This is a genomic window from Micromonospora lutea (assembly GCF_016863535.1).
GTDB lineage: Bacteria > Actinomycetota > Actinomycetes > Mycobacteriales > Micromonosporaceae > Micromonospora > Micromonospora lutea.
Genome location: NZ_BOPB01000011.1, coordinates 56,331 through 170,014 on the forward strand (window position 1 = coordinate 56,331; position 113,684 = coordinate 170,014).

Below are 113,684 nucleotides of genomic sequence, written 5' to 3' on the forward strand. Positions count from 1 at the left end.
TCGACACGGCCGACCGTACCCAGACCGAACTCCGGCGGGACCTGCGCCGGGCACGGCTGCCACACACCCCCTACTACCTGGTCAACGCGATCGAGGTGGAGGGCGGGCCGGCGGTACGGGCCTGGCTGTCCCGTCGGCCCGAGGTGGCCCGGGTACTGGTCAGCCAACGGCTGCGTCCGTTGCCGATGCCTGCCGACAGCGCCACCGGTAGCGCCCCGCCCCCGTCCGGTCCGCCGTGGAACATCACCATGCTCGGCGCGGACCGGGTCTGGTCCGAACTCGGCGTCACCGGTGCCGGGGTGACCGTGGGCAGTTCCGACTCGGGGGTGGACGGGCGGCATCCGACCCTGACCCAGGGTTTCCGCGGCGGCGACGACTCGTGGTTCGACCCCTGGAACGGCACCCGGGCACCGACCGATCGCAGCGGCCACGGCACCCACACGGTGGGCAGCGCGGTCGGGCGGGACGGCATCGGCGTCGCTCCCGGGGCGCAGTGGGTCGGCTGCGTCAACCTCGACCGCAATCTGGGGAACCCGGCCGCCTACCTCGACTGCCTCCAGTTCATGCTGGCGCCCTTCCCGCCCGGCGGTGACCCGTTCAGGCAGGGGCGGCCCGCCCGGGCGCCGGAGATTCTGACCAATTCCTGGGGCTGCCCACCGATCGAAGGCTGCGATCCTCGCGCGCTGCGACCGGCCACGGCAGCGTTGGAGGCCGCCGGGATCCTCGTCGTCGCGGCGGCCGGCAACACCGGCCCGTTCTGCGGATCCGTGCAGGACCCGCCCGCCCCGTACCCGGACGTGCTGACCGTCGGTGCGGTGGACGACCGGCGGCGGGTCACCGCCTTCTCCTCCCGTGGCCCTACGGCCACCGGGGCTGCGAAACCGGATCTGGTGGCGCCGGGTAAGGACGTCGTCTCGGCGATGCCCGGTGGCGGGTACGCCGTGCTCGACGGCACCTCGATGGCCACGCCGCAGGTGGCCGGCGTGGTCGCGTTGATGTGGTCGGCCAACCCGGAACTCGTCGGCGACCTGGACCGGACCCGGCGGATCCTGGCCGAGACAGCCGACCCGGTCGAGACCGATGCCGCGTCCCGGGACCAGACCGACGAGTGCGGCGGCGCGGCGAACATCGCCGGTGCCGGCCTGGTCAACGCGTACGCGGCCGTCTCGGCGGCCCGTAATTGATCGCCAAGAACCGATTTCACCCAACGTGAGCGAATCTCGCCCCGGGGTTATCCGACCGCTCCTGAACTGCTATCTTGCGGCTTCATGCACGGTCATTCATCCGGGGCGGCGGCTCCGCTTCCGCCATCGTCGACAGCTCGGTGGCGGGGCATGGCCCTACTGATCCTGCTGGGCGTCCCGGCCCTCGTCGTGGCGCTGTGCTGCGGGGTGGTGCACGTGGTCACCAGATCCGCCACCGACGACCCGTTCGGTCACCGCGGCGGCGTCACCGGGCCGCCCTGACCGGGTCGACGATGCCGGCGGCAGGGTGGATCACCACTGACACAGCGAAAGGGGCGGACCGCTGACGCGGCCCGCCCCTTTCGGCGTTGGAGCTGGACTCAGAAGTCCATGTCCCCGCCGCCCGGGCCAGCCGGGGCGGCCGGGGTCTTCTCCGGCTTGTCCGCCACGACGGCCTCGGTGGTGAGGAACAGCGCGGCGATCGACGAGGCGTTCTGCAGCGCCGAGCGGGTCACCTTGGCCGGGTCGATGATGCCCGCGGCCAGCAGGTCGACGTACTCGCCGGTCGCGGCGTTGAGGCCGTGACCCGAGTCGAGGTTGCGGACCCGCTCCACCACAACGCCGCCCTCAAGGCCGGCGTTCACGGCGATCTGCCGCAGCGGAGCGTCCAGCGCGATCTTGACGATCTGCGCGCCGGTCGCCTCGTCGCCGGCCAGGTCGAGCTTGTCGAAGGCGGTCTTGCCGGCCTGAACCAGCGCGACACCACCACCCGGGACGATGCCCTCCTCGACGGCGGCCTTGGCGTTGCGGACCGCGTCCTCGATGCGGTGCTTGCGCTCCTTGAGCTCGACCTCGGTGGCCGCGCCGACCTTGATCACCGCAACGCCACCGGCCAGCTTGGCCAGCCGCTCCTGCAGCTTCTCCCGGTCGTAGTCGGAGTCGCTCTTGTCGATCTCGGCCCGGATCTGGTTGACCCGGCCCTGGATCTGCTCGGCGTCGCCGGCACCGTCGACGATGGTGGTCTCGTCCTTGGTCACCACGACCTTACGGGCGCGGCCCAGCATGTCGAGGCTGACGGCGTCCAGCTTGAGGCCGACCTCCTCGCTGATGACCTGGCCACCGGTGAGGATGGCGATGTCGGTCAGCATGGCCTTGCGGCGGTCACCGAAGCCCGGCGCCTTGACGGCGACCGACTTGAAGGTGCCCCGGACCTTGTTGACCACCAGCGTGGCCAGCGCCTCGCCCTCCAGGTCCTCGGCGATGATCAGCAGCGGCTTGCCGCCCTGCATGACCTTCTCCAGGATCGGGAGCAGGTCCTTGACCGACGAGATCTTGCTGTTCGCGATCAGGATGTACGGGTCGTCGAAGACGGCCTCCATACGCTCCGGGTCGGTCATGAAGTAGGCCGAGATGTAGCCCTTGTCGAAGCGCATGCCCTCGGTGAGCTCCAGCTCCAGCCCGAAGGTGTTGCTCTCCTCGACGGTGATGACGCCTTCCTTGCCGACCTTGTCCATCGCCTCGGCGATGATCTCGCCGACGCTGGTGTCACCGGCGGAGATGGAGGCGGTGGAGGCGATCTGCTCCTTGGTCTCGACGTCCTTGGCGAGCTTCAGCAGCTCCTCAGAGACGTTGGCGACCGCAGCCTCGATGCCCCGCTTCAGGGCCATCGGGTTGGCACCGGCGGCCACGTTGCGCAGACCCTCGCGAACGAGTGCCTGGGCCAGGACGGTCGCCGTCGTCGTGCCGTCACCGGCGACGTCGTCGGTCTTCTTGGCGACCTCCTTGACCAGCTCAGCGCCGATCTTCTCGTAGGGGTCCTCGAGCTCGATCTCCTTGGCGATGCTCACACCATCGTTGGTGATGGTGGGGGCACCCCACTTCTTCTCGAGCACGACGTTGCGGCCCTTGGGGCCGAGGGTCACCTTCACGGCGTCGGCGAGCTGGTTCATGCCCCGCTCGAGGCCGCGGCGCGCCTCTTCGTCGAACGCGATCATCTTGGCCATACGGCGTTGTCCTCCTGGACACTCACGGGCCACCCGAGTGTGTGCCCCGGATGGGCCGTCTGGTGTACGCACCTTGGGACGTCACCACCTGGCGACGGCGACGTCTCCTCGGCCGGGCCGGATAGCCCGCGACGACCGGCCGCGTGCCCCACCCGTGGTTATGTCACGAGCGCGACCGCAGCCCCACCGTCCCGACCAGCTGGCACTCACGCCATGCGAGTGCCAATGACTTGTTTAGCACTCTGCCCTGCCGAGTGCAAGCACGATGGCTCGGTTCAGCCGAGTTCGGCAGCCAGTCGCGCGCTGTTCACCGGACCCTCGTGAGCTCGCTGCTCGGCATACGTGACGACGAAGCCGACCAGTTGCGCGAAGTAGGCCGGCAGGGCCAGCACGGCGAGCACCAGCACCATCGCGATGGCACCTACCGCCGTACCCAGCGAGGTCAGGGGCTGCGGCCCGAACAGCGGAACCGAGGCCTGATCCAGCAGGCTGGTCAACAGCAGGACACCAAGCGTGGCTCCCACTATCACCCCCACCCGACCGATCAGCAGACCCGTCCGGTTCCGGAACATCCGGTACGAACGACCGATCGGATCGGCACGCTCGAAGAGATACACCGGCCCGGTCATGCTGAGCACGAACGCGGCGGCGACGCCTGGCACGAAGCAGCAGAACAGGCCGATCGTGACGATGAAAGCGACCACCAGCGTCCAGCCCCACAGCGCGGGGGCCCGACGCACGCCGTAGTTCAGTGCGGTCGCGACATCGGCCGGCGCGCCGGCCGCCTGCCGGGTGATCACCCAACTACCGGCAGCCCAACCCGCGGCCTGCACCAGGCCGAGCAGGACGGTGGCGCCCAACAGCACGGCCAACATCGAGCCCAGGTCGGCCCAGTAGGCGGCGGGCAGAACCTCGCCGGCGGCTATCTCGTCCTCCCACTGCCCGGTCCGGTCGAACACGAGCAGCAGACCCGATATCAGCGCCCCGGGCACCACCTGGGTCAGCAGCAGGATCGGCAGCAGCTGACGCCAGCCCCTACGGCCCGCTTCGGTGAAGCGCGCGAACCAGCCGGCCATGCCGGCGCCGGGCGGATTGACCAGGGCGTCGGACGGGTCGAGACCGTGGCCGCCCGGGTGGTACCCACCGTAGGCCGGGTAACCCGGGTAACCCGGTTGGCCGGGGTACGGCATCATGCCGGCATAGGGCGGTTGAGCAGGATGACCCGGCGGCCCGTACGGCGGAGGAGTGGGCTGGTGCGGTGGACCGGCCCAACCTGCGGGCGGCCCCCAGCCACCCGGCGGCGAGGCGGACGGACCTGTCGGGGGCGGCTGGTCGGACATGAACCCTCCTCAGCAACGGCTGGATCGGTCCATGATCTTCCCTCGTGGGGCACCGGCACGGCAGCCCCCTTCCGGCCGTGGCCACCTCACCCCGACGACGATCGGTCGGTGGGGTGGGTGTCCGCGCTCAGCCGATGACGCGTACCCGCTCGGCCTGCGGACCCTTCTGACCCTGGGCGATCTCGAACTCCACCCGCTGACCGTCGTCCAGCGCCTTGTAGCCGTCCATCTCGATCGCGGAGAAGTGGACGAAGACGTCCTGCCCGCCGTCGACGGCGATGAAGCCGTAGCCCTTCTCGGCGTTGAACCACTTCACGGTGCCTTGTGCCACGGTGTTTTCCTCACTCTGCACGGCGTTCCACTACCTTGGGTCGCCGGCGTCCCGGCACCCGGAATCACCGGTTTCGGCAATCAACGGCGACCGCTGAAACGGGTGACCGAAATCGCACGCTACACGAGGAGTGACGACCGCGCACGACCACAAATCGGGCGTATTACAGTCGTCCACATCGTCGTACGTCATTGTGATATGGATGCGGGCATGACGAGCGTCACCGACGGAACCGGCACACGGCGGGCCGTGATCCGCCGGGTCGAGCCAGCCGATGCGGCCCGGATGCGCGCGCTGCGTCTGGAGATGCTCGCGGACGCGCCACTGGCGTTCCTGGAGACGATCGCCGAGGCCGCGGCCCGACCCCACACCGAGTACGCCGCTCGGGTCGCCCAGGTCTCCGCCGGCCCGAACACGGCTCAGTTCGTGGCGGATCCCGGCGGCGGCCGGCTGGTCGGGCACGCCGGTGGGATCGTGCACCCGACCGAGCGGAGGGTGACGGTGATCTACGCCGTCTACATCACCCCCACCTGGCGGGGTCTCGGCCTGCTCGCGGATCTGGTCAGCGGGGTGGCGAGCTGGTCCCGGGCCTGCGGGCGGGACGAGCTGATGCTGGAGGTGGTGGTCGGCAACGACCGCGCCTACCGGGCCTACCAGCGGCTGGGCTTCGTCGATACCGGTGTCCGCGTGCCGCATCCGAAGATCCCCACCCTGCGCGAACTCCAGATGCGCCGCCCAGCCTGAGCAGCCGCAGGCTCCAACCCGGAGCTACGACACCCACGCCGACCCGGGAGGGTTCCGGGGCAGCCCCGGAACCCTCACCGCAACCACGAAACCCGTCAGACGTGCCGGCGGCTCTGCACGATACGGAACCGGTTCGCCACGTACGCCCCGTCGGTCAGCGCCGAGTTGGCCGCCGCGTTCGCCCCGCTGCCGTGGAAGTCGGAGAAGGCCGCCGACTGGTTCACGAAGACACCACCGGTGAGGTTGGCCGACAGGTGCACCCCGACCTCGATCGCGGCCGCCTCGGTGGCGTCCAGCACCGCGTCGTCGGTGGAGTAGACCGCGGCGGTCAGGGCCCCCTTCTCCCCCACGGTCGAGCGCAGGATCTCCAGGCTGTGCGCGGTGGAGTCGGTGGCGATGGCGAAGGAGATCGGCCCGAACCACTCCCGGGAGTAGGTCGCGGTGTCGTCGGCGTCCAGCTTGACGATGGTCGGCGTACGCACCACGGCGTCCGGGAACGACGGGTGCTCGACGGTACGCGACTCCAGCACCGGCACACCGACCTTGGTGACCTCGTCCAGTCGCTCCAGCACGCCGTCGTTGACGATCGCGCCGGTCAGCTCCACACCCCGGGCCGGATCGCCGGTGAGCTTGCCGATGGCGGCGGCGATACCGCCGGCCACCTCGTCGAAGCTCTTGTGTCCCTGGTCGGTCTCGATGCCGTCGCGGGGGATGAGCAGGTTCTGCGAGGTGGTGCACATCTGACCGCTGTAGAGGGTCAGCGTGAAGCCCAGGTTGCGGCACATCCCGGCGAAGTCGTCGGTGGAGTCGACCACCACCGTGTTGAGCCCCGCCTTCTCGGTGTAGACGGCCGCCTGCCGGGCGTTGGCCTCCAGCCAGTCGCCGTACTCGGTGGAGCCGGTGAAGTCGACGATCTTCACTGCCGGGTGCAGGGCCAGCGTCGAGGCGAGCTTCTCGCCGGGAGCCTCGGGGGCCAGCAGCACCAGGTTCGGGTCGAGGCCCGCCTCGGCGAGCACCTCACGGGCGTACCGGACGGTGATGGCCAGCGGCAGCACGGCGCGCGGGTGCGGCTTGACCACGACAGGGTTGCCGGTGACCAGCGAGGCGAACAGACCCGGGTACGAGTTCCAGGTCGGGAAGGTGTTGCAGCCGATGACCAGGGCCACACCCCGGGGCACCACGTGGAAGGTCTTGGTCATCCGCAGCGGATCACCCTTGCCGGCGGCCTTCTCCCAGCCGGCGCTGCCCGGGTGCCGGGTCATCTCCGCGTAGGCGTAGGCCAGCGCCTCCAGCGCGCGGTCCAGCGCGTGCGCGCCACCGGCCTGGAAGGCCATCACGAACGCCTGGCCGCTGGTGAACTGCACCGCGTTGGCCAGCTCGAAGACGTTCCGGTGCAGGCGGTCGAGGATCTCCAGGCAGACACCCACCCGGACCTGTGGACCGGCGTCACGCCAGGCGGGCAGCGCCGCCGACGCGGCGGCGACCAGTTGGTCGGCCTCGGCGTGCGGGTAGCGGACGTTGAGCGCGACGCCGAACGGGCTGTCTTCGGTGGCGACCCGGTCGCCGCCGCCCGGCTGGTCGAGCGGGAAGTCAGCGCCCAGGTACGCCTCGAAGGCGGCCTTGCCGTCGGCGGCGGCGGTTTCTCCGTACACCCGTGGGCTGGGTGATTCCGGGTAGGCGGACCAGTACCCCCGCTCGGTGATCGCGGTCAGCGCGCGGTTGAGGGTCTCGGCGTGCCTGTCGTAGAGGGGGTGCGGGGTCTCCGTCATGCCCGCCATCATGCAACACGAACCCCTCAGATCAGTAGGGGCGTGTCACAACTTCAGACGGGTCAGCCACCGATCTCCGGCCGGTCACACGTCGAGCTGCCAGTTGCTCCAGCGATCGAGCACCCGGAAACCGAGCTGCTCGTTGATGGCGATCATGTGGTCGTTGCTGTCCGCGTTGAAGGTGTCGATCACTCGCACGGCCGGCTCGTGGGCGAGCAGGTGCCGCAGGTTCTCGATCTTGGCAAGCAGACCCAGCCGATGACCCCGGTGCTCCGGATCGACGATGGTGATCTGCTGGAACGAGTGCCAGTCCGCGGACGCCCCGACATCCAGCAGCGTCCACGCGACCAGCCGACCGGATGCGTCGTGCCGGACACCGACGTGGTAGCGCCGCCGGCCCCGCGCCTCCAGCGCCAGTTCGGTGCCGCGCAGGCGTTCGGCGTCGACCTGCTCCGGCTCCCACGCCAGGTCGCCCATTGGCGCGTCGGCCAGCAGCCGCCCGTCGAGGTACGCCACGTCGGCGGCCAGGGCGTCGGGGGTACGCCCGCGCCAGCGCAGCACCTCGTAGCCGGCCGCCCGGCTCCGGGCGTCGGTCAGCAGCGCCTCCAGGCTCGCCTGGTCCAGATCAGCGACTTCCAGCCGCCGGCGGACGTCGGCCAGGGCGTCGACCGCGCCGAGGGCGGCGGCGAAGGCGGTGGCCGGCGCGGGACGGCCGGGCGCACCGGGTGCGTGTGCCCGGCTCATCGCGCTCACCCGCTTGCGCCCGTGTTCAGGCAGCACGGCGAGACCGTGCCGGGCCAGCGCCCGACCCACCCCACGACGGCGGTACGCCGGGTGCACGACCAGCTCAGCGGAGGCGTTCTCGGTGTTGTCGAGCTGCGGCAGGTTGAGCACGAGATGCCCGGCGGGCTCGCCGTCGAGGTGGGCCAACAGGTTGATCGGGAGGTGACTCGGCATCGGTTGGCGGATCATCGCCGTCAGCCGTTGCCGGCAGAAGGGCGGGAAGTCGGGCAGGTCGGCGGCGACGTATGCCGCGCCGATCCGGTACGCCTCCTCGATCGCCTGGTCGTCGGCGGGACCGAAGGGTGTGACGGTGACGGTCATGTGGGCAGCCTGGGCCAGAGACAGACGAGCGGGCCAGCGAATTTACGCTGGCCCGCTCGGACGTTGGTCGGGAGGGACGATCGCACAACGCCTCCGGCGCTGGGTCGTAAAGACTGAAAGTCTACGGCGAAACGCCCTCCCGCACGGAGCATCTTGCGCCGTCCGTTTGCAGCCGTCAAGTCCCTGCCGGCGTGTTTCGCTCACTCCCTGCGAAATGCCGCTTACTCACCCAGCCGTCACGGTCAGCTCAGCAGGCCGGCGTCGCGGGCGGCCCGCAACGATGGCTTGATCCGGTGGGTCGGGCCGACCTCGCCGGCGACCGCGTCGAGCGTCTTCAGCCCGTCTCCGGTGTTGAACACCACCGTCTCGGCGGTCGGATCCAGCCGGCCCGACTCGACCAGCTTGCGCAGCACCGCCACGGTCACCCCGCCGGCGGTCTCCGCGAAAACCCCGGTGGTACGCGCCAGCAGGCGCACACCCGCGCGGATCTCGTCGTCGTCGGCGTGGTCCATCCAGCCACCGGTACGACGCACCGCTTCCAGGGCGTACAGCCCGGCCGCCGGGTCGCCGATGTTCAGCGACTTGGCGATGCCGGTGGGCTTGACCGGGGTGATGGCGTCGGTGCCGGTGTGCAGCGCGGTGGCGATCGGGTTGCAGCCGGTCGACTGTGCGCCGAAGACCTTCCAGCCGTCGGCCGGTGCCTCGACCAGGCCGATCTCGACCAGTTCGCTGAACGCCTTGTCGATCTTCGTGAGCAACTCCCCCGAGGCCATCGGGATGACGACCTGGGCTGGGATCCGCCACCCGAGTTGCTCGGCGACCTCGTAGCCGAGCGTCTTGGACCCTTCCGCGTAGTACGGCCGCACGTTCACGTTGACGAACGCGGTGTCCTCGAACTCGTCGGTCTCGACCAGTTCGCCGCAGAGCCGGTTCACGTCGTCGTACGAGCCGTCGATGGCGACCAGATCGCCGTCGTAGACGGCGGTGGTGACGATCTTGCCCTGCTCCAGGTCACTGGGGATGAAGACCACCGACGGCGTACCCACCCGGGCGGCATGCGCGGCGACGGAGTTGGCGAGGTTGCCGGTGGAGGCGCAGGCGAACCGGGAGAAGCCGAGCGCACGGGCGGCGGTCAGCGCCACCGACACCACCCGGTCCTTGAAGGAGTGGCTGGGATTGGCGCTGTCGTCCTTGACCCACAACGCGGCGGTGATGCCCAACTCGGCGGCGAGCCGGTCGGCGGCCACCAGCGGAGTGAATCCCGGGTCCAGGGTGACCCTGGTGGCCGGGTCCTGACCGACGGGAAGCAGGGCGGCGTACCGCCAGAGATTGCGTGGGCCGGCCTCGATCTGCTCGCGGGTGACAGTGGCGAGCGCGGACAGGTCGTAGTCGACCTCCAGCGGACCGAAACACTCGTAACAGGCGTGCTGGGCGGCGAGCGGGTAGCGGGCCGAACAGGCACGGCAGACAAGGGCACGGGCGGGGCTGGTGGCGGTGTCGATACCGGATGGGGCGAGCGTCGACGTCATGTCGAAGTCCTCTCATCTTTCCCCGCATCGCACCCTGCGGCGGGGACGGAATTGGCACCTGCCTCGCCGAACGCTCAGCGGTGAGCGCGCGAGGTGGTTGCCGGGGCGTCGTCGGGCCGTATCCCTCAGCCCCTCTGGATGAGGTATGCAGTTGTGTGGCCGATTCTAGGCAGTCCGGTCGCGGCCGTCGCCGGTCAATCCCAGCCTGTGAGCGATTGGATTTTTCTGGACCTCCGCCGGACCATGAGCTCGGCGCTCAAGGCGTGAGCTGCGGGTTCAGTTGGAGAAGGCGTTCCCACTCGGCGGCGCCGGTGCTCAGCCCGACGCCGCCGAGCGTCGCTGTCAGGCCGGCACGGAGCGCGGTTCGCCCTCGGCGATGGCGACCGTCGCGGCACCGCGCCGCCACAGCGTGTCCACCGCCCAGGTACCCGGGCCGAGCACCGCGACCAGGAAGAACGACCAGCAGAAGAGCACGGACAACTCGCCGTGGTTGCGCATCGGCAGCAGCGCCTCGGGCTGGTGCACCACGAAGTACGCGTAGGCCATGGAGCCCGACGCCAGCAGGGCAGCGGGGCGGGTGAACAGCCCCAGGAGCACCAGGGCGCCGCAGGCCAACTGGATCACCGCGGCGTACCAACCGGGCCACTGGCCGAGTGGCACGGCCTCGCCGGTGCCGCGGTTGCCGCCGAACAGCCCGAAGACGGACGACATGCCGTGAATGAGGAACAGTAACCCGATCACAATGCGGAACAGGGACAATGCCGGCCCGCCGAACCGGTCAGCACGCATTGGTACCTCCTACGAGTGGGTGATGGCACCAGAATGCAGGAAGTATAGATAGTTGTCGATGCAATCTCTCTTCTTGGGAACGCTCCCACGTCGATAATAGCGATTGGAACTTCCGGAAACAGCCCGTGTATGTATCCCACCCCCGCCCCGGAGACGCTGCCCCGCACCGGTTGACCAGGTGGCGCTGCTCAGCTGGTGATGTCCTTGCGGGTGAAACGCCAGAAGGCCAGGCCCCAGAACACGGTCGCGTAGCAGATCGCCGAGACGGTGCCCCGGACGATGTCGTCGGTCTGCATGGGTGTGGAGAGCAGCCCCAACCACGCGGTGCTGTAGTGGGTCGGCAGGAACGACCGGATCATGCCGAGCGCGGTGATCTGATCCAGGATGCTGGAGAGGATCCAGAGCAGCACCGCGCCACCCACCGCACCGAGCGCCGCGTCGGTGGTCACCGAGAGCAGGAACGCCAGTCCCGCGACCACCAGCAGAACGATCGCCAGATAGCCCAACACGGCCAGCAGCCGCAGCAGCCCCTCACCCGGCTCCAACTGTGCGGCGACCGTACTGCGCAGCGGCGACCAGCCGTAGCGCATGGTGCCGATGGCGAGGGCCGTGCCGGCGAGCAGTACCAGCGCCAGCGCCGAGTACGCGAGCGCGACCAGCAGCTTCACCGTGAGCAGTCGGGCCCGGGGCACCGGGATCGCCAGCAGGTAGCGCAGGCTTCCCCAACTCGCCTCGCTCGCCACCGTGTCACCACAGAACAGCGCCACCACGACAACCAGCAGGAACGAGGCCGACACGAAAATGGTGAAGAGGGTGAAGTTGAGCCCACCCGAGGTGGCGAGATCGATCAGGCTGCCGAATTCTCCCCCGCCATTGTCATCGTCGTTCGAGTCGAACTGGAACGCGATCAGGATGATCAGCGGCAGCAGCACCATGAAGCCGAGCGCCAACTGGGTACGCCGGCGCGATGCCTGCCGGCGGAACTCCGCGCCGAAGGGCAGCGTCCGCGAGGGCCGGTAACCGGCCGCCGCACCCGAGGCGGCGACGCTGGTCGTGTCCCCCGCGGGGTCGACAGTCGATCCCGTCATCACCGGTCCCCGCTTCCCCGAGAGTTCTCGCCCACCAGGGCGAGGAAGGCGTCCTCCAGGCGGCGCCGGGGCACCACCCGGTCCACTGCGATCCCGGCCCGGACCAGTTCGGCGACCACCTCGCTGCGGGCGGTGCCGTTGGTGTCGACCACCAACTGCCCGTCGGCGTCGTCCAGAACCCGTACGCCACCGAGGCCGTCGAGCACGGTGCGGGCCGCGGTCGGGTCACTCACCTCGACCAGCACGCTGGGCGAGTCACCGACGATCTCCTCCACCGGTCCGGAGGCCACGATCCGGCCCTTGTTCACCACCACGGCGTGGGTGCAGGTCTGCTCCACCTCGGCGAGCAGATGGCTGGAGACCAGCACCGCCCGACCGTCGGTGGCGTACCGCTGGAGCACCCGACGCATCTCGGCGATCTGCGGCGGATCCAGCCCGTCGGTCGGCTCGTCGAGGACCAGCAGTTCCGGCAGGCCGAGCATGGCCTGGGCGATGGCCAGCCGCTGCCGCATGCCGTGGCTGTACTTGCGCACCCGCCGGTGCACCGAGGAGCCCAGCCCGGCGATCTCCAGTGCCTGCTCGAAGTGGGCGTCGGCCTCCGGCCGGCCGGTCGCCCGCCAGTACGCCTTCAGGTTCTCCAGGCCGGACAGGTGCGGCAGGAATCCCGGCCCCTCCACCAGTGCGCCGATCCGCGACAACACCGGTGAGCCGGCCACCAGCCGGTGCCCGAAGACGTAGATCTCTCCGGCGGTCGGCTGGGTCAGCCCCATCAGCACCCGCAGCGTGGTGGTCTTGCCGGCGCCGTTGGGCCCGAGCAGGCCGACCACCTGACCGGGATGCACCTCGAAGTCCACCTCGGAGACCGCGACGAAGCCGTCCGCGTACTCCTTGCGCAGTCGACGCACCGCCAGCGGGGTGTCCGCGTACTCGGGATGGATCGAGGTGTCCTGGCGGCGGTGCCGCCGGCGCAGCACGGCCACGAGCACGACGAGCCCGACCACGATCGCGGCGATCAGCCCGACCAGGATCCAGCGCCAGAGCACCGCCTCGGTGGGGATCGGATCGCTGTCGACCGTCGGCAGGCTGACCGGGGTGTCGCCGAGCGCGACCGTGTGGACGGCCGGCTCGATCGGGGTCGTGTACGCCTGGTCCGAGGTGGCCACCACCAGCCGGAGCCGATGCCCGGCCTCCACCCGGTGCACGATCGCCGGCAGGGTCACCGTGACCGGCTCGGCCGCGTCGACGCTCGTCGGCAGATTGTCGAGCCGGATCGGCGCGATCAGCCCGCTCGGCAGGGTGGCCGCTCCCTCCGGGTCCACCACGTAGAGCTTGGCGAAGAGGACCGCCTCGCCGCTGCTCGACGCCGCGCGCAGGGACACGGTCGGCGCACCGACGATGTCCACCGCCTCGGTCAGCGGCTCGGACTCGAACCGGGCGTGCTGCCCGGGTATGTCGCCGGCCACTCCACCGAGCAGTGAGCTCAACGAGCCGGCGAACGGTACCGAGGAGATCGCGGCGGGATTGCCACCGGGCGGGTTGGCCACCGGTTGGGCCGGGCCGGCCACAGCCACCTCGGTACGGGAGTCGCCGCCGAGGCCGGGATAGTCGTCGGTGCGGTAGCTGGTGGCGACCAGACCCCGGTCCATCGCGTCGAAGCCGGCGATCCGGGAGAAGGTGAAGGTTTCGCCCGGTGCCTCCCCGGTGCCCGCGACGTAGTGGTCGAGCCACTGGGCGGTGAGGAACTTGACCCGGTCGGAGTCGGTCTGCGGCCCGGAGCCGCCGTCATGGCCGCCGGTGAACCAGGCGACCCGCACCGGAGTGCCGTTCGCGGCGATGCCCCGGGCGTTGGCGTCGGCCTCGCCGAGCGGGAAGAGGGTGTCCGCCGCGCCCTGGATCAGCAGGGTGGGCGCCTCGATCCGGTTCAGCACGCCGGCCGGGCTGGACCGACGCAGCAGGTCGACGGCGGCCTGGTCGGCCCGTCCGGTAGCGGCGATGCGCAGGTACGCGGCGCAGACGTCGGCGGCGAAGCGGCCGCAGGAGGGATCGGGCAGAGCGCCGACGGCCGGTACGCCGGGTGCGGTGCCGGGCCCCTGGCCCGGTGCGGGGCTGGGTGGGCCAGCTCCCGGCGCGCCCTCCGGCGTCTCGGCTTCGGTGCCGGAGATCCCGGCCGGACCGGAGCCGACGTTTCCGCCACCCCCGAAGAAGATCCCGGCCCAGCCGGACTTGAACACGCCCTCGGCCGCTTCGCCGCCGGTGCTCTCCGGCAGGAAGGCGCGGGACAGGTCATTCCAGGTGATCATGGGAACGATCGCGTCGACCCGCTGGTCCTGGGCGGCGAGCAGCAGCGACAGCGCACCGCCGTAGGAGCCGCCGACCACGCCCACCCGGGGATCACCGGCCGCGTCGGTACGGATCTCGGGCCGCTCGGCGAGCCAGTCCAGCAGCCGCTGGGCGTCTCGTACCTCGTGGTCGGGACTGTCCAGGTGGATCTGGCCGCCACTGCGGCCGAAGCCACGCGCGGTCCAGGTCAGGACGGCGTACCCTCGCTCGGCCAGTTCCTCGGCGTCGGTGCGGACGGACTCCTTGGTGCCGCCGAAGCCGTGCGCGAGCAGCACCGCCGGGGCCGCACGGCCTGCGGCGGCGTCACGCGGGAGATACAGCGTGGTGTCCAGGTCGACCGGCTCGTCACCGTTGGGGCCAGACCGGACGGTGAGCAGCGCGGACTCGGTGCGGAAGCCCGGCCGATCCGGCCAGACCGCCCACACCAGGGTCACCGCCAGCAGGCCGACAACGGCAGTGGCGGCGACGGCCCGGCGACCGGTGGGCAGGGCACGTCGGGCCCGAGCGGCCGAGAACGGCGATCTCATTGGGCACACGGTACGGCGCGACACCTGAGTATTAGCTGAGATCCGCCGTACGTTCGTTCTGGTAGCCCGATCGTCAACCGACGAAGGTCGTCCGCACAGAGTCCAGTCGGCGAACCTTTGGGACGAATTCACATCGTGGAAATTCCTGCCTTTCACTGGAATCTAGACTCAAGTACGCCTATCTCCTACATGAGCGGCACCCACCGTGAGCGAATTGATCGCCGTGAGTAACATCGCTCGAAGTGACGCAAAGCTGACGCTTGCAGACCGACCCCAGAGCACCAGGCTTCGATTAGTTTTCCGGTCCGGCGCACGGGACCGGCTCGTCGACGCCGTCGGACAACCTGCGCCACGCCGGAGGAGACAACCATGACCGTTCCCGCTCCGCGGGTTCGTCGCCGAACCCGGAGACCGGGCCGGCTGTTGCCGCTGCTACTCGCCACCGCGCTGCTGCTGCCGGTGGCGTTCCTTGTCGTACAGGCACACCAACTCGTCGACGCCGACCGCGACATCGTCGCGCGGGAGCGACTCGGCGTCGAATATCTCCGGGCCCTCGGTCCGGTGACCGACGCGCTGGTCGACGCGCAGAGCGCCGCCGTCACCGGCCGGTCGCTGCGCCGGGACACCCTCGACCAGGCGGTCGAGCGGGCCGCCGCAGTCGACGCCCGCATCGGTGGCGAGTTGAGCACCAGCGAGCGGTGGGCCGGGCTCCGCGCGAAGCTGGAGGCCCTGCCCGAACGCCCGCTCACCGACCCGGAGGCCGCCTTCACCGTGTACGGAGAGGTCACCGACCTGCTGCTGGCCCTGCACGGCAAGGTCCGCGAGACCTCCGGTCTGGTCCGGGACCCCGGTGCCGACGCGTACTTCCTTCAGGACGGCGTCGGGGAAGAGATGCCGGAGGCGGTGGTGGCCGCCGGCCGCCTCACCGACCTGGCCGTGCTGATGAACCGCCGGCCCGCCGCCGAACGGCTCCAGTCACTCGTCCAGCTGGCCACCCTCCGGGGTGCCGCTCTGCAACCCGCCAACGACCTGGCCAACAACCTGCGGTCGGTGGTGGAGAACACGGAGAGCGCCGACCTGGGCGCGAACGTGCTCAACCCCTTCGACGCCTACCAGCGGGCCGTCGAGACGATGGCCCTGCACTCACAGCCGACCAACCGGGCCGGCACGATCGACACGACCCGGCTCCTGGCCGCCCGCAACGAGGCGCAGCAGGCCGCGAAGCAGCTCCAACCGGTCCTCCTCGACGAGATCGACCGGCTGTTGGTGGAGCGACTCGACGAGTTGGACCGGGATCGTCTGCTGATCTTCGGCGCGGGCGGCCTCGCCGTACTGCTGCTGATCGGCCTCGCGGTGAATGGCTGGATGTCCGCTCCGCGAGACGCCTCGGCCGCGACCGCGGACGGTGTGACACCCGGACCGCCGACCGATGGCCGGTGGGACCCCGCCGGGACACGTCCCGTCGAGCAGTCACCGACCCTTCAGCCGGTGGGACAGGTCCACGAGCCGGATCGGTGGAGGCCCTTCGATGCTGCTCGGTAAGCTCCGGATCCGGGGCAAGCTCACCCTGCTGGTGACCATTCCCCTGCTCTGCATGCTGGGGCTGACCCTGCCGGTGGTCTGGGAACGGGCCGGCGTCGCCCAGCGGGCCGGCGACATCGACCAGACCGTCCAGCTCGCCAGCCGGGTCGGCACCCTGCTCCAGCACATGCAGCGGGAACGCATGCTCGCCATCGGTTTCCTGCTCGGGCAGGTGGAACGCACCACACTGGTGCAGGAGATCACCGAGGTGGACGACCGGATCGTCGACCTACGGGCCGAGTTCGACAGCGACCTTCCGGCCGAGGTGGACGGGGCGCTCGAAGGCGTCCAGCAACTGGCCGGGCTGCGCACCGCCGTACTGGCCGGCCAGGCGGAACCGGCACAGGTCATCGGCGCGTACGGGCCGGTCCACCTCGCCTTGATCGACTCTCTGCGGCTGCCGTACGACGTGGACACCCGGACCCCCGCCGGACGGCAGACGCTGGCCCTGGACAGCATCCTGCGCAAGAGCGAGGGACTCAGCGGCGGCGGGGCACTGATCGTGCTGGTCGCCAGCTCGCCGAACCCACAGTTCGCCACCGCCTTCGTGGCCAACATGGCCACCCTCAGTTCGGAGAGCGACAAGATGCTCGGCCTGCTCACCCCGGAGCAGAAGGCGCTGGTGAACATCGAGCAGACCGCAGTGGACGCCCGGACCAGCCCGGAGTTCCTGCAACAGAGCGCCCAGGACCCGGCCGCGGCCGTGGCGGACATTCCCATCCAGGCCCTCTTCCCGACCGTCTCCTCACTGGTCACGCTGGGCCAGTTCGTCGAGAAGAAGCTGGTCGCCGACGTGACCGCCGAGGTACGCACGCAACGGCAGGCGGCGCTGTCCGGGGCGTACTGGGTGACCGCGCTGGTCACGGTGATCCTGATCGGCGTGGTGCTGCTCGCCCTGGCCATCGGCCGTACGGTGACCGGACCGCTGACCCGCCTCACCCGCTCCGCCGACCGGGTCGCCCGGGTCGCCGAGTCCGAGCTGGTCCGGGTGGCCGACGACGAGGTCGACAACGCCCAACCCGTTCGCCTCGATCCGGTCGACATTCGCGCCCGGGACGAGATCGGCGACCTGGCCCGCGCCTTCGAACGGGTGCAGAACACGGCCGCGCGGCTGGTGGAACGGCAGGCGGCGAGCCGTCGCAACGTCGCGCAGATGTTCGGTCACGTCGGCCGGCGTACCCAGAACCTGGTCGGGCGGCAGATTGCCCTGATCGACCGGTTGGAGCAGCAGGAGACCGATCCGGGGCGGCTGGAGAACCTGTACCGGCTCGACCACATCTCCAGCCGGCTGCGGCGCAACGCGGGCAACCTCGTGGTGCTCTCCGGCGCGGTGGGCGACGTCGCGCATGTCGCGCCGGTTCCGCTGGCCAACGTGGTCCGGCTCGCCCTCGGTGAGATCGAGGACTACACCCGGGTGGACGTTCAGGTCCCGACCGAGGCCGAGGCGGCACCGGCGATCGTCGGCGACCTGGTCCTGGCGCTCGCCGAACTGATGGAGAACGCCACCGTCTTCTCGCCGCCGCACGCCAGGGTGGTGGTCAGCGGCGAGCTCACCGAACACGGCGTACAGCTCACCGTGGTCGACCACGGCATCGGCATGACCGAGGCGCGGCTGACCGACGAGAACGCCCGCCTCACCCGTCGGGAACGGCTGGATCTCGCCCCGACCGAGGTGCTGGGGCTGTTCGTGGTCGGTCGGTTGGCCCGCCGGCACCGCTGGACGGTCGGTCTCTCCGCCACCCCCGGCGGCGGCGTCACCGCCACCCTCCAGATTCCCCGTACGTCCCTGGTCCTCGGGACGCCCGAGCCGACCGGCCCGCCGGTTCCGCCAGTCGGCCGGGCCACGCCGGTGGCCACTCTCCCGGCCCGGCAGCAGCTTGAGCCGGTGCCACCGGCCCGGGGCATCCCGGCGGCGGTCGGCGTGGTCGACCCGGCGACGGATTCGGCGGGCGTGCCGGCCGGGTTCAACCCGACGCTGTTGACCCGGGCCACCGAGAGCCTGGAGGTGACGGAGTCCTGGGACGCCTTCGCCACCGTCCCGGAAACCACCGAGAAGACCGACGCGGAGCCGGCCGTACCGACCGGGATCGACGCGGCGACCGTCACCGTGCCGCAGGTCAAACCGGTCCCGGCGACCCCACCGGCCTCGATGCCCGGCATCCGGCAGCGGGTGCCGGGAGCCAGTCTGCCGATGACGGCACCGAAGGGTGGTCCGGTCGGTGCCACCGGCGTCGATCCGAACGCCGCCCGCGCCGCTGTCGAGGCGTTCGAGTCGGGGGTACGCCGGGCCGAGCGGAACCAGGCCGATGCCCTTCCTCAGCCGGTCGAACCGCCGGTTCCCCCTGGGTTGTCACAGCTGTCCCGCAGGGTGCCCGGCGCCAACCTGATCGCGCAGCTACCGCAGCAACCGCTCACTCAGGACCCGGGCGACCCGGCCGAGGTCCGCGATCGCATCAACGCGTTCGAGACGGGCGTGGCCCGGGCTCTGCGCGATGTCCGTAACGACCGCAGCGACAACGAAGGAACGCCACGGTGACCAGCCCGCACGTGCACGAGAACCTCGACCACCAGAGCCATCCGGCCGGCGACCTCAGCCCCGAGGCCCGCACCTTCAACTGGCTTCTGGACTCCTTCACCTCGGGAACCGCCGGGGTGCTGGAGGCGATCGCCGTGTCGTCGGACGGTCTGCTGATGGCCATGTCCGCGATCAAGGACAGGTCCAACGCGGAACGTCTCGCCGCGGTGGTCTCCGGCATGACCAGCCTGGCCGGCGGGGCGGCCAGTTGGTACGCGTTGGGCGGCCTGAACCGGGTGGTGGTGGACATGGCCGAGGGTTATCTCCTGATCAGCGCGATCAGCAGCGGTTCGGTCCTCGGCGTCGTCGCCGACCGCTCGGCGAACCTGGGCACCGTCGCCTACGAGATGACCCTCTTCGCCGGTCGAGCCGGCGGTGCGCTCACTCCGCGCCTGATCGCCGAACTCAAGAACTCCGTACAGCAATGAATCCCGACGCCGCCGGCGCAGAACAGGAGCCGGTGATCCGCATCCGGCCCTACCTGCGTGAGTCCTCGCCGACCGGCTCCGCCGGCCCGGCGGGCACACCGGCGGCGGCGGGATCGGAGCCCGAGGAGGCCGGACCGACCGGACCGCGCCCCTTCGTGCTGACCGCCGGCCGGGTGGCCGGCGCTGACCCCACGATCGGCCTGGAGACCCAGGTGACCGCTCGACCGGCCAGCGAACCGTGGAGCGTCACGGCCACCCGGTTGAGCCCGGAACTCCAGGCGATCGTGGCGCTCTGCGGTGAGCCGATCTCGGTCGCCGAGATCTCCGCAAAGACCCGGTTGCACTTCGGCGTGACCCGGGTGCTGGTGGGCGACCTGCGCGCCGCCGGTCACCTGGACGTGCACGTGACCGACGCCGAGGACGCCCTCGACCCCGACGTGATCCTGCGAGTGATTGATGGACTTCGTGCAATCTCCTGACTGGCCCGCAGCACCACCGGGCACGCTCGCCGCCAACAGCGCCGCGACCCGCTACGGCGGCCCCACGCCGCCCCCGCCGTCCATCGGCCGGGCCGCCGCGCCACCGCCACCGCCACCGCACTCCGCCACCGCACCCCCGCCGTACCGGCCGCCAGCCACGACGCCAGCCGCCACGGGTACGCACCGGACGAAGCCGCCGATTCCGGTGAAGATCCTGGTGGCAGGTGGCTTCGGGGTCGGCAAGACCACCACCGTGGGCTCGATCTCGGAGATCGCCCCGCTGACCACCGAGGCGGAGATGACCACCGCCGGAATCGGGGTCGACGACCCTGGTCAGCGCTCCGGAAAGACCACCACCACGGTGGCGATGGACTTCGGCTGTGTCACCATCGATCGCAGCCTGAAGCTCTACCTGTTCGGCACGCCGGGTCAGACCCGTTTCGGCTTCATGTGGGACGACCTTGCCCGGGGTGCGCTCGGCGCTCTGGTGGTGGTCGACAGCGCCCGGCTCGACGACTGCTACCCGGCGATCGATTTCTTCGAACGGGCGGGACTGCCGTTCGTTGTCGGGGTGAACGCCTTCGACGGGCGGTTGGCGCACGACCTCAGTGCGATCCGGTGGGCTCTGGCGATCGGCGAACATGTACCACTGGTGCAGTTCGACGCGCGGGACCGGCTCTCGGTCAGGGACGCTCTGCTGGTCGTCCTGGACCGCGCGCTGGACCGGGCCACCCGGGAGAAGCGGGCCTGAGCCGACCGGCTCGCAGGCCCCTCGTGGGAAGGGGTGAGGCGGATGAGAGGCGGACTGGACGAGACTCTGGCCCGGATGCGTCGGCGCGAGGAGGCGCTGCGTCGACGGGCCGCTGACCCGATCGTGGCGGCCGACGACCAGCCCGGTCGGGAACCGGATCCGGGTCACGGGTCCGGTTCCGGTTGGAGCGGGGTTGAAAGCCGCAACGCGGGACCCGGCTGGACCGGTGTTCGCGAACCGGCCCACGAGACGCCGTCACGGCACCCGGTGGAGGACGTGGCCGAGGCGCTGCGCGCAGCCGTGGCAGCGCATCCGGGTGCCTCCGTGGTCGCCCGGGTCGAACACGACGGGGAGGCGTACGACCTGCGGGTGGGCTGGGTCGACCAGGAGGTCCGGGTCAGCGGGCAATCCGCCGCGCCGCCACCGTCCTGGCCGCTGTCGGTCAAGACCGTGCCCGGCTGGGCCTCCGCCCAGGACGGGTTGAGCGAGGACCCGGCGGCCCGGTTGGCCGAGCTGATCCGCCGGGATCCGTCCCTGCTCAGCGGGGAGGAGCGGGCGGGCTTACCGGAGGCCGGGTGACCAGGCGTTAGGGTCGGGCGGTGGGCGAACCCGAGCTGACCCTGATCGCGAGCCTGCGGCCGGCCGCACTGGATGCCCGGCGGGGCATCGTGCGGCTGCATCCGGAGGCGCTCACCGCCCTCGCGCTGCGTCCGGGCGACCCGGTCCGGTTGGCCGGACGACGGGTGACCGCCGGCCTCGTCGCGGCGGCCGAAAGCACGGCCAGCGCGGCCCTGCTGCACGCCGACGACCTGATGCTGGGCAACCTCGGCGTACGTGACGGCGGGCAGGTCAGGCTGAGCCCGACCCCGGTCACCCCGGCCCGCCGGGTGCTGCTCGCCGGGCCGGCCGAGATCGTCGCGGTGGTCTCCCCGGAGATGCTGCGGCTGGCACTGCTCGGCAAGGTGGTCACCACCGGAGACGACGTCTCCCTGCTGCCCCAGGACGTGCTGCCGGACGCCTCGACCCGCACCCTGGTCGAGGCGGCCCGACGCAGCCTCTCCACCCGGGTCGGCTACGCGTGGACCAGCACGCTGCTGCGGGTCGTCGCCGCCGAGCCCGACCCGGGTGCGCTGGTCACCATGGACACCCTCGTCGGCTGGGAGCACGGCCCCGCCACGCGCGGCGACGCCGGCCCGGTGACCGGTCGACCCGCGACCGCGGTCCCGGCCGGTCCCGGCCAGTCCACCAGCGCCCTCGGCTGGCCGGCACCCGCGACCTCCAGCACCTTCGGTCGCCTGCCCGACGAAGGACGGACAACCGGCGGGGAGGCGGACACGGCCGCCGGCACCTGGACCGGCTTCGGGGTGACCGAGGGCCACGACCCGTCGGTGGACGAGTTGCCCGGCCTGCGCTCCCAGGCCGAGGAGCTGACGGAGCTGCTCGACCTGGGCTTCCACCACGGCGAGGTGCTCAGCCGACTCAGCACCACCGTGGCGCTGGGCGTACTGGTGAGCGGGCCGGCCGGCTCGGGCAAGGCGGCGCTGGTGCGGGCGGTGGCCGCCCAGGTCGGTGCCCGGGTGCATCCGCTCTGGGCGCCGGAGCTCGCGGCGCTGACCAACGATTCGGCGGCGGCCCGGCTGCGGGCGGTGACGGCCGAGGCGCTGGCCGGGGGGCCGGCCGTGCTGCTGGTGACCGACGTGGAGGCGCTCGCCCCGGCGGAGGCGCCCGGGCCGGTGGCGACCGTGTTCCGGCAGTGCGTGGCACGGCTCGTGGCGGCCGGAGCGGCGGTGGTCGGCACCACCAGTCGACCGGAGGCGGTCGACCCGGCCCTCCGTGCCCCGGGCCTGCTCTCGTTGCGGATCGACGTGCCGCTGCCCGATGCCGCCCTGCGCCGGGAGCAGCTGACCGTGCTGACTCGTCCGGTGCCGCTCGCCGACGACGTACGGCTGGACGAGGTTGCCGCGCGTACTCCCGGTTTCGTCGCCGCCGATCTGGCCGCGTTGGTCCGTGAGGCCGGAGTACGCGCGGCCCTGCGGCAGAAGTCGGCGCAGACACCCACGGTGATGATGGCGGACTTCACCGCCGCCCTGGAGGTGGTGCGGCCGACCACCATGGCCGCCGCCACCCTCGAACTGGCCCGGGTGACCCTCGACGACGTGGGTGACCTGGTGGAGGTCAAGCAGACCCTGACCGAGTCGGTGCTGTGGCCGCTGACCTATCCGGACACCTTCGCCCGGCTCGGGGTGCAACCGCCACGGGGTGTGCTGCTCTACGGACCGCCCGGCTGCGGCAAGACGTACCTGGTGACCGCGCTGGCCGGGACCGGCCGGGCCAACGTGTTGTCGGTCAAGGGCGCCGAGCTGCTGTCCAAGTGGGTCGGCGAGAGCGAACGCGCGGTACGGGAGCTGTTCCGCCGGGCCCGGGAGGCCGCGCCGACCCTGATCTTCCTGGACGAGGTGGACGCCCTGGCCCCGGTACGCGGCCAGGCCACCGACGGCGGCACCACCGACCGGGTGGTCGCCGCGCTGCTCACCGAAATGGACGGCGTCGAGTCACTGCGCAACGTGGTGGTGATCGGCGCGACGAACCGGCCCGACCTGGTCGATCCGGCGCTGTTGCGCCCCGGGCGGCTGGAGCGGCTGGTCTACGTGCCGCCGCCGGACGGCGAAGCCCGGGCCGAGATCCTGCGCGCCGCGTCGCGCAACGTGCCGCTCGCCGAGGACGTCGATCTGGTCGCACTCGGCGCGGAGCTGGACGGCTTCTCGGCCGCCGACTGCGCGGCCCTGATCCGGGAGGCCGCGCTGGCCGCGATGCGCGAGTCGCTGACCGCCGCCACGGTCACCGCCGAACACGTCGCCACGGCCCGGTCCCGGGTACGCCCTTCCCTGGACCCCGCCCAGGTCGCCTGGCTCGCCGCGTACGCCGAACAACGCGGCTGACCGAGTGCGCGGGTGGTGTCGTGTGGCACTTCACGGCAAGACCAAGGCGCACGTAGACGTAGGCGAAGGTCGGGCCGCGTGAAGCAATCGCCGCTGCGATCGTCCTCGAAGGTGCGTAGACCGAGGAGGAAGAACCAGCCGGCCCAGCCCGGGAATGTGGGCGGGCGCAGTAGCTGAGCGCGTCCGGTCAGTCCTCGTCGGCCGGGCTGGGGCGGTTCTCGGCGATCCAGGCTCGGACGGCCTTGCCATCCCAGACGCGGCCCATCTTCAACGTGACGAGCGGATCAGGGAATCCCTTGCGGCCCACGATGATCGTGGCGCGCTGCTTGCTGATCCCACCAAGGAGATCACGGATCTCATCCAGCCCGAGCAGCTCCACAACCTGACGCTATGACTCATGGGAGTTGCAATAGGGGGAACCGGGTGAGACAACGCCGTTGGGGGCTGCCCTCGTACAGCCCGGCGTGATGCCATGGGCACATGACGCGATTCGTCTCATACGGGGAGTATCTGGCTGGCGTTGCTCTGACCCTCGCGCGAAGGCACCGACCGGCGTGGAACCACATCCTCAAACGGGTGACCTGTCGATGCGGGCGGGATCTCCCCTGCGGGGCTCGGCACCGGGCGCCAATCAACCGGGGCCACTGGCCGGGGGAGACGTCATGACGACGCACGGCCCTGTTCTGCCTGTCTGGACCTGCGCCGGGTGTGGTGCTCCCTGGCCTTGCCGCACCCGTCGTCAGGAGCTGCAAGCCGAGTACGACAAGGCCCCGGTGTCCCTGGCGCTCTACATGGGCTCGTGCCTACTGGCACCTAGCCAGGACATGGGATGGGCACCGGCCGGGCTGCTGCACCGTAGATTCCTCGGTTGGCTGTCGTGACCACACCCCGTGCCGGTGACCTGCTCCGCGTAGGTCGGGAGGCCAGCGTGCAGTTCGCCATGCCGATCTTGTTCCGACCCCGTCGGCGTCCACCAGGAAGGCGGCGTACCCGGCGTCCATCTCTGGGCCGGCGATCGGGCACCGACGTCACCGGCCGAGGCCGCACTGAGCAGCCCTTAGAGCGACCGGCAGTAGGGCGGTGGAGGCGAGGCGGGTCTTGGCCGAGGGTGGCAAGGCGGAGGAGGAGGCCATGCCGGTGTTGCATGGCCGACGACGACAACGCCGCCAGCCGAAGTGCCAGGGCGCGCCGCAGCCCCGCCAGCCCTACTGCCGGTCGCTCTTATGCCAGACTCAGCAAAAGTTGCGAGGGGGCATCAGAACGCCGGAGAGGGATTGTCGAGGCAAATCTCGGCATGAATTCTGCCGCCAACCTCGCGCAATTCGGCACCACATTTACGAAGGGCTGACAAGGCACCACGATTGTCGTGGGTCGTCTCCGCCACGACACGCCGCATGCCAGCGGCCGCCGCCACGTCCAACAACTGGCGCAGCGCGGCCGGCCCGAGACCCTGGCCCCGAGCGGACCGGCCGAGCCACATGCCGACCTCGGCAACGCCGGGCTCGTCCCGGCGGCTCATCCGGATCATCCCGACCACCTCGCCGCCGGCCCGGATCGCGTACATCGCCGTGCGGGCGGGCGCGTCGAGGCCGCCGAAGTTGCCCCGGTGGTACTCCCGGAACGCCTCCCGCCGCGCGTGCGACCAGCCGGCCGGCGCTTCCACCGGCGGCATCACGTCGCCTGGTTCCGCCTCGGCGACCGCCACGGAAAGCAACGGTTCGAGGTTCTTCTCGTCCACCGGCTGCAACCGGACCGCACCCGTCACGAGCCGCAGTCTTCCGCGCTCGCTGACGCAAGTCCACCCGATTGGCCCGGACCGGGCCCTGTGGCGAGCGGGACCGGCCGGTCGTGCCGATTCCGCCTCCTGCTCACGCTCAGTGGTCAGCCGGGCGGGGTGAACTCGCAATAGACGACCGATGCGTCGTCGGCCGCCTTGTGCTGACGCAACCGGTCCGGGTACTCCCGCTCGGCGTCGCGTACTCGCTCGACCAGCGCACCGGGCCCCTGCGCGGCCACCAGTTCCAGGAGTCCGGCCCAGTCGATCAGCTCGAACTCCTCGACGGCGGCGGAGGCACCGTCGGTGAGCAGCACCGCACGCCGCAACGCATCCGGCCCGCGCAGCGGCAGCGTGCCGACCACCGCGTGGTACGCCGCGTCCGGGTCTGCGGCGGCGACCCAGTAACCGTGGGTACGGTTCATTCGCTCGCGCTGCATCCGCACGGCGTGCCGGAACCGGGTGGCCCGGTCAATCGGCTCGGGCAGCGCTTCGGCGGTCTCGCGCAGGTCGGCCGCCGAGGCGACCAGCCGATCGTCGACCACCACGTCGACGCGGCCACCGGTGTCGAGCACCAGCGGACTGTCGCAGAGCACGAGGTAGTCGACCTGACTGCCACCGTCGCGGAGCAGACACACCGTGCTCGACGGGGTGCCAGGGTGGTCGAGGTCGCACTGCTCACCGTGGTCGGAACGGACCGCGAGGATCGCGGCGGCGAGGTTGCTCACCAGCGTCGCGGCCGGGCGGGCCGCCTCCGCCAGGCCGAGTCGGGCGGCGAGGTGCTGGACGTACCACTGCGGCCCGTGCACGCAGCCGGTGTCGAACCCCTCTGGCACGGTCGCGCCGTCCAGCACTCCGACCAGCGGCCCGAACCGGAACACCAGGTCCTCGTTGACGGCCCGGCCGGGTGGCGGGGCGGAGGCGGATCGTACCCGCATGGTGGGTGCGGCCCCGACCGTCGCACCCCGCCGACGCTCCTCCGGAGCCGCCTCGGGTACGCCGATGTCCGGATGTGTCATTCGTCCCGGCCGTCCTGGCCTCCCGCCGCTCATCGCCACGCGCCCCGGCTACCCACCTCGCACCCGAAGACACGCCCCGGTCGCTGTGCCGGCACCGCGTCGGCTCGACCGAGGACCTGGACACCGCACTAGCGGCGTCGGTTACGGGCCCGGGAGGCGCGCAGCCGTGCCAGCCGGCCCACCAGCACCGGGTCGGCGGCCAGTGCCGCCGGATTGTCCAGCAGCGCGTTCAACAGCTGGTAGTAGCGGGTGGCCGAGAGTCCGAACCGGTCCCGGATGGCCTGTTCCTTGGCACCGGCATGCCGCCACCACTGCCGTTCGAAGGCGAGGATGTCCCGCTCCCGCTCATCGAGCCCACGATCGGTCCCCGGGCCCGGGCCGTCGCGGGTGCCCTCGGGTGCGGCGGCCGGCGGCGAACCGGCGGAACCGGCCGCATCGGCGCCTTCCTGGACGCCCTGCGCCGGGGCCGACTCCGCTTCGGGGGCGGATCTCGGCGGCGGCACCGTGACGGCGTCCGGACCGGTCTGCGCTGCCGGGGTGGCGTCGGCGGGGTGCATGGTGCTCCTCACGCGGGGACGGCCGGCACGGGCGACGCCAACCGGGTCCACCAGCCTAACCACGGGCACCCGCGGGCGCACCAGGCACAGCAGGCGCGTTGGGCAGCCGACCGTCCCCGTGCACGGTCGGCTGCGGAGCAGCGGTGAGCGCGACCTGCCCGCGGCCGCGCCCACCAACGACTCAGGTGATGTCCCGCCGGCGCATCGCCCAGAGCGCCGCGCCGAGGAAGAGCACGATCCCGACGGTGAACAGCACCGACGAGTGCTGCCAGGTGATGTCCAGGGTGGCCGGATTGCACTCACCGGTGTAGGTCGCGTTGCACGCCTGCCAATCCTCAAGGGTGAGTGACTTGGTCATCCAGGCGTAGACGTAGGTGGGCAGCAGCCACGCCTCGGCGAAGCGCACCTGCGCCATGGAAAGCAGGATCCCGAGTCCAACCTGCCCGACCACCATGACCGCGATCGCCCCGCCCAGTGCCATCGCGGTGTGTCGACCGAGTGACGCCAGGGCGAAGCCCAGCGTCGCCGCCACCAACGCCAGCACGATGCCCCGCAGCCCGGTGATCAGGAACGACTGCCAGGTGCCGGAGGTCATTCCCTCGGTGGTGCCCCGCCAGTTCGCGACCAGCCACATGCTGCCGAACCACGCCGCGGTGGCGGGCAGGGCCAGGGCGAGCAGCCCGGTGAGCAGCGCGCCCAGCTTGGTCAGCAGGACGGTCAACCGCTTCGGCCGCCAGAGCAGCAGGTTCATCATTCCGCCGGTGTTCCACTCGGCACCCACGAAGGAGGCGCCGACCACGAATCCGACCATGGCCAGGATCGCGGCGAGCGGGATCAGCATCTCGCCGAAGCTCTCCCGGAAGTTGAAGGTCGAGGGCAGGAACCATTGCTCCTCGATCGACTCCCGGGGCGGCGCAGTGATGTCGGCGCAGTCGGCCGGGTAGTAGTCGACGTCCTCACCTGCGGTCTTGGCGCGCTCGCAGTTCGCGCGTTCCTGTTCGGCCCAGCGGACCTGCTCCTGGTGCTGCCGGTCGGCGGCCTGCCGCGCCTCCGCGAACTGGTCCGGGCCGATCTTCTGGTTGCTGAGGAACATGCCCACCGCCACCAGGACCAGCACCAGCAGGCCCCCGGCGGTCATCCAGCGGGCGAAACGCCGCTTGGCCAGCCGGCGCAGCTCGGTACGGAAGAGACTCACGCGCCCCAACCTCCCCCGGCGGGCACGGACGGCTCCGCCCCGTCGACTCGTACGGACTGGTCGACCTGCCGGTGCTGACCGGGTACCGGTGCGGTGGCGGTCAGTTCGAGGAAGACGCTCTCCAGGTCGACCGCGATCGGTGCGAGTTCGCTGACGTAGAGGCCCTGCTCAGCCAGGAGTCGGGTGACCGTGGCCGGCTTGTCCACCCCGGCGAGCATCAGGTGGTCGTCGTTGGTGGTGACGCGTACGCCGGCCCGGGTCAGTGCGGTGGCGGCGGCCGGAAGGTCGGTGACCGCTTCCAGCCGCGCCCGGACCGCGCCGGACGAGTGCTGTGCCAGCACCTCGTCGACCGGGCCGAAGGCGACCCGTCGGCCCAGCGAGATGATGGTGACCGAGTCACAGATCAACTGGATCTCACCGAGGATGTGGCTGGACAGCACCACCGTCATGCCGGCCTCGGAGAGGTTGCGCATCAGCGTCCGCATCTCCCGGATGCCGCCCGGATCGAGACCGTTGGCCGGCTCGTCCAGGATCAGCAGCCGCGGGTTCTTGAGCAGCGCCGAGGCGACCGCGAGCCGCTGCTTCATGCCGAGCGAGTACGTCTTGACCCGCTCACCGGCCCGGTCGCGCAGCCCGACCAGTTCCAGCACCTCGTCGACCCGCCGCTCGGGCAGGTCACCGGCGCCGGCCAGCAGCGACAGCGTGTCCCGGGCGGTGAAGTGCGGGAAGAACTGGGGGCTCTCCACGATCGCGCCGACCTGCGGGGCGACCTGGTCCAGCGTTCCCGGCACCTCGTGTCCGAGAATCGCCATCCGGCCGCCGTCGGGCCGGATCAGGCCGAGCAGCGTGCGCAGCGTGGTGGTCTTTCCCGACCCGTTGGGGCCCAGGAAGCCGTGCACCTGGCCTGCCTCGACGTGCATGTCGAAGCCGTCCAGAGCGTTGCGGGTACCGCGCCGTCGGCTTCGGTATGTCTTTCGTAGGCCTTCGATTTCCAGGACAGCTGGCAAGCTGCACCTCCCCCGTTGGCGTGTGGGCGACGACGACACCATACGCGGTATGCACGGGAGGGCAATACTCGGTATGGACCAACACGCCGCACGGGTGTTAAGAGGGGGCCCTTCCTCTACCGCAGGCGTTAAGAAGGTGCCCTTCCTTACGCCTCAGGCGGAGATGACGTGGACGCCGGCGGCGCGGAAGGCGTCGACCACCTCGGGTGCGGCACCGGAGTCGGTGACCAGCGTCTCGACCCGGTCGACCGGGCAGATCCGGGCGAAGGCGTGACCACCCAGCTTGGACGAGTCGGCGATGATCACCACCCGCTTGGCCCGTGCCACCATGAGGTTGTTCATCGCCGCCTCGCCCTCGTGGTGCGCGGCGGCGCCGAGCTGCGGATCGATCGCGTCCACGCCGAGCAGCGCCACGTCCAGGGTCACCTCGCGCAGCAGTGCCCCGCCCAGCGGACCGACCAGTTCGAAGGACTTCGGCCGCACCACGCCGCCGGCCACCACGACCTTCATCCGGGACCGGACGAGCAACTCGTTGGCGATGTTCAGGGCGTTGGTGACCACGGTCAACTGGGCGCCCTCGGCGTTGGTGTTGAGATCCGGACGGACGGCCAGCGCCCGGGCCACCTCGGTACTGGTGGTGCCGCCGTTGAGTCCGACCACGGTGCCCGGAGAGACGAGGGCCGCCGCGGCGGCACCTATGCGCTGCTTCTCCGCCGAGTGCTTGGCCGTCTTGTAGCGCAGTGGCAGGTCGTACGAGACGCCGTTGGCGACCGCGCCACCCCGGGTACGGGTGATCATCTGCTGCTGCGCGAGTTGGTCGAAGTCCCGGCGGATGGTCGCCTGGGAGACGTCCAGGCGTTCGGCGGCCTCCTCGACGGTGACCCGCCCCGAGTCGGTCAGCATTTCGAGCAGGGCGTTCCATCTCGCGTAGCGGTCCACCCCGGGCCTCCCGTGTCTGCACGATCGGTGCTTGGTTGCGTGCACACTAGTGCTCGAAACTACGAAGTGGCAAAAACCAGTTCTGCGCGATCGCTCCTGCGGTTGCCATTTCCGGTAGGTTTCACGCAGAATGGCGCGCGAAAGACGGGACTAACGAGCCGTAACGCGCAAGCCTCCGCCTGCGAGGAGTTCTCATGGCGTACGTAACCGCGGAGATCGCGAGCCAGCCGGACTGCTGGCGTCAGGCGAGCGGGCTGGCCCCGGCGATGCTCGACCGCCTGCCACGCCCCGGTGAGCGGGTAGCCGTCGTCGGCTGCGGGACGTCGTGGTTCATGGCGATGGCGTACGCGGCCCGCCGCGAGGCCGCCGGCCACGGCGAGACCGATGCCTTCCAAGCGAGCGAGTACCCCGCCGGCCGCCGCTACGACCGACTGTTGGCGATCACCCGCTCCGGTACCACCACGGAGGTGCTGGACCTGCTCACCGCGCTGCGCGGCCGGATCCCGACCACGGTGCTGGTCGGCGATCCCGGTTCGCCGGTGGTGGAGACCGCGGACGCCGCCGTCATCATGCCCTTCGCCGACGAACGCTCCGTGGTGCAGACCCGCTTCGCCACCACCGCGCTGGCGCTGCTCCGCGCGCACCTCGGCGACAACATGACCGCCCTGGTCGCCGACGCGGAGGTCGCCGTCCGGACTCCGCTGCCGATCGACCCGAGCCTGATCGAACAGGTCACCTTCCTCGGTCGCGGCTGGACGGTCGGGCTGGCGCAGGAGGCCGCGCTGAAGTGCCGCGAGACGGCCACCTTCTGGGCCGAGGCGTACCCCGCGATGGACTACCGTCACGGCCCCATCTCGGTGGCCGCTCCGGGCCGGTTGGTCTGGGCCTTCGGCGAGTTGCCCGACGGTCTGCCCGAGGACGTCGCGGCCACCGGCGCGTCCTTCGCGCACAGCCGCACCCACGGCTACCACACCGTGCTCGGCCGGTGGGCCGCTGGACGTACCCCGGTCGACCCGATGGCCGACCTGATCCTGGCCCAGCGCTTCGCCGTCGCCCTCGCCACCAGCCGTGGCCTCGACCCGGACGCGCCCCGGCACCTGAGCCGCTCCGTGGTGCTCACGTGATGTCCTCGCCACGAGAACCCGGCACGAACCTGCCCTCAGCACAGCGCACCCGGACCCGATCCCGTCGGGACGTCAGGTGAGGCGGTGGGGGTGAGCGACGGGGAGGTTGCCGTCGCGCTGGACGTGGGTGGCACCGGGATGAAGTGCGCGCTGGTCAGCGCGGACGGTGTCGTACGGCACGCGGAACGACACCCCACGGACGCCGGGCGCGGTCCCGACGCCGTGGTCGAGACGATCCTGGCGGTGGCCGAGGGACTGGCCGGCAAGGCACGCGCGGACGGGCTCACGCCGAACGCGCTCGGCATCGTGGTGCCGGGCGTCGTGGACGAGGCGCGCGGCGTCGCGGTCTGGTCAGCGAACGTCGGCTTCCGGGACGTACCCCTGCGCGATCTGGCGTTCACGCGGCTCGGCCTGCCCACGGCGCTCGGCCACGACGTGCGCGCCGGTGGCCTCGCCGAGGCACGGTTGGGTGCCGGCCGCGACGGCGGACACGTGCTCTTCGTGGCGATCGGCACCGGCATCGCCGCCGCGCACGTGGTGGCCGGCTCGGCCGCCACCGGGGCGCACGGCGCGGCCGGGGAGCTCGGTCACATCCTGGTCCGCCCGGACGGACCGGCCTGCGGTTGCGGCCGGCCGGGCTGCCTGGAGGCGATCGCCTCCGCCTCGGCCGTCGCCCGCCGCTACGCCGAACTCGTCGGCGCGGCGTCGGACGGTGGGTCCGCCCAAGCACCAGCGCCGGGACGCACCATGGTGACCGCCGCCGACGTTGCCGCCCGCGCCGCCGCCGGCGAGCAGGTGGCCACCCGGGTCTGGCGGGAGGCGGTCGAGGCGTTGGCCGACGGCCTCGCCACCGGTCAGGCCCTGTTCGACGTGGAGACCATCGTCCTGGGCGGCGGCCTCGCCCAGGCCGGCGCCGGACTGTTCGACCCGCTGCGTGCCGCGCTGCGGGACCGGCTGACCTTCCACCGGGAGCCGCGACTGGTCCCGGCCGTCCTTGGCGACGAGGCGGGCTGCCTCGGTGCCGCCCTACTCGCCCTCGACCAGATGGAGACGCCATGACCGTACGGGTGAACGGCAAGGTGGTGACCCCCGGCGGGGTGATTCCACAGGGTTGCGTCGAGGTCAAAGGCGACCGGATCAGTGCCGTCGCCGAGTACCCGTCGGTGCGCGACGGGCACTGGATCGTGCCGGGCTTCGTGGACATCCACAGCCACGGCGGCGGCGGGCACACCTTCACCACCGGCGACGCCGGCCAGGCGCGGGCCGCCGCCGCCTTCCACCTGCGCCACGGCACCACCAGCCTGATGGCCAGCCTGGTCAGCTCGCCGTTCGAGCTGATGCGCTCGGCCACCGCCGCCTTCGCGCCGCTGGTCCGCGACGGTGTGCTCGCCGGCATCCACTTCGAGGGGCCGTACCTCTCCGCCGACCGGTGCGGCGCGCAGAACCCGGAGTTCCTGCGGGACCCTTCCACGGACGAACTGACCGAGCTGATCAAGATCGGTGACGGAGCGGTCCGGATGGTCACCCTCGCCCCCGAACGTGCGGGCGCGCTGGCGGCCATGGAGATGCTCACCCGACAGGGGGTGGTCGCCGCGATCGGTCACACCGACGGCACGTACGAGCAGACCCGTGCCGCCGTGGCGGCGGGCGCGAGCGTCGGCACCCACCTGTTCAACGGGATGCGCCCGGTGCACCACCGCGAGCCCGGCCCCGTGGTGGCGCTGCTCGCCGCACCGAACGTGATCTGTGAACTGGTCGCCGACGGGGTGCATCTGCATGAGGGGACGCTCACCTTCGCCACCTCCACCGCCGGCCCAGAGCGGTGCGCGCTGGTCACCGACGCGATGGCCGCCGCCGGCATGCCGGACGGCGAGTACGAGCTGGGCGGCCAGGCGGTGACCGTGAGCGACGGCGTGGCGCGACTCTCCCACGACGGGACGATCGCGGGTAGCACGTTGACCATGGACGCGGCGCTGCGCAGTGCGGTCGCCGCCGGGGTCCCGGTCCCCGACGCGGTACGCATGGCGTCCACCACGCCGGCGCTGGCCGTCGGCCTCGGCGACCAGGTGGGCAGTCTCCAGGCCGGGCTCCGCGCCGACCTGGTGGTGCTCGACGACGACCTGGAGATCGTCCGGGTGATGCGGGCCGGCGCCTGGGTGGAGTGACGCGACAACCGGTACGTCAGTTCGCGGAAAACTCCACGCCGAGGACGGCCTGCTCGTCGGGGCGGTGCACCAGCACGTCCGACAGGAACGACTGCACCGCGTGCCGCATCCCGACGTCCCGACCAACCTGCTCGGAGAGCAGCCACTTGTGCTCGATGATCTGGGCGAACACCTCCTGCGGCTCCAGTTTCCGCCGCAGGTGCGCAGGCACCGCCCGGACCACCGGCTCGAAGACCTCGGTCAACCAGCGGTGCGCGGCCTGCTGCTCGTCGGTCAGGTCGCTCTCCGCCCGGTACGCGTCGAGGTCGTTGAGCAGCTTGCGGGCCTGGTTCTCCTCGGCGTCCAGCCCGGTGAGGCGGAGCAGCCGACGGTGGTGGTACCCGGCGTCGACGACCTTGGGTCGGATCAGGTACCGGCCGTTGTCGATCGTCGACATGGCCACCTCGGCCACGTCGAAGCCCAACTCGTTGAGCCGACGGATACGCCCCTCGATGTCGTGCCGGGCCTCCCGCTCCACCTGCTGCTCGTAGGTGATCTCGTGCCAGAGCCGCTCGTAGCGCTGCACCACCTCCTCGCAGACGACCTCGGGGTCGATCGAGTCGTGCAGCAGGCCGGCGGCCTGAAGGTCGAGCGCCTCACCGAAGATGTTGACCCGGGCGATCTCCAGGTCCTCGCCACGCTGACCGTTGGAGAGCGCGCTGCGCAGTGCGCCGGTCTCGGCGTCGACCAGGTACGCGGCAAAGGCGCCCGCGTCCCGCCGGAACAGCGTGTTCGACAGTGAGCAGTCACCCCAGAAGAAGCCGGTCAGGTGCATCCGGACCAGCAACGCGGCGAGCGCGTCGAGCAGCCGGCCCATCGTCTCCGGCCGCAGCGTACGCGAGAACAGCGCCCGGTACGGCAGGGAGAACTGGAGGTGGCGGGTGATCAGTACCGGGTCCAGTGGCTCACCGGCGTCGGACTCCCGGTCGGCGACGATCGCCACCGCCTTCACCGCGGGGAAGTCGATCCGCTCCAGGGCGCGCAGCAGGTCGTACTCCCGCTCGGCGACCCGTTCGCCGGTCTCCTTGACCGCGTAGACGTGCCCGCCCAACTGCACGAAACGCACCACGTGCCGGGAGATACCCTGCGGCAACGCGACCAGGTGCTCGGCCGGCCACTGCTCCAGCGGTGTCGACCAGGGAAGGTCGAGCAACGCCGGGTCCACGAGGGCCGAGGTGATCCGCACGGCGTCAAGTCTGACGTCTCCTCGGCCGGAACGCCTCCCTACGTGGTTGGGCCCACAGTCGCCGTCCATCGGGAGCACCACCCGGGCCGGTAGCGTGATCGGCGTGCGGGAGACGACATCGCGCCGAAGGGTCCGCCTGACGCCGGTACGCCCAGCCGGCTGGTGGTTCGACGCCGTACTGCTGGCCGGGTTCGTGGCGTTGACCGCCGCGCTCGCCCGGGGTCACCTGCTCGGTCTCGACCTCGGCGTCAGCGAGTGGGCCTTCACCCACGACCCGGCCCCGCTGTACTGGACCGCCCGGGTGTTCAACCTGCTCGGCCAGGGTGGCGGGCTGCTACTGCCGCTCTCCGGCGCGTTGGCGGTGGCGGTGGCCTGGCGACGCCGTACGATCCGGCCGTTCCTGTTGGTCGCGGCGGCCTTGATGGTCACCATGCTGACCATCGGTCCGCTCAAGCTCTGGACCGACCGGGCGGCACCAACCGCCTCGGTCAAGGAGCCGTTCCTGGCTCCCGAGGAGGCGGTACAGATCTTCAACCACCTGCCGGCCGGTGCGTACTCGATGTCGTATCCGTCAGGGCACGTGGCCAACGCGATCGTCTGGTACGGCGTGATCGCCCTGCTGCTGGCCTCGTTGACCGTCGGCCGGCTACCCACCGGCCTCTACCGGCTGGTGCGCTACGCGCCGCCGGCGATCCTGCTGGTCACCACCACCTACCTCAACTTCCACTGGCTCACCGACGGGCTGGCCGCCCTGCTGCTGGGGCTGCTGCTGGACCGGATCCTGCACCGGGTGCCCTGGGACGACCTGCCGCTACCCGCCGCAGCACGGCGATGGGACCATCCCTTCGTCCGGGCCGCCTAGGGGCCGCGGGATCAGCGGCTGAATCCGCCGTCGGGGAGCTACTCCTCCGGTGGGCGGGGCTCCGGCGTGCCGGCCTGGGACAGCGGTGTCGGCTCGGGTGGGGCGACGTCGCGCAGCAGCGCGTTCAGGCCGGCCCGGCGGGCCACCACGGTCAACCGGTCACCCGCCACGATCACCATTCGCCCATCCGGCGACCAGTCGAGACGCTGGCCGGCGCGGGCGTGCGCGAGCAGGCGTACGCTGCCGGTCCGTCCGACGCTGGCGAGCGTACGGCCGTCCAGGTCCGAGCCGGCGGCCACCGGGACCTCGGTGACGAGCAACGCGTGCCGGCCCACCGGGATGGTGGCGATCACCGCCCGATCCAGCAGGGCGGCGGCGAACGACGGTGCCGCCAGGTAGGAGACGCTACGCGAGGTGCCGATGCCGAAGGCTCGCTGCACGCGTTCGGCGAAGTCGCCGTCGAAGAGTCGCAGCACCACCCGGAGCTGATCGTCCAGGGCCCGGGCGTTGAGCGCTGCCCGCAGGTTGGCCCCGTCGTCGGTGGAGACCACCACCAACGCCTGACAGGTCGCGACCGAGGCCGCCCGCAGCGTCTCCTCCTGCGCCGCGTCACCCACCACCAGCGGTACGCCGAGCCGCCGGGCCAGCCCGGCGCCCCGCGCGTCGGCGTTCTTGTCGATCGCCACCACCTCGACGCCGAAGTCGTTGAGCTGGGCCATCACCCGGGTACCGATGTTGCCGAGCCCGACCACCACCACGTGCCCCGAGCGCTCCGGCAGGATCCGCCCGGTGTGCAGGGCCAGCCGGGCCTGGACCACCCCGTCGACCACCACCGCCGTGATCAGCGGGATCAGCGCCAGCCCGGCCAGGTTGAGCACCACCTGCATCACCTGCTCGGCGGCCGACTTGGCAGTGTCCGGGTCCTGCCCGGTCAGGGTGGTGACCAGGGTCAGGTAGAGCGCGTCGGCCCAGCCGACGTCCGCGGCGTCGGCGTACAACCAGCCCAGGACGGCCACCATGGCGAGCAGCAGGAGCACCGCGATCCCGATCTTCCGGGTGGCGAAGCTGCGGATCGCGCGGAGCACCATCGCCACCGGTCGACGCCGCCGCCGCGCCCGGACCAGGCGCCGCGCGGCCAGTTCGGTGCCGGGCGGCCGACCGACGGCCTCGGCGATCACCACGTCGGCATCCCGCTCGTCGGCGGGCAGCACCAGATCCTGCTGGGCGTGGCGGGTGTCGGCCACCCCACAGACGACCTCACTCGGGCGTACGTCGTCGCGGCGGGCCACGTAGAGGGTGCGCCCGCCGTGCCGGAAGTGCGTCGGCGCGACCTCGCCGAGCGCGGCGGCCACGAAGGCCGGTGCGGCCATCGAGGCGTCCGAGAGCACCGCCGAGTCGGGGAAGATCTGCCGGACGCCGTTGGCCAGACCGGTGTTGAACATCCGCACCACCAGGCGCAGCCGAGGCTCCACCTCCTGGGCGCAGAGCGCGGCGTGCATGTTGCCCACGTCGTCCTGGTGCAGCAGGGCCAGCCCCGCGGCGTCGGCCAGCCCCGCCCGCCGGAAGGTGACCTCGTCCAGCCGGTCGGCCAGGATCACCTCGATGCCCGGCAGGTCACGGCCGTCAGGCCCGGGAGAGCGCCGACGGTTCGGCACGATCAGGGTGATCCGTACCCGCCCGGCGTGTGTCTCGCCAGCGAGCATCGTCCGCACCACCCAGTAGGCGAGCGGATCCTGCCCGCAGACCACGTAGTGTGCCCGGGGCTCCCCGTTGACCCGCAGCCGGCGGCCGGCCCGCAGGGCCCGATCGAGCAGCGGCTCCGCCATGTCCCGCATGGTAGTCAGCCGGTCGCAGCCCGCGCAGCCCGTCATGATCGCGACTGTCGCCGCGCGGCATGTCCTGGCCGTCGGCGGGTAGGGCAACGCCATGCAGACCTTCCTGCCGTACCCGGACTTTCTGGCCAGCGCCCGGACGCTGGACCAGCGCCGGCTCGGCAAACAGCGGGTGGAGGCGATCCAGGTGCTGCGCGGGCTGACCTGGCCCACGTACGGCTGGCGCAACCACCCGGCGGTGAAGATGTGGGCCGGGTACGAGGAGGCGCTGACCCGGTACGGGTTGGACGTCTGCGCGGTCTGGTGCGCGGCCGGCCGGGCTGACACCTGCGCCACCACGTTGGCCGTCGACCTGGCCGCTGCCTGTGGCGTCGAACAGGTCCGCACCCAGCAGGAGCTCGCTGTCGCCGGAGAACTGCCGCCATGGCTCGGCCGGACCGAGCTGCATCTGAGCCACCGTTCGTCCCTGCTGCGCAAGGATCCGGCACACTACCGCCCGATCTTCGGCGACGACGTCCCCGACGACCTGGAATACGTCTGGCCCACCTCCGACCGCCCCCGCCGCTGCCTGCGGTGAAAGGAAGGGCCCCCTGTTAACGCCTCGTGAGGTACCCGGGCCCCTTGTTAACAGCAGGCCGTTAACAAGGGGCCCTTCCTTACGACTGGGGCAGACTGGTGGGCGAGCCGGGGAGGTTCCGCATGGCGCTGTCGCAGTTGGCCGGACGGTTCATCGGCGTACGCCGGCACGAGGTCGACCCGGGCGGCGGTGGCAGCCCTCGCGTGCCGCGGCCGGTCACCGCGGTGGTCGTCGGTGGCGGCATCGCCGGCATGTCCGCGGCGGTGGTGCTCGCCGAACGCGGCATCGAGGTGACCGTGCTGGAGGCCGCACCCACCCTGGGTGGTCGGCTCGGCGCCTGGCCGGAAACCCTCGCCGACGGCACCTGCCAGCTCAACGAGCACGGCTTCCACGCCTTCTTCCGGCAGTACTACAACTGGCGGAACATCCTGCGCCGGGTCGATCCGGCCCTGCGGTTCCTGCGGCCCGTCCCCGGCTATCCGGTGCTCAGCGCCGAGTGGCCGACCGAGGAGTTCGGGCGACTGCCGCCCGCGCCACCGGCGAACCTGCTCACCCTGCTCGTCCGCAGCCCCAGCCTCCGCCTGCGGGACCTGCGCGGAATGGACCGGGACGCGGCCCTGCCACTGCTGACGTACGACCCGGTACGCACCTACGCCGAGTTCGACCACACCACCGCCGACGAGTTGCTCGACTCGTTACGGCTGCCCGACCGGGCCCGGGCGATGCTCTTCGAGGTCTTCTCCCACTCGTTCTTCAACCACGAAGCCGACATGTCGGCCGCCGAGATGATCGCGCAGTTCCACTTCTACCTGCTCGGCAACCCGGAAGGGCTGGCCTTCGACTGTCCTGACGAGGATTACGCCACGGCGATCTGGGGGCCGCTGGCCCGGCACGTCGAGCGCCACGGCGGCCGGATCCGCACCGGCGAACCGGTGACCGGACTGCGCCGCGACGCCGACGGCTGGCGGGTGCACAGCACCGACGGCACGTACCGGGCCGGACATGTGGTGCTCGCCGTCGACCCGCCCGCACTCGCCGCCCTGGTCGCGGAATCGCCCATGCTGGCCGAGCAGGCTCCGGCGCTGGCAGCGGTGACGCCCGCGTACGGTCGGCCCGGTCCGCCGTACGCGGTCGCCCGGTACTGGTGCGACGGGGACGTCGACCCGGAGCGGGCGATCTTCAGTGGGGTGTCCCGACAGCCCACGCTGGACTCGGTGACGCTGTACCACCGGCTGGAACGCGAGTCCCGCGAGTGGGCCGAGCGGACCGGTGGCTCGGTCATCGAGCTGCACGCGTACGCCTGCGAGCCGGGGGTGCCCGCCACCGACCTGGCCGAACGGATGCGGAGCGAGCTGGCCGTGCTCTGGCCGGAGACCGCGCGACTGCGGGTACGGCACCTGTGCGCGCGGGTCGAGGCGAAGGCACCGGCCTTCACACCGGGCGGCCATGCCGGACGTCCCGGTGTCCGCACCGACGCCGCCGGTCTCTATCTGGCCGGCGACGGCATCAGGACGAACTTCCCCAGCGCCCTGATGGAGCGCGCGGCGGCCACCGGTGTCCTCGCGGCCAACCACATCCTGCAGGCCGAGGGTGGTGCGACCGAGCCGGTCCACTCGATCCGGCCGCGTGGTCTGCTCGCCCGACGCTGACCTGGCGGCACCCCCGTGGTGCGGGTCGCCGCTGCGTGAGACTCACCGGCGCTCGTGCCTTCTGTGCAGGTCAGAGATATTCGGAGCCCCCGGCCGGGATCGAACCGGCGACATCCCGCTTACAAGGCGGGTGCTCTGGCCAGCTGAGCTACAGGGGCGTTGTGTCGTGGTCAGCATAGCGACCGGCGTCAGGTTTTCCTGCTCGGCAGGGCCCCCGAGCATGGGAAACGTCAACATCCCGACCTGTGGGCGTCGATTCATGTCCGACCGTGCCCGAGTGACCGGAATGCCAGAGCTTCGGAAATACCGGACCTTGGCATTGCGGCGAAAGCCGTTTACCGTGCAGTGACACAGCCGACGCGAGCACGCCTCACGCCGGCCGTGGCGCCGGTACGGGCCTCCGTGCCGGTCGCTCCTTCACTCGGATCGTCCGGCACGTTCCTGCCGGTGAAAGGAAGCGTCCCCTCATGGCTACGGTCACCTACGCGAAGGCGTCCCGGATCTACCCGGGCACCGAACGCCCCGCGGTCAACCAGCTCGACCTCCAGATCGGCGACGGCGAATTCCTCGTCCTCGTCGGCCCCTCCGGTTGTGGTAAGTCCACCAGCCTGCGCATGCTCGCCGGCCTGGAGGACGTCGACGACGGCGCGATCTACATCGACGACCGGGACGTCACCCACCTGCCGCCGAAGGCCCGCGACATCGCGATGGTCTTCCAGAACTACGCCCTCTACCCGCACATGACGGTGTACGAGAACATGGCGTTCGCGCTCAAGCTGCGCAAGACCTCCAAGTCCGAGATCGACCGGCGGGTCAAGGAAGCGGCGGCGCTGCTCCAGCTGGAGGAGTACCTCAGCCGTAAGCCCAAGGCGCTCTCCGGCGGTCAGCGCCAGCGGGTCGCGATGGGCCGCGCCATCGTCCGGGAGCCGCAGGTCTTCCTGATGGACGAGCCGCTGTCGAACCTCGACGCCAAGCTGCGGGTGCAGACCCGTACGCAGATCGCGTCGCTTCAGGCCAAGCTCGGCATCACCACCGTCTACGTCACCCACGACCAGGTCGAGGCCATGACCATGGGTCACCGGGTGGCGGTCATGCTCGACGGCGTGCTCCAGCAGGTCGACACCCCGCGGACGCTCTACGACGCCCCGGCCAACGTCTTCGTCGCCGGCTTCATCGGCTCGCCCGCCATGAACATCAAGACCGTCCCGTTCAGCGAGCAGGGCGCCGCGTTCGCCGAGATGTTCGTGCCGCTCACCCGCGAGCAGGCCGAGGCGGCCAACGCCGAAGGTGGCAACGGCAAGGTGACCGTGGGCTTCCGTCCGGAGGACTGCGACATCGTCAGCCCGACCGAGGGTGGCATGCCGGTCGTGGTGGAGCTGGTCGAGGACCTGGGCTCCGACGCCAACGTCTACGGCCACGCCGCGCTCGACGGTGCCTCCGAGCGGTTTGTGGTTCGCACCGACCGTCGGCACATGCCGAACATGGGCGACACGATCTTCGTGAAGCCGCGTACCGGTCAGAGCCACGTCTTCCACGCCGCCACCGGGCAGCGCATCTGACGTAGCAACCGCGAAGGGGCGGTCCGCCGATGGCGGGCCGCCCCTTCGCGCGTACGCTCTCCGGCTTCTCAGCCCTCGACGGCCCGGCGGCGCGCCACCTCGGCCAGGGTGACCGCAGCGGCCACGCTCGCGTTGAGCGACTCCACCTCGGAGATCATCGGGATGCTGACGGTGAGGTCGCAGGTCTGCCCGACCAGGCGGGACAGCCCCCGGCCCTCCGAGCCGACCACCACGACGAGCGGACCGACGGCGGCTTCCAGGTCGTACAGGTCGGTTTCCCCGTCGGCGTCCAGGCCGACCACCACGAACCCGGCATCCCGGCAGGCCTTCAACGACCGGGTCAGGTTGGTCACCTGGGCCACCGGCACCCGGGCCGCAGCGCCCGCACTGGTCCGCCAGGCGGTCGCGGTGATCCCGGCGGCCCGGCGCTCCGGCACGAAGACGCCCTGCGCGCCGAAAGCGGCGGCGGAACGGATCACCGCACCGAGGTTGCGCGGATCGGTGACCCCGTCCAGGGCCACCAGCAGCGGTGCCGGCTGTTCCAGTGCGGCGGCGACCACATCGTCGAACGGCTCGTACGCGAACGGCGGCACCTGGAGACCGACGCCCTGGTGCAGCACGCCCCCGGTCATCCGGTCCAGTTCGGCGCGGCTGACGTCGAGGATCGCGACACCCCGGTCGGCGGCCGTACGAATGATCTCCTTGACCCGGTCGTCGACGTCGATACCCTGCGCCGTGTAGAGCGCGGTCGCCGGAACCTGGGTACGCAGCGCCTCCAGCACCGGGTTACGACCGACCAGCAGTTCCGGGCTGTCCTTCGCCGGGTTGGACTTGCGGCCCGGCGCGACGCGGGGACCGCTGCGCCCGGTGGGCTGCTTCCCCCGGGCCGGCTTCGCGGCGGCCGCACCCCGGCCGCCACCCTTGCCCCAGGTGGTGTCCTTGCTGCCCGGCTGGCCGATCTTCGGGGCACGCCCCTCCTCGGCAGCCGCCCGGCGCTCCTTCTCCTGCTTCCAGGCGGTGCGCTGCGGCAGCTTCTCGGTGCCGGAGTACGCCTTGTGCCAGGGTCGTTCGTCGGCCGGCAACGTCCGGCCGCGCCCGGCGAGAGAGTCCCGGTTCTTTCCGCCGGACCCCTTCGGGGCACTGGCCTTCGACGTTACCCGCCGGCCACGGCGCTGAGAATTGCCGGCCATCAGTCCTGCTCTCCAATAGTCCAACGCGGCCCCTGTGGGGTGTCCTCGACCACCACTCCGGCCCGCTTGAGTTGATCCCGCAGCGCATCTGCGGCGGCCCAGTCCTTGCGGACCCGGGCCTGCGCGCGCTGTTCCAGTGCCAGGGCGATCAGGGAGTCCACCACACCACGGAGGTCGCTCGCCCGGGCTCCGCCGGTCCACGCCGGGTCGAGAGGGTCGACCCCGAGGATATCCAGCATGGCGCGGACGCTGGCGAGCGTGGTGCGGACGGTCACATCGTCCCCGACGGCCAGCGCGCTGTTGCCCTCCCGCAGCACCTCGTGCAGGGTCGCCAGCGCAGCCGAGGTGTTCAGGTCGTCGTCCATCGCCGCGACGAACCCGTCGGGCAGGTCGCCGTGGCCACCGGCACCGACTCGTTCCACGGCCCGCGTCACGAAGCCCTCGATCCGCCGGTACGCGACGGCCGCCTCGCGCAGCGCCTCCTCGGAGTAGTCGATCCGCGAGCGGTAGTGGGCGGCCACGTAGTAGTAGCGCAGTTCGACCGGTCGCACCCCGAGGGACGCGACATACTCCAGGTCGAGGGCGTTGCCCAGCGACTTGCCCATCTTCGTCCCGCCGATGCCGAGCAGGCCGTGATGCACCCAGTACCGGGCGAAGGGCAGGCCGGCCGCCTCGGACTGGGCCAACTCGTTCTCGTGGTGCGGGAAGGTCAGATCCAGCCCGCCGCCGTGGATGTCGAACTCCGCGCCCAGGTAGCGCCAGCACATCGCCGAGCACTCGATGTGCCAGCCGGGTCGGCCCTGCCCCCACGGCGACGGCCAGGCGGCGTCCGCCGGCTCGTCCGGCTTGGCCCCCTTCCAGAGGGCGAAGTCACGCGGGTCGCGCTTTCCCCGGTCCGGTGCGTCACCGGCGGACTGCATGTCGTCCGGCGACTGGTTGGACAACGCTCCGTAGCCGGGCCACGAGCAGACGTCGAAGTACACGTCACCCGAGCCGTCGGTGGCCGGGTAGGCATGCCCCCGCTCGATCAACCGGGCGATCAGTTCGTGCATCTCCGGAATGTGGCCGGTGGCCCGTGGTTCGTAGGTCGGTGGCAGCACGTTCAACGCCCGGTACGCCTCGGCGAGCTTCAACTCGTTGGCGTACGCGATCGACCAGAAGGGGCGCTGCTGCTCCTGCGCCTTGACCAGGATCTTGTCGTCGATGTCGGTCACGTTGCGGATGAAGGTGACCTGGAAACCGGCGGCCGACAGCCAGCGACGCAACACGTCGTAGTTGACGCCGGAGCGAAGATGGCCGATGTGCGGCGGTGCCTGAAGGGTGAGACCACACAGGTAGACCCCCACCTTGCCGGCTTCCCGCGGAACGAAGTCCCGCACCGATCGGGTGGCGGTGTCATACAGGCGCAGCGTCACCGTACAAGGGTAGCCGTCCGCTGTCGCCCGGTCCGTCCGAGCCTGGTCGGGCCAGCCCGCTCGCCGCCTACCGATGGCCACCCGGTGGCCGTACCCTGCTGATCGTGACCAGTCCAGCCACCCCGGATGCCGCCGGAGCACCGACAGCGCCGAGCCGAACGACACCAGGCGGATCGGCGCCGGACGTATCGGCACGGGGTGGATCGGCACGGGGTGGATCGGTGCCGGGCGGTGAGGCGTCACAGACGTTGGACCGGGGCCTACGGTTGCTGCACCTGGTGGCGGACGTCCCCGGCGGCCTGACCGTCACCGAGGCCGCGAACCAGTTGGGCGTCGGCCGCGCCGCCGTCTACCGACTGATCGGACCGTTGGCCCGGCACGGCATGCTGCGCCGGAACGCGGACGGCCGGTTGCGCCTCGGTGCCGGGGTGCTGCACCTGGCCCGGCGGGCCCAGCCACTACTCGCCGAGGGTGCGCTGCCTGCCCTGCGACGGCTCGCCGAACAGGCCGGAGCCACCGCCCACCTGACCGTGGTGGAGGGTGGTGAGGGGGTCGCGCTGGCGGTGGTCGAGCCGAGTTGGACGTCGTTTCACGTCGCGTACCGGACCGGGGCTCGGCACCCGCTGGAGCGCGGTGCCGCCGGGCAGGCCATCCTGGCCGGCCGCGCGGGTGACGCCGGCCCGGTCAGCACCGTCGGTGAGCTGCAACCCGGGGCGTACGGAGTGGCCGCACCGGTGCTCGGAGTCCCCGGCCTGGAGGCGAGTGTCGGGGTGGTGGCACTGGCCCCACTGGATGCCGACGCGGTCGGTGCGCAGGTGCTGGCCGCCGCCAAAGCCATCGCCACCGCCCTCACCTGACCGACCGACCATCTCGTCGGTGACAGCCGAGGGCCGGGCTGGAGATCCCAGCCCGGCCCTCGGCTCATCCGTCAGGACGAACGCCTCGTGCCTCGGTCAGCGACGAGGCTTGAGCGGGGTGGTCACCGCCGCGTACGCGTCGATGATGCCGTGCCCGTAGAAGCCGTTGAAGCTGGGCGAGCCGTCGCAGTAGGCGTCGAACTCGGCCGACCGGCCCTCGTTGGCGTAGCTCACCAGCCGCGGCTGCGGGCAGGCGCGCTCAGCCGCCGTCCGGAGAAGCTGCTGCTCGACCAGACCCGGTGCCATGCCGTAACCATTGCGGCCCTGCTGCTTGCCGTAGCGGCTGACGATCAGCGCGGCCACCCCGGAGGCGTGCGGTGCCGCCATCGAGGTGCCCTGGAGGTAGGTGTAGTACCCGCAGACCCCGTTGGCCTTGCACTCCTTGAACACGAAGGTCTCGGCCTCCGGCACGATGTTGCCGTCCTCGTCGACCGCGCCCTCCTCCTGGAGGACCTTCTTGGGGTAGGTGGAGAGGATCATGTTGGCGTCGGTGCGGAACGTGTCGGTGCCGAAGCCGTCGCGGAACCAGCCGCCCGGCGCGGCGACAGCGGTCTGCTCGGTGCCGTAGTTCGAGTAGTCGGCCTTCTTACCGGACGGGCCGACCGAGGCGACGCTGATGACGTGCGCCCCTTCCGTGGGCAGGTTCCAGCAGCTGTCGTTGTCGATCTCGCGCGGGTACGGCGCGACATCACCGTAGTTGGGGCTGGAGACGTCGGTACGCGGGTCGCCCAGGTCCTCGTGGTTGTTGCCGAGCGCGCCGACCAGGGTGACGCCCCGGTTGTGGGCGAAGGTCAGGGCCCGCTTCATGGCCCGGATGGTGGCCCGCTGCGCCGCCTGCGCCTCCGGCGAGTCGGCCGGGTTCGCGGTGCAGTTGTAGAGCCACGGGTCGACGTAGAAGGACATGTTGACCACGTCGAGACCCGACCGGCCCGCGTGCAGCAGGGCGTTGACCACCGGGTTGAGGAAGAAGTAGCCCGAGTCCTGACCGCCCTTGAGGTTGACCAGGGACACCTTGGGGGCGACGCCGGAGAGGCCGAAGCCGTTGGCGGCGGCACCGATGGTGCCGGCGACGTGGGTACCGTGACCGCCGTCGTCGGTGCCGGCCGGGTCGAGGCAGCTCGCCACCTCGCACTCGCCGTCGATCTCCGGGATGTCGGGCGCGAAGTTGCGCGACAGCGCCCAGTTGAAGTTCGGCGCGATGTCGGGGTGACTGGCGTCGACGCCGGTGTCGAGGACGCCGACGGTGACCCGGCGGTCGCCGGGCTCCACCGTGCGCGCCTTGTCTGCCCGGATCATCTCCAGGCCCCAGAGCTTGTCGTCCAGCGGGTCGAGTTTCTTGCCCCGCTGCTTACCCGCGCCCTTGGCGGCCTTCGCGGCCAGCAGATGCTCCTGCTCGACCCGGTCGAGGCGCGGTTTGCGCCCGATCGCCTTCTCCTCCGCCGCGCCGATCAGGGCGGCGGCAGCGGTCGCCTTCGTCGCGAAGTCGGCCCGGTCGGTCGTCACCTGGTACACACCGACCTCGTCGCTGCGGGACACCACGGTCCCGCCGGCCGACCGGATCGCGGCGATCGCCGCGTCGGTGGAGACGCCGTCTTCGGCGACCACGGTGAAGGTCCGCAGGCCCGCCGGCTCGGCGCTGGCCGGCACACCAAGACCTGTCACCGTGAGTGTCAGTGCCGCCGCGGTCGCGACGACGCCGACGGTGAAGCGTTTGCTCACCACATCGAATCCTCTCGTTGAGGGACGTGGCGTCATCAGACATCAACACGTGCGGTTTCGCCAGAGCAGTGCCGGATTCGCGGCTGAAGATCCGCTTCGCCGGAAAGGTTGGCCAGCGCCTCGGGCAGCTCGGTCAGTGTCGAGACCACGGCGTTCGGCACCACATCGGCCGGTAACCGCTCGCCGCGACGGTCGAGCCAGACGGCACGCAGTCCGGCCTGCTGCGCTGCGACGACGTCATGAGCCAGGTTGTCACCGACGTGCACCACCTGGCCCGGATCCACTCCGGCGGCAGCACACACAGCCGCGTAGAACGTCGGGTCCGGCTTCTTCGGCACTCCGTCGTGGTGCGCGTACACCTCGAAGGCGAACTGACCGGCGAGGCCGCAGCGCTCCGCGCGGCTGTTGCCGTTGGTGGCGAGGCCCAGCGTCCATCGTTGGCGCAGGGCGGCCAATGCCGGCAACACGTCGGCGAACGGCCGGGTCAGCGCGAAGCGGCGGGCGAAGTAGAGCTCACCGATGTCGTCCAGGTGGCCACCGAGGCCGGCCCGGTCCAGCGACCGGGCCAGGGCGGCACGCCGGATCTCGGCGACCGGCGCGACGGCCAGGTCTCCGAAGACCACGTCCCAGTCCGACTCCAGGTCCGCGAGGGTGACGCCGGCCGCGGCCGGGGTCAGCTCCCGCATCCGCGCCAGTACGGCCGCCAGCCCACCGGTGACGGCGGGACGCAGGTCGATCAGGGTCTCGTCGACATCGAACACCACGGTGGTCAGCATGACGCCCAGCCTGTCACCGCAGGGCCGGCTCCGTCGCCTCCGTCCGGGTCGGCTCGACGGGGGCCCGCAGTTCGTCGAGGCGGACCAGCGCCACACCCGCGACGATCAGCAACCCGCCGAACAGTTGCACCACCGTCGGCAACTCCCCCAGCACCAGCCAGGCGATCAGCACCGCGAACAGCACCTCGGTCAGCCCGACGAACGAGGCCAGCCGCGAACCGAGCGTCCGCACGGCGGCGATCCCGGTCAGGTAGGCGACCACCGCGGCCACCAGCGTCAGGCCGACGATCGGTACCAGCCAACTGGTTTCCGTGCCGGCGAACTGCACGGTGTCGAAGGTGGCCCGCAGCGGCAGCGTCCCGGTCAGACCGAGCAGCAGCAGCACGCCGGCACCGGCGGCCATTCCGCCGCTGGCCATCACCATCGACGGGAGGGCGGGGTCGACCCGACCGGCGAGCACGAAGTACCCGGCCAGGCCGACCGCCGCGCCGAGCCCCCAGAGCACGCCGACCAGGTCGAGTCGGCCCGCCCCGGTCAGGTCGAGCACGAAGACCAGGCCGGCCACGGCCGCCGCCGACCCGGCGACGGTCAGCCGACGAGGACGCTGACCCTGCACCAGCCAGGTCCATCCGACGACGAGGACGATGCCGAGATACTCCAGCAGCAGCGCGACGCCGACCGGCAGATAGCGCACCGCGTTGAAGAAACACGCCTGAGCCACCGCGACGCCGAGCACCCCGAAGACGCCGATCGAGGCGAGGTTCCGGCGCAACACCTGCCACCGCCCGCGCAGCACGAGCATTGCGGGCACCGCCAGGACCAGGGCGGCGATGCCGACCCGGGCGATGACCACCGCCTCGGCCGACCAGCCGTCGTCGATGAGGGATCGCGCGAAGGTGCCTGAGGTGGCGAAGGTGATCGCGGAGAGCAGGGCCAGCGCGAGGCCGGCACCTGCGGCGGGCGGTTGACCCATGGACTCTCCTTGGCACGACTGCCCGCCATGGGCAAAATAGGTTACGCCGATGACGCTAGACGGGGCCACGACAGGAGTCAAGTTGCTTTTCGCTCATGACACCGAATGTTCGCTGATCGCCGCCGCCGCGCTGGTGAACACCGCCGGTTCCGACGGGGACGGGCTCCCGGACGTCGCCGCCCTCGACGCCTTCTACCACCGGCACGCCTACAGCGGCCGGCACGAACACACCGAGGCCGAACTGCGGGCGGTACGCGCGCTGCGTACCCGCCTCCGCCGGATCTGGCACGCCGAGGTCGACGAGATCGTGTCGATCGTCAACGCCCTGCTCCGCGAGCACCGTGCGCTGCCCCAACTCGTCACGCACGACGCCGAGCCGTACCACCTGCACGCCGTACCCCGGGACGCCCCGCTGGCCACCCGGATGGCGGTCGAGGCGGCGATGGCGATCGCCGACGTGGTACGCGGCGGCGAGCTGCGCCGGCTACGCATCTGCGACCACCCTGACTGCGACAACGTGCTGGTCGACCTCTCCAAGAACCGCTCCCGTCGATTCTGCGAGGCCGGCTGCGGCAACCGGGCCGCAGTCAGCGCCTACCGCGCCCGCAAGGCGGCCGCCCGACCGTGACGCCGGCACCGGCTGCGTGGATCGAGGGCAGCGTGTGGTGGGTAGATCTGTTGTCGTTCCAGCGACAACAGATCTACCCACCCGGCACGATCGGAGCTGGTCAGCGGAGCCTGCCGATCAGGGATGGGTCATGCGGAGCAGGTCGAGCGCCTCCTCCAACTGGGTCTCGGAGAGCTTGCCGGAGTCGACGTGACCGCGCGAGATCACCACCTCCTTGATGGAGATCTGCTTCGCCAGCGCCTCCTTGGCGATCGACGCGGCCTCGTCGTAACCGAGGTGCCGGTTCAACGGGGTGACGATCGACGGCGAGCCCTCGGCGTACGAGAGACAGACCTCGGCGTCCGCGACCAGGCCGACCACGCACCGATCGGCGAGCAGGCGGCTCGACGCGGCGATCAGCCGGATCGACTCCAGGATGTTGCGGCCCATCACCGGCAGCATGACGTTCAGCTCGAAGTCGCCCTGCGACCCGGCGAAGGCCACGGCCGCGTCGTTGCCGACCACCTGCGCGCAGACCTGCCGGACGGCCTCGCAGACCACCGGGTTCACCTTGCCAGGCATGATCGACGAGCCCGGCTGAAGGTCCGGGATACGCAGCTCGCGCAGGCCGGCTCGGGGGCCGGAACCCATCCAGCGGATGTCATTTGCGATCTTGTAGAGCCCGACCGCGACGGTACGCAGCTGACCCGACGTCTCGACCAGGGCGTCCCGCGCGCCCTGCGCCTCGAAGTGGTTGCGCGCCTCGGTCAACGGCAGCCCGGTCGAGGCACGCAGTTTCTCGATCACCCGGGCGGCGAACCCGAGCGGCGTGTTGATGCCGGTGCCCACCGCCGTGCCGCCCAACGGCAGCTCCGCCAACCGGGGCAGCGCCGCCTCCAACCGTTCGATGCCGTACCGGACCTGGGCGGCGTACCCGCCGAACTCCTGCCCGAGCGTCACCGGAGTGGCGTCCATCAGGTGGGTACGCCCGGCCTTGACGACGGTCTCGAACTCCTCGGCCTTCGCCTCCAACGCGCCCGCCAGGTGGTCCAGCGCCGGCAGCAGATCCCGTACGACAGCCTCGGTGGCGGCCAGATGGATCGAGGACGGGAAGACGTCGTTGCTGGACTGTGAGGCGTTGACGTCGTCGTTCGGGTGCACGCTGCCGCCCAGCTCGCGGCCGGCGAGGGTGGCGATCACCTCGTTGGTGTTCATGTTGGACGACGTGCCGGAGCCGGTCTGGAACACGTCCACCGGGAACTGGTCGTCGTACCCACCGTCGGCCACGTGCGCGGCAGCGGCGGCGATCGCCGCGGCCACGTTCGCGTCGATCACCCCCAGATCGCCGTTGACCTCTGCCGCGGCACCCTTGATCTGGGCCAACGCCCGGATCTGGGCCGGCTCGATGCCCCGGCCGGAGATCGGGAAGTTCTGCACCGCCCGCTGTGTCTGGGCCCGCCACAACGCCTCGGCGGGCACCTCCACCTCGCCCATCGAGTCGCGTTCGATCCGATAACCCGTACCCTCTGGAGTCGTCACGCGTACCATCCTGCCCCGACCGGCACCGACTCGCAGATGATCGCGAGAGTCAGTCTTCCAGTTCAGCGAGCGACTGCCGCACCGTCTCCTGCTCCGGTACGTCGAGTTGCTCGAACAGGGCCAAGGCCCGAGCCCAGTGCGAGCGGGCCGCTGCCGCGTCGGTGGGACGCAGGCAGCGGGCGATGCCGTCGAGTGCTCGCGCCTGCTCGTAACGGTGGTTGATCCGGGTGGCGTCGAGCAGCACCCGACCGAAGAGGTCCTGAGCGCTGCGTACGTCACCCTGGTCGAGGATGGCGAGGGCCAGCAGGTTACGGGATCCGCACTGACCGACGAGATCGCCGGCCTCACTCATCGCGATGAACGCCTGGCGGTGCAACGTCGCCGCCTCGTCGGTGCGGCCGGCATCGCGCTCCATCACGCCCAACTCGTTGAGCATCTCGCCCTCGTCGAACCGGTTCTTGGCCGCGCGGTGCGCGAGAAGCGCCGCTCGCAGCAGTCGACGCGCCGGTTCGAGGTCGCCCATCCGGTGCCGGATGGTGCCGATGTGCCCCATGGCGTTCGCCAACTGTCGATGGTCACCGACCTCACGGGCCAGCAGCAGGTGCTGGCGGCCGAGTCGTAGCGCCTCGTGGTAACGGCCCCAGGTGCACATGAGGTGGGTCATGTTGTTGAGCAGAGCGCTGCGGGCAGCCAGTTGGTCGCCACCGGGTGGGACCACCGACGCCGCCTGGAAGTACTCGACGCCACGGCGGGGGCCGCCCTCGGCGTAGTTGCTGATGCTCAGGTTCCACAGCACGCTGCGCAGCAGGTCGGGTGGACCGCTGCTGCGGCACAGCTCGACGGCCTGCTGTAGCAGGGCGATGGCGTGCGCGAAGCGGGCACGCCGGAAGTGGGCTGACGCCAGGTAGTTCAACATCAGCGCCTGCGCGGACTCGTCACCGAGCGCCTGCGCCGACCGGAGGCCCACCCGATGTGTCTCGATCAACTCGTCGAGGTGCCCGCCGTTGTAGAGCAGCCGCCAGCTCGCCCTGGCCAGCTGCCAGGCGCGCTCGGGGTACTCCGCCTCGGCCAGGGCGGGCATGGCGGCCAGTGCGGACCGGTTGTCGTCGAACCAGGCCGGCCCGCGCGCCACGTCCGCCCTCACCAGGTCAGGGCGAGGCGGATCGGACAACCGGAGGGTACGCCGGTTGCCGGGTGACTCGACTTCGCGACCGAGCGCCGCCGCCACGTACAGGTGGTGCTCCAGCAGCCGGCCAAGCGCCTCGTGCCGCTCCGACGCGTGGGCGGGGTCGGCCAGCAGGATCCGGGAGTACTCGCGGACCAGGTCGTGCAGTCGGTAGCGGCCCGGCTCCGGCTCATCGACTAGGTGGGCGTCGACCAGCTCGTCCAGCATGTCCTGTGCCTCGGCCAACGGCAGGTCGGCCAGGGCGGCAGCGGTGGTGGCGTCCAGGCGTATCCCCGGATATAACCCGAGCAGTCGGAAGACGCGCTGGGCCGGCGGCGACACCTGGGCGAACGACAACGCGAAGGCGTCACCTACCGAGCGTTGCCCGGCGGCCAGCTCGGCCAGCGTGTCCCGGGCACCGCCGAGCCGGTCCGCCAGGTCGACGACCCGCCATCGAGGACGGTGCACCAGTCTCGCGCCGGCCAGCCGAATCGCCAGCGGCAGATGCCCGCAGCGGCGTACCACCTCAGCGGCCGCAGCGCGCTCGGTCGCGATCCGCTCCTCGCCGGCCACCCGCCCGAGCAACTCGATTGCCTCGTCGGGGTCGAGCACCGGCAGCGAGGAGGGTCGTCCCTCGTCGAGCCCGACCAGTCGACGCCGGCTGGTGATCAGCGTGAGGCAGCCGGCACCGCTGGGCAACAACGGCGCCACCTGCGCGGCGGAGGCGGCGTTGTCCAGTAGGACCAGGGCCCGCCGGTCGGAGAGTTCAGTCCGCCAGATGGCCAACCGGCCGTCCAGGTCGACCGGGATCCGTTCGGCCGGAACCCCGAGTTGCCGCAGCAACGTGGCCAGTGCCGCCGACGGACTCAGTGGTGTCCGCTCGCTGTGCCCGTGCAGGTCGATGAAGAGATGCGCGTCGGGGTACCGTTCCGCGATCCGGTTGGCCACGTGCACCGCCAGGGTGGTCTTGCCGCTGCCCGCCATGCCGTCGATCAGCTGGATCCGGGTCTCGCCCTCCTCGATCTCCTTGACCAACCGGGCGATCGTCTCCGCCCGTCCGGTGAAGTCACTGATCGCGCGAGGCAGGGCGCGGACGGGGACGGTGGCCCGCCGCTCGGATCCGGCGACCGCGAGGTCCCCGGCAAGCACCCGCTGGTGCAGTTCCTGCAGGGCCGCGCCCGGCTCGATGCCGAGTTCCTCCGCGTACAGGCCCCGCCCTTCCCGGTAGAGCTTGAGGGCATCGGCCTGCCGACCCACCGCGGCCAGGGCCAGCATGAGTTGCCCCCGGAGGCGTTCCCGCAGCGGATGCCGGTCCAGGTTCTCGGCCAGTTCGTCGAGCAGCGCCGCCGCGTGGCCGAGACGCAGTTCGACGTCCACACACTCCTCCAGCACCGCCAGGCGCTGCTCGTCGAGGGCCTGGGCACGCCGCCGCACGCTCGCGTTCTGGATGCCGCTCAGCGCCGCGCCGCGCCACAACCGCAACGCCGCGCGGAACTGGCCACGCGCGTCGACCAGCCGGCCACGGGCGACCATCCCCCGGGCGACCTCGATGCTCTGGGCGAAGACCTCGCTGTCCAGCTCACCGGGGGCGGTCCGTACGGCGTACCCGACGGGATCGGTGACGATGAGCTCCGGTGACAGGCCGAGCCGAGCGAATCGCTGCCGCAGGCGTGAGACGCACGTCTGCAACTGGGCGCGGGCGGTGGCCGGCGGGTCGTCCTCCCAGAGCGCGTCGATCAGTTCCTCGGCCGGCACGGCACGATTGGCTCTCAGTAGCAGAACCGCGAGTACGGCCCGGTCCCTACCCGCGGTGACGGTGGCATCGCCGTCTCCCACCAGCAGCGGACCCAGGATCCGAAACCGCATTCGCTCTCCCACCGGAATGACGCAACGCCCAGCAGAGTAGCCCGACCCTCACAGCACGCCCATTAATTTGATAGCGCCCTGAGAGACATTCGACAGCGCCGGGGCGGAGACTCATGTCGGTTGCCGATTTCGACATCCAACGGGGGCGGTGCGCCTGTCCGGCGAATGCGGACGGGCGCACCGATGTTCGCTCAGCTGCGGCCGATGGTGAGGACGGGCTTGGTGACCTCGGCGAAGAAGTCGTTGCCCTTGTCGTCGACGACGATGAAGGCGGGAAAGTCCTCCACCTCGATCTTCCAGACCGCCTCCATGCCGAGTTCCGCGTACTCCAGGACCTCGACGTGCTTGATGCAGTCCTGGGCGAGCCGGGCCGCGGGACCGCCGATCGAACCGAGGTAGAAGCCGCCGTGCTGCTCGCAGGAGCGGGTCACCTGCGCCGACCGGTTGCCCTTGGCCAGCATCACCATCGAGCCCCCGGCGGCCTGGAACTTCTCCACGTACGCGTCCATCCGCCCGGCGGTGGTCGGGCCGAACGAGCCGGACGCGTAGCCTTCCGGGGTCTTCGCCGGGCCGGCGTAGTAGACCGCGTGATCACGAAGGTACTGCGGCATCGGCTCACCCGCGTCCAGCCGCTCGGCGATCTTCGCGTGGGCGATGTCCCGGGCCACCACCAACGGCCCGCTCAACGACAACCGGGTCTTGACCGGATACTTGGACAGCTCGGCGCGGATCTCGTCCATCGGCCGGTTCAGGTCGACGCGCACCACCTCGGTCGCGTCCAGCTGCGCCTCGGTGACCTCGGGCAGGAAGCGGGCCGGGTCGGTTTCGAGGCGCTCCAACCACACACCCGACGGGGTGATCTTGGCAACCGCCTGCCGGTCGGCCGAACAGGACACGGCGATCGCCACCGGGCAGGACGCGCCGTGCCGGGGCAACCGCACCACCCGGACGTCGTGGCAGAAGTAGCGCCCGCCGAACTGCGCGCCGATACCGAAGTTGCGGGTCAACTCCAGCACCTCGGCCTCCAGCTCCAGGTCCCGGAAGCCGTGCGCGGTCATCGAGCCGGAGGTGGGCAGGGCGTCGAGGTACTTGGCGGAGGCGTACTTGGCGGTCTTCAGGGCGTACTCGGCGCTGGTGCCGCCGATCACCACCGCCAGGTGGTAGGGCGGGCAGGCGGCGGTGCCGATCAGCCGCAGCTTCTCCTCCAGGAACTGCATCATCCGCGTCGGGTTCAACAGTGCCTTCGTCTCCTGGTAGAGGTACGACTTGTTGGCCGAGCCACCCCCCTTCGCCATGAAGAGAAACTTGTACGCGTCGGGGTGGCCGTCCGGGTCCTCGGCGTACAACTCGACCTGCGCGGGCAGGTTGCTGCCGGTGTTGCGCTCCTCCCACATGCTCAGCGGAGCGAGCTGCGAATAACGCAGGTTCAACCGGGTGTACGCCTGCCACACGCCACGCGAGATGGCCTCGGCGTCGGCGCCGTCGGTGAGCACGTGCCGGCCACGCTTGCCCATCACGATCGCGGTGCCGGTGTCCTGGCACATCGGCAGCACTCCGCCGGCAGCGATGTTGGCGTTACGCAGCAGGTCCAGCGCCACGAACCGATCGTTCGGGGAGGCCGCCGGGTCATCGATGATCGACCGGAGCTGGGCGAGGTGCGCGGGACGCAGGTAGTGCGCGATGTCGTGCATCGCCTCGGCGGTCAGCGCGGTCAGCGCACCCGGCTCGATCGTCAGGAACCGCCGGCCGCCGGGACCGTTGACCACATCGACGCCCTCGTCGGTGACCAGGCGGTACTCCGTCTGGTCCGGACCGGTCGGTAGCAGTGGGGCGTACGCGAAGTCAGCACCGCTCACGACGGCACTCCGGGTCGCTCCGTGCCGCCGTGCGGCACCACCGCACCGCGCTGATGATTCGCTCGCTGCCGCTCGCGCACGACGGCACTCCGCTTCGCTCCGTGCCGCCGTGCGGCACCACCCGCACCGCGCTGATGATTCGCTCGCTGCCGCTCGCTCATGACGGCAAAGCCTAGGGCAGAAGGTTTGGTCCTTCCCACCCCCGGGGGCGCGCGGTCATTTACCGGGGTCAGGAGCGGCGCACAGCTCGTTCTTCGGCCCGCAGCTGTCCTGAGGCTGCGGCACCGCGCCGCTGCCGGCAGGCCCCGGGTTCGCCCCGCCGCCGTCCTGCGGCGCTCCGCCGGCCGTCGCGCCGAAGCGGACGTACCCGATCTCGCGACCTTCCCCGATCACCATGCCGGCGGATCCGACGGCGAGGGCGTTCGCCGAGGTACGCAGCGCGGCCAGTTCCCGCCCGGTACGCGGGTCGAGCGCGATCAGCCGGTTGGGCTTCTCGTCGGTGACGATCGCCGCGTAGGGGGTGAGGGCGGCACCCGCCTTCTTTCCGGCCGGCCGCTTCCAACGGGTCCGCTCGGCACCAAGCTCCTGGGCGGAGACGGCACCACCGTCGGCGGTACGCACCAGCGCGTACCGGTCGTCCACGGCGAGGATCCGTTCGGCGTTGGCGGTGACCAGCAACAGCCGCCCGTCGTACCCGTCGAGGACCGCCTCCCGGCCGTCCGGTGAGACGCCGAGCAACACGTTGCGGGCACCGTACGGGTCCTCCCGCTGCACGCAGCCGGCGCTGTCGGCGGTGCGGAGGTTGAGCCCCGACTGCTGCCACGCCTCCTGACCGGTGGCCGAGTCCCGACCGGAGATGGCGTAGTAGCAGTTGCCGTCCTGCGAGCGGGCGGTGATCCGCAGCAGGCGCCCGCCGATTACGGCGAGCCGCTCCTCACGGCCGGGTTCGACGTTCTGGAGCACCCGGCCGGTCGCGGTGTCCACCACGTGCACCCGGCCGTCGACCGGGAAGCCGAGCAGCGGTGGCACCGCCTCGGGGCCGGCCACCTCGTCGTCGATCCGGGTGCTGGTGAGCCGTCGCGTGTCGAGCAGGTTCGGGTTGTCGGCGAGCAGGCCGCTGCTGACTCCGGGTAGGAAGGCGGTCCACAGCGGAGCGGTACCGCGTGCGTCCCAGGCGCTCAGCGTGCAGTCGGTGGCCTCCACGCAACGCGCGTCCAGCAGCAGGTTGCGGTACGTCCAGACGGCCACCGCGTCGTCGTCGCGGCGACGGGTCACCCCGGTGGTGGGGTCGAGCACCTCGTACCCCTTGACCAGCAGCTTGCCCACCACGACCACGGCTTCCGGCCCGGCCCCCGTCACCGCGCTCCAGTCGGCCTTGCGCTCCCAGAGCTGCGTGCCGGCGGCCAGGCTGCGTGCCTCGACCCGGGTGCGCTGCTCGATCACGACGCTCTCCCCGGCGATGGTGACGCTTCGCGGGGTTCCGCCGATCCGCTGCTGCCAGACCACGTCCGGTTGGGAGATCGGCTGGGGCCGGTTGACCCAGTCCCACATGGTGGGAAATGGGTTCCACACTCCGGTAGCAGCCAGCACCACCACCGTGATCAGGCCGAGCAGCAGCCAGCTACGTACGCCGAGGCCGCTCCCCTTCGCCACCGGAACACGGTAGCCATCCGCGCCCACCGCCGCCCGTACCGCACCGCGTGTCGCGCAGGAAGATCGCATCGGCAGCGCCGCCGACCACCGGCGGGGGCGTGGTTGAGTCAGTGGTCAGCGGTCACCGCTGGACCGGGCGCGGTCGGGGTGGGCTCGGCCGGCCGAGCCGGGTGGCGCCGACCGCCGGGGGCGAGGATCGGCCACAGGACCAACGTCGCGAGGAGCGAGGCGGCCCCGGCGCCCGCCATCACCACACCCGGCGCGAGCACCTCGCTCAGCGCGCCGGCCCCGGCGGCGGCCAGCCCCTGCGCCGCCATCATGCCGGTGCTGACCAGGCCGAAGGCCTGTCCCCGACGGGCCTCGGGAACCGCGTCGAGGAACCGTCGGGCCAGTCCGAGCTGGTAGGCGAAGCCCGCGGTCGCCACCGCGAACAGGGCCGCCGCGGGCAGCAGCGCCGGCCGGGCCAGGAACGCCAACATGGGTACGCCCAGCAGCAGCGCGAGCCACGGCGTCCAGCGCTCCCGCCGGGCCGGTGCCATGAACCGCCCGACCAGCAGATCGCCGACCAGCATGCCGCCGGCACCGGCCATCAGCAGGACGCCGGCGCTGGCCCCCGGCCCCAGGTCTGCCGCGTACGGCACCGCCACCCCCTCGGCGCCGACCAGCAGCGACCCGGGCAGCCACTGAGCGAGCAACAACCCGCGGATCCGGCGGTCGGTTAGCAGTTGCCGGTTCACTCGCAGGGTCTCCCGGAACGCGCCGGCCCTCGGACCGTCGCCCGCCCGTCCAACGCGGCCCGGGCGATGGGTGAGCCCGAACCGCACCAGCAACGCGGAGAGGCCACAGGTCGCTGCGGTCAGCCAGAGCGCGCCGTACGGGCCGACCAGGCCGAGCAGCAGACCGCCGACGGCGAAGCCGGCCACCTGCGTGCCTCCGGCGGCCACCGTGAGCAGCGAACGACCCAGCACGTACGCGTCGCCGCGCAACATCTCGGGCAGCAACGCGGTACGCGAGGCGCTGCTCACCGGACCGAAGAGGGCCACGACGGCGACCAGGCCGAGCATCGCCGACGGGGACAGCGCACCCGTGGCGAGCACCACCACCATGACCAGCCGCACCAGGTCGTAGCCGACGATCAGGGCGCGGGCCGGCCAGCGGTCGGCCAGGGCGAGCAGGAACAGCCCGCCCAGCGCGTGCGGCAGGAATCCGGTCACGTACGCGAGTGCGGCCAGCAGGCCGGAGCCGGTGCGCTCGTAGACCAGCACCGAGAGGGCCAGCATCTTCACCGTCTCGCCGATCATGAAGATGCCGTAGCTGGCGAAGACCACCCGGAACTCGGTGACGGCGAACACGTCCCGGAAGGTGGCCGGTCGGTCGGCCACCTTCGGCGCGCTCATGCTGGTGTTGTCCACGCCGGCCAGCCTGGTGGCCGGCACCGGACCGCTCTATCCTTTCGCTGGTCAGCGAAAGGTCAAAGGATGCGGATCGAGGTCACCCCGGCGGACATAGCGGCCAGCCGGTACGCCATCTCACCGCTGGGTGAGGCGGTCTGGGCGCTGCGGGTGCACGCCGGCCAGCACTCCGTGCCGGGGCTGGCCCCCTGGATGGCCCGCACCCGGCCGGCGTTCGAGCGGCTGCGCCGGGACCAGCCGGCGGTGGGTGCGCTGATGGCGCTGCTGCGTCGAGGTGGCTACAACGCCGACTTCATCCAGCCGCCGCCCGACGGTATCGGCCGCACCTTCGCCGACGAACTGGCCGTCGTCCGGGCCACGCCACTCGCGCAGGCCCGCGACGAACTGTCCCGCAATCTCGCCGGCCTGCCCAGCCCACCGGCGTACGCCCGCCGGATCTACGACTCGCCGAATGTCGTCGACCGGATGGCCGACGCGATCGAGGCGGCCTGGGTGACGCTGGTGCAGCCGGACTGGCCGCGCCTGCGGGCAGTGCTGGAACGGGACCTGGTACACCGGGCCGGCCGGCTGCTCGCGTACGGCTGGGGGGCTGCCGTGGCGGGTCTGGACCCACGGCTGCGCTGGGACTCGGGTGGCGGTCTTGGCGCGATCGAGGTGGCCGACCGCGATCCCCGCAGCTATTCACTCGACGGCCGGGGACTGCTCTTCATCCCCACGGTCTTCGGCATGATGATCAACTATGTCGAGCCGCCCTGGCCGTTCGCGATCGTCTACCGGGCTTCCGGGGTGGCCGAACTGCTCGGGCCGCCCGACCCGGACCGGCCCGCCGACGCGCTGGACCGGCTGGTCGGGCGATCCCGCGCGGCGGTGCTGCGGGCACTCGCCCTGCCCGCCACGACCAGCCAACTCGTCGCGCAACTCGGGCTGAGCCTGGGTGGCGTCGGCGACCACCTCTCCGTACTGCGCGACGCGGGCCTGATCACCCGGGTCCGGTCCGGCCGGTCCGTCCGCTACCGCCGCACCCCGCTGGGCGACACGTTGGCGGAGGACTGAGCTCACCGCTCGGTGTTAGCAAGGGGCCCTTCCTCTACCGGAGGCGTTAACAGGGGGCCCTTCCTTTCACTGCACCGACGAGCGCAGCAGGGGGAGGACGCGGTAGGGGATCTGCTCGGCGAGCGCGATGATCGTGGAGGCACGGGTGATCCCCTCGTACGCCACGATCTGGTCGATCACCCGCTGAAGGTCGGTGTTCGAGCGGGCCACGATCCGACAGAGCAGGTCACCTGAGCCGGTGATGGTGTGCGCCTCCAACACCTCGGGGATCTCCGACAGGTGGCGGGTGACCGGGTCGTGCCCGTGCCGCTGGCTGATTTCCAGGGTGACGAAGCTGGTCACCGTGAAGCCCAGCGCGGCCGGGCCGAGATCCGGCCCGAATCCGGCGATGACTCCCCGCCCGACCAGCTTGTCCAGTCGCGCCTGAACGGTCCCCCGGGCGACCTGAAGCCGGCGCGAGCATTCCAGCACGCCGATCCGAGGTTCCTCGGCGAGTAAATCGATAAGTCGCACATCCAGCTCGTCGAGCTGGGCAACATGTCCAGTGTTCATGCGTAAACACCATACCGTTTGTGCAACCTGACCAGCGTAGGCGGAGAGGGTTGCCCAGTCCGTCTGATCACCGCGATGCTCGGCACAGCAGCACACGATCCCGTCGGCCGACGAGGCCGGCCGGTACGCGAGGGAGGCCACCATGACCCAGGCGATCGACCGACCCCAGCCGACCGAGGAGGTGGACGTCGACGCCCTCATCGGCGCCGTCGACCACGACACCAGCAACGACCCCTTCCCGGTCAAGGGTCTCGACCACGTGCGCTTCCTGGTGGGCAACGCCAAGCAGGCCGCGCACTACTACTCCACCGCGTTCGGCATGACCTGTGTGGCGTACCGGGGGCCGGAGCAGGGCTACCGCGACCACGCCGAGTACGTGCTGACCAGCGGTTCGGCCCGGTTCGTGCTCACCGGCGCGGTACGCCCCGACGCCGAGGGCGCCGAGCACGTCGCCCGGCACAGCGACGGCGTCAGCGACATCGCGTTGGAGGTGCCCGACGTCGACGCCGCGTACGCGCACGCCACCGCGCAGGGCGCGACCGGGCTGGTGGAGCCGCACGACGTGACCGACGAGCACGGCACCGTACGGTTGGCCGCCATCGCCACCTACGGCGACACCCGGCACACGCTGGTGGACCGGTCCCGCTATCAGGGCCCGTTCCTGCCCGGCTTCGCCGCCCGGGGCCCGATCGTGGACCGGCAGCCGATGATCGACGCCGGGATCCAGCCGAAGCGGTTCTTCCAGGCGGTCGACCACGTGGTCGGCAATGTCGAGCTGGGCCGGATGGACGAGTGGGTCGAGTTCTACCGCCGGGTCATGGGCTTCACCAACATGGCCGAGTTCGTCGGCGACGACATCGCCACCGACTACTCGGCACTGATGAGCAAGGTCGTCGCGAACGGCACCCGCAAGGTGAAGTTCCCGCTCAACGAGCCGGCCATCGCCAGGAAGAAGTCGCAGATCGACGAGTACCTGGAGTTCTACCAGGGCCCGGGTGCCCAGCACATCGCGGTGGCCACCAACGACATCCTGGCCAGCGTGGACGCGATGCGGGCGGCCGGCGTCGACTTCCTGGAGACCCCGGACTCGTACTACGACGACCCGGAGCTGCGCGCCCGGATCGGCAAGGTACGCGTACCGATCGAGGAGCTCAAGTCCCGCAAGATCCTGGTCGACCGGGACGAGGACGGCTACCTGCTGCAGATCTTCACCAAGCCGGTGCAGGACCGGCCGACCGTCTTCTTCGAGCTGATCGAGCGGCACGGCTCCCTCGGCTTCGGCAAGGGCAACTTCAAGGCGCTCTTCGAGGCCATCGAGCGGGAGCAGGAGAAGCGCGGCAACCTGTAACACTGTCGAGCGTGATCCACCCTCCCCTGCTTCCGCCGCCGGCCGGTGGGCCTGTGCCTCCGGCCGGCGGTGCCGTGCCGCAGACGGGCCGGCCGTTGCGGGACAAGCCCTGGCAGCAACGCCACGACACGTTCGCCAGGACCGTCGTCGTTAAGGTGGCCAGGTGAACGAGCGCAGCGAGGCCGTGACGTGAGCGTGGCACCCGGTTGGTACGTCGACCCCGCCGACCCGGAAACCCGTAGATACTGGGACGGCGAGGGCTGGATCGGCGCGCCCATCCCGGTCGACGTCACGCCGCCCGAGGGCCCACCCCCGCCCGAGCCCGAACCGGCACCGGAGCCCACCCCACCAGCGTCCGCCTCGGCGCCGACCGCAGCCACCCCACCCGCCGCCGGCACCCCACCGGGAGCACCACCGGGCTGGCCGGGCGGCGGGGTGCCTCCGGGCCCGCCGCCCGCCTGGCCGACCGGTGACCCGTCGCAGGGGCCACCGCCCGGTTGGCCGTACCCGACCTGGCCCGGACAACCACCGGCACCACGGCCGCACGGGATGCCACTGGCCTCGTTCGGTGCCCGGCTGGGTGCCCGACTGATCGACCTCGGCATCGTCTTCGTGCTCAACGCCCTGGTCAACGGCTGGTTTGTCTGGCGCTACGTCCAGGAACTCTCCGCGCCTTTGGACGAGTTCTGGCGCCGGGTGCAGACCCAGGACCGCACCACCGACCCGCTGCCCGCCGCCGGCGACCAGGCCGGCGCGCTGATCGTGACGATCCTGCTCATCGCCACCTCGCTCTGGCTGGCGTACGAGGTGCCGTCGATGGCGGCCAGTGGGCAGACCTTCGGCAAGCGGCTGCTGCGCGTCAAGGCGGTGCCGGTCGAGGCGGACACCCCGCTGGGCTTCGGCCGGGCACTGCGCCGCTGGAACACCCTCGGCCTGCCGACGCTGCTCTGGTACTGCTGCGGCCTCGGCCTGCTGCTCCAACTGATCGACGCGCTCTCACCGCTCTTCGACCATCCACTACGGCAGGCTCTGCACGACAAGCGGGCGCAGACCGTGGTGGTTCAGCTTCCGCGTACCCCCCACGACCGCGCCAACCCCCCGGGAGTTTCCTCATGACCGACGACGGACGACACCAGGCGGCAGTGCGGCTGACCCGCGCCGACCTGGACGCGCTGCCCAACTACGTACCCGGGCGCAGCCCGGCCGACCTGGCCCGTGAGCTGGGCCTGCCTGAGGCCATCAAGCTGGCCAGCAACGAGGTGCCGTACGGCCCGCTGCCCGGTGTGGTGGAGGCGGTCGCCCAGGCCGTGGCCGGGGTGCACCGCTACCCGGACATGGGCGTCGTCGCGCTCCGCCAGGCGCTCGCCGAACGGTACGGGGTGGACGCCGACCGGGTGGCTACCGGCTGTGGTTCGGTGGCGCTGGCCGAGCACCTGGTACGGGCCACCTGCCTGCCCGGCGACGAACTCGTCTACTCGTGGCGCTCGTTCGAGGCGTACCCGATCATCGCGGCGACCAGCGGCGCGACCAGCGTCCAGGTACCCAACGACGCCGGGCACGGGCACGACCTGGCGGCGATGGCGGCGGCGGTGACGGACCGCACCCGGATGGTCCTGGTCTGCAACCCCAACAACCCGACCGGCACCGCCGTGCACCGCGCCGAGCTGGACCGCTTCCTCGACGCCGTGCCGGACGACGTGCTGGTGGTGATCGACGAGGCTTACCGCGAGTTCGTCACCGACCCGGAGGTGCCGGACGGGCTGAGCTACGCCGACCGGCCGAACGTGGCGGTGCTGCGCACCCTCTCCAAGGCGTGGGGTCTGGCCGGCCTGCGGATCGGCTTCCTGGTCGCGCAGCCGCAGGTGGCGGCGGCGGTACGCAAGGTCGTCACCCCTTTCTCCACCAGCATGGCCGCACAGGCGGGCGCGTTGGCCGCGCTGGCCCAGGCCGACGAGGTACGGCGGCGGTGCGCGCTGGTCGTGGCCGAGCGCGAGCGCGTCGGCGAGGCGTTGGGCAAGCTCGTCCCTGGCGTCCCGACCAGCCAGGCGAACTTCGTCTGGCTGCCGCTGGGCGACCGGTCGGTGCAGTTCGCCAAGGCGTGCGAGTCGCGGGGCGTGATCGTGCGCCCGTTCGCCGGTGACGGGGTGCGGGTCACCATCGGTACGCCGGCCGAGAACGACGCCTTCCTGGCGGCGGCCGAGGCCGCACTGGGCTGAGCCAGGCCGCGCCCACCGCGCCGTACCGGGCCGGTCCGCCATCCCCCAGCGGACCGGCCCGGAGTCTCTACTCCTGCGGTATCGGCAGCCGCTGTTGTGCCCGCCGTCGGTACGCAAAACCGAACAGCACCGCCAGCACCAGCCCTGAGGCGACCAGCCCGCCGGCCAGCACCGCGCTCGACCGGTCCGTGTGCACCGCCGCCGGCACGGTCGCGCCGCCGAAGCTCACCGTGCCGCTCGCGCTGCGTCTGGTCCAGCCGCTGGCCAGGTCGAGCTTTGCCGTCCAGGTTCCGTCCGGCAGCCGGTGATCCAGCACGACCCGGACGGTGGTGCTGCCCCCCAGGGGCAACGTCGCCGCCTCGACCCGGACCGGATCGGCGGACAGACCGCCCGGCCCGTCGGTGAGCCGGAGTTCGCCGGCCAGATCGAGGGCCCGCTGACCGGTGTTGCGCACCTCGGTCGTCACCACCGGTGTGCCGTCGGGTTCCCGCAGGCCGGTCAGCGGCCCGATCTCGAAGCCGGACGGCGGCTCACCACCCGGCCCCACCGACAGGTAGACCCGGATGCCGGCCCGCCCCACGTTTTGGATCTGCTGACCGTCCGTACCGGAGATCTCGCCCCATACGACGGCGTACCGCTCGCCGGCCTCGGCGTCGCGCGGCACCCGGATGGTGACCAGCGCCTCCACCTCTTCACCGGCGGCGAGCGCCTCCTCACCGGGCTCCACCCGGATCCAGCTGCTCAGTTCGTTCTCGGTCCGGTCCGGGGCGATGACGAAGCCCTGCTCCGCAACTGCCGCAGCCGCGGCGTAGAGCGCGACCTTGCGCTGCACCGGTGAGGAGTTCTCCACCACGATGCGTCGCTTGATCGTGGTGCCGGGTTTGACGTGGTCGACGATGTACTTGTGCGCCCGGCTGTCGTCGCGCCGGTTCACCGGCGCGTCCAGCAGGCGAATCCCGACCGAAACCGCTGGGCCGCTCGGGCTCGGCGACGCGCTGCCGCTCGGCTCCGGCGACCTGGATCGGCCGTCCCTGCGGTCGGCCACCGGCCGATCGACGGCATCGGGCGGAGCCGGTTCGACGCGTGTCACCGCCCGGGACGCCGGCACCGCCCCGGATGCGGTCGACGCCGGCACCCCGGCCGTGACCAGGACGGTCACGGCCAGGGCGAGGGCGCTGACGCGGTCATGCCACCGAATGGGTGATCACCCCCGTGTAGGTGCCGCCGACCGCACCGCCGGGGATGGTGATCCGGATGTCCGGTGCCCAGGTTGCGGAGTTGTTGCCGGAGCCGGAGGTCTTGGAGAACGCGACCCTCGGCACGTTCAGGGTCACCGCGTCGGCCTGGGTGGGCTGGCCGGGGACGAAGGTGCCGGTACCGGTCGTCGAGATCGCCCCGCCGGACCAGTACTCGACGAGGTTCGGCAGGATCGTCTCCTCGGGTGTGCCACCGCCGGTGGTGAACGCGCTGCTGGTAACCGTGGTCGTCCAGGTGGCGCTGAGCGCCGCCCGGCTGTCGGTGACCGTGACGTTGCCGAGTTCACCGGAGATGGTGGAGCCGGAGAACACCGCTCCGAGGTTCACCGCCGGTGGGACGGCGATGTCCAGGTTGGCGGTGGAGACCGTGAAGGTCACGATGGTGTCGCCGGACGGTGCGGCGACGGCGGGAGCCGCCATGGCGACCAAGGTGGCCGCGGCGGCGGTCAGGGTAAGAAGTGGCTTCCTCATGCCGACGACGCTAAAGCGGACAGTCAGCCCGAGCAGCAGCTTTCTAGACAAATAACCCATCAGGCTACGGAGTGGGTGATTGTGCCCTGGTAGACGCCGCCGATGATCCCGTTGGGCACCACGATGCGGACGCTCGGGCTCCACGCGACCCGGTTGTTGCCGTTGCCTGCGGTCTTGCGGAACGCCTCCCGGGTCACGTTCAGCGTCACCGCCTGCGCCTGAGTGAGCTGGCCGGGTACCAGCGTGCCACCGCCGGTGCTCTGCACGGCCGGTCCCGACCAGTAGGAAATCGAGGCGTTGGAGATGGTCCGCTGCGGCCCACCCGCGCCAGTGGTGAAGATGGTGGCAGAGACGGTCGCCACCCAGGTGTTCGGGTTGGTCGGGCCACGGACGTCCGTCACCTCGACCCGACCCAGCGACCCGGTCAGTACCCCGCCGGTGAAGGCGGTGCCGAGGTTCACGGCCGCCGGCACCGTGATGTCGACCCCCACAGTTTTGGTCAACCTAACGGTTCGCCCGGCCGGGGCGACGGCGGCCTCCACCGGAGCGGCGGCGGCAAGGACGACGATCACGCCCGTCAGGGCTACCAGGAAGCGCACGATGGGACTATAAGTAACTATTGTCCGTTTTGTCGAGTTGACCACGCACCTCGGCCGTCAGGTTGCCGCCACGATGAGTGACTCGGCGGTGAGGTAGTACCGCTGGTCGTCACCGTCAGGGTCGACCGGTCTGCGCAGCCGTTCCACCACCACGTAGCCGTCGGCGGCGTACGCGTCACCCGCTGCCCATCCGGTGCCGTCGGCGCCGATGTCGAGGACGAACCTGGACAGCTCGGCGCCGCTGGCCGGGTCCAGCGTGACGAGTTCGTTCGCCTCGGTCAGCACATGTACCCGGCCGGGCTGGACGGCGATCACCCGGCCCGGACCGACCTCGATCTGCCAGCGTTGCCCCCCGTCGAGGACAGCCCGACCGACGAGAACCCCGTCGACCATGCCCACCGTCGTGTCGTCGACGAGTTCGGTACCGGGTCCGTCCAGTGTCGGCGTCTGGACCGGCTCTTCCGGGCCGAGCAACCAACCCCGAGCGACAGCGTCCCCGGGCCCCGCGGTCCGCAGGGCAGCGCAGCCGACGCCGCCCGGCCCGCAGCCGATCAACGTGGCCGTCAGCTCGTCGCCGGCGCCCAACGGTCGCCATCGGGCCGTCACCACGCCGGTCGCGACGTCCCGAAACTCGATCACCGCCGGCCCGTCGCAGTCGTCCACGGTCAGCAGCCGCCCGCCGGTGTCGGTACCGACGGACTCGCGGCAGCCGGAACCCACCGTCGCTCGCCACAGTTGCCCACCGTCAGCCAGGTCGACCGCCCGAACCTCAGCGTCGCCGGAGGTGACGATCACGGGGCGACCGTCGGTGGTGGTGCTCACCGAGAGCCCACTCGGCCGCCAGACGACGGCCGTGCCGGTGCGCCGCGTCGCACGCGCCGACGCCGGCTCCGGTCCGTCCGCCCGCCAGGCGACCTGACCGGTGCGCGCGTCGAGCGCCACCAACTGCCCGTCCGACCAGCGGCTCACCACCGTCGTCCCGCTCGCCACCACCGCGTCCAGGCTCGCCGGCCAGCGTCGGAAGGACCAGTACGGGGTGCGCCGGCTACGACCGTCGATTGGCTGGTCGGCGTACACCTGCCGAGGCGCGGCGTACACCCGCAGCCGGCCGTCGACGATCAGCGGCGCGACCGGCAAGCGACCGGTCACCCCGGCGGCCGGAACGCTCCGTGCCGGGTAGTCGCCCCGGGCAGGAGTGCTCACCTCGGCCGGTGCCAGCACCCGGTACGCGATGACCCCGACGGTCGCGGCGACAGCCATCGCCGTCCCCGCCGCCATGATCCGCCGCCGATCTGCCCACCCCATGCCGCACCTCCGCCCGGCACCCTACCCAGCGTTCTCCGGAGCCGCCCCCGCCCCTGGGTGACAAGGGCGGCGGTCTCACCGGTGCCGGAGCGGAAACGGCGGTGGGGCGGGCGGGAGCAGCGGTGTTGGCGATGCGCTGAAACCAGTGCGGTGTCCAGAAACGTTCACCGGGCCGCGCTGACGGCCTGCGCGGGGCAGGCACCTGCCTCCGCGGCCAGCACGGCGAGATCCTGTCGCAGCACCTGCTCGGCCGCTCGCACGGCCAGGCCGCCAAGCAGGAATGCCAGCGCCCGGCCGGCCGCTGCGGCTGGCTGGGCGCGTACGGTGATCGTCACCGAGGTGTGCCGACGCCCCCGACGACGGACATCGTGCAGGGACCAGGTGATCCGGTAGTCGACGCCCTCACCAGGTGAGCCGAGGACCAGCCGCCGGGGTGGCTCGGCGGCCAGCACGACGAATTCCTCGGTCGCCGTGCCGCCGTCCGGTCGGGTCCGGTTCTCGCGCCAGGCCGTGCCCGGGCCGAAGGTGCCCGATGTCAGCGGTCGCACCGGCCGACCGTCGGACCGTGGCCGGGACAGATCGGTGAGCACCCGCCACAACTCGGCCGCGGGTGCCGCGACCAGACCGGTGACCGCAACAGTCGACATGCCACCTCCCGTGGCGTCGCGACGGTACGCCCCGTGAGCGTCACTCGGGGTCCCCGAACGGAGAAACCCCCGCCGGAGACCCCGTGGCATCAACCGACGAACCGGCCGGCCCGGATCGCGTCGACGAACGAGGTCCAGCCCGACGGGCTGACCACCAGCACCGGTCCGGCCTGGTCCTTCGAGTCGCGTATGCCCACCACCCCGTGGACACGGGCCAGATTGTCGGCCACCTCCACGCAGAGGCCCTGGTCGTTGGAGCGGCTGCTGGTGCGCCAGACCGCGTCCACGAGATCGTGCATCGTCGTCATCTCCCTCAGTCTCGACGTTGCGCCAGCCAGGGCCGGACCGGCCGGAAAGGGGGGCACCGGCCGGTCCGGCGCGGCATGGCGACGGAATTCCGAGGCGATCAACGAAGACGGACACGGCCCTTGATCGCACCCGCTGTGCGATCAAGGGCCGGTGTCGGGTTCAGGTCACTTCGACGGCAGGATCATGCCCGTGACCTCGCCCAACGTGAGCATGGTGCCGTCCGGACCGGGTGCGGTGGCGGTGATCGTCACCGTGTCACCGTCAGCGAGGAAGGTGCGTTCCGTCCCGCCAACGGTGACCGGTTCGCTGCCTCCCCAGCTGAGTTCCAGCAGCGATCCGACCTGGTCGCGGCGAGGGCCCGAAACGGTTCCGGAGGCGTAGAGGTCGCCAGTGCGCAGCGACGCACCGTTGACGGTCAGGTGGGCCAGTTGCTGAGCGGGCGTCCAGTACATTCCGGCGAAGGGCGGCTCACTGACCGGTTCCCCGTTCCAGATCACCCTCAGCCGCAGGTCCAGCCCCAGATGCGGCTCATCCCGCAGGTAGTCGGCCACCGGCGGATCCTGCACCGGGCCGGCCACGAAGGCGTGCCGCAGCGCGTCCAGCGGGGTGACCCAGGCGGCGACTGAGGTGGCGAACGACTTGCCCAGGAACGGTCCGAGCGGTTGGTACTCCCATGCCTGGATGTCCCGCGCCGACCAGTCGTTGACCAACACGACGCCGAAGACGTGGTCGGCGAAGTCAGCGGCAGCCACCCGGCGGCCGAGCGGACTCGGCACACCGACCACGAACCCGACCTCGGCCTCGATGTCCAGGCGCGCCGACGGGCCGAAGGTCGGCCCCTCGGGGCTGGGCCGCTGCCCCTGTGGCCGTACCACAGGCGTGCCGGAGACCACCACCGTGCCTGCCCGGCCGTGGTACCCGATCGGCAGGTGTTTCCAGTTCGGCAGCAGCGGAGGCTGGCCGGGACGGAAGATCAGACCGACGTTCGACGCGTGGTGCTCCGAGGAGTAGAAATCGACGTAGTCGGCGACCTCGAAAGGCAGCTCCATCCGCACCTGCGCCAAGGGCACCAGCAGCGGCTCCACCGCCGTCCGATGCGTCGGATCAGTGAGCAGCTCGGTGATCCGGTCCCGCACCCCGGTCCACTGCGGACGACCGAGCGCCAGGAACGCGTTGAGCGTCGGCCGGCGCAACGCCCCGCCAGCCAGCACCAGTTCGGCAGCCTCCGCACCAGCCAGGTCCAACACAAGATCCCCGACACGTACGCCGATGCGCGGCTCGTCGTCGCCCACCCGGAAAACCCCGTACGGCAGGTGGTGCACGTCGTACCCGGACCCTGCCACACCCGGAACCCAACTCGCCGGCTGACGCTCACTCATGCTTTGAAGCCTCCGTTCACCAGCCCCAGCCGGATCAGATCGGTAAGTGGTTCCACGATGCTGCACGACCCGAACCCCACCCACAGCGGGCGCGCCGAGTCGTGTCGCCCGGCAACCGCCTGCACCAGCGGCCGCTCGTCGCGGACGGTGAGCAGTTCCGCGACGGCAGCGACGTTCGCCCCGTCGGCGGCGGCCAGGGTCGCGGCGAGCACGTTGCCGAATCCGTGGTGGGCGAAGCCGGTCTCCGGGTCCACGTGCCGCACCGCATGGTGCAGCCCGGCGGTCAGCTTGAACGGCAGTTCCCGGTCCCGGCAGGCGCAGATCACGGCGGCCAGCTCGGCTGGCGTCGGGAACAGTTCGGCGGCCAGCCCACCGGTACGGAACTTGGCGGCGACCGGCACCCCGGCGGCACGCGCCTCGGCGAGGGTGTCGAGCGCGCCCATCAGCCCGAAGGTGAGCGGGATCTCCGCGTAGACGGGGACATCGTCCAGCCGCTCGGCGAGCTTCACCAGCTCGGTCAGTCCAGGCTGCGAATCCTCGCCCCGGCGGGCGACCGCCACCTCGATCTGCCGTGCCGTCACTCCGAGCGGGGGCAGGAACGACAACGCGAAGGGCAGCCGGTCGACTCCGGTGTCGCCGATCAGCCCGATCGCGAAGTTCTCCGCAGGGTTAACCAGAGGGCTCAGGTCGCCCGTGGTGATCGTGGAAGCGGGCAGCAGCAACGGGCCGACCAGGTCGGCGTACCACGCGGTGCGGTGCCGTCGGTGGGCGTGGACGGCGTCGGGCAGCGGCGCGCTGCCCGGCGGAAAGACTGCGGCGTCGTCGACCAGGCCAGCGACAAGAGTGGGCAGCTGCGTTGACACGAGACAAGAATGTACGGGACGCTTCAAGAAGCGGACAACAGCGTCCGATTATCGGACGCACAGCGGACCGGGAGGCGAGATGCCGTACTACCGCAGCGTCGGCGAGCTGCCACGCAAGCGCCACACCCAGTTCCGGCAGCCGGACGGCAGTCTCTACACCGAGGAGCTGATGGGCCAGGAAGGCTTCTCCTCCGACTCCTCGCTGCTCTACCACCGGTACGCCCCGACCGCGATCGTCGCCGCCGAGGAGTTCACCCCGCCGGTCATGACCCGGGTGCCGAACCTGCCGCTCAAGCCCCGGCACCTGCGCACGCACAAGCTCGACGGGACCGGTGCGGACCCGATCCTCGGCCGGCGGTACCTGCTCGCCAACGACGACGTGCGGATCGCCTACGTGCTGGCCGACCGTCCGTCCCCGCTGTTCCGCGACGCCACCGGCGACCACTGCCTCTACATCGAGGCGGGCAGTCTGCGGGTCGAGTCGACGTTCGGTGTGCTCGACGCGGTGGCCGGCGACTACGTGATCATCCCGACCTCGACCGTGCACCGCCTGGTACCCACCGGTGACGCCCCGACCCGGCTGCTCGCCGTGGAGGCGTCCGGGCACATCGGTCCGCCGAAGCGCTACCTCTCCGTACGCGGTCAGTTCCTGGAACACTCGCCGTACTGCGAGCGCGACGTCCGGGGGCCGGACGCCCCGCTGCTGGTCGACGACACCGACGTCGAGGTGCTGGTCCGCCATCGGTCCCGGGCGGCACGCGCGGGTGGTGACGGCACTGTGTGGACGCGACATGTTTTCGCCAACCACCCGTTCGACGTGGTCGGGTGGGACGGGCACCTCTACCCGTGGGCCTTCTCCATCCACGACTTCGAGCCGATCACCGGCCGGATCCATCAGCCGCCACCGGTCCACCAGACCTTCGCCGGCCCGAACTTCGTGATCTGCTCGTTCGTGCCGCGCAAGGTCGACTACCACCCGGACGCCATTCCGGTGCCGTACCACCACCACAACGTCGACTCCGACGAGATGCTCTTCTACACCGGCGGCAACTACGAGGCGCGGCGCGGCTCCGGCATCGAGCAGGGCTCCATCTCGCTGCACCCGTCCGGCTTCACGCACGGACCGCAGCCGGGCGCGGCGGAACGCTCCATCGGGGTGGACTTCTTCGACGAACTGGCGGTCATGGTCGACACCTTCCGCCCACTCGACCTCTGCGACGCGGCGGCCGAGTGCGAAGACGACGCGTACGCCTGGACCTGGGCCCGCCGCCCCTAGGGCGCGGGCTCCCAGCGGCACCCCGCGTAGTGGTCCACGGCGCGGCGTTCAGGCCACCGGTCTGCCGATGATCGCCAGGCGGGCGGCGGTGGCGATCGCGATGGCGAGGACCAGTGGCCACGCGGTGCCGAGCAGGGCGTAGAGCAGGAGCAGCGCAGGTGCGGCCACCGCGGCGTACACGGCCAGAGCGAGCGGACGATCGGTCCGCCGCAGCACCGGCAGGACGGTCCGACTCAGCCCCGGCAGCCGGGACGCGTGCTGCCGGAGCACGACGCCACCGCCAGCAGCCGCCGCCACCGCCATCAGTCGGGAGAATCCGGAACCGGTCGCGGTCGAACAGGCGACCACGATAGCGGCAACCAGCGACCACCCGGATCCCCACAGCACGAACTGCCGCAGCGCCACGGGCACCGGCTGGCGCGTGACGACCGGCCCGCTGCCGATCTGCTCCGGCACAGCCGGCCATGCTCCGCCACGCCCGACCTGCTCCGGGTCTCCGGCGCGGCCGGGCGGCTGCCCACCGCCGGGCAGTTCTCCGTCCTGCGTCGGCCAGCTCGGCCGTTTCTCCGGCCCGTCGGCCGGCCGGTTCCCGTCGATGTGGCCCGCAGCCGGGCGGTCCGGCTCGTCCTGGGCGGTCCCCAGGCGGTTCGGATCGTCGTCAGCCTCGTCCGGCACCTCGTCGACCCGGCGTGGATCGGTCGGGGGCAGGCTCGCCACCGCCGCTTCGGCCAGTCGCTCCAGCGCGCTGCTCCACCGTCGCTGCTCCAGCCGCAGCACCCCGACGTCGTCGCCCGCCTCCGCGAGTCGCGGGTCCAGCCGAAGCGCCTCCCGGTAGGCCCGCTCCGCCAGGTCGAACATCTGCATGTTGGCCGCGACCAGGCCCAGCACCAGGTGGCCCTGCGGCTCCTCGGGGGCCAGTTCCACCCCGCGCCAGGCCGCGTTCAACGCCGGCTGTCCGTTGCGGGAACCGGCCAGGATCGCCGCCGCGCTGCGCTGGGCGTACGCGTCCGCCGGCCCCAGGGCCAGGATCTCGTCGGCGGTACGGGCAGCCTCGGCGTACCGTTCGAGGTCACCGAGGGCCAACCCCCGAGCGACCAGCGCGGGCACCTGCCCCGGCGCGGTGGCCACCGCCGCCTCGGCGGCGGCGAGCGCCTCGGCCGGTCGGCCGGCCGCGAGCTGCACCCGGGCCAGCATCGTGGACACCGTGGCATCGGCCGGGTCGAGAGCCATGGCGAATCCCAGCTCGGCCACGGCCTCGTCGTAGCGGCCCAACTCGGCGAGGAGCGTGGCACGTTCGAGATAGCCGTCGGCGGCGGGCGGGTCGGTGGGGACGTCGGAGGACATCGCGGCGAGCCTAGGCGCTCGGCTGCTCGTACACCAGGGCGACGGCGATCCCGGCGAGCCCTTCACCACGACCGGTGAAGCCCAGGCCATCGGTGGTGGCGGCGGAGACGGTGACCGGTGCCCCGACGGCCTCCGACAGCACCCGCTGAGCCTCGTCCCGACGCGGCCCGATCTTCGGGCGGTTCCCCACCACCTGCACCGACACGTTGCCGATGGCGAAACCGGCGGAGCGCACCCGGTGGGCCGACTCGGTGAGCAGGGCCACCCCGCTCGCCCCGGCCCATTCGGGCTGCCCCACCCCGAAGTTGGCCCCCAGATCGCCGAGCCCGGCGGCGGAGAGCAACGCGTTGCAGGCGGCGTGCGCGGCCACGTCCGCGTCCGAGTGCCCGGCCAGCCCGTCCTGCTCCGGCCAGTGCAGACCGGCCACCCAGCAGGGCCGGCCAGCCTCGAAGGCGTGCACGTCCGTCCCGATGGCCACCCGAGGAACGATCATGTTTCGAGGGTACGCGCTAGGGCGCTGTCGCCAGCAGATGCTCGGCGAGCGCCAGGTCGAACGGCCTGGTGATCTTCAGAGCGTGCTCCGAACCGGGCACGCAGTGCACCGGTACGCCCTGCTTCTCCACCAGCCCGGCATCGTCGGTGAGCGCGTCGACGGCAGCGGCGTGCGCGGCGGTCAGCACCGCCCGGCGGAATCCCTGGGGGGTCTGCACCGCACGCAGTGCGCCCCGGTCGACAGTGCCGCGCACCATCTCATCCGTGTCGACCTCCTTGATCGTGTCGACGACCGGCAGCACCGGGATCACCGCCTCGTGGCCTGCCCGGACCGCAGCGGCCACCGACTCGACCAGCGCGGGCGGGGTGAGCGCCCGGGCTGCATCGTGCACCAGGACGATCTCGGGACCGGCGGGTACCGCAGCGAGCGCGGCGGCTACCGAGGCCTGCCGCTCCGCCCCACCGGGCACCACCGTCACCGGCGCGATGGGCGCGAGCAGTGCACGCACGCCCGCCACCTCGGCGATCGGGGCCGCCACCACGATGCTGTGCACCGAGGGGGCCGCGGCCAACCGGCGGACCGCGTGTACCAGCAGCGGTTCACCGGCCAGCAGCCGCAGTGCCTTCGGGCGACCGGGCCCGAGCCGTACGCCGGCACCGGCCGCAGGCACGAGGACCGCGACGTCACCGCACGGATTGAGCTGCGCGGTCACGTCGCGGTCCTCGATGGTTTGTTCGCTACGAATCGGGTACGACGATGCTGTGCGGACTAGGCCTCGGTCAGCACCTTGTCGAGCAGCGTCTCCGCCTCGTCCTTGGTGCTCTTCTCGGCCAGCGCGACCTCGCCGACCAGGATGTCACGCGCCTTCGCGAGCATGCGCTTCTCGCCTGCGGACAGCCCTCGCTCCCGCTCGCGACGCCACAGGTCGCGGACGACCTCGGCCACCTTCAGCGGGTTGCCGGAGGCCAGCTTCTCCAGATTTGCCTTGTAACGCCGCGACCAGTTGGTCGGCTCCTCGGTGTGCGGAGCCCGAAGAACGTCGAAGACCTTGCCAAGGCCCTCTTCGCCCACCACCTCGCGCACACCCACGATCTCGGCGTTTTCGGCCGGTACCCGGACCGTCAGGTCACCCTGCGCGACCCTCAGGACGAGGTACTGCTTGGGCTCGCCCTTGATGACCCGAGTCTCGATTGCCTCGATGAGTGCGGCCCCGTGGTGGGGGTAAACAACGGTCTCGCCGACACTGAAAACCATAGGTTCGAAACCCCTTTCGCTGTGTCTAGGGTAACACGCTCAGGCACCGATGTCTCACCGCTGTCCTGACCGTTGGCGCAGCTCAGGGGCCCTGTGAGAGGTCTTTCTTCGGCTTGACAGACCACCCAGACGATGATTCGAACACGTTGAGTAACCTAGAGATGACCCCCCGGACACCACCGCCGTGAACGTGGAGATCCGGGAGAGCAAGCGCCAAGGCCCTGCAACACACCCGCTGGAGATCAAGGGCTACGCACCCGTTCCATGGTATCCCGCCGCAGCCCGACGCGCGCAGCGGTAGCGGTACCCGGCCCGGTGCGGGACGCTGGAGGGGCGCCGCGTCCGCGCACCCGTGACGTTCCAGGGGGTCCGTAATGGGCAAGGCTGACGCCGATGGTCCCGGGCTGCCCGACCTGCCACCAGAGTGGGGTCGGGTGGTCATACCGGACAACCTGGCGGCCCTGGCCGACGAGGCCGAACAGGTCCGCCGGGAACTGCGGGCAGCGGCGGACCACCACCGTCGCTGGCGTCCGCCCGCCAAACCGGTGATCGTGCTGGTCGTCGCGGTGCTGACCACCATCGCCGGCCTGGCCGCCGTCACCTGGCCCAGGAATGGTCGGACCGGACCGAGCACCAGCACTCCCGACCCGGCACCAGCTCTGCTGACCGGTCGCCCACTACCCGCGCTCGACCTGGTCGACGGCGGGCAGTCACCGGTGCCACTGCGCGGGCTGCTGCCGGTGGTGGTGCTGCTGGTGGACGGCTGCGCCTGCCCGGACCAGGTCGCTGAGGCGGCGACGGCGGCGCCGCCCGGGGTCACCGTGGTCACCGTGGCCGGTGCCCGGCCGCGGGCGGCACCGGCCGGCACCCAGGTTCGGACCCTGGCCGATCCCGCCGGCGGGCTGCGAGCCTTCCTGCACGTACCGGCCAGTCAGGACGGCGTGACCGCCCTGCTCGCCGACCGCACCGGCCGGATCATCCTGATCGTGCCCAAGGTCGCCTCGATCACCAACTACCACGCCGAACTCTCCCGGCTGGCCGATTGACGCGCGCCCTGAAACGACCGACAGTCGTCAACGCAGGGCGATCAGTCGGGCCTCGACCTGGACCGGCTCGGACCCGGCGGGCGAGAACGACAAGCGCGCCGCAGCGCCGGTGCCGGTGAGTTCCATGGCGACCCGGTCGCCGTCGCAGTCCACGGTCATCGGTGCCGCCGACCGCGCCCCGTCGACGGCGACCAGCAACTCACCCGGACCGGTGCAGCGCAGGCGCAACAGGTGTCGCTCGCCGGAGCCCATCCGGGTCTGCCGGACGACCCCTCCACCGGAGCTCAGCCTCGCCAACTCGGTCCACACCAACTCGGCCCCGACACGGGCATCGCCCGATCGACTGGAGCCGGCAGGTTCCACGGGCTCGCCACTCACCCCCACCACCGCACCGGTGCGCTCGTCGAGGAGCACGGACGACGTGGCGCTGGGAAACTCACGCACGAATTCGCCGGTAGCCAGATCCTCGCGCCAGGAGGTGGCAGCCGACGAACCGCCCGGCGCGGCACCGCCGCCGCTCGACGCCTGCGGTGCCTGCACCAGCCACCACCAACCACCGAGGGTCAGCGCCGCCACACCGACGGCGGCCAGCACTACCCCGCGCAACCGATCGGCATCGACGTTCATGTTGATAGGGTAGCTCTGCCGCCAGCTCAGGCGTGGCGTTCCAGCAGGGCGGCATAGAGGGTGAGGCCGGGCCCGAAGGCCATCATCACCACCCGGCGCGGTGCCGGTGCCGACCGGAACAGGCGGTCGAGGATCAACAGCACCGTCGGCGAGGAACAGTTCCCGTGCTCGCTCAGCGTCTCCCGGGACGCCGTCAACGCCGCAGGCGCCAGCCCCAACTCACGTTCCACCACGTTGAGGATGCGTGGGCCGCCCGGGTGCACGGCCCAGCCGTCCACCTCCGACCGACGGGTGCCGTGCCGGTCCAGTACCTCGTCGACCAGGCCCTGGACGTGAGCCGACAACACCTGTGGCACCTTCGGTGACAGTCCCATCCGGAACCCGGTGTCGGTCACGTCCCAGGTCATGTGGTCGGCGGTCGAGGTGTCGGTCACCGAGGCGACCTCACGCACCGCGTACCCCCGACCGTCGGGAACGACCACGGCGGCGACCGCGGCGTCGGAGAAGAGCGCGTGGGAGACGATCTGCTGGGTGTCCATCCGGGCCGTGGAAGGCTGTAGGTGCAGGCTGGTCAGCTCGGCGCAGAGCAGCAGCGCGGGACGGCCCCGAGCGGTGACGAAGTCACCCACCGCGCCCAGCCCCGGCAGGGCCGCGTAGCAGCCCATGTGACCGACGAACATCCGCTGGGTGGTCCTGGCCATGCCCAGGTCCCGGGCGAGCAGAATGTCCAGCCCCGGCGTGGCGTACCCGGTGCAGGAGCACACCACGAAGAGGCCGACGTCACCCGCGTCCAAGCCGGCGGCGGTCAGCGCCCGGTCGGCCGCCTCCTTGCCCAACGGCAACGCCTCGACCTGGTAGCGGAGCATCCGGCGCTCGGTCGGCCAATCGGAGACGTCCTCAAGCAACGGGTTGACCGCCGCCTGCCGCCGAGTCACCCCGGAATGCGCGAAGATCCGCTCGGCCAGCGCGCGGGTGGAACCGGAGAAGTGCTGGGAGAAGAACTTCTCCCACAACTCCTGCTGGTCAGCCGAGGGCGGATGGGCTGTGCCCAGGCCCGCGATCACCGGTACGGACACGGTCCCACCTTCCTCTCGCAAGCTCACATCTCACGCTGACCAGCCCGCCCACGTCACCACGCCGGTTTCGTAATCTCGTTCCTCACGCTCACCAACGAGGAGTCGATCCGTCACGGTCCGGGTCACCACCGAGTGTGGCGATGCCGAGCCAGTCGGCACAGACGTCTGAGGTGGCCGGGTGCAGCGACCCGCATCGGGCGTCGCGGTAGAGCCGTTCCAGTGGGTGGCCCCGCCGGGTGGCGGAGGTGCCGGCCGCCTCCAGCATGGACGCCGCGACGTCCGCCGCGGTGGTACCGGCGAGCAGCTTCGCCCGCCACACCCACCGGTTGGTCTCCTCGTCGCCCGGTGCCTCGTCCACCCGCCGGGCCGCCTCGGCGACCACCAGCTGCGCCGCTGCCACGGCGGCGTCCGCACGCCCCAGTCGGGCGCGTACCGCCGGCAGCCCAGCGAGGTTGCGGGCGTTCAGATGCTCCACGGCCGCGTCGATCGCCGAACGGGCCACCCCCACGTAGACCGCCGCGTAGCTGGCCACCAGCCAGTGCGGCATGAGCTGCGCCACCACCAGGGCCAGCCCTTCGACCCCACCGAGCAGCCGATCGGCCTCGACGGTGACGTCCAGGTGCAGATCGTGCGAGGCGGTGGCGCGCATACCGAGGGCGTCCCAGGTCGGCTCGACGGTGAGCCCGTCGCCGGCCGGGACCAGGAACTGCGAGACCACCGACGGATCTGCGGCGCTGCGGGCAGCCACCAGGTAGCCGTCGGCGTGACCGGCGCCGGAGCAGAAGGTCTTGCTGCCCTTGATCCGCCAGCCTCCGTCGACCGGCTCGTAGACCGTGGCGAGCTGCGACAGCCGGGCACCCGCGCCCCGCTCGCTCATCGCGACCGCGTACCACGCCCCGTCGGCCGCCGCACGCAACAGGCGGTCCCGGGCGGCCAGCGCCTCCGCCGGTACGCCGAGCGCCTCGGCCAACTCCTCGGTGACCGCGCCGAGCGCCCCAGTGACCGAAGCGTGCATGTTGAACACCAACGCGGTGGCGCCGTTGCCCCGCGCCAATTCGGTGGCCACCGCGGCGTAATCCGCGAAGGCGGCGCCGGCACCACCCAGCTCGGTGGGAACCATCAGCCCGAACAGTCCCGCCTCACGCAGGTCGGTGAAGTCGTCGACGGGAAAGGAGCCGTCCCGGTCGTGCCCGGCGGCCCGCGCCGCCAGCCGGGGCGCCAGCCGCCGGGCGGTCGCCGGCCCTCCACTGCGCTCGGTCATGGATGAACCCCCTCATCGGCCATTCCCATACCCTCACCCGGATCAGCTATCCGCCGCGTACCCCGTGGCCCTGGTAGAGCACCGCCCGCGACCCGGTCGGCACGATGCGGGGTGCCTGGCCGGCAGGCGTGGCGGCACCCCGCGCCTGCCGGAGCAGCCACCGCAACAGCCCCGGTACGCCTGGCCGAACACCACGCACTCGCAGGTCAACGCCGTGGCGAGCGCATTCGGCGACCAGCTCGCGATCGTCCACGAACAACCGAGGATCGTGGATGCCGCGTGGCACGGTCGGTAACCGCTCGGCGATCCGGACAGCGACCAACCGGGCCAGCGCGGTGTCGTTGAGGGTGTCCAACACCAGCAGGCCACCGGGCCGCAGCAGGCGGCACGCCTCGGCCACCGCCGCACGCCAGTCCGGGACGTGTTCCAGCAGCTCGCCGGCGGCGACCACGTCGGCGCAGCCGTCCACCAGCGGCACCGCCGTGGCGTCACCGTTGACCGCGGTCACGCCGTGCGCCGCAGCCTGCACCAACGCGGAGCGGGTGAGGTCGACCCCCACGTGTCGGTAACCCTTGCCGGCCAGGTGCGGGGCGAGCAGCCCGGCCCCGCAGCCCAGGTCGACCAGGAGCGCGCCGGGCCGTGCCGCCGGGGGCACCAGCGCGGCCCGAGCCTGGGCCAGCCAGTGCAGCATGGCGAACACACCATCCGGCCGCCACCATTCGTCCGCCAGGTCGTCGTACTGGCGCGGATCGTTGCGGGGCAGTACGAGGCCAGCGTCACGCATGGCAACGAGCGTGGCACGACTAGCCGGTAACGACCAGACTTCCGTTATGTCGTCGACGGTGTTAGGGCTGGTCAGAGCGAGCCATCCGGAACCGACCGCAGCGGTCACCACAGTGGCCGGTCTGCTCGCTGTCGGTGTCGGGCATCCGCCCGGCGGCGTGGTCGCGGTGGTGCTCACCGTGGCCGCCAGCCAGTTCGCGGTGGGGTGGACCAACGACCTGCTCGACGCGGATCGCGACGCCACGGTCGGGCGTACCGACAAGCCACTGGCCTCCGGTGCGCTCGGCCGGCGTACCGTCGCGGTGGCCGCCGCCATGGCAGCCACCGCGACCGTGGGGCTGGCCCTGACCACCAACCCGGCGGCGGCACTCTGCGCCACCGTCGCCCTGGTGTCGGCGCTGCTCTACGACTGGCCGCTGAAGTCCACCCCGCTCTCGGTGCTGCCGTACACGATCTCCTTCGGCGCGCTGCCCGCCTTCGTGGTGCTGGCCCTGCCCGGCGCCCCGCCGCCCCCGATCTGGCTGGTGGCAGCGGCGGCGCTGCTCGGTGCAGGCGCACATTTCGCCAACGTCCTGCCCGACTTCGCCGACGACGCCCGGACCGGGATCCGGGGACTGCCGCACCGGCTCGGCCCGGCGGGCAGCCGGGCCGCCGCCGTCGGACTGCTGATCGCGGCCACCGTCACACTGGTGCTCGGCCCGCCCGGACCACCGACCGGCGTGGGCCTCGCGGCGGTCGTCGCCGCCGTCATGATCTTCATCCTGGCGTGGTACCTGGGCAGGTCCGGCGATCGCCCCGGAGCCCGGCCGGTGGCCGCCTTCCGGGCGGTGCTGCTGGTCGCCCTGATCGACGTCGTCCTGCTGGTCACGAACGGCCGGCTGGTCTGAGGCTCACCCCCGCAGGTGGCCAGACCGGGTCGGCGTGCGGGCCGCGATCAGCTCCAACTACCCTGGAGCCCGGTCTGCGCGGGCATGGCCAGCGGTTCCGGCGGACAAGCCAGGTGTGATCGTGACGAGGAGGACCGACGTGAGGCGCTCGATCAGGGGTTCCCGGCGGGCTGCCGTGCTGCTGCCCGGGATCGCGGCGGCAGCCGGGCTGCTGCTGTCCGGATGCGGCGCCGGCCAGATCTCCGAGACGGCCAACAAGGTGCCGTCGGTCCAGGGCGCCAACCTTCAGGCCGGTGACGGGAAGTACGCCGTACGCGGCGCCCTGATCGCCTATCCCGGTGTCGAGGGCTACCAGGCCGGCGACAACGCGCTGCTCAACGTCGTCCTCTACAACGACTCACCCGATCCGGTCACGGTGACCATCAGCTCGCCGGACGCCCGCGAGGTGGTCCTCACCACCGTCGCCGCGGCGACCAGCCCGTCGCCCACCGGGTCGCCGTCGCCGACCGACTCCCCCTCACCGGAGCAGTCCCCCGAGAGTTCCCCCTCCCCGGGCGACTCCCCTTCCCCGGACGACTCCCCGTCGCCCAGCCCGAGTGAATCCCCCACGGCCGGTCCGGCCCGGGTCGAGGTGCCGCCGCTGAGCTACGTGCAGCTGAACACCGAGGGTGAGCAGGTGCTGCAACTCCTCGGGCTGAACGAGGCCCGGCTCGCCGGCCAGAACGTCACGCTGACCTTCGAATTCGGTGGCGAGACGATCACCAGCCCCGCACCGATCGCCGTGCCCCTCACCCCCGCGCCGCAGCCGTCGCCGATCATCGAGCGGCACACCGAGTACGAGGGTGAAGGCGGCCACTGAGTCCGTCCGCCGACCGGCAGCGCGCACCGCGGCCGTGCCGGTCCAGGTGGTTTTCGATGGCGCCGTCGGCGTGGTGCAGCCATGCCGACGGCGCCATCGTCGTACCCGGGGGTTAGCGTCGGTCAGGTGAGCATCTCCCGATCGACCCCGTCCCGGGCCAGCACCGGCTCGCGAAGCCGGGCCGGCGGTCGCGAGCCGCGACCCGCTTACGAGTGCGACGCCTGCGGACACCAACCACCGAAGTGGGTGGGACGCTGCCCCGAGTGCGCCGAGTGGGGCTCCGTGATCGAGTGCACGATCACCGGCCCGACCGTCTCCGGCCGGGTGGTGAGCTCCCGGATGCCCGCCGAACCGGCCCGGCCCATCGCCACCATCAGCGCCGCACCGGCCCGGGCCCGACCCACCGGGGTCGGCGAGCTGGACCGCGTCCTCGGCGGCGGCCTGGTCCCCGGTGCCGTGGTGCTGCTCGCCGGGGAGCCGGGCGTGGGCAAGTCCACCCTGCTGCTCGACGTCGCCCAGCAGTGGGCCGCCGGGGCGGGGAGCCCGTCGCTGGTGGTCAGCGGTGAGGAGTCGGTCAGCCAGGTGCGACTGCGGGCGGAACGCATGGGCACCCTGCACGATCAGCTCTTCCTGGCCGCCGAGAGCGACCTCGCGGCGGTGCTCGGTCATCTCGACGCGGTCAAGCCCGGCCTGCTCGTTCTCGACTCGGTGCAGACCATCTCCACCTCCGGCACCGAGGGCGTGCCCGGTGGAGTGACCCAGGTCCGGGCGGTCACCGCTGCCCTCGTCGCCGTTGCCAAGGAGCGCGGGATCGCCACCGTGCTGGTCGGCCACGTCACCAAGGACGGCCAGGTCGCCGGTCCACGGGTGCTCGAGCATCTGGTCGACGTGGTACTGCACTTCGAAGGCGACAAACACTCGTCGCTGCGGATGGTGCGTGGCGTCAAGAACCGGTTCGGCGCCGCCGACGAGGTCGGCTGCTTCGAGATGCACGAGGGCGGCATCAGCAGCCTCGCCGACCCCTCCGGGCTGTTCCTCACCCGCTACTCGGAGCCGGTCCCCGGCACCTGCGTGACGGTGGCGATGGAGGGGCGTCGGGCACTGCTCACCGAGGTCCAGGCACTGATCGGCGCCACGGTGGCCGGCTCGCCCCGGCGTACCGTCTCCGGGCTCGACTCCGCCCGGCTGGCGATGGTGCTGGCGGTGCTGCAACGCCGCACCGAACGGCTCACCCTGCACGACCGGGAGGTCTTCGCGGCCACGGTGGGGGGCATTCGCGTGGTGGAGCCGGCAGCCGACCTCGCGGTCGCCCTCGCCGTCGCCTCCGGAGGGCTCAACCTGGCAATCGCGCCGCACCTGGTGGCGATCGGTGAGGTCGGCCTCACCGGTGAGGTACGCCGGGTGGGCGCGGTGCCGCGCCGGCTGGCCGAGGCGGCCCGACTCGGCTTCCGGCTCGCCCTCGTGCCGCCCGGCTGCGGGCCGACCAGCACCGGTGCCGGCCCGGAGCAGATGCACGTGATCGAGGTCACCGACGTTCGTTCGGCGTTGCAGGCCGCGGCGCGGGCGTCGGCGGAGTGAGCCGTCCACCGGGCGGGTCGGGCAGGCCGGGCGGAATCGTGACACATCACAGTAACCGCGAGAGCACCCACCGCAGGGCAGTCCGTAGACTGTGCGCGTGCCGATCGACCGCGAAACCACCAAGCCTGCCGGCGCGACACCCCACGCCCGCACCGGTGCCGTGGGATCGCCGGCCCGACCGATCAGCGTGAGCGTGACCGGAGGCGGCGTGGTCGGCGACCCGCTGCGCGCCAACCTGGCCCTGATGGCACCGGGCACCGCGCTGCGGGACGGGTTGGAGCGGATCCTGCGGGGTCGGACGGGTGCGTTGATCGTCCTCGGCTACGACAAGGTGGTCGAGGGCCTCTGCACGGGTGGCTTTCCGTTGGACGTCGAGTTCTCCGCCACCCGGGTCCGCGAGCTGTGCAAGATGGACGGCGCGGTCGTGCTTTCCAGCGACGGCACCCGGATCGTTCGCGCGGCGGTTCACCTGATGCCCGACCCGACCATCCCGACCGAGGAGTCCGGCACCCGGCACCGCACCGCTGAGCGGGTCGCCCGGCAGACCGGCTACCCGGTCATTTCGGTCAGCCAGTCAATGCGCATCATCAGCCTCTACGTCAACGGCCAGCGGCACGTGCTGGACGACTCGGCGGCCATCCTCTCCCGAGCCAATCAGGCGCTGGCCACGCTGGAGCGTTACAAGCTCCGTCTGGACGAGGTGTCCGGCACCCTCTCCGCCCTGGAGATCGAGGATCTGGTCACCGTACGAGACGCGGTGGCTGTGGTACAGCGACTGGAGATGGTCCGCCGGATCGCCGACGAGATCGCCGGTTACGTGGTGGAGTTGGGCACCGACGGGCGGTTGCTCGCCCTGCAACTGGACGAGTTGATGGCCGGCGTCGACGCCGATCGCACCCTGGTCATTCGGGACTATCTCCCCGTCGGTCGCAAGTCCCGGACTCTCGACGAGGCGCTTGTCGAGTTGGACCTGCTCAGCGCCACCGAGCTGATCGATCTGGTCTCGGTAGCCAAGGCCATCGGCTACCCGGCCGCCTCGGACGCGCTGGACGCGGCGGTCAGCCCTCGTGGGTTCCGGCTGCTGGCCAAGGTGCCTCGACTTCCGGCGGCCGTGGTCGACCGACTGGTGGTGCACTTCGGCAGCCTGCAACGGCTGCTCGGGGCCACGGTGGAGGATCTTCAGGCGGTCGAGGGCGTCGGCGATGCCCGGGCCCGGGGCGTACGTGAAGGGCTGTCCCGGCTGGCCGAGGCGTCCATCCTGGAACGTTACGTCTGAGCGGCTCTGCGGAACCCGGGACGAAGCGAGGCGTCGATCACCTGAGGACCAGCTTCGCGGGCTGACTCAGCTTGGTGCCCACTCGGGCGAACACCTCGTACGTTCCGGCGGGCACAACGGGTCCGTTCGCCACGCCGTTGGCGCACCGGCTGCTGTCCCTGCCGTTCCAGTTGACCTGGTAGGAGCGTTCGAAGCCGGGAGTGAAGGACTGCACGTCCGAGCCGGCGGCCGTGCCGCAGGTGTCCGAGGACCAGACCACCTCCGCACCCGCCTTGATGTACAACTCCTGAGCGGTGGCACCGACGTCTCGGCTGCACGTCCGGTCCGACCTGTTACGGACCTTCAGGTTCAGGTCGACGGTGGCCCCCGAGGCGGCCTGCGCAGGCAACGCCACGGCGGTCACCGAGAGTTCGGCGTCGGCGCAGTTTCCCTCGTCCACGACCGGGTTGACCGCAGGCGGATCGTTGCTGAGGCTCGGCCCGCCGGCCGGAGTGGACGAATCGACCTCGTCCCCGGGGGTGGAAGGATCGGCGCCGGCATCACCGGACGGCGGTGAACCGGTCTGCGGGGTGAGCACCGAGCCCGTTGGATCCGGCGTGCCGGTCGCTACGCCCGGATCGGGCTGGCCGTCACCGGTCGCGTCGTTGCCCCCATTGGGCCCGTTACACGAGTAGAGCAGGACAATCAGGAAGAGCAGCACCGCACCGAGCACAACGGCGCGACGCCGCCAGTACACGGTGGGAGGCAGGGGGCCGACCGTCAGACGCATGATGTCTCCACCGTAGCGGCGGCAGGTCCGGCGGGCCGCAGCGACGCGCCGTGGCACACCCGACCCATCCGATCCGACCCTCCACTCACGACGGTTCGCCTCGACGACGGTCACTCAACGCAACTGTCCGCGCCGGCTCAGAGGTAGACCTTTCGCTGGTAGATCGCGTGTGCACCGGCCACCCGATCCAGGAACAGCAGGCCGGAGCAATGGTCGATCTCGTGTTGCAGGGCCCGCGCCTCGAAGCCGTCCGTCACCAGGCGTACGGTTTCGCCACTGCCAGGCAGCGCACCCTCCACCACGAGCCGGCTCGCGCGCTTCACGTCACCGGTCAGGTCCGGTACCGACATGCACCCTTCCCGGCCCGCCTTCCACCTCGTCGCCTCGATCACCCGAGCGTTGCAGAGCACGAAGGCACCGTGCCCGGTGACCGTCTTGGGGTGCCCGGTGACGTCGACCGCGAAGACCTGTGCGCTCACCCCGACCTGTGGGGCAGCCAGGCCCACGCAGCCGGGCGACACCCGCATGGTGGCGACCAGGTCGGCGGCGAGTCGCACGGTCTCCTCGGCGGTCGGGTCGACCTCGCTTCCCGGCCGGCTGAGCACCGGGTCCGGGGCGGCGACCACCGGGACGACCCGACCGTCGCCGAGCGCCCCTGGCACCCAGTCACCGAGACCCACGTACCCCTCGGAACACGCTTCCAGGTGCGGTCCGTCCGGTGCGCCGCTCACAGCAGGTCCGGTACGGCAGGCCGCAGGGTCACCTCGACACCGAGCCCGGCGGCGGCCTCGGTCAGCCGCCCGGCGAGCGTGTCGGCGGTACCCGTGGGCAGTTCCACCTCGGCGACCACCACGTAGAACGCCCCCGCCAGGCGGGTGCTCAGGTCGGTGACGTTGCCGCCGGCATCAGCCACCACCCGGGTCATCGCGGCCACGATGCCCATCCGGTCGGCACCGTGGACCGCCATCACGTACGGTTCACCGGTCGTTGTCGTCCCGCCGTCGGGTGTCACCGCGCGTACGGTGGCCAGCAGTTGACCGTCGGCGGCCAGCGGCGCCAGCGCGGTCTCGACCTCGGCGGCGGCCGGGCCGACGCAGATCAGGGTCATCGCGAAGTGCCCCCGCAGGCGGGTCATGGTGCTGTCGGTCAGGTTGGCTCCGAGCCGGGCGAGCACCTCGGCGACGTCAGCCACGATGCCGGGCCGGTCCCGGCCGATGACGGTGATCGCAAGCTCGTTCATCCGGGCATTCTGCCCGATCGTCACAGGCTGTCGGTGTCGGCCCACCCCACCGTCCAACCGGCGGGATCTGCGTGCGTGACATCATCGGCGACGCGATGACAGAAACCTCTTTCGCCGGCCGGGTGAGCCGGTGGTACGAGCAGCACGCGCGGGACCTGCCGTGGCGCCGGCCCGAGGTGAGCCCATGGGCGATCCTGGTCAGCGAGGTCATGCTTCAACAGACCCCGGTCGTCCGGGTGGTGCCCGCCTGGCAGGCGTGGCTGGAGCGCTGGCCGACACCGGCCGCCCTGGCCGGGTCCAGCCCGGCCGAGGCGATCCGGATGTGGGGGCGGCTCGGCTATCCGCGCCGCGCGGTCCGGCTGCACGAGTGCGCAACGGCCATCGTGGAACGCCACGGCGGTGCAGTGCCGGACCGGCTGGAGCACCTGCTCGCGCTGCCCGGCGTCGGCACGTACACCGCTCGGGCGGTGGCCGCCTTCGCGTACGGCCAGCGTCACCCGGTGGTCGACACGAACGTACGCCGGGTGGTCTGCCGGGCGGTTGCCGGTGAACCGGACGCCGGCCCGACCACCCGGCCCGCCGATCTGGTCGCCGCCGAAGAACTCCTGCCCGCCGAGCCGGCTGCGGCGGCCCTGGCCAGCGCCGCCATCATGGAACTGGGGGCGGTCGTCTGCACCGCCCGGTCCCCTCGCTGCGACGCGTGCCCGGTCGAGTCGACCTGCGCCTGGCGCGCCTCCGGGCGTCCCGCTCCGGCCGGTCCGACCCGCCGGCCTCAGCGGTACGCGGGCACCGACCGCCAGGTACGCGGCCTGCTGCTGGGGGTGCTCCGGGAGGCCACCGGACCAGTGCCGCACCAGCGCCTGGATCAGGTCTGGGCGGACGACGTGCAGCGCGCACGGGCACTCGCCGGGCTGGTCACCGACGGGCTGGTCGAGCCGGTCGGTGAGACCTCGTTCCGACTGATCGGGGACGGCCCCCCGGCACCAGTGGCAGGTTGAGGGCCGGCCCGCTCGGGCCGGCCCTCGCGATCACCTCGACTCAGGCGGAATAGCCGCGGCTGGCGATCCAGTCGGCCAACGCGTCGGTGCTGATCCAGTACTCGGACCGCGCGGCGTCGGCCGAGTCAGCGATCTTCATCTGGTCACCACCGTCGCGGTAACCGGTCACCGCGATGTAGTGACCGCCGTCGAAGGTGTGGCTGCCTCCACCGAGATCAGTGGCGGTGCCGACGACGTTGGCCACCACACCCCGTCCGTGGTCGATGGCGCGGACCACGTCCTCACGCAGCCGGTCGGTCTCGGCGCGGTCGGCGCTCTGACCGGGAATCTCCACCGTGCGGTAGACGTCCTTGCCGGCCTTCCGGTTGAGCGCCTCGGTGATCAGGTACGCCGAGTCGGTGCCTCGCTCGGTGGTGCCCATCTCCCGGGCCAGGTCGTCCTGCGAGACTTCCTTGTTCAGAATGCTCAGCGTGTTACGTACGGCGGCCGGGCCGCAGTAGTAGAAGTTCGGCTGGGCCTCGTAGCGGACCTTCAGCTGTCGCTCGCCCTTGCCGTGCCCGCGCTCGGCCACGGCGCCCAGTGGGTTGGCACTCGGCGGAGCGGCCAGCGCGCCCACCGGGCCGGCGATCATTCCACCGGCGCAGACGGCACCGGCGGCGGTCAGGGCAGCCTTGCGGATCGGACCAGTCATGATCGTTGCCTTCCGTCTCGGGGGATCGACACGACACCAGGAGAGGGAGGATGCGGATACCGCGTCGGAGGGCGGCGCGGGTGCGCCTGCCCGGGTCTGCAACGACCTCGGCGAGCCCGGCATTTCCGGGTGCTGGAAGCACAGGCCGTCGCGGTTACTCCTCGTACAACGGCCACCAGGACCGGTCCATGCCCGGGCAAACCGTGACCGCCGTCACGACAATCCACACCAAAACGGACAGGGGACCCAGGTGGCGACGTTCACAAACACACCGCCCTCCGGCCGGCAACGCCGACCAGACCTACGCTCGCGGCACTCGGCGCTAGTGCGGACGACCCCACAGACGGCGGCGGCCCGGTGGCATTCGCCACCGGGCCGCCGTCTCGCTTTGGCTGACTACCTACTCGTCCGCGCCCGCAGGTGCCGTCGTACCGCCGAGGTCGGCCGGCACAGCGTCCGGCACCTCCACCGGCCGGTCAGACCCCTTGAAGACGAGCTTGGCCTTGTCGATGTCGTTGGGATCGCCTTCGCAATCGACGACGATGATCTGGCCCGGGGTGAGCTCGTTGAACAGGATGCGTTCGGAGAGGTTGTCCTCGATGTCACGTTGGATGGTGCGGCGTAGTGGACGTGCGCCGAGGACGGGGTCGAAGCCCTTCACCGCCAGGTACTTCTTGGCGTTGTCGGTGAGTTCGAGGCCCATGTCCTTGTTCCGCAGCTGGGTTTCGATGCGGGAGATCATGATGTCGACGATCGACAGGATCTCGTTCTGGCGCAGCTGGTGGAAGACGATGGTGTCGTCGATCCGGTTGAGGAACTCAGGCCGGAAGTGCTGCTTGAGTTCGTCGTTGACCTTCTGCTTCATCCGGTCGTAGTTCGACTCGGAGTCCTCCGAGGCCTGGAAGCCCAGCGAGACCGCCTTGGCCACGTCCCGGGTACCCAGGTTCGTGGTCAGGATGATGACCGTGTTCTTGAAGTCCACGATCCGGCCCTGACCATCGGTGAGTCGACCGTCCTCCAGAATCTGCAGCAGCGTGTTGAAGACGTCCGGGTGAGCCTTCTCGATCTCGTCGAACAGCACCACACTGAACGGCCGACGCCGCACCTTCTCGGTCAGCTGCCCACCCTCGTCGTAGCCGACGTACCCGGGCGGAGCACCGACGAGCCGGGAGACCGTGTACCGGTCGTGGAACTCGGACATGTCCAGCTGGATGAGGGCGTCCTCGCTACCGAACAGGAACTCGGCGAGCGCCTTGGACAGCTCGGTCTTACCCACACCCGACGGGCCGGCGAAGATGAACGAGCCGGACGGACGCTTGGGGTCCTTCAGGCCGGCCCGGGTACGCCGGATCGCCTTCGACACCGCCTTGACCGCGTCCTCCTGGCCGATGACGCGCTTGTGCAGCTCGTCCTCCATGCGCAGCAGGCGCGAGGTCTCCTCCTCGGTCAGCTTGTAGACCGGGATGCCCGTCCAGTTGCCCAGCACCTCGGCGATCTGCTCGTCGTCGACCTCGCTGACGACGTCCAGGTCACCGGCCTTCCACTCCTTCTCCCGCTGCGCCTTCTGGCCCAGCAGCTGCTTCTCCTTGTCGCGCAACTGCGCGGCGCGCTCGAAGTCCTGCGCGTCGATCGCAGACTCCTTGTCGCGGCGCACCTGGGCGATGCGCTCGTCGAAGTCGCGCAGGTCCGGCGGCGCGGTCATCCGGCGGATCCGCATCCGGGCACCAGCCTCGTCGATCAGGTCGATCGCCTTGTCCGGCAGGAACCGGTCAGAGATGTACCGGTCGGCCAGGGTGGCGGCGGCGACCAGCGCGGCGTCGGTGATCGACACCCGGTGGTGCGCCTCGTACCGGTCCCGCAGGCCCTTCAGTATCTCGATCGTGTGGGCCAGCGAGGGCTCACCCACCTGGATCGGCTGGAAGCGGCGTTCCAGCGCGGCGTCCTTCTCCAGGTGCTTGCGGTACTCGTCCAGCGTGGTCGCGCCGATGGTCTGCAGCTCGCCACGGGCCAGCATCGGCTTGAGGATGCTCGCCGCGTCGATCGCACCCTCGGCGGCACCCGCACCCACCAGGGTGTGAATCTCGTCGATGAACAGGATGATGTCGCCCCGGGTGCGGATCTCCTTGAGCACCTTCTTCAGGCGCTCCTCGAAGTCACCGCGGTACCGGGAGCCGGCCACCAGGGCACCCAGGTCAAGCGTGTACAGCTGCTTGTCCTTCAGCGTCTCCGGCACCTCGCCCTTGATGATCTTCTGGGAGAGGCCCTCCACCACGGCGGTCTTACCGACACCGGGCTCACCGATCAGGACCGGGTTGTTCTTCGTCCGGCGGGAGAGCACCTGCATCACCCGCTCGATTTCCTTTTCCCGCCCGATCACCGGGTCGAGCTTGCCCTCACGGGCCGCCTGGGTCAGGTTCCGGCCGAACTGGTCCAGCACCAGGCTGGTCGACGGGGCGGCCTCGCCCGGCGCAGCGCCCGCCGCGGCCGGCTCCTTGCCCTGGTAGCCCGACAGGAGCTGGATCACCTGCTGACGGACCCGGTTCAGGTCGGCGCCGAGCTTCACCAGCACCTGCGCGGCGACGCCCTCACCCTCACGGATCAGACCCAACAGGATGTGCTCGGTGCCGATGTAGTTGTGGCCGAGCTGCAACGCCTCACGTAGCGACAGCTCCAGCACCTTCTTGGCCCGCGGCGTGAACGGGATGTGCCCACTCGGCGCCTGCTGACCCTGGCCGATGATCTCCTCAACCTGTTGGCGGACGCCCTCCAACGAGATCCCGAGGCTCTCCAGGGCCTTGGCCGCGACGCCCTCGCCCTCGTGGATCAGGCCCAACAGGATGTGCTCCGTACCGATGTAATTGTGGTTGAGCATCCGGGCCTCTTCCTGGGCCAGGACGACAACCCGTCGCGCTCGGTCGGTGAACCGCTCGAACATGCCCTCGTGCTCCTCACGTGCCGTGCGCACTCGATCTTGGTGGTCAAGATTCTCGGCGGGGCCGGATACGCGAGCGCCCGGGACGGGCGTCCGCGCCTCATTACTCTATCGCCGCGAGCCGACTCGGCTGACCTCGTGTGTCTGCGTCGTAGGCCCGGTACGCGTCGTTTTGCACAACCATCCACGCTCAACGGGTGTTCCGGGCATGGTCTGTGTACGCGCAGAGCGAAATTCGGCCCGGCGGTCGGACCTCCGGGGACACCGCACGGGGCGCCCCGGCCCGGGGATCAGCACCCCCAGGACGCCATCCACAGGCTGTGGACAACACATCCACCGGCTGTGGACAACGCGCGGTACGCCCCGGAACAGTCCCGGCGACGACGACGCCGGCCCGGAGAGTCTCCGGGCCGGCGTCATGACGATGACCGTACGTGCCAGTCTCAGTGACCGGCCTTCGAGTGGTACTCGTCGACGATCTCCTGGGGAATCCGACCCCGGTCCGAGATGTCTTTGCCCGCCTTACGCGCCCAGGCTCGGATGGCCTTGTTCTGCTCACGGTCGGCCGTGGCACCGCCCCGACCACGGGCGGCCCGACCGCCCACGACCACACCGCCGCGACCCACCTTCGTGCCGTGAGCGATGTACGGGGCGAATACGTCGCGCAATTTCTCTGCGTTCGAACCTGACAGGTCGATCTCGTACTGAACTCCGTCGAGCGCGAACTTGACGGTCTCGTCCGCGTCCCCGCCGTCCAGGTCATCGACCAGCTTGTGAATGATCTGCTTGGCCACGTCCCACATTCCTTTCGAGCAGGGTAGCTCCTGCCAACTGCAGAAGCACAATAACCCGTCAGATGCTTGTCACGTCAATAGGATGCGGTAACGAGGCGCAAAGTTTCCGTACGACTACTCCGCGCGGACCAACGGGAAGAGGATGGTTTCCCGAATTCCCAGGCCGGTCAGCGCCATCAGGAGGCGGTCGATTCCCATTCCCATGCCACCGCAAGGTGGCATTCCGTACTCCATCGCCCGGAGAAAGTCCTCGTCCAGTCGCATCGCCTCGTCGTCACCCCGAGCGGCCAGTTGCGCCTGAGCCACCAGCCGTTCCCGCTGCACCACCGGGTCGACCAGCTCGGAGTAGGCAGTGCCCAACTCGAAGCCGAGCACGTACAGGTCCCACTTCTCGGCCAGGCCCGGCTCGCTGCGATGGGACCGGGTCAGCGGACTGGTCTCCTCCGGATAGTCCCGGACGAAGGTGGGTGCCTCCAGACCGGGTACCACCAGTTCCTCGAAGAGTTCCTCCGCCAGCTTGCCCGGCCCCCACTTGGGGTCGACCGCCAAGCCCACCTTGTCCGCGTACTCGACCAACCGAGCGGGCTCGGTGTGGACCGTGACCTCCTCTCCGAGCGCCTCGGAAAGCACGCCGAAGAGCGTGACCGAACGCCACTCGCCACCGAGGTCGAACTCCCGTCCGTCCGCGTGGGTGACCACCGTCGATCCGGAGACGGCGATCGCCGCCCGCTGGACGAGATTGCGGGTCAACTCGGCCATCGTGTTGTAGTCCCCGTACGCCTCGTACGCCTCCAGCATGGCGAACTCGGGTGAGTGCGAAGAGTCGATGCCCTCATTACGGAAGTTGCGGTTGATCTCGAAGACCCGCTCGACGCCACCGACGACGGCGCGCTTCAGAAACAGTTCCGGAGCGATTCGGAGATACAGATCGGTGTTGAGTGCATTGCTGTGGGTCACGAAAGGACGGGCCGCCGCGCCCCCATGGAGCAACTGCAACATCGGGGTCTCCACCTCAAGGTAACCCTCGCCGTGCAGCGAATCACGCAGACTGCGCAACGCCGCCGCCCGGGTACGCACCATCTGCCGCGCCTGCGGACGGACGATCAGGTCGACGTAGCGCTGCCGGACCCGGGCCTCCTCGCTGAGCGGCTTGTGCGCCACCGGAAGTGGGCGCAACGCCTTGGCGGTGACCGCCCACTCCTCGGCCAGCACCGACAACTCGCCCCGACGGCTGGTGATCACCTCCCCGGTGACCCCGACGTGGTCGCCGAGATCCACCAGGCGCTTCCAGTCCTCCAGTCGATCCGCGCCGACCCGGTCCAGCGACAGCATGGCCTGCAGCTCGGTGCCGTCGCCGTCGCGGAGCGTGACGAAACAGAGCTTGCCGGTGTTCCGCACGAAGATCACCCGGCCGGTGACCGAGGCACGGTCGCCGGTGGCGGTGTCCGTGGGCAGATCCGCGTAGCGCTCGCGCAGTTCCCGCAGGGTGCTGGTACGCGGGTAGCCGATCGGATACGGCTGCACACCGTCGGCGAGCATCCGGTCCCGCTTCTCCCGGCGGACCTTCATCTGCTCGGGAAGGTCGTCGGCGGGGTCGACTGGCACGGGGCTCTGTTGGGTCACGGCACGCTTCCTCAGCGGGAGAATTCGGGCGGGGTCAGGCCCCGAGCGTACTCAAACACCTCAGCGACCGTTACCGGATAGTCCCCCGCCCAACCCGAGCCCACCGTTGCAGGCTCCGCCGCCCCCGTCACCCCGACCACCCACCACCACAGACCACCCCCAGCGGACGGATGGCGAATGCCCCACGAGGTTTCCGGGCAGCCCGACCGGCGCAGGGATCAAGCCTGACCGCCCGGAGCCGGTCGGGCTGCCCGGAAACCCCACCACGAAGAGCAAAACTCAGAGGTTCCGCTCGTACACCATGCGCAGCCCGATCAACGTGATCATTGGCTCGTGATGCGTGATCGTCCGGCACTCGTTGAGCACCAGTGCCGCCAGCCCGCCAGTAGCGATCACCGCCTTCAGCTCTCCCATCTCGGCGGCCATCCGCTCGACGATCCGGTCCACCTGACCGGCGAACCCGAAGTAGAGGCCCGCCTGGAGGCACTCGACGGTGTTCTTGCCGATGACCGAGCGGGGCCGGGTCGCCTCGACCTTGCGTAGCTGGGCGGCGCGAGCGGCGAGCGCGTCGAAGGAGATCTCGATGCCAGGGGCGAACGCACCACCGAGGAACTCGCCTCGGGCGCTGATCACGTCGAAGTTGGTGGTGGTGCCGAAGTCGACGACGATCGAGGGACCGCCGTAGAGGGTGTACGCGGCCAACGTGTTGACCACCCGGTCCGCACCGACCTCCTTGGGGTTGTCGATGGCCAGTTGCACCCCGGTGCGTACGCCGGGTTCGACGATGACGCTGGGCAGCTCCCCGTAGTAGCGGGTCAGCATGGTCCGCAGCGAGCGCAGGGCCGCCGGGACCGTCGAGCAGGCGGCCACGCCGGTGATCTCGACGGCGTCGCCGGCAAGCAGCCCCCGGAACATCAGACCCAGCTCGTCGGCGGTCGAACGGGCGTCGGTCTTGATCCGCCAGGAGTGCACCAGCTTGTCACCGTCGAAGGTCGCCAGCACGGTGTTGGTGTTCCCGATGTCGATGCAGAGCAGCACGCACGCAGCCTAGACGGGTTCACTCGGTACGCAGGTCCAGGGCGATGTCCAGGATCGGTGAGGAGTGCGTGAGCGCGCCGACGGAGAGGAAGTCGACGCCGGTCGCGCCCACCGCCGCCGCGTCGGCGAGGGTCAGCCCGCCGGTCGCCTCCAACTCGGCCCGGTCGCCGACGGCGGCGACCACCTCGGCGAGCAGCGCCGGGGGCATGTTGTCCAGCAGGAGAAATCTGGCCCCGGCCTCGACCGCCTCCACCGCCTCGGCGAGGGTGTCCACCTCCACCTGCACCGGCACCTCCGGGAACGCCTCTCGGACCCGCCGGTAGGCGGCGGCCACACCGCCCGCCGCGAACTTGTGGTTGTCCTTGACCATGGCGACGTCGTGCAGGCCCATCCGCTTGTTGGTGCCGCCACCGGCACGGACCGCGTACTTCTCCAGGGCACGCAGCCCCGGCGTGGTCTTGCGGGTGTCCAGGACCATCGCCTTGCTGCCGGCCAGCGCGTCCGCCCAGGCCCGGGTGTGGGTGGCCACCCCGGACATCCGGCAGAGCAGATTGAGGGCGGTCCGTTCGGCGGTGAGCAGCACCCGGGTGGGACCGTAGACCGTGGCCAGCACGTCCCCTCGGGCCACCCGTTCGCCGTCGTGCGCCACCAGCGAAACCTCGACGGTACGCCCGATCCCGCTGCCCCCGGCGGCCAGCTCGAACACGGCGGCGGCGACGGCCAGTCCGGCCACCACGCCGTCGGCGCGGGCCACCACGTCGGCGGTGCCCGTCTGCGTCGCCGGGATGGTGGCGGCACTTGTCACGTCCAGCCCGTCCGGGCCGAGGTCCTCCGCGAGCGCGTTCTCAATGATCCGGCGCACCTGGTCCGGGTCCAGCCCGGCCGCGCGCAGCATCCGCTCCGTCTCGTCGGTCATCGCGTCTCCTCCCACCGGGTGGTCAGCTGTCCCTGTTCGCTGACGGCACCGACCAGGTGGCCGTGCCACCGCTCATCGGCCTCCGGGAAGTCCTCCCGCCAGTGGCAACCCCGGGTCTCCTGGCGGGCGTAAGCCGCGGCGACCAGCGTGGCCGCCACCGTCAACAGGTTCGTCGCCTCCCAGTCGGCGGTACGTGGTGTGCCGCGAGCGACACCCAACTCGATCAGGTCAGCGGCGGTCATGGCGAGCGTCGCGGCCGAGCGGAGCACCCCGGCGCCCCTGGTCATCGCCCGCTGCAACACCGGCGTCGTCGTGGCCGGCAGCACCCAGCCGCCCGCCCCCCGCCACGCCCCGGTGTCCGCCGGGCGCGCCTGCTCGGGCAGGCCGGAGGCGATGTCGTCGGCGATCCGTCGGGAGAAGACCAGCCCCTCCAGCAGGGAGTTGCTGGCCAGTCGGTTGGCGCCGTGCACGCCGGTGCAGGCGACCTCGCCACACGCGTACAGGCCGGGAATGGAGGTCCGGCCGCGCCGATCGGTGCGGACTCCACCGGAGGCGTAGTGCGCGGCCGGCGCCACCGGGATCAGGTCGGTTCCCGGGTCGACGCCGATGGCCAGGCACGACGCGACGATGGTGGGGAATCGTCCGGCCAGGAAGTCACCGCCGAGGTGGCGGGCGTCGAGGTAGACGTGATCGTCACCGGAGGCGAGCAGCACCCGGTGGATGCCTTTGGCGACCACGTCCCGTGGTGCCAGCTCGGCCAGTTCGTGCTGGCCCAGCATGAAGCGCTTGCCGTCGGCGTCCACCAGGTGCGCGCCCTCGCCCCGCAACGCCTCGGAAACCAACGGCTGCTGGGCGTGGCCGGCACCGGGCATCCGGGAGTGCTCAGGCACGATCAACGCGGTCGGGTGGAACTGTACGAACTCGACGTCGGTGACCGCCGCACCGGCCCGCAGGGCCAGAGCGACCCCGTCGCCGGTGGAGACCGCCGGGTTGGTGGTGGCCGCGAAGATCTGCCCCATCCCCCCGGTGGCCAGTACGACCGCCCGAGCCAGCAGAGCACCGACGCCGTCCTCGCTGCCTTCGCCGAGCACGTGCAGCGTGACTCCACACACTGCGCCGAGTCCACCCGGGCTGTCGCCGGGAGCTCGGAGAAGATCCAGCACCAGGGCGTGCTCGACAAGCCTGATCCACGGGTCGCGCCGAACCGCGTCGTGCAGCGCCCGCTGCACTTCCGCACCCGTCGCGTCGCCGCCAGCGTGCACGATGCGGTCGGCCCGGTGCCCGCCCTCCCGGGTCAGCATCAACGAGCCGTCGTCGTGGCGGTCGAACTCGGCGCCGAGGCGCATCAGTTCCCGCAGCCGGGTCGGCCCCTCCTCCACCAGCACCCGGACCGCCGCCGGGTCGCAGAGGCCCACGCCGGCGATCTCGGTGTCGGAGGCGTGCATGGCCGGAGTGTCGGCCGGGTCGAGCACTGCGGCGATACCGCCCTGCGCCCATCTGGTCGATCCCTCGTCGATGTCGACCTTGGTGACCACGGTGACGTGCAGGCCCGCCTCGCGCAGATGCAGTGCGGCGGTCAGTCCGGCCACCCCGGAGCCGACCACGATCACATCGGTGGTCTCCACCCAGCCCGGCTCCGGAGCGGCCAGCCGGGTCGGCAGCGCCGGCAGGCCGACGGTCGGTAGATCCATGCCCACAGTCAACCCGAATGCCTCTCGCCCCGGGCGGCGGGGGCGCGACGAGTGGTTCCGACTACTTCGTCCGGACCGGGAGTCCAGCGGGACCGGTGCCCTTGAGCGTCCCGGTCACCCGACGGTCGCTGAGCCACAGATAGCAGCGGATCCCCCGGTCCCCCACCCGCCACCGGCCGGCGCTGGGTGGACGCACCACCACGTCGGTACGGAAGACCAGGGCGTTGTCATCCGGCACACCAGCGAAGCGGGCCAGGATCGAGCGACAACCGGCGTAGAAGGGCGCCCACTGTGCGCTACGCGTCGGGTACGGGCGATCCGGTGCCGACCAGACTCCGGCGAACTCGGCGTCATGGCGCTCGCTGCACGCCACCGGGACCAGGGTCTGCACCACACCCCCCTGGCCGGTACGCGTCTGCTGACAGCTCAGACGCAGCGCCGAAGCCGTCTTGAGCACGTCCCGCAGCGACCCGGTACGCAGCACGACCCGGGCGCCCGCTTCCACCGTGCTGACCTCCATCAGGTCGCAGCGGTACCAGCGTGAGCCGGCCGCCCAGCCCGGCTCGGACGGCACCGCTACCGCCAACCGGAGCCGCCCGGCCCGCCAGTTGTCACCGACGTAGCCGTTGGCCCGGTTGTCGCACTCGGCGAAGGCGGTCCGCAGTTCCGCCGAACCGGTGGGCGGCGGCTCGTTGCGTGCCGCGGGGAGGGTGCCGACGTGCACCGTCTCCACCCGGTGCGGTGCGGCGCAGTCCACCGGCGCGTACGCCCCGAGCGGCACCACTTCGGCGAAGTCGGCCTCGTGACAAACGCCGGCGGCCGGGGTGAAGGGCCCGGGCGGCGGCAGCGCGCCCCAGTCGTCGACCAGGTTGCCGTCCAGCCCTCCGGTCGACCCGCAGCCGGCCAGCAGCGCTGCCACGAGGATGGTCGTGACCAGGGTTCTCGTCGCACGCTGCATGGTGCCGCCTCCCCAGTCAGCGGCCGTCCCCCGACGGCGCCTCCAGGGTAACCAGAAATGACCTTCCGGTGACAGACCGGAACCATGGCTCGATCGTCGTGACGGCCAGGACCCGTCTCGCCTTCACCGCCCTACTGCCGGTCGCTCTGCACCGACAGGGGGTTGGGCACCGGGGCGCCGGCGGTACCGGGCGCGGCGGTCGACGGGTCGGCACCGAGGTCGACGACCCGGTTGTCCGCGTCCACATGCACCACCCGAGGGCGGTACGTGCGGGCCTCGGCATCGTCCATCTGCCCGTACGAGATGAGGATGACCAGGTCACCCGGCTGCACCAGGCGGGCAGCGGCACCGTTGATACCGATCACGCCGCTGCCCCGCCGACCCGGGATGACATACGTCTCCAGCCGGGCACCGTTGGTGATGTCGACGATCGCCACCTGCTCGCCAGGCAGCAGGTCGGCGGCATCGAGCAGATCCTCGTCGACGGTCACCGAGCCGACGTAGTGCAGGTCCGCCTGGGTCACCGTGGCCCGGTGGATCTTGGACTTGAGCATCGTGCGGAACATCGGGATGCCTTTCGCGGGGTACGGATGGTCAGGAAGCCGGGTCGAGCAGGACCGGAGCGTTGTCGATCAGCCGGGTGTCGCCCACCCAGGCCGCCACGAGCAGCCGGGCGGGACCACGGACCGGCCCGGGCTCCAGGTCCGGATCGGTGAGCACCAGGTAGTCGAGCCGCGCTCCCGATTCGCCGGCACCAAAGGCGACGTGCGCCGCGGTCAGGACCGCCGCGGCGTCGCAGCCGGCCGAGGCGGCCTCCGCACCGGCTCGCAACGCCCGGGACAGGCTCAGCGCCACCGACCGCTCGGCCGACGAAAGGTAGCGGTTGCGGCTGGACAGCGCCAACCCGTCCGGTTCCCGGACCGTGGGCACCCCGATCACCTCGACCGGGACGTCCAGGTCCCGGCACATCCGCCGGACCAGAGTCAGCTGCTGGTAGTCCTTCTCGCCGAAGAAGGTCACATCGGCGCGGGTGAGCTGGAGCAGCTTCAGCACCACGGTGAGCACGCCGTGGAAGAACCCCGGCCGGCTCAACCCCTCCAGGTCCTCGCCGAGCGGCCCCGGATTGATCCGGACTGTCGGCTCGCCGCCGGGGTACATCTCCGCCACGGAAGGCGCGAAGACCAGGTCTGCGCCGGCCCGCCGGCACACTTCAAGATCAGATTCAAGGGTACGCGGGTAGCGGTCGAAGTCCTCGTTCGGCCCGAACTGCAGCGGATTCACGAAGATCGTCACGATCACGTGATCGGCTCGCGCTCGCGCCTCCCGCAGGAGCGTCTCGTGCCCCTCGTGCAGGGCACCCATGGTCATCACCACCCCCACCGTCCCGGTACGGGCGGCTCGCGCCCTGGCCAGGTCGGCACGGGTGTGCACCAACTCCGTCACGTGCTCCACCTCGCTCGACACCTGCCCTCCCCCGGCGGTCACGCCGCCACCCCACTCCGGTACCCGTCCAGGACACCGAGCAGTGCCGCCGCGTCGGCCGGACGCAGCCGGCCGGCGGCGACGGCCCGGTCGGCGGTACGCCGGGCCAGGACGACGTAGGGCTCGACGGACTCGGGCGCGGTGGCCGCGAGCTGCGCCAGGTGTCGCCGCACCGTTCCCGCGTCACCACGGGAGACCGGCCCGGTCAACGCGTCGTCGCCGAGCCGCAGCGCGTTCTCCAGCGCGGCACGCAGCAGCGGGGCGAGCACCTTCTCGGGCTGACCCACCCCGGCGTCACGCAGCCGGTCGGCCGCCTCGTTGACCAGGGTCACCAGATGGTTGGCGCCGTGCGCCAGCGCCGCGTGGTACAGCGGCCGGTCCGCCTCGGCAATCCACTCGGGCACCCCGCCGAGGTCGACCACCAGCCGGGCGGCCAGCGGGCGCAGGTCGGCCGGCGCGGTCACCCCGTACGAGATGCCGGGGAGTCGGCCGAGGTCGTCGGGCGTACCGGCGAAGGTCATCGCGGGGTGCAACGCCAACGGACGGGCACCCGCCGCGCTGGCCGACGCCAGCACCGCCAGGCCGTGCGCTCCCGACGTGTGCGCGACCACCTGGCCGGGACGCAGTGCGCCGTCGGCCACCAGACCAGCCACCACCCCGGCCAACGCGTCGTCCGGCACGGTGATCAGCAGCAGGTCGGTGGCGGCCCGGGCGACCTCGACGGCCGGACGGCGGGGAACGGTCGGCAGAAGCAGTGCCAGGCGGGCCCGGGAGGCACCGGACGCTCCGCTGGCGGCGGCCACCCGGTGGCCCGCAGCGGCCAGCGCGGCACCCAGGGTGGCACCCACCCGTCCGGCACCGATGATGCCGACGGTGAGCATGGTAGGGATGGCGACCTGGCCCGATGCCACGGTCGCGGGCCGCCGACCGGCGGCCGAGTGAGTGCGCAGCGGTGCGCTCATGTCACGATCCAGTCCTCGAGGCGGGGTACCGGTCGGGGCAAGTATGCGTCGCAGACGCGGATCTGAAACAAGGATGTGTGAAATCGTTCACCGGCGTGAGGAGGGGCCGATGTCGATGTCCTGGCGGAATGCGATGCGACGAGCCCTCTACGGCCCCGACGGCTTCTTCGTCTCCGGCGCGGGCCCGGCTGCCCATTTCCGCACCAGCGCGCACGCGTCCCCGATCTTCACCTCGGCACTGCTCCGGTTGATCCACCACCTCGACGCCGCCCTGGGCCACCCCGACCGGTTCGACGTGGTGGACGTCGGGGCAGGACGGGGTGAGCTGCTGTCTGCTCTCGCGGTGGGGGTTTCCGGGGAGCCCGCCCGCTCCGGGCTCGCCCTGGGGGTTTCCGGGGAGCCCGCCCGCTCCGGGCGGTCAGGCTTGATCCCTGCGCGGGCGGGCTCCCCGGAAACCCTGACCACCACGGCCGCCCCCGGCACCACGCCGGGTGGTGTCTCGTCCGGGTCCGCCGATGCGTCGCCCGTCGCGCCGGTTCCGCTGGCTCGGCGGGTACGGTTCACCGCCGTCGAACTCGCCCCGCGCCCCGCCGACCTCCCTGACCAGATCACCTGGACGAACGAGATCCCCACCAGCATCACCGGCCTGCTCCTGGCCACCGAATGGCTCGACAACATCCCCCTCGACCTCGCCACCCACACCGACCACAACTGGCACTACCTCCTCGTCGACCCCACCACCGGCACAGAGACAACCGGCGAACCGGTCAGCCAGAACGACGCAGCCTGGTTGACCACCTGGTGGCCCCTCCCAACCGGCCAAGGCCCCGGGACGCGGACTTTCGTGGACGGCCTGGATCTCGCACCGCAGACCGCAACGGACGGGTCCGGCACGACCACGTCGGGTTTCCGGGCAGCCCGGCCGGCGCAGGGATCAAGCCTGACCGCCCGGAGCCGGTCGGGCTGCCCGGAAACCCCCACGGACCGCACCCCCACAGACCGCACCCCCACAGACCGCACCCCCACGGACCGCACCCCCACGGACCCCGCCCTGTTGAGAGAACGCGCGGAGATCGGGCGGACCAGGGACGAGGCGTGGGCTGACGCGGTGGGCCACGTCGACCGAGGGCTGGCGTTGGCCGTCGACTACGGCCACCTACGTGTGGAGCGGCCGATCGACGGGACCTTGACCGGGTACCGGGGCGGGCGGCAGGTGCCACCTGTGCCGGACGGCTCCTGCGACGTCACCGCGCACGTCGCCATCGACTCGGTCGCCTCCGCCGGTGAGCGTGTCGCCCGGTGTGCGTACGTCCTGACCTCGCAGCGGGAGGCGCTCCGAGCGCTCGGGGCCGACGGCGGGCGACCGCCGCTGAGCCTGGCCTCCGCCGACCCGGCCGGTTACCTGCGGGCACTGGCCAGCGCGTCGGCGGTGGCCGAGCTGACCGACCCGGCCGGCCTCGGCGGCCACTGGTGGCTGTGGCAGCCGGTCGGCCTGCCCGCCGACCGGCTGCCCTCACTCGCAGCTCTGGCCGAGAGTGTCGACGGGTCGCGCGGCTGACGGGCGACCGCCGCCCGCAGCGGTGGTTCATGGCACGATGGCGGGCATGACCACGGGCGATCTGCGCGAGCTGACCGTCGGCACCGGAGCCGGGCTGGTGGCGGGCACCGGCGGGGAGCAGCTCGGCGCGGACATGGTGCTGAACATCGGGCCGCAGCACCCGTCCACGCACGGCGTGCTGCGACTCAAGCTCGTTCTCGACGGCGAACGGGTGCTCTCCGCCGAACCGGTCGTCGGCTACATGCATCGCGGTGCCGAGAAGCTCTTCGAGGTACGCGACTACCGGCAGATCATCGTGTTGGCCAACCGGCACGACTGGCTGTCGGCGTTCGCCAACGAGCTGGGCGTGGTGCTCGCCGTGGAGCGGCTGATGGGCATGGAGGTGCCCGAACGTGCCACCTGGCTACGGATGGCGCTCGCCGAGTTGAACCGGGTGCTCAACCACCTGATGTTCCTCGGCTCGTATCCGCTGGAGATCGGCGCGATCACACCGATGTTCTACGCGTTCCGGGAACGGGAGACACTCCAGGCGGTGATGGAGGAGGTCTCCGGCGGACGGATCCACTACATGTTCAACCGGGTGGGCGGCCTGAAGGAGGAGGTGCCCGCCGGCTGGACCGGACGGGCCCGGACCGCCATCGGGGAGGTGCGGCGACGCATGCCGGACCTGGACAACCTGATCCGGCGTAACGAGATCTTCCTGGCCCGCACCGTCGGGGTGGGGGTGCTGTCGGCAGCCGACGCGGCCGCGTTCGGTGCCTCCGGGCCGGTCGCCCGTGCCTCCGGGCTCGACCTGGACCTGCGCCGGGACGAGCCGTACCTGGCCTACGACCAGCTCGACGTGCCGGTGGTGACGAAGACGACCGGCGACTGCCACGCCCGCTTCGAGGTCCTGCTCGACCAGGTGTACGCCTCGCTCGATCTGGCGGAACAGTGCCTGGACCGAGTCGACCGGCTGACCGGACCGATCAACACCAGGCTGCCCAAGGTACTCAAGGCGCCCGAGGGACACACGTACGCCTGGACGGAGAACCCGCTCGGCATCAACGGCTACTACCTGGTGTCCCGGGGTGAGAAGACGCCGTGGCGACTCAAACTGCGCACCGCCTCGTACGCGAATGTGCAAGCCCTGGCCACCCTGCTGCCCGGTTGTCTGGTGCCGGACCTGATCGCCATTCTCGGTTCGATGTTCTTCGTGGTCGGCGACATCGACAAGTGACCGCCACCCCGCCGGCACCGATCGCGCCAGGGTCAGCGCCAGCGGTCAGCGCCGCCGTCGTACGCTGCCGGACCGTAGCCAGGCTCCTCCATGTGGTGTCGTCGGCCGTACGGCTCCCCGCCGGGACGCTGTCCCCGCGCGGGTCCGGGCTGGTAGCTGTGCGCCGGCTCCGACGGGTAGCCGCGCACCGGTTCGGGCTGCTGCCCGCGCGCGGGTTCGGATTGGTAGCCGCGCTGACGCGGCGGGCGCCACTCCTGCGGCACCGGCACCCCACCGGCGGGCAACGCCGGACGGCTCTCCGGCTCACCCCAGCTGTCCCGCCACGCATCGTCGCCCGGGACATCCCGGCGTGGCTCGTCGCGGCGTACGCTCGCCCAGCGGTCCTCCACCCGGTACTCGGTGCCAGCCGGATCGGCGTGCAGCTCGGCCCGGCGCTCGCCGACGCGCAGCTCGCGGCCACGGTCGTCGTCGCGTACCGCCGCCCAGCGGTCGCCGGCCCGTAGCTGCGACCAGTACTCCCCGGTGTCGTCCGCCCGATGTGCCGGGGCCGCTGGCACCGGTTCGGCGGGGGCTTCCCAGTGCTGGCCACCCGAATCCCAACCCCGGTCGTCGCCCGAGCCCGCCCAGTCACGACCGTCCCGGTCGGTCGAGGGTCCGTCCGGGTAGCCCGGGGCACCGTCGCGGGCCGTGGACCAGTCCTCCTGCCCGGCGGCCCAACGGCTCTGCTCCCGTGGTGGTGACCAGGCGCGTCCCTGTTCCTGGGGCGAGTCGGACCAGGACCGTTCGTCGTGGCGCTCGCCAGCCGACCAGCGGCGACCCTCGTCCCGGCGGGAACGGTCGTCCCCCTCGGACCAGGAGTCGTCCCGATCGGTGCCGTGTCCGCCTCGGCCACGCTCCTCGGCCGGCGTTCCCGACCACGCCGACGGGTATTCGCCGTACCGGCCGCCGGACTCGCCCACGATCGTGTGCCGGGTGGTCACGTGCACGGTCTCGGTGTGCCGGACCACTCCGAGCGGTCTCGGCCCCGGCTCCCCCGGGTGGTTGTCCTGCTGCGGGCGGGTCGGCGATCCGTAGACGCCGGCAGAGCCGCTGGCCGGGTGGTCGTTGCTGGGCCCGGATCGCTCCCCGCCGTACCCGCCGGTCGGGCCGTGACCGGGCTGGGGCGTGCCGTACACCCCGGTCGGTGCGGCCGGCCGTTCGGATTGCGGGGACCAGCCTGTCGGTGCGGCCGGCCGTTCGGATTGCGGGGACCAGCCTTCCGGTGCCGGTACCCGGGCCCGGCCCGGGCCGGACGGCTCGTCGTTGGCGACCGGGGCGACGCCGCCCGAGTCGACCCGTCGGCGCAGTCCGGCCAGCGCTTCCTGGACCCGCTGGGCCTCGTCGAGTGCCTGGTTACCGCGCTGGGCGGCGGCCAGGATCTCACCGCGCAGTTCCCGCCGCAGCTTGTCGACCTCCTCGCGGAGTTCCTCGGCGTGCTGCCCGCCGCCATCGGTGCGCAGCGCGATGGAGAGCCCGATCAGCACCACGGCCATGATGGCCAGCACCGCGGCGAATCGCAGTGGCCCGTTGCCGTCAGCGACCAGCAGTATCAGCGCCGCGACGGGAGCCAGGGCCACACCGCCCCAGAAGAGCACGGTGAGCAGCTTGTGCGGGTCGGCGGGCACCGGGGCGGGCATGGGTCCGCAGCCTACCGAGAGTTGCGTCACGTGGGAACGGCTCAACGGCAGGTCGCCGTCGCGAGTGCCGCCTGGTGCATCGCGGTGGGCCAGGCGGTTCGGAACAGCAAACGACAGCGGCACCCCGGCCAGCTCCGCCGGGGTGCCGCTGGGGTGCCGCGGGCGCTCAGTTCTGGGCGTACGCCGCATCGGTGGAGAAGACCAGCCCGACACTGATCGTGCCGTTGCGCAGACCCGTCTTGGTCAGCGGACCGCCCTGGTCGAGCGAGGAGAACGAGCCCACCGCCAACCCGTAGGTCTGCTCCAGGCCGGGCTTGCAGAACGGACGCTCCTGGCACTCCGGCGGGCCGCCCAGCACCGTCGCCGTACCCGAGCACTTCTCGGCCAGGTCGGAGAGGGTCCGCACGCCGTACTTGTCGGCGAACTCCTGCGTCACGGCGAAGGCGTTCTGGTTCTGTGCCGCTGCCGGCGCGCCGAAGGTCAGACCCGCCTTGCCACCCAGATCACGCAGTGCGGTGACGGTCTTCTCCACGTCCGGCGAGGAAACCGGCTGGCCGCCGCTGTTCTCCTTGCCGTTGAGGAACTCGGCGAGGGTGGCCGCGTACTCCGGGACGACCTGGATCTCGCCCTTCTCCAGCGCCGGCTCGTACAGCTCCCGGTTGCCGATCTGCTGCACGGTCACCTGGTAACCCGCGGCAGCCAGCTGGATCTTGTAGAGCTCGGCGATGATTTCGCTCTCGGTGAAGTTGCCCGCTCCCACCGTGATCCGCCCGCCCGGCCCCTTCTCCACGCCGTCGGTCAGCGAGTTGGCGGTGGCGAACTCCTGCGCCGCGGCCTGCGCGCTCTTGCGGTCCACGTCGACCGCCTTGTTGAGCTGCACCAGCTTCGGCGTGTCGAGCACCGCGGAGACCTTGTCCAGTGCGGCGATCAGCTGCGGGGTCGCCACCTCGCTGTTGACCGCCGGGATGATGTTGTCGGCGTTCTGCAGTGACTTGTCGTCTTCGAGTGCGATCAACTGCTCGCCGGCCACCGGGGCACAACCCTCGCCCGAGGCCCCCTGTTGTGGTGCCTCGGTGCCGGATGAGCCTGCGTCACCGCAACCCGCCAGCACCGTCGCTGCCGCGACCGCCCCCACGACCGCGATGGACAGCTTTCTACCTGCGCGCATGAGCCCGCCTCCCGTGTCCCGGCACGGCCCGAGTGGGCCGGCCGCGTGTCCGACGGGCGATTCACGCTCCGGCCGCCCGCGATTTCCACCCAACATCCTGACGCGGTCCCCCGACAACCCGGCGAGGCATTCGTCACCGGAACGTCACCCATCGGGATCATCGCGCCCGGCCATCCCTCCCGTGACGGTTGTGCCGCCAGCCCGGGGAACGTCGGTGTTGCAGGGCGCTGTAGCGCGGGTGACCTCCCGGTCAGGAGCCGGTGACGGCGTCCGTCGCGCGTCGCGCGGCACGGCGTCGGGCGCGCCGCAGCGGGCGGGGGGTGACCAGCCGTTCGACCAGGGCGAAGAACAGTTCGACGCTGACCGCGAGCCCGGCGACCAACAGCCCGCCGGCCAGAATCTGGCCACCACCGACCGCGATGCTCAAGCCGAAACCGAAGCGGATGATCTCGCCCAGACCGCCACCGTTGACGAAAGTCGCCAGCGCCGCCGTCGCGACCACCTGGACGGCGGCGGTCCGGAAACCGGCCGCGAGATAGGGCACCGCCAGCGGTAGTTCCACCCGCCGTAGCACCTGCGCCCCGGTCATGCCCATGCCACGGGCCGCCTCCCGAGTCTGCGGATCGACCTGCCGCACCCCGGTGTACGCGTTCGCCAGCAACGGCGGCACCGCGAAGACCGCCAGAGCGACCACCACCGCCGGACGACCGAAGCCGAGGAACGTCAACGGGAGGATGGTGAGCAGAGCGAGGGTGGGCACCGCCAGGGTGAGGTTGGAAACCAGCACCACCAACCCACCGCCCCGGCCGGTGTGGCCCAGCCAGAGGCCCAGCGGCCAGGCCACCAGACAACCCAGCAGCACCGCGGTGGCCGACATGCTGACGTGCTCACCGAGCCGGTCCAGGATGCCGCCCGGGTTCGTCCAGTTCAGCGGGTCGTTGAGCCAGACCACCGCCTGCGACACCGGATTCATCCGGTCCGCCCGCGCAGCCAGGGGGTGAGCAGCCGGCCGGCCCCGACCAGGAGCAGGTCGAGCACCAGCGCCAGCAGGACACAAAGCAGTGTTCCGGTCATGATCTGGGCCTTGTAGAGGTTGTTCTGGAAGCCGGCGAAGATGATCTGCCCGAGCCCGCCCCGCCCGATCACCACTCCGACGGTCACCAGGGCCACCGTGGAGACCGTGGCCAACCGCAGGCCGGTCAGGATGCCCGGTACGGCCAGCGGCAGTTCGATCCGCACCAGCCGACCCCAGCGGCCGTAGCCCATGCCCTCGGCCGCCTCCCGGACCTCCGCCGGCACCTGGTTGAGCCCGGCGACGGTGTTACGGACGATCACCAGGAGCGCGTACAGCACCACCACGCTCAGCACGGTCGCGACACCGATGCCCAGATAGGGCGCGACGAATGCGAACAGGGCCAGGGAGGGGACCGTGTAGAGCACTCCGGTCAGTGCGAGAATCGGCCCGGTGAGTGGCCGGAACCAGTAGGCCACCACCGCCAGCGGGACGGCGATCAACGCGGCGATGAGCACCGCCCGGAGGGTCAGCGTGGTGTGCTCTCGCAGGGCGTTGAGCACCGTCTCGGAGTTGTCCCGCACGTACTGCCAGGAGAACCACGGGTTACCCGGATCAGCCCGGTAGCTCAGGCGGAAGGACATACGTGGACGTTACCCCGGGTGCCGACGGCGATCGGCGCGCGGCGTCGATCACCCTCGACGGCATCGGCAAGCGCTACCCGGACGGCACCCAGGCGGTCCGAGAACTCAGCCTGCACGTCGACGAGGGTGAACTGGTCGTACTGATCGGCCCCTCGGGTTGCGGCAAGTCGACCGTGCTGCGGATGATCAACCGCCTGATCGAGCCGACGGCCGGCCGGATTCTGCTCGGCGACTCCGACGTCACCCGGGTCGACCCGGTGAAACTGCGCCGGCAGATCGGCTACGTCATCCAGAACGTCGGGCTCTTCCCGCACCAGACGGTGGCCGCCAACGTCGCCACCGTGCCCCGGCTGCTCGGCTGGGCCACCGGTTCGGTGCAGCGCCGGGTCGCAGAACTGCTGGAACTGGTCGGTCTCGATCCGGCACAGTTCGGCCGGCGTTACCCCCACGAGCTCTCCGGCGGCCAGCGGCAGCGGGTCGGGGTGGCGCGGGCACTCGCGGCCGACCCGGTGGTGCTGCTGATGGACGAGCCCTTCTCCGCCGTCGACCCGATCGTGCGCACCCGGCTCCAGGAGGAGTTCCTGCGGTTGCAGGCGGAGGTACGCAAGACCATCGTCCTGGTCACCCACGACCTGGACGAGGCCGTTCGGCTCGGTGACCGGATCGCGGTGCTCTCCGAGGGTGGCCGGTTGGAGCAGTACGACACCCCGGCGGCGTTGCTCGGTGCTCCCGCTACCGGGTTCGTCCGCGAGTTCGTCGGGGCCGACCGGGGCATCCGCCGGCTGGCCGTCACCCCGGTGACCCGGGAGGTGCTCGATCCACTGCCGGTCGACGGCGGTGCGAACCTGCCGACGGTGCCGCTGGGCGGCTCGGCGTACGACGCCCTGGCCGTGCTGCTCACCGCCACCGGTGGGCAGGCCGTGGTCACTGAGGACGGGCAGCCGGTCGGGACACTCAGCCGGGAACGCATCCTGACGCTGACGGAATCGGTCGGCTGAGCCGGCGGGCCGGAGCATCACCGGCGATCGACGCGATTACTCGGCCGGGTCCATCCACCCGACGGACCCGGCCGTGCCGTCAACGCCGGCCCCGGTAACCGCCGAGGGTGGCGATGCCGATGATCCAGCCGACGAAGAGTCCGTACTCCGCGCCGTCACCCGCAGCCTGGAAGGCCCCCAGCAACGACGGGTTGCTCCGGATCAGCGTGGTGAGCAGGGCCGCGAACGCCCCGGCGAAGACGAACGCCGCCCAGCCGGCGAAGAACTGGCTGATGGTGCCCCGGGCGCGGGCGAGCTGGGAGCCCGGCAGCAGATAGAGGAACACGAAGGTGAGGGCGACCACGAGGATCGCCCTCAGGTCGTCGGCGAAGATCTCCTGAATCGAGTCGGAGGAGTCGAATCGCCAGGCCGGCCAGGCGAGCAGTCTGAGGAACCAGCCGCCGGCGCTGTCCGGATCTGTGTTGTTCCTGGCCCAGTCGACGTACCAGGGGCTACCGAAGACGAGGACCAGGACGAGCGCGGCGAGCGTGCCGGCGCCCGGTGCGGACTTGTACCGATTGGTGAGAGCCATGGCCTCGCTAGTTCCCAGCGAATCGACGCAGGCAAACGCGAGGCGTCATTTATGGTGGTACGCGCGTTTGACGAAGCTGGTGACTAGTGCTTCATCAGGTAGTCGATGAATGCGGCACGCAGCAGGGGGGCGGACTCCTCGTAGCCGTGCCCGGTCATCTCACGCCAGAGGGCCACCGCCTCGTCGACCGTCGGCCCCACCGAGTTCGGCGCGCCGTCCAGCGCCGCAGCCTCGTCCGCGTTCGGCAGATGCCGCAGCACCGACCAGAAAAACCTCACGTCGCGACGCTCCCGGGCGAGTGCGAACGCACGCTCACGTAGTTCCTCGGTGGAGAGGACGTCCAACTCCTCGAACGACCGGCCGCCGGAAATCGATGATGTGTCGGTCATGTGCCGAGCCTAACCGTCGAGATCACTCTCGGCGCGTCGACGACGCACCGTGGGTGCCGCCCGGTCACCGATCGTCGACGTCCCAGGTCCGTGGGTTGCTCTCCCAGCGCCGGTCCCCCCACGGGTCCGTGCTGCCGACGGAGGGTTGGGCCGGCAGCACGGGCGGCCAGTCACCGACCGGCTGCGGCTGCGCGACACTCCATTCGCCGCCGGTGACGGGTTCGGCGGGCGGCAGGGGCAGCGCACCGGCCGCCGGCGCCGGGCGTCCGTACGTCTCGACCAGGCGGGTGACGACGAGTCCGCCGGCCAACGCCGCGCCACCGACCGCCCAGTTGCTGACCGTCCAACCGCGCACCTGCGCGTACGCGAGGAACAGGCCGATCGCACCGGCCGTCAGCAGCGTGCCGAAGACGCCGCCGCGCAGCCCGAACGCACTGGTGCCGGCGAGCAGCGTCGCGCCCACCGCCAGAACTGTCCAGTCCAACCCCGCCGCCGGGATCACCGCTGCGTCGACCGAGGCGATCAGCACCCCGGCGAGAGTCGCGAGCACCGAGGAGCAGACGTACCCCCCGGTGACGGTGACCGCAGCCGTCACACCCCGCCGTCGGGCCGGATCGGCGGTCGGGCGGAACCGGCCGACCAGCCGACGAATCGGGCCCACCGCCCCGAACAAGCCACCGAACACCGCGATCGCGGCAAAGCCGACGAAGAGTTGTCCGGCGGTGACCCGCGGGTCGTAGTCACCCTGCACCAGTACGGGTGCGGAGCGCTGCTCGATGTAGACGATGACCCCGGCCGCACCACCGAGGCTCGCCGCCCAGCCCGGCACATGCAGCAACACGACCACCAGCCCGAGCACCAGCCCACCGATCGCGGCCACCGCGGTGGCCGTGCCGACGGTACCGAGCACCCCACGATCACTCTGCTCGGCGAAATGCAGCCCGGCCGCGACGGCCACCGGACCGACCGCGAGGTTGACCGCAGCGGTACGCAGCGTCAACCCGGCGGCAAGCGCCAGCAGACCCAGACCGACCACGTCGACGATGAGGTCCCGCAGCCCGCTGCCGCGCAGCACCGCCGGATCCTCCCGCCACACCAGGTAGACCAGTGCGCCGAAGCCGAACAGCAGGAGCGTCTCCCACACGATGTAGACGCCGAAACGATCTCGGCCCGGCTCCGCCTCGGGTTCGTCGAGGACGGCCTCCGCCCCGGCCACCGGACCAGCCGTGGCGGGTTCCGGCGGCCCACCACGGCCCGGTTCGTCGTACCCCATGATCTGTGCCTCCCAGCGTCTGCCCGGACTCCACCGACGCGCGGGCGGACCGGCGGCGGGGCGTTGCCTTTCGGTCGCAGGCACCGTACCCGCGCGCCGGAGCCGCGCGTAACCCCCCGCCCGCTGGGCCTGCCGGCGGCCCGGGACGGTGTTGCTCCCCGGCCGAGCGGGGCCGGTCCTGACAACGGCTGGTCAGGGGCGCTGACGCAGGTCCTAGCGGTGGCCCGGGCGGCCCTGCCAGTCGTCCGGCTCGTGTTCGTCGTCGGGCCGATCCGGAACGCGACACGACCTCTCGAGCCAGAGCGCGGCGGCCACCAGGGCGGTTGAGGCCAGCAGGCCAGCGATGGCCGCCGGGCGGTCGTCGGCGGCCGCTCGCGTCGGCTGCACGAACAACCAACCCGACAGACCCGCGTACCCGCCAGCGAAGATGGCACCGGCCAGCGCGGATGCCTTGGCCAGCACGACGAACCGAGCCACCATCAACGGGTTGACCGGGTCACGGCCGGGCCGGCGCTCGATCCGACCACGGGTGTTGATCGCGGCGTACGCCTCCAGCACGGCAAGTCCGGCCAGCGTCACCACCGGTAGCCAGGGCAACGGCGGCAACCGGTCGTAGTAGAGGCCACTGATCAGCAGCCAGGACACCGCCGCAGCGGCGAGGGCGGCAACCACCAGGGTCGAGATGCGGGTGGGACCCATCCGTGACCCGTCGGGCGGTGGGGACGCGCTCATGCCGGCGCTCCGCTGCGCTCGCTCATGCCGTCGACTCTAACGTCAGATCGGGTCGTGGGCTCAGTTCCGGCACCTCAGCGGCGGCCGAACCGGTGGTGAGCAGGTCGGTCAGCCAGCCGTGCCCGGGCAGTTGACCGTAGGGCTGGATGTCGATCCACGGCCGGAGCACGAAGGCTCGCAGATGCGCCCGGGGATGTGGCAGGGTCAGCTCGGGATCCTGACTGAACACCGGCCGGTCGTCGTCGGTCCACACCGCGACGACATCGACGTCGAGGGTGCGGGGACCGAAGCGCCGCCCCGGATCCCGAATGCGGCCAGCGGCGTTCTCCGCCGCCCGGCACCGCGCCAGCCAGTCGTAGGGACCGGCGGTCGGGTCCGCGGCCAACAGCACCGCGTTCAGGTACGCCGGCTGCTCGGTGTCGCCCCACGGCGGGGTCTCGTAGACCCCGGAGACCACCAGAACACTGTCGCCGAGGGTGGCCAGGGCGGTGCGCAGGTGGCCGAGCCGGTCACCGAGGTTGCTGCCGAGAGAGAGCACGGCGCGGGTCATCGGGTACGCGTCCGGCGCATCGTCACGGCCACGTCGGTGAAGGCGTGCGGAACCGGTGCCTCGGGCTTGTGCACCGTGACCGTCACACCGGTCACCCGCGGGTCCGCCAGGCAGACCTCGATCAGGCGGTCCGCGAGGGTCTCGATCAGGTTGACCGGCTCGCCGGTGATCACCTCGACCAGCCGTTCGGCCAGCTCGCCGTAGTGCACGGTGTCCCGCACGTCGTCGGAGCGCGCGGCCGGGCCGAGATCGAGTTCGAGGACCGCGTCGACGACGAAGTCCTGCCCGCTGGCGCGTTCGAAGTCGTACACCCCGTGCCGACCATGCGCCCGCAGGCCGGTCAGCTCGATCCGGTCGGTCACCGTCGGGCCCGCCCGTCGAGTGCGACATGCTCCCCGGCCTCATCAGCGCTCGTGCCGGCACCAGCGATCGGCGCGCCGACCGGAGCGGCGCCGGCGGTCAGGCGGGGACGGCCGGTGGCCTGCCAGACGGCGAGGGCGTCGACGGTGGCCCGTACGTCGTGCACCCGTACCCCCCAGGCACCGGCGGCGACCGCGAGCAGACTGGTGGCGACGGTGGCCGTCTCCCGCCCGCCGGTGGGCCGAGGCACGCCGTCGGGGCCGGCCAGCAGCTGACCCAGGTACGACTTGCGGCTGGCGCCGAAGAGCAGCGGGTAACCGAGCTCGATCAGTTCGGGCAGCCGGGCGCTGAGCTGCCAGTTGTGCGCGGCGTTCTTGGCGAAGCCGAGGCCCGGATCGATGATTATCCGATCCGGAGCGACCCCGGCGGTGAGCGCGGCGTCCACCCGCCGGCCGAGTTCGGCGCGGACGTCGGCGACCACGTCACCGTAGCTGGCCAGCTCGCTCATCCGGCGGGAGTGACCGCGCCAGTGCATCAGTACCCAGGGACAATCGGCGTCGCTGACCACCCGGGCCATGGCGGGGTCGGCGAGCCCTCCGGAGACGTCGTTTACCACGACCGCTCCGGCGTGCAGCGCCGCCTCGGCCACCCGGGCGCGGGTGGTGTCGATGCTGACCGGCACGCCGGCCGAGGCCAGTTCCCGGATGACCGGCACCACGCGAGCGACCTCGGTCTCCGCGTCGACCCGGTCGGCACCGGGTCGGGTCGACTCGCCACCGACATCCACCAACCCGGCTCCGTCGGCTCGCAGCCGGACGCCGTGTGCGACAGCGGCCTCGACGTCGGCGTAACGTCCGCCGTCGGAGAAAGAGTCGGGCGTGACGTTCAGAACGCCCATCACCACCGGGGCCGGGGCCCGCACCAGATCGGTCACGGGTAGGACGGTACCGGTCCCTCCACCCGTCGCAGACCGCCCGGTCGACAAGCCCTGACATGGCAATTGGAACAGGTGTACGATCGGTCGTCCGGGTCGGTTCGGGCAGTATCTTCGCGGCTTGTCGCAAAGGGGGGCGGCCCGTACGCTGTGGAATTGCCCAGCATCGAGTTGGCGACGCTTGGAGGGAGGGCCGAAGCGGGACAACCCCGCCCAAAAATCGCCACCGTACGTGGCGGTTGTCGTACGCAGGGTCTCGGGCGCTGCGCACAGTGAGCACCGATCCCGCAAGGCTTGCCTACTGCACCACCGCGGCGCCGCCGGCCGCGACTTGGGGAGGTTTCAGTGATCGCCATCGAGCTGATGGAAACGGCGTCCACCAACGCCGCCCACCTGCTCTCCACCCTGGCGTCGTCGATCCCGTTCGCCGCCGACGAGCCGAAGGGCATCGACACCGAAGGTGTCGTCACCTTCTTCGCCAGCAAGATCGCTCCGATCCTGCTGGCCGTGCTGGGCGTCATCTTCATCGGCCGCGCCAGCCGGGGCGAAATCTCCAAGGTGCTGACCAGCTCGGCCATCGCGATCGTCGGGTTGGCCTTCATCGCCGGAGCCGCCACCCTCTTCTTCATCGGCGACTTCCTGATCAACCTGATCTTCGAATAGGCGCGGGCACGA

General features: G+C 71.2%; 103 protein-coding genes, 1 tRNA gene, 1 pseudogene and 1 riboswitch (1 of these 106 only partly in view). Of the genes and pseudogenes, 34 read left to right on the top strand and 71 right to left on the bottom strand.

Features of this window, described 5'->3' with window-relative positions; translation table 11 throughout:
* Both Vlu01_RS11750 and Vlu01_RS27785 read left to right on the top strand, forming a co-directional pair.
* Window positions 1-1,184, top strand: the end of a protein-coding gene (locus Vlu01_RS11750) for a S8 family serine peptidase (RefSeq protein ID WP_203997651.1). Its footprint begins 1,285 nt before the window's first position; only the last 1,184 of its 2,469 coding nucleotides appear in the window; the start codon falls outside the window, past its left edge; its stop codon occupies window positions 1,182-1,184.
* 150 nt (window positions 1,185-1,334) lie between these two features.
* A complete protein-coding gene (locus Vlu01_RS27785; protein ID WP_275409317.1) occupies window positions 1,335-1,466 on the top strand; it encodes a hypothetical protein in 132 nt (43 codons plus the stop codon).
* Between the two features lie 98 nt (window positions 1,467-1,564).
* Here the strand turns inward: Vlu01_RS27785 and groL are convergent, their stop codons facing one another.
* The 3 genes from groL to Vlu01_RS11765 all read right to left on the bottom strand — a co-directional run bounded on the left by groL (window position 1,565) and on the right by Vlu01_RS11765 (window position 4,858).
* Entirely contained in the window at window positions 1,565-3,187 is a 1,623-nt protein-coding gene (gene groL, locus Vlu01_RS11755) for a chaperonin GroEL (RefSeq protein WP_164448544.1), read from the bottom strand.
* A gap of 275 nt (window positions 3,188-3,462) precedes the next feature.
* On the bottom strand, window positions 3,463-4,380 hold the full coding sequence (locus Vlu01_RS11760; protein WP_203997654.1) for a hypothetical protein: 918 nt from the start codon (window positions 4,378-4,380) through the stop codon (window positions 3,463-3,465).
* 274 nt (window positions 4,381-4,654) lie between these two features.
* On the bottom strand, window positions 4,655-4,858 hold the full coding sequence (locus Vlu01_RS11765; RefSeq protein WP_091594539.1) for a cold-shock protein: 204 nt from the start codon (window positions 4,856-4,858) through the stop codon (window positions 4,655-4,657).
* A gap of 210 nt (window positions 4,859-5,068) precedes the next feature.
* Here Vlu01_RS11765 and Vlu01_RS11770 point away from each other — a divergent pair, with 210 nt between their 5' ends.
* A complete protein-coding gene (locus tag Vlu01_RS11770; RefSeq protein WP_203997656.1) occupies window positions 5,069-5,602 on the top strand; it encodes a GNAT family N-acetyltransferase in 534 nt (177 codons plus the stop codon).
* 95 nt (window positions 5,603-5,697) lie between these two features.
* Here Vlu01_RS11770 and paaN read toward each other — a convergent pair whose 3' ends face one another.
* The 6 genes from paaN to Vlu01_RS11800 all read right to left on the bottom strand — a co-directional run bounded on the left by paaN (window position 5,698) and on the right by Vlu01_RS11800 (window position 14,748).
* Window positions 5,698-7,371 carry a phenylacetic acid degradation protein PaaN gene (paaN, locus tag Vlu01_RS11775; protein ID WP_203997660.1) on the bottom strand — a complete coding sequence of 558 codons (1,674 nt, stop codon included), beginning with the start codon at window positions 7,369-7,371 and terminating at the stop codon, window positions 5,698-5,700.
* Between the two features lie 84 nt (window positions 7,372-7,455).
* The gene (locus tag Vlu01_RS11780; protein WP_203997662.1) at window positions 7,456-8,475 is read right to left on the bottom strand and encodes a GNAT family N-acetyltransferase; all 1,020 of its coding nucleotides are present in this window, start codon (window positions 8,473-8,475) and stop codon (window positions 7,456-7,458) included.
* 242 nt (window positions 8,476-8,717) lie between these two features.
* Entirely contained in the window at window positions 8,718-10,004 is a 1,287-nt protein-coding gene (thrC, locus tag Vlu01_RS11785) for a threonine synthase (protein WP_203997666.1), read from the bottom strand.
* Window positions 10,005-10,013: 9 nt separating this feature from the next.
* Window positions 10,014-10,149: riboswitch (SAM riboswitch) on the bottom strand.
* 197 nt (window positions 10,150-10,346) lie between these two features.
* Complete coding sequence (locus tag Vlu01_RS11790; protein WP_203997669.1) at window positions 10,347-10,793, bottom strand: DoxX family protein; 447 nt, start codon at window positions 10,791-10,793, stop codon at window positions 10,347-10,349.
* 188 nt (window positions 10,794-10,981) lie between these two features.
* Entirely contained in the window at window positions 10,982-11,881 is a 900-nt protein-coding gene (locus Vlu01_RS11795; RefSeq protein WP_203997672.1) for an ABC transporter permease, read from the bottom strand.
* Window positions 11,881-14,748 carry an alpha/beta fold hydrolase gene (locus Vlu01_RS11800; protein ID WP_203997675.1) on the bottom strand — a complete coding sequence of 956 codons (2,868 nt, stop codon included), beginning with the start codon at window positions 14,746-14,748 and terminating at the stop codon, window positions 11,881-11,883. The genes Vlu01_RS11795 and Vlu01_RS11800 overlap by 1 nt, the downstream gene beginning before the upstream one ends.
* 369 nt (window positions 14,749-15,117) lie before the next feature.
* Between Vlu01_RS11800 and Vlu01_RS11805 the strand changes: the two genes are divergently transcribed.
* The 7 genes from Vlu01_RS11805 to Vlu01_RS11835 are packed head-to-tail and all read left to right on the top strand — an operon-like array spanning window position 15,118 to window position 23,501.
* Window positions 15,118-16,290: a hypothetical protein gene (locus tag Vlu01_RS11805; RefSeq protein ID WP_203997678.1), complete on the top strand. Its 1,173-nt coding sequence runs from the start codon at window positions 15,118-15,120 to the stop codon at window positions 16,288-16,290.
* Window positions 16,277-18,865 (top strand): sensor histidine kinase, encoded by a 2,589-nt coding sequence (locus Vlu01_RS11810; RefSeq protein ID WP_203997681.1) that lies wholly within the window; start codon window positions 16,277-16,279, stop codon window positions 18,863-18,865. The genes Vlu01_RS11805 and Vlu01_RS11810 overlap by 14 nt, the downstream gene beginning before the upstream one ends.
* The gene (locus Vlu01_RS11815; protein ID WP_093403345.1) at window positions 18,862-19,332 is read left to right on the top strand and encodes a roadblock/LC7 domain-containing protein; all 471 of its coding nucleotides are present in this window, start codon (window positions 18,862-18,864) and stop codon (window positions 19,330-19,332) included. The genes Vlu01_RS11810 and Vlu01_RS11815 overlap by 4 nt, the downstream gene beginning before the upstream one ends.
* Complete coding sequence (locus tag Vlu01_RS11820; RefSeq protein WP_203997684.1) at window positions 19,329-19,811, top strand: DUF742 domain-containing protein; 483 nt, start codon at window positions 19,329-19,331, stop codon at window positions 19,809-19,811. Before Vlu01_RS11815 ends, Vlu01_RS11820 begins: the two co-directional genes overlap by 4 nt.
* A complete protein-coding gene (locus Vlu01_RS11825) occupies window positions 19,789-20,562 on the top strand; it encodes a GTP-binding protein (protein ID WP_239095850.1) in 774 nt (257 codons plus the stop codon). Before Vlu01_RS11820 ends, Vlu01_RS11825 begins: the two co-directional genes overlap by 23 nt.
* Before the next feature lie 42 nt (window positions 20,563-20,604).
* A complete protein-coding gene (locus Vlu01_RS11830) occupies window positions 20,605-21,141 on the top strand; it encodes a hypothetical protein (RefSeq protein WP_203997686.1) in 537 nt (178 codons plus the stop codon).
* Between the two features lie 20 nt (window positions 21,142-21,161).
* Window positions 21,162-23,501: an AAA family ATPase gene (locus tag Vlu01_RS11835; protein WP_203997689.1), complete on the top strand. Its 2,340-nt coding sequence runs from the start codon at window positions 21,162-21,164 to the stop codon at window positions 23,499-23,501.
* Window positions 23,502-23,688: 187 nt separating this feature from the next.
* Here Vlu01_RS11835 and Vlu01_RS11840 read toward each other — a convergent pair whose 3' ends face one another.
* The 7 genes from Vlu01_RS11840 to Vlu01_RS11870 all read right to left on the bottom strand — a co-directional run bounded on the left by Vlu01_RS11840 (window position 23,689) and on the right by Vlu01_RS11870 (window position 29,992).
* Window positions 23,689-23,880: a hypothetical protein gene (locus tag Vlu01_RS11840; protein WP_203997692.1), complete on the bottom strand. Its 192-nt coding sequence runs from the start codon at window positions 23,878-23,880 to the stop codon at window positions 23,689-23,691.
* Between the two features lie 876 nt (window positions 23,881-24,756).
* Window positions 24,757-25,266, bottom strand: a complete 510-nt coding sequence (locus Vlu01_RS11845) for a GNAT family N-acetyltransferase (RefSeq protein ID WP_203997694.1) — start codon at window positions 25,264-25,266, stop codon at window positions 24,757-24,759.
* Between the two features lie 116 nt (window positions 25,267-25,382).
* On the bottom strand, window positions 25,383-26,294 hold the full coding sequence (locus Vlu01_RS11850; RefSeq protein ID WP_239095851.1) for a hypothetical protein: 912 nt from the start codon (window positions 26,292-26,294) through the stop codon (window positions 25,383-25,385).
* A 128-nt stretch (window positions 26,295-26,422) separates the two neighbouring features.
* Complete coding sequence (locus Vlu01_RS11855) at window positions 26,423-26,851, bottom strand: DUF3263 domain-containing protein (protein WP_203997698.1); 429 nt, start codon at window positions 26,849-26,851, stop codon at window positions 26,423-26,425.
* 181 nt (window positions 26,852-27,032) lie between these two features.
* The gene (locus Vlu01_RS11860) at window positions 27,033-28,046 is read right to left on the bottom strand and encodes an ABC transporter permease subunit (protein WP_203997701.1); all 1,014 of its coding nucleotides are present in this window, start codon (window positions 28,044-28,046) and stop codon (window positions 27,033-27,035) included.
* On the bottom strand, window positions 28,043-29,053 hold the full coding sequence (locus tag Vlu01_RS11865; RefSeq protein WP_275409318.1) for an ATP-binding cassette domain-containing protein: 1,011 nt from the start codon (window positions 29,051-29,053) through the stop codon (window positions 28,043-28,045). The genes Vlu01_RS11860 and Vlu01_RS11865 overlap by 4 nt, the downstream gene beginning before the upstream one ends.
* Before the next feature lie 153 nt (window positions 29,054-29,206).
* Complete coding sequence (locus tag Vlu01_RS11870; protein ID WP_203997707.1) at window positions 29,207-29,992, bottom strand: DeoR/GlpR family DNA-binding transcription regulator; 786 nt, start codon at window positions 29,990-29,992, stop codon at window positions 29,207-29,209.
* Between the two features lie 194 nt (window positions 29,993-30,186).
* Between Vlu01_RS11870 and Vlu01_RS11875 the strand changes: the two genes are divergently transcribed.
* The 3 genes from Vlu01_RS11875 (at window position 30,187) to nagA (ending at window position 33,281) form a co-directional block, all read left to right on the top strand.
* Window positions 30,187-31,116, top strand: coding sequence for an SIS domain-containing protein (locus Vlu01_RS11875; protein WP_203997711.1), 930 nt, complete (start codon window positions 30,187-30,189; stop codon window positions 31,114-31,116).
* A gap of 90 nt (window positions 31,117-31,206) precedes the next feature.
* Window positions 31,207-32,175, top strand: a complete 969-nt coding sequence (locus tag Vlu01_RS11880) for an ROK family protein (RefSeq protein WP_203997715.1) — start codon at window positions 31,207-31,209, stop codon at window positions 32,173-32,175.
* Complete coding sequence (nagA, locus tag Vlu01_RS11885; RefSeq protein WP_203997718.1) at window positions 32,172-33,281, top strand: N-acetylglucosamine-6-phosphate deacetylase; 1,110 nt, start codon at window positions 32,172-32,174, stop codon at window positions 33,279-33,281. Before Vlu01_RS11880 ends, nagA begins: the two co-directional genes overlap by 4 nt.
* Window positions 33,282-33,297: 16 nt before the next feature.
* On the opposite strand, the gene Vlu01_RS11890 is transcribed toward nagA, so the two are convergent.
* Entirely contained in the window at window positions 33,298-34,575 is a 1,278-nt protein-coding gene (locus Vlu01_RS11890) for a DUF4032 domain-containing protein (RefSeq protein ID WP_203997721.1), read from the bottom strand.
* A 34-nt stretch (window positions 34,576-34,609) separates the two neighbouring features.
* Here Vlu01_RS11890 and Vlu01_RS11895 point away from each other — a divergent pair, with 34 nt between their 5' ends.
* Window positions 34,610-35,368, top strand: coding sequence for a phosphatase PAP2 family protein (locus Vlu01_RS11895; RefSeq protein WP_203997724.1), 759 nt, complete (start codon window positions 34,610-34,612; stop codon window positions 35,366-35,368).
* 38 nt (window positions 35,369-35,406) lie between these two features.
* Here the strand turns inward: Vlu01_RS11895 and Vlu01_RS11900 are convergent, their stop codons facing one another.
* On the bottom strand, window positions 35,407-37,194 hold the full coding sequence (locus Vlu01_RS11900; protein ID WP_373307357.1) for a potassium channel family protein: 1,788 nt from the start codon (window positions 37,192-37,194) through the stop codon (window positions 35,407-35,409).
* Between the two features lie 100 nt (window positions 37,195-37,294).
* Between Vlu01_RS11900 and Vlu01_RS11905 the strand changes: the two genes are divergently transcribed.
* Window positions 37,295-37,777, top strand: a complete 483-nt coding sequence (locus tag Vlu01_RS11905; protein ID WP_203997730.1) for an MSMEG_6728 family protein — start codon at window positions 37,295-37,297, stop codon at window positions 37,775-37,777.
* 122 nt (window positions 37,778-37,899) lie between these two features.
* Window positions 37,900-39,426: a hydroxysqualene dehydroxylase gene (locus Vlu01_RS11910; protein WP_203997734.1), complete on the top strand. Its 1,527-nt coding sequence runs from the start codon at window positions 37,900-37,902 to the stop codon at window positions 39,424-39,426.
* A gap of 84 nt (window positions 39,427-39,510) precedes the next feature.
* Here Vlu01_RS11910 and Vlu01_RS11915 read toward each other — a convergent pair.
* A tRNA-Thr gene (locus Vlu01_RS11915) sits at window positions 39,511-39,584 on the bottom strand.
* 309 nt (window positions 39,585-39,893) lie between these two features.
* Here Vlu01_RS11915 and Vlu01_RS11920 point away from each other — a divergent pair.
* A complete protein-coding gene (locus Vlu01_RS11920; RefSeq protein ID WP_203997737.1) occupies window positions 39,894-40,985 on the top strand; it encodes an ABC transporter ATP-binding protein in 1,092 nt (363 codons plus the stop codon).
* A gap of 68 nt (window positions 40,986-41,053) precedes the next feature.
* Here Vlu01_RS11920 and rlmB read toward each other — a convergent pair whose 3' ends face one another.
* Window positions 41,054-42,175: a 23S rRNA (guanosine(2251)-2'-O)-methyltransferase RlmB gene (gene rlmB / locus Vlu01_RS11925; protein ID WP_203997740.1), complete on the bottom strand. Its 1,122-nt coding sequence runs from the start codon at window positions 42,173-42,175 to the stop codon at window positions 41,054-41,056.
* The gene (gene cysS, locus Vlu01_RS11930) at window positions 42,175-43,590 is read right to left on the bottom strand and encodes a cysteine--tRNA ligase (protein WP_203997743.1); all 1,416 of its coding nucleotides are present in this window, start codon (window positions 43,588-43,590) and stop codon (window positions 42,175-42,177) included. The genes rlmB and cysS overlap by 1 nt, the downstream gene beginning before the upstream one ends.
* A gap of 104 nt (window positions 43,591-43,694) precedes the next feature.
* Between cysS and Vlu01_RS11935 the strand changes: the two genes are divergently transcribed.
* Window positions 43,695-44,447, top strand: coding sequence for an IclR family transcriptional regulator (locus Vlu01_RS11935; RefSeq protein ID WP_373307358.1), 753 nt, complete (start codon window positions 43,695-43,697; stop codon window positions 44,445-44,447).
* A gap of 96 nt (window positions 44,448-44,543) precedes the next feature.
* On the opposite strand, the gene Vlu01_RS11940 is transcribed toward Vlu01_RS11935, so the two are convergent.
* From Vlu01_RS11940 to Vlu01_RS11950, 3 genes are read right to left on the bottom strand one after another with little or no spacing between them, the layout of a single operon-like run.
* Window positions 44,544-46,226: a S8 family serine peptidase gene (locus tag Vlu01_RS11940; RefSeq protein ID WP_203997749.1), complete on the bottom strand. Its 1,683-nt coding sequence runs from the start codon at window positions 46,224-46,226 to the stop codon at window positions 44,544-44,546.
* Window positions 46,227-46,261: 35 nt separating this feature from the next.
* A complete protein-coding gene (locus tag Vlu01_RS11945) occupies window positions 46,262-47,002 on the bottom strand; it encodes an HAD family hydrolase (protein WP_203997752.1) in 741 nt (246 codons plus the stop codon).
* A 13-nt stretch (window positions 47,003-47,015) separates the two neighbouring features.
* Window positions 47,016-47,975 (bottom strand): EamA family transporter, encoded by a 960-nt coding sequence (locus Vlu01_RS11950; RefSeq protein ID WP_203997755.1) that lies wholly within the window; start codon window positions 47,973-47,975, stop codon window positions 47,016-47,018.
* An 82-nt stretch (window positions 47,976-48,057) separates the two neighbouring features.
* Here Vlu01_RS11950 and Vlu01_RS11955 point away from each other — a divergent pair, with 82 nt between their 5' ends.
* Window positions 48,058-48,603, top strand: coding sequence for a CGNR zinc finger domain-containing protein (locus Vlu01_RS11955; protein WP_203998235.1), 546 nt, complete (start codon window positions 48,058-48,060; stop codon window positions 48,601-48,603).
* Between the two features lie 117 nt (window positions 48,604-48,720).
* Here the strand turns inward: Vlu01_RS11955 and Vlu01_RS11960 are convergent, their stop codons facing one another.
* The 5 genes from Vlu01_RS11960 to Vlu01_RS11980 form a co-directional block, all read right to left on the bottom strand.
* Window positions 48,721-50,130: a class II fumarate hydratase gene (locus Vlu01_RS11960; RefSeq protein ID WP_203997757.1), complete on the bottom strand. Its 1,410-nt coding sequence runs from the start codon at window positions 50,128-50,130 to the stop codon at window positions 48,721-48,723.
* 40 nt (window positions 50,131-50,170) lie between these two features.
* Window positions 50,171-53,152: an AfsR/SARP family transcriptional regulator gene (locus Vlu01_RS11965; RefSeq protein ID WP_203997760.1), complete on the bottom strand. Its 2,982-nt coding sequence runs from the start codon at window positions 53,150-53,152 to the stop codon at window positions 50,171-50,173.
* Window positions 53,153-53,343: 191 nt separating this feature from the next.
* Window positions 53,344-55,008 (bottom strand): fumarate hydratase, encoded by a 1,665-nt coding sequence (locus Vlu01_RS11970; protein WP_203997763.1) that lies wholly within the window; start codon window positions 55,006-55,008, stop codon window positions 53,344-53,346.
* Between the two features lie 216 nt (window positions 55,009-55,224).
* Window positions 55,225-56,661, bottom strand: a complete 1,437-nt coding sequence (locus Vlu01_RS11975; RefSeq protein WP_239095852.1) for an outer membrane protein assembly factor BamB family protein — start codon at window positions 56,659-56,661, stop codon at window positions 55,225-55,227.
* 107 nt (window positions 56,662-56,768) lie between these two features.
* A complete protein-coding gene (locus Vlu01_RS11980) occupies window positions 56,769-58,058 on the bottom strand; it encodes an MFS transporter (protein WP_203998238.1) in 1,290 nt (429 codons plus the stop codon).
* 81 nt (window positions 58,059-58,139) lie between these two features.
* On the opposite strand from Vlu01_RS11980, the gene Vlu01_RS11985 reads away from it, so the two are divergent.
* On the top strand, window positions 58,140-59,126 hold the full coding sequence (locus Vlu01_RS11985; RefSeq protein WP_203997766.1) for an ArsR/SmtB family transcription factor: 987 nt from the start codon (window positions 58,140-58,142) through the stop codon (window positions 59,124-59,126).
* Window positions 59,127-59,192: 66 nt separating this feature from the next.
* Here Vlu01_RS11985 and Vlu01_RS11990 read toward each other — a convergent pair whose 3' ends face one another.
* Entirely contained in the window at window positions 59,193-59,678 is a 486-nt protein-coding gene (locus tag Vlu01_RS11990) for an Lrp/AsnC family transcriptional regulator (RefSeq protein ID WP_203997768.1), read from the bottom strand.
* Window positions 59,679-59,820: 142 nt separating this feature from the next.
* Here Vlu01_RS11990 and hppD point away from each other — a divergent pair, with 142 nt between their 5' ends.
* The 3 genes from hppD (at window position 59,821) to hisC (ending at window position 63,242) form a co-directional block, all read left to right on the top strand.
* A complete protein-coding gene (hppD, locus tag Vlu01_RS11995) occupies window positions 59,821-61,026 on the top strand; it encodes a 4-hydroxyphenylpyruvate dioxygenase (protein ID WP_203997770.1) in 1,206 nt (401 codons plus the stop codon).
* A 189-nt stretch (window positions 61,027-61,215) separates the two neighbouring features.
* Window positions 61,216-62,142 (top strand): RDD family protein, encoded by a 927-nt coding sequence (locus Vlu01_RS12000; RefSeq protein WP_203997772.1) that lies wholly within the window; start codon window positions 61,216-61,218, stop codon window positions 62,140-62,142.
* Window positions 62,139-63,242: a histidinol-phosphate transaminase gene (hisC, locus tag Vlu01_RS12005; protein ID WP_203997774.1), complete on the top strand. Its 1,104-nt coding sequence runs from the start codon at window positions 62,139-62,141 to the stop codon at window positions 63,240-63,242. Before Vlu01_RS12000 ends, hisC begins: the two co-directional genes overlap by 4 nt.
* A 67-nt stretch (window positions 63,243-63,309) precedes the next feature.
* Here the strand turns inward: hisC and Vlu01_RS12010 are convergent, their stop codons facing one another.
* The 8 genes from Vlu01_RS12010 to Vlu01_RS12045 all read right to left on the bottom strand — a co-directional run bounded on the left by Vlu01_RS12010 (window position 63,310) and on the right by Vlu01_RS12045 (window position 70,071).
* Window positions 63,310-64,176, bottom strand: coding sequence for a COG1361 family protein (locus Vlu01_RS12010; RefSeq protein ID WP_239095853.1), 867 nt, complete (start codon window positions 64,174-64,176; stop codon window positions 63,310-63,312).
* A gap of 250 nt (window positions 64,177-64,426) precedes the next feature.
* Window positions 64,427-64,969 carry a hypothetical protein gene (locus Vlu01_RS12015; RefSeq protein WP_203997780.1) on the bottom strand — a complete coding sequence of 181 codons (543 nt, stop codon included), beginning with the start codon at window positions 64,967-64,969 and terminating at the stop codon, window positions 64,427-64,429.
* Window positions 64,970-65,028: 59 nt separating this feature from the next.
* Window positions 65,029-65,568: a hypothetical protein gene (locus tag Vlu01_RS12020; RefSeq protein ID WP_239095854.1), complete on the bottom strand. Its 540-nt coding sequence runs from the start codon at window positions 65,566-65,568 to the stop codon at window positions 65,029-65,031.
* 57 nt (window positions 65,569-65,625) lie between these two features.
* A complete protein-coding gene (locus Vlu01_RS12025; protein ID WP_203997783.1) occupies window positions 65,626-66,873 on the bottom strand; it encodes an outer membrane protein assembly factor BamB family protein in 1,248 nt (415 codons plus the stop codon).
* A gap of 164 nt (window positions 66,874-67,037) precedes the next feature.
* Window positions 67,038-67,520: an SRPBCC family protein gene (locus tag Vlu01_RS12030; RefSeq protein WP_203997784.1), complete on the bottom strand. Its 483-nt coding sequence runs from the start codon at window positions 67,518-67,520 to the stop codon at window positions 67,038-67,040.
* An 89-nt stretch (window positions 67,521-67,609) separates the two neighbouring features.
* On the bottom strand, window positions 67,610-67,819 hold the full coding sequence (locus Vlu01_RS12035; protein WP_203998244.1) for a DUF397 domain-containing protein: 210 nt from the start codon (window positions 67,817-67,819) through the stop codon (window positions 67,610-67,612).
* Window positions 67,820-67,993: 174 nt separating this feature from the next.
* Entirely contained in the window at window positions 67,994-69,208 is a 1,215-nt protein-coding gene (gene fahA / locus Vlu01_RS12040; protein ID WP_203997788.1) for a fumarylacetoacetase, read from the bottom strand.
* Window positions 69,205-70,071, bottom strand: coding sequence for a hypothetical protein (locus Vlu01_RS12045; RefSeq protein WP_203997791.1), 867 nt, complete (start codon window positions 70,069-70,071; stop codon window positions 69,205-69,207). Before Vlu01_RS12045 ends, fahA begins: the two co-directional genes overlap by 4 nt.
* Before the next feature lie 79 nt (window positions 70,072-70,150).
* Between Vlu01_RS12045 and Vlu01_RS12050 the strand changes: the two genes are divergently transcribed.
* Window positions 70,151-71,347: a homogentisate 1,2-dioxygenase gene (locus tag Vlu01_RS12050; RefSeq protein WP_203997794.1), complete on the top strand. Its 1,197-nt coding sequence runs from the start codon at window positions 70,151-70,153 to the stop codon at window positions 71,345-71,347.
* 672 nt (window positions 71,348-72,019) lie between these two features.
* Here Vlu01_RS12050 and Vlu01_RS27540 read toward each other — a convergent pair.
* From Vlu01_RS27540 to Vlu01_RS12070, 4 genes and pseudogenes are all read right to left on the bottom strand, one after another.
* Window positions 72,020-72,691 (bottom strand): annotated as a pseudogene (locus Vlu01_RS27540) (tetratricopeptide repeat protein); the annotation flags it as partial.
* Window positions 72,692-72,701: 10 nt separating this feature from the next.
* On the bottom strand, window positions 72,702-73,184 hold the full coding sequence (gene ispF / locus Vlu01_RS12060) for a 2-C-methyl-D-erythritol 2,4-cyclodiphosphate synthase (RefSeq protein ID WP_203997799.1): 483 nt from the start codon (window positions 73,182-73,184) through the stop codon (window positions 72,702-72,704).
* Window positions 73,185-73,200: 16 nt separating this feature from the next.
* Window positions 73,201-73,896: a 2-C-methyl-D-erythritol 4-phosphate cytidylyltransferase gene (gene ispD / locus Vlu01_RS12065; RefSeq protein WP_203997802.1), complete on the bottom strand. Its 696-nt coding sequence runs from the start codon at window positions 73,894-73,896 to the stop codon at window positions 73,201-73,203.
* Between the two features lie 56 nt (window positions 73,897-73,952).
* Window positions 73,953-74,438: a CarD family transcriptional regulator gene (locus tag Vlu01_RS12070; protein WP_007073334.1), complete on the bottom strand. Its 486-nt coding sequence runs from the start codon at window positions 74,436-74,438 to the stop codon at window positions 73,953-73,955.
* 374 nt (window positions 74,439-74,812) lie between these two features.
* On the opposite strand from Vlu01_RS12070, the gene Vlu01_RS12075 reads away from it, so the two are divergent.
* Complete coding sequence (locus Vlu01_RS12075; RefSeq protein WP_203997805.1) at window positions 74,813-75,484, top strand: hypothetical protein; 672 nt, start codon at window positions 74,813-74,815, stop codon at window positions 75,482-75,484.
* Window positions 75,485-75,511: 27 nt separating this feature from the next.
* Here the strand turns inward: Vlu01_RS12075 and Vlu01_RS12080 are convergent, their stop codons facing one another.
* The 4 genes from Vlu01_RS12080 to Vlu01_RS12095 form a co-directional block, all read right to left on the bottom strand.
* A complete protein-coding gene (locus tag Vlu01_RS12080; protein ID WP_203997808.1) occupies window positions 75,512-76,111 on the bottom strand; it encodes a hypothetical protein in 600 nt (199 codons plus the stop codon).
* 26 nt (window positions 76,112-76,137) lie between these two features.
* Window positions 76,138-77,187, bottom strand: a complete 1,050-nt coding sequence (locus Vlu01_RS12085; protein WP_203997811.1) for a type III polyketide synthase — start codon at window positions 77,185-77,187, stop codon at window positions 76,138-76,140.
* Between the two features lie 88 nt (window positions 77,188-77,275).
* Window positions 77,276-78,448 (bottom strand): acyl-CoA dehydrogenase family protein, encoded by a 1,173-nt coding sequence (locus Vlu01_RS12090; RefSeq protein WP_203997815.1) that lies wholly within the window; start codon window positions 78,446-78,448, stop codon window positions 77,276-77,278.
* Window positions 78,449-78,494: 46 nt separating this feature from the next.
* Window positions 78,495-79,232 (bottom strand): methyltransferase domain-containing protein, encoded by a 738-nt coding sequence (locus Vlu01_RS12095; protein WP_203997819.1) that lies wholly within the window; start codon window positions 79,230-79,232, stop codon window positions 78,495-78,497.
* On the opposite strand from Vlu01_RS12095, the gene Vlu01_RS12100 reads away from it, so the two are divergent.
* The 4 genes from Vlu01_RS12100 (at window position 79,231) to disA (ending at window position 83,831) form a co-directional block, all read left to right on the top strand.
* Window positions 79,231-80,118 carry a UbiA family prenyltransferase gene (locus tag Vlu01_RS12100; RefSeq protein ID WP_203997822.1) on the top strand — a complete coding sequence of 296 codons (888 nt, stop codon included), beginning with the start codon at window positions 79,231-79,233 and terminating at the stop codon, window positions 80,116-80,118. The genes Vlu01_RS12095 and Vlu01_RS12100 overlap by 2 nt on opposite strands.
* A 139-nt stretch (window positions 80,119-80,257) precedes the next feature.
* The gene (locus Vlu01_RS12105; protein WP_203997824.1) at window positions 80,258-80,977 is read left to right on the top strand and encodes a hypothetical protein; all 720 of its coding nucleotides are present in this window, start codon (window positions 80,258-80,260) and stop codon (window positions 80,975-80,977) included.
* Window positions 80,978-81,058: 81 nt separating this feature from the next.
* Window positions 81,059-82,555 (top strand): DNA repair protein RadA, encoded by a 1,497-nt coding sequence (gene radA, locus Vlu01_RS12110; RefSeq protein ID WP_373307360.1) that lies wholly within the window; start codon window positions 81,059-81,061, stop codon window positions 82,553-82,555.
* Between the two features lie 97 nt (window positions 82,556-82,652).
* Window positions 82,653-83,831: a DNA integrity scanning diadenylate cyclase DisA gene (disA, locus tag Vlu01_RS12115; protein WP_203997827.1), complete on the top strand. Its 1,179-nt coding sequence runs from the start codon at window positions 82,653-82,655 to the stop codon at window positions 83,829-83,831.
* Between the two features lie 37 nt (window positions 83,832-83,868).
* On the opposite strand, the gene Vlu01_RS12120 is transcribed toward disA, so the two are convergent.
* The 3 genes from Vlu01_RS12120 to Vlu01_RS12130 all read right to left on the bottom strand — a co-directional run bounded on the left by Vlu01_RS12120 (window position 83,869) and on the right by Vlu01_RS12130 (window position 85,840).
* Entirely contained in the window at window positions 83,869-84,600 is a 732-nt protein-coding gene (locus Vlu01_RS12120; protein ID WP_203997830.1) for a hypothetical protein, read from the bottom strand.
* Between the two features lie 137 nt (window positions 84,601-84,737).
* On the bottom strand, window positions 84,738-85,331 hold the full coding sequence (locus Vlu01_RS12125; RefSeq protein WP_373307361.1) for a peptide deformylase: 594 nt from the start codon (window positions 85,329-85,331) through the stop codon (window positions 84,738-84,740).
* Window positions 85,328-85,840, bottom strand: coding sequence for a glycine cleavage system transcriptional repressor (locus Vlu01_RS12130; RefSeq protein WP_203997833.1), 513 nt, complete (start codon window positions 85,838-85,840; stop codon window positions 85,328-85,330). The genes Vlu01_RS12125 and Vlu01_RS12130 overlap by 4 nt, the downstream gene beginning before the upstream one ends.
* A gap of 95 nt (window positions 85,841-85,935) precedes the next feature.
* On the opposite strand from Vlu01_RS12130, the gene Vlu01_RS12135 reads away from it, so the two are divergent.
* Complete coding sequence (locus Vlu01_RS12135) at window positions 85,936-86,838, top strand: iron-sulfur binding domain-containing protein (RefSeq protein ID WP_203997836.1); 903 nt, start codon at window positions 85,936-85,938, stop codon at window positions 86,836-86,838.
* A gap of 40 nt (window positions 86,839-86,878) precedes the next feature.
* Here the strand turns inward: Vlu01_RS12135 and Vlu01_RS12140 are convergent, their stop codons facing one another.
* The 11 genes from Vlu01_RS12140 to Vlu01_RS12190 form a co-directional block, all read right to left on the bottom strand.
* The gene (locus Vlu01_RS12140; RefSeq protein ID WP_203998254.1) at window positions 86,879-87,532 is read right to left on the bottom strand and encodes a C39 family peptidase; all 654 of its coding nucleotides are present in this window, start codon (window positions 87,530-87,532) and stop codon (window positions 86,879-86,881) included.
* Between the two features lie 397 nt (window positions 87,533-87,929).
* Window positions 87,930-90,464: an ATP-dependent Clp protease ATP-binding subunit gene (locus Vlu01_RS12145; RefSeq protein ID WP_203998258.1), complete on the bottom strand. Its 2,535-nt coding sequence runs from the start codon at window positions 90,462-90,464 to the stop codon at window positions 87,930-87,932.
* A gap of 440 nt (window positions 90,465-90,904) precedes the next feature.
* The gene (locus Vlu01_RS12150) at window positions 90,905-91,255 is read right to left on the bottom strand and encodes a histone-like nucleoid-structuring protein Lsr2 (RefSeq protein ID WP_308440940.1); all 351 of its coding nucleotides are present in this window, start codon (window positions 91,253-91,255) and stop codon (window positions 90,905-90,907) included.
* Window positions 91,256-91,369: 114 nt separating this feature from the next.
* Window positions 91,370-92,878: a lysine--tRNA ligase gene (gene lysS / locus Vlu01_RS12155; RefSeq protein ID WP_203997839.1), complete on the bottom strand. Its 1,509-nt coding sequence runs from the start codon at window positions 92,876-92,878 to the stop codon at window positions 91,370-91,372.
* Window positions 92,879-93,157: 279 nt separating this feature from the next.
* Window positions 93,158-93,916, bottom strand: coding sequence for a type III pantothenate kinase (locus Vlu01_RS12160; RefSeq protein WP_203997842.1), 759 nt, complete (start codon window positions 93,914-93,916; stop codon window positions 93,158-93,160).
* Between the two features lie 19 nt (window positions 93,917-93,935).
* The gene (gene nadC, locus Vlu01_RS12165; RefSeq protein WP_203997845.1) at window positions 93,936-94,832 is read right to left on the bottom strand and encodes a carboxylating nicotinate-nucleotide diphosphorylase; all 897 of its coding nucleotides are present in this window, start codon (window positions 94,830-94,832) and stop codon (window positions 93,936-93,938) included.
* Window positions 94,829-96,523 (bottom strand): L-aspartate oxidase, encoded by a 1,695-nt coding sequence (locus tag Vlu01_RS12170; RefSeq protein WP_203997848.1) that lies wholly within the window; start codon window positions 96,521-96,523, stop codon window positions 94,829-94,831. The genes nadC and Vlu01_RS12170 overlap by 4 nt, the downstream gene beginning before the upstream one ends.
* Window positions 96,524-96,584: 61 nt before the next feature.
* Window positions 96,585-97,481, bottom strand: a complete 897-nt coding sequence (locus Vlu01_RS12175; RefSeq protein ID WP_203997850.1) for a septum formation family protein — start codon at window positions 97,479-97,481, stop codon at window positions 96,585-96,587.
* 131 nt (window positions 97,482-97,612) lie between these two features.
* Complete coding sequence (panD, locus tag Vlu01_RS12180) at window positions 97,613-98,047, bottom strand: aspartate 1-decarboxylase (RefSeq protein WP_203997853.1); 435 nt, start codon at window positions 98,045-98,047, stop codon at window positions 97,613-97,615.
* Between the two features lie 28 nt (window positions 98,048-98,075).
* On the bottom strand, window positions 98,076-98,924 hold the full coding sequence (gene panC / locus Vlu01_RS12185) for a pantoate--beta-alanine ligase (RefSeq protein WP_203998261.1): 849 nt from the start codon (window positions 98,922-98,924) through the stop codon (window positions 98,076-98,078).
* 38 nt (window positions 98,925-98,962) lie between these two features.
* A complete protein-coding gene (locus tag Vlu01_RS12190; protein ID WP_203997856.1) occupies window positions 98,963-99,925 on the bottom strand; it encodes a Rossmann-like and DUF2520 domain-containing protein in 963 nt (320 codons plus the stop codon).
* Window positions 99,926-100,466: 541 nt separating this feature from the next.
* Here Vlu01_RS12190 and Vlu01_RS12200 point away from each other — a divergent pair.
* Together Vlu01_RS12200 and Vlu01_RS12205 are read left to right on the top strand one after the other, a co-directional pair.
* Window positions 100,467-101,483 carry an SAM-dependent methyltransferase gene (locus Vlu01_RS12200; RefSeq protein ID WP_203998264.1) on the top strand — a complete coding sequence of 339 codons (1,017 nt, stop codon included), beginning with the start codon at window positions 100,467-100,469 and terminating at the stop codon, window positions 101,481-101,483.
* Window positions 101,484-101,520: 37 nt separating this feature from the next.
* Complete coding sequence (locus tag Vlu01_RS12205; protein WP_203997859.1) at window positions 101,521-102,702, top strand: NADH-quinone oxidoreductase subunit D; 1,182 nt, start codon at window positions 101,521-101,523, stop codon at window positions 102,700-102,702.
* A 32-nt stretch (window positions 102,703-102,734) separates the two neighbouring features.
* On the opposite strand, the gene Vlu01_RS12210 is transcribed toward Vlu01_RS12205, so the two are convergent.
* From Vlu01_RS12210 to Vlu01_RS12225, 4 genes are all read right to left on the bottom strand, one after another.
* Entirely contained in the window at window positions 102,735-104,378 is a 1,644-nt protein-coding gene (locus Vlu01_RS12210) for an NACHT domain-containing protein (RefSeq protein WP_203997862.1), read from the bottom strand.
* Window positions 104,379-104,544: 166 nt separating this feature from the next.
* On the bottom strand, window positions 104,545-105,546 hold the full coding sequence (locus Vlu01_RS12215; protein ID WP_203997866.1) for a glycine betaine ABC transporter substrate-binding protein: 1,002 nt from the start codon (window positions 105,544-105,546) through the stop codon (window positions 104,545-104,547).
* A gap of 250 nt (window positions 105,547-105,796) precedes the next feature.
* The gene (locus tag Vlu01_RS12220; RefSeq protein ID WP_203997869.1) at window positions 105,797-106,519 is read right to left on the bottom strand and encodes an ABC transporter permease; all 723 of its coding nucleotides are present in this window, start codon (window positions 106,517-106,519) and stop codon (window positions 105,797-105,799) included.
* Window positions 106,516-107,202 (bottom strand): ABC transporter permease, encoded by a 687-nt coding sequence (locus Vlu01_RS12225; protein ID WP_203997872.1) that lies wholly within the window; start codon window positions 107,200-107,202, stop codon window positions 106,516-106,518. The genes Vlu01_RS12220 and Vlu01_RS12225 overlap by 4 nt, the downstream gene beginning before the upstream one ends.
* Window positions 107,203-107,204: 2 nt before the next feature.
* On the opposite strand from Vlu01_RS12225, the gene Vlu01_RS12230 reads away from it, so the two are divergent.
* A complete protein-coding gene (locus Vlu01_RS12230) occupies window positions 107,205-108,200 on the top strand; it encodes an ABC transporter ATP-binding protein (RefSeq protein WP_203997875.1) in 996 nt (331 codons plus the stop codon).
* A 79-nt stretch (window positions 108,201-108,279) separates the two neighbouring features.
* On the opposite strand, the gene Vlu01_RS12235 is transcribed toward Vlu01_RS12230, so the two are convergent.
* The 7 genes from Vlu01_RS12235 to folP form a co-directional block, all read right to left on the bottom strand.
* The gene (locus Vlu01_RS12235) at window positions 108,280-108,771 is read right to left on the bottom strand and encodes a hypothetical protein (RefSeq protein ID WP_203997878.1); all 492 of its coding nucleotides are present in this window, start codon (window positions 108,769-108,771) and stop codon (window positions 108,280-108,282) included.
* A gap of 83 nt (window positions 108,772-108,854) precedes the next feature.
* Complete coding sequence (locus tag Vlu01_RS12240; protein WP_203997882.1) at window positions 108,855-109,160, bottom strand: hypothetical protein; 306 nt, start codon at window positions 109,158-109,160, stop codon at window positions 108,855-108,857.
* A 64-nt stretch (window positions 109,161-109,224) separates the two neighbouring features.
* Window positions 109,225-110,433, bottom strand: coding sequence for an ABC transporter permease (locus tag Vlu01_RS12245; RefSeq protein WP_203997885.1), 1,209 nt, complete (start codon window positions 110,431-110,433; stop codon window positions 109,225-109,227).
* A 213-nt stretch (window positions 110,434-110,646) separates the two neighbouring features.
* The gene (locus tag Vlu01_RS12250; protein WP_203998267.1) at window positions 110,647-111,132 is read right to left on the bottom strand and encodes a DUF3180 domain-containing protein; all 486 of its coding nucleotides are present in this window, start codon (window positions 111,130-111,132) and stop codon (window positions 110,647-110,649) included.
* A 55-nt stretch (window positions 111,133-111,187) separates the two neighbouring features.
* Complete coding sequence (folK, locus tag Vlu01_RS12255; protein WP_203997889.1) at window positions 111,188-111,715, bottom strand: 2-amino-4-hydroxy-6-hydroxymethyldihydropteridine diphosphokinase; 528 nt, start codon at window positions 111,713-111,715, stop codon at window positions 111,188-111,190.
* Window positions 111,712-112,077 (bottom strand): dihydroneopterin aldolase, encoded by a 366-nt coding sequence (gene folB, locus Vlu01_RS12260; protein ID WP_203997892.1) that lies wholly within the window; start codon window positions 112,075-112,077, stop codon window positions 111,712-111,714. Before folB ends, folK begins: the two co-directional genes overlap by 4 nt.
* Complete coding sequence (folP, locus tag Vlu01_RS12265; protein WP_203997895.1) at window positions 112,074-113,009, bottom strand: dihydropteroate synthase; 936 nt, start codon at window positions 113,007-113,009, stop codon at window positions 112,074-112,076. Before folP ends, folB begins: the two co-directional genes overlap by 4 nt.
* 345 nt (window positions 113,010-113,354) lie before the next feature.
* Between folP and Vlu01_RS12270 the strand changes: the two genes are divergently transcribed.
* Window positions 113,355-113,672, top strand: coding sequence for a hypothetical protein (locus Vlu01_RS12270; protein ID WP_203997898.1), 318 nt, complete (start codon window positions 113,355-113,357; stop codon window positions 113,670-113,672).
* Window positions 113,673-113,684 lie beyond the last annotated feature (12 nt).

Excerpts from the sequence above, each read along its gene's own strand:
- Vlu01_RS27785 (WP_275409317.1), top strand. The coding sequence starts at position 1,335 with ATGGCCCTACTGATCCTGCTGGGCGTCCCGGCCCTCGTCGTGGCGCTG.
- groL (WP_164448544.1), bottom strand. The coding sequence starts at position 3,187 with ATGGCCAAGATGATCGCGTTCGACGAAGAGGCGCGCCGCGGCCTCGAG.
- Vlu01_RS11760 (WP_203997654.1), bottom strand. The coding sequence starts at position 4,380 with ATGATGCCGTACCCCGGCCAACCGGGTTACCCGGGTTACCCGGCCTAC.
- Vlu01_RS11770 (WP_203997656.1), top strand. The coding sequence starts at position 5,069 with ATGACGAGCGTCACCGACGGAACCGGCACACGGCGGGCCGTGATCCGC.
- paaN (WP_203997660.1), bottom strand. The coding sequence starts at position 7,371 with ATGACGGAGACCCCGCACCCCCTCTACGACAGGCACGCCGAGACCCTC.
- Vlu01_RS11780 (WP_203997662.1), bottom strand. The coding sequence starts at position 8,475 with ATGACCGTCACCGTCACACCCTTCGGTCCCGCCGACGACCAGGCGATC.
- thrC (WP_203997666.1), bottom strand. The coding sequence starts at position 10,004 with ATGACGTCGACGCTCGCCCCATCCGGTATCGACACCGCCACCAGCCCC.
- Vlu01_RS11790 (WP_203997669.1), bottom strand. The coding sequence starts at position 10,793 with ATGCGTGCTGACCGGTTCGGCGGGCCGGCATTGTCCCTGTTCCGCATT.
- Vlu01_RS11795 (WP_203997672.1), bottom strand. The coding sequence starts at position 11,881 with ATGACGGGATCGACTGTCGACCCCGCGGGGGACACGACCAGCGTCGCC.
- Vlu01_RS11800 (WP_203997675.1), bottom strand. The coding sequence starts at position 14,748 with ATGAGATCGCCGTTCTCGGCCGCTCGGGCCCGACGTGCCCTGCCCACC.
- Vlu01_RS11805 (WP_203997678.1), top strand. The coding sequence starts at position 15,118 with ATGACCGTTCCCGCTCCGCGGGTTCGTCGCCGAACCCGGAGACCGGGC.
- Vlu01_RS11810 (WP_203997681.1), top strand. The coding sequence starts at position 16,277 with ATGCTGCTCGGTAAGCTCCGGATCCGGGGCAAGCTCACCCTGCTGGTG.
- Vlu01_RS11820 (WP_203997684.1), top strand. The coding sequence starts at position 19,329 with ATGAATCCCGACGCCGCCGGCGCAGAACAGGAGCCGGTGATCCGCATC.
- Vlu01_RS11825 (WP_239095850.1), top strand. The coding sequence starts at position 19,789 with ATGGACTTCGTGCAATCTCCTGACTGGCCCGCAGCACCACCGGGCACG.
- Vlu01_RS11830 (WP_203997686.1), top strand. The coding sequence starts at position 20,605 with ATGAGAGGCGGACTGGACGAGACTCTGGCCCGGATGCGTCGGCGCGAG.
- Vlu01_RS11850 (WP_239095851.1), bottom strand. The coding sequence starts at position 26,294 with ATGACACATCCGGACATCGGCGTACCCGAGGCGGCTCCGGAGGAGCGT.
- Vlu01_RS11855 (WP_203997698.1), bottom strand. The coding sequence starts at position 26,851 with ATGCACCCCGCCGACGCCACCCCGGCAGCGCAGACCGGTCCGGACGCC.
- Vlu01_RS11875 (WP_203997711.1), top strand. The coding sequence starts at position 30,187 with ATGGCGTACGTAACCGCGGAGATCGCGAGCCAGCCGGACTGCTGGCGT.
- nagA (WP_203997718.1), top strand. The coding sequence starts at position 32,172 with ATGACCGTACGGGTGAACGGCAAGGTGGTGACCCCCGGCGGGGTGATT.
- Vlu01_RS11890 (WP_203997721.1), bottom strand. The coding sequence starts at position 34,575 with ATGGACGGCGACTGTGGGCCCAACCACGTAGGGAGGCGTTCCGGCCGA.
- Vlu01_RS11900 (WP_373307357.1), bottom strand. The coding sequence starts at position 37,194 with ATGGCGGAGCCGCTGCTCGATCGGGCCCTGCGGGCCGGCCGCCGGCTG.
- Vlu01_RS11905 (WP_203997730.1), top strand. The coding sequence starts at position 37,295 with ATGCAGACCTTCCTGCCGTACCCGGACTTTCTGGCCAGCGCCCGGACG.
- Vlu01_RS11910 (WP_203997734.1), top strand. The coding sequence starts at position 37,900 with ATGGCGCTGTCGCAGTTGGCCGGACGGTTCATCGGCGTACGCCGGCAC.
- Vlu01_RS11920 (WP_203997737.1), top strand. The coding sequence starts at position 39,894 with ATGGCTACGGTCACCTACGCGAAGGCGTCCCGGATCTACCCGGGCACC.
- rlmB (WP_203997740.1), bottom strand. The coding sequence starts at position 42,175 with ATGGCCGGCAATTCTCAGCGCCGTGGCCGGCGGGTAACGTCGAAGGCC.
- Vlu01_RS11945 (WP_203997752.1), bottom strand. The coding sequence starts at position 47,002 with ATGCTGACCACCGTGGTGTTCGATGTCGACGAGACCCTGATCGACCTG.
- Vlu01_RS11950 (WP_203997755.1), bottom strand. The coding sequence starts at position 47,975 with ATGGGTCAACCGCCCGCCGCAGGTGCCGGCCTCGCGCTGGCCCTGCTC.
- Vlu01_RS11960 (WP_203997757.1), bottom strand. The coding sequence starts at position 50,130 with ATGGTACGCGTGACGACTCCAGAGGGTACGGGTTATCGGATCGAACGC.
- Vlu01_RS11965 (WP_203997760.1), bottom strand. The coding sequence starts at position 53,152 with ATGCGGTTTCGGATCCTGGGTCCGCTGCTGGTGGGAGACGGCGATGCC.
- Vlu01_RS11980 (WP_203998238.1), bottom strand. The coding sequence starts at position 58,058 with ATGAGCGCGCCGAAGGTGGCCGACCGACCGGCCACCTTCCGGGACGTG.
- Vlu01_RS11985 (WP_203997766.1), top strand. The coding sequence starts at position 58,140 with ATGCGGATCGAGGTCACCCCGGCGGACATAGCGGCCAGCCGGTACGCC.
- Vlu01_RS11990 (WP_203997768.1), bottom strand. The coding sequence starts at position 59,678 with ATGAACACTGGACATGTTGCCCAGCTCGACGAGCTGGATGTGCGACTT.
- hppD (WP_203997770.1), top strand. The coding sequence starts at position 59,821 with ATGACCCAGGCGATCGACCGACCCCAGCCGACCGAGGAGGTGGACGTC.
- hisC (WP_203997774.1), top strand. The coding sequence starts at position 62,139 with ATGACCGACGACGGACGACACCAGGCGGCAGTGCGGCTGACCCGCGCC.
- Vlu01_RS12015 (WP_203997780.1), bottom strand. The coding sequence starts at position 64,969 with ATGAGGAAGCCACTTCTTACCCTGACCGCCGCCGCGGCCACCTTGGTC.
- Vlu01_RS12025 (WP_203997783.1), bottom strand. The coding sequence starts at position 66,873 with ATGGGGTGGGCAGATCGGCGGCGGATCATGGCGGCGGGGACGGCGATG.
- Vlu01_RS12030 (WP_203997784.1), bottom strand. The coding sequence starts at position 67,520 with ATGTCGACTGTTGCGGTCACCGGTCTGGTCGCGGCACCCGCGGCCGAG.
- Vlu01_RS12035 (WP_203998244.1), bottom strand. The coding sequence starts at position 67,819 with ATGCACGATCTCGTGGACGCGGTCTGGCGCACCAGCAGCCGCTCCAAC.
- fahA (WP_203997788.1), bottom strand. The coding sequence starts at position 69,208 with ATGAGTGAGCGTCAGCCGGCGAGTTGGGTTCCGGGTGTGGCAGGGTCC.
- Vlu01_RS12050 (WP_203997794.1), top strand. The coding sequence starts at position 70,151 with ATGCCGTACTACCGCAGCGTCGGCGAGCTGCCACGCAAGCGCCACACC.
- ispF (WP_203997799.1), bottom strand. The coding sequence starts at position 73,184 with ATGATCGTTCCTCGGGTGGCCATCGGGACGGACGTGCACGCCTTCGAG.
- Vlu01_RS12070 (WP_007073334.1), bottom strand. The coding sequence starts at position 74,438 with ATGGTTTTCAGTGTCGGCGAGACCGTTGTTTACCCCCACCACGGGGCC.
- Vlu01_RS12075 (WP_203997805.1), top strand. The coding sequence starts at position 74,813 with ATGGGCAAGGCTGACGCCGATGGTCCCGGGCTGCCCGACCTGCCACCA.
- Vlu01_RS12080 (WP_203997808.1), bottom strand. The coding sequence starts at position 76,111 with ATGAACGTCGATGCCGATCGGTTGCGCGGGGTAGTGCTGGCCGCCGTC.
- Vlu01_RS12090 (WP_203997815.1), bottom strand. The coding sequence starts at position 78,448 with ATGACCGAGCGCAGTGGAGGGCCGGCGACCGCCCGGCGGCTGGCGCCC.
- Vlu01_RS12100 (WP_203997822.1), top strand. The coding sequence starts at position 79,231 with ATGGCAACGAGCGTGGCACGACTAGCCGGTAACGACCAGACTTCCGTT.
- Vlu01_RS12095 (WP_203997819.1), bottom strand. The coding sequence starts at position 79,232 with ATGCGTGACGCTGGCCTCGTACTGCCCCGCAACGATCCGCGCCAGTAC.
- radA (WP_373307360.1), top strand. The coding sequence starts at position 81,059 with ATGCCGACGGCGCCATCGTCGTACCCGGGGGTTAGCGTCGGTCAGGTG.
- Vlu01_RS12120 (WP_203997830.1), bottom strand. The coding sequence starts at position 84,600 with ATGCGTCTGACGGTCGGCCCCCTGCCTCCCACCGTGTACTGGCGGCGT.
- Vlu01_RS12130 (WP_203997833.1), bottom strand. The coding sequence starts at position 85,840 with ATGAACGAGCTTGCGATCACCGTCATCGGCCGGGACCGGCCCGGCATC.
- Vlu01_RS12135 (WP_203997836.1), top strand. The coding sequence starts at position 85,936 with ATGACAGAAACCTCTTTCGCCGGCCGGGTGAGCCGGTGGTACGAGCAG.
- Vlu01_RS12145 (WP_203998258.1), bottom strand. The coding sequence starts at position 90,464 with ATGTTCGAGCGGTTCACCGACCGAGCGCGACGGGTTGTCGTCCTGGCC.
- nadC (WP_203997845.1), bottom strand. The coding sequence starts at position 94,832 with ATGACCGACGAGACGGAGCGGATGCTGCGCGCGGCCGGGCTGGACCCG.
- Vlu01_RS12170 (WP_203997848.1), bottom strand. The coding sequence starts at position 96,523 with ATGGATCTACCGACCGTCGGCCTGCCGGCGCTGCCGACCCGGCTGGCC.
- Vlu01_RS12175 (WP_203997850.1), bottom strand. The coding sequence starts at position 97,481 with ATGCAGCGTGCGACGAGAACCCTGGTCACGACCATCCTCGTGGCAGCG.
- panD (WP_203997853.1), bottom strand. The coding sequence starts at position 98,047 with ATGTTCCGCACGATGCTCAAGTCCAAGATCCACCGGGCCACGGTGACC.
- Vlu01_RS12190 (WP_203997856.1), bottom strand. The coding sequence starts at position 99,925 with ATGAGCGCACCGCTGCGCACTCACTCGGCCGCCGGTCGGCGGCCCGCG.
- Vlu01_RS12205 (WP_203997859.1), top strand. The coding sequence starts at position 101,521 with ATGGCGGGCATGACCACGGGCGATCTGCGCGAGCTGACCGTCGGCACC.
- Vlu01_RS12210 (WP_203997862.1), bottom strand. The coding sequence starts at position 104,378 with ATGCCCGCCCCGGTGCCCGCCGACCCGCACAAGCTGCTCACCGTGCTC.
- Vlu01_RS12215 (WP_203997866.1), bottom strand. The coding sequence starts at position 105,546 with ATGCGCGCAGGTAGAAAGCTGTCCATCGCGGTCGTGGGGGCGGTCGCG.
- Vlu01_RS12220 (WP_203997869.1), bottom strand. The coding sequence starts at position 106,519 with ATGAATCCGGTGTCGCAGGCGGTGGTCTGGCTCAACGACCCGCTGAAC.
- Vlu01_RS12225 (WP_203997872.1), bottom strand. The coding sequence starts at position 107,202 with ATGTCCTTCCGCCTGAGCTACCGGGCTGATCCGGGTAACCCGTGGTTC.
- Vlu01_RS12235 (WP_203997878.1), bottom strand. The coding sequence starts at position 108,771 with ATGGCTCTCACCAATCGGTACAAGTCCGCACCGGGCGCCGGCACGCTC.
- Vlu01_RS12240 (WP_203997882.1), bottom strand. The coding sequence starts at position 109,160 with ATGACCGACACATCATCGATTTCCGGCGGCCGGTCGTTCGAGGAGTTG.
- Vlu01_RS12245 (WP_203997885.1), bottom strand. The coding sequence starts at position 110,433 with ATGGGGTACGACGAACCGGGCCGTGGTGGGCCGCCGGAACCCGCCACG.
- Vlu01_RS12250 (WP_203998267.1), bottom strand. The coding sequence starts at position 111,132 with ATGGGTCCCACCCGCATCTCGACCCTGGTGGTTGCCGCCCTCGCCGCT.
- folK (WP_203997889.1), bottom strand. The coding sequence starts at position 111,715 with ATGACCCGCGCCGTGCTCTCTCTCGGCAGCAACCTCGGTGACCGGCTC.